Source organism: [Collinsella] massiliensis, assembly GCF_002161605.1.
Lineage (GTDB): Bacteria > Actinomycetota > Coriobacteriia > Coriobacteriales > Coriobacteriaceae > Enorma.
Map to the genome: position 1 here is coordinate 1 of NZ_NFIE01000007.1, position 109,965 is coordinate 109,965.

The 109,965-nt window shown below is 67.3% G+C and carries 100 protein-coding genes, 1 tRNA gene and 3 pseudogenes; 15 read left to right on the forward strand and 89 right to left on the reverse strand.

What is annotated here, in order from left to right; translation table 11 throughout:
* The first annotated feature begins 133 nt into the window (after window positions 1–133).
* A complete protein-coding gene (locus B5G02_RS10055; RefSeq protein WP_143758283.1) occupies window positions 134–1,261 on the forward strand; it encodes a hypothetical protein in 1,128 nt (375 codons plus the stop codon).
* 245 nt (window positions 1,262–1,506) lie between these two features.
* Here B5G02_RS10055 and tsf read toward each other — a convergent pair whose 3' ends face one another.
* From tsf to B5G02_RS04020, 39 genes are all read right to left on the reverse strand, one after another.
* Complete coding sequence (tsf, locus tag B5G02_RS03830; protein ID WP_019238550.1) at window positions 1,507–2,379, reverse strand: translation elongation factor Ts; 873 nt, start codon at window positions 2,377–2,379, stop codon at window positions 1,507–1,509.
* A gap of 78 nt (window positions 2,380–2,457) precedes the next feature.
* Window positions 2,458–3,252 (reverse strand): 30S ribosomal protein S2, encoded by a 795-nt coding sequence (gene rpsB, locus B5G02_RS03835; RefSeq protein WP_094335259.1) that lies wholly within the window; start codon window positions 3,250–3,252, stop codon window positions 2,458–2,460.
* A gap of 222 nt (window positions 3,253–3,474) precedes the next feature.
* Complete coding sequence (locus tag B5G02_RS03840) at window positions 3,475–4,425, reverse strand: tyrosine recombinase XerC (protein ID WP_094335260.1); 951 nt, start codon at window positions 4,423–4,425, stop codon at window positions 3,475–3,477.
* A complete protein-coding gene (gene trmFO / locus B5G02_RS03845) occupies window positions 4,422–5,765 on the reverse strand; it encodes a methylenetetrahydrofolate--tRNA-(uracil(54)-C(5))-methyltransferase (FADH(2)-oxidizing) TrmFO (RefSeq protein WP_094335261.1) in 1,344 nt (447 codons plus the stop codon). The genes B5G02_RS03840 and trmFO overlap by 4 nt, the downstream gene beginning before the upstream one ends.
* 20 nt (window positions 5,766–5,785) lie before the next feature.
* Window positions 5,786–6,721: a DNA-processing protein DprA gene (locus B5G02_RS03850; RefSeq protein WP_094335262.1), complete on the reverse strand. Its 936-nt coding sequence runs from the start codon at window positions 6,719–6,721 to the stop codon at window positions 5,786–5,788.
* The gene (locus B5G02_RS03855) at window positions 6,721–8,232 is read right to left on the reverse strand and encodes a YifB family Mg chelatase-like AAA ATPase (RefSeq protein WP_094335263.1); all 1,512 of its coding nucleotides are present in this window, start codon (window positions 8,230–8,232) and stop codon (window positions 6,721–6,723) included. Before B5G02_RS03855 ends, B5G02_RS03850 begins: the two co-directional genes overlap by 1 nt.
* Complete coding sequence (locus B5G02_RS03860) at window positions 8,232–8,729, reverse strand: YraN family protein (protein WP_094335264.1); 498 nt, start codon at window positions 8,727–8,729, stop codon at window positions 8,232–8,234. The genes B5G02_RS03855 and B5G02_RS03860 overlap by 1 nt, the downstream gene beginning before the upstream one ends.
* Window positions 8,730–8,893: 164 nt before the next feature.
* Complete coding sequence (locus tag B5G02_RS03865; RefSeq protein ID WP_094335265.1) at window positions 8,894–9,682, reverse strand: ribonuclease HII; 789 nt, start codon at window positions 9,680–9,682, stop codon at window positions 8,894–8,896.
* Between the two features lie 114 nt (window positions 9,683–9,796).
* Window positions 9,797–10,138, reverse strand: a complete 342-nt coding sequence (gene rplS / locus B5G02_RS03870) for a 50S ribosomal protein L19 (RefSeq protein WP_019238540.1) — start codon at window positions 10,136–10,138, stop codon at window positions 9,797–9,799.
* Between the two features lie 171 nt (window positions 10,139–10,309).
* Complete coding sequence (gene ppdK, locus B5G02_RS03875; protein WP_094335266.1) at window positions 10,310–13,057, reverse strand: pyruvate, phosphate dikinase; 2,748 nt, start codon at window positions 13,055–13,057, stop codon at window positions 10,310–10,312.
* Window positions 13,058–13,292: 235 nt separating this feature from the next.
* The gene (locus tag B5G02_RS03880) at window positions 13,293–14,153 is read right to left on the reverse strand and encodes a pyruvate, water dikinase regulatory protein (RefSeq protein ID WP_094335267.1); all 861 of its coding nucleotides are present in this window, start codon (window positions 14,151–14,153) and stop codon (window positions 13,293–13,295) included.
* A 159-nt stretch (window positions 14,154–14,312) separates the two neighbouring features.
* On the reverse strand, window positions 14,313–16,406 hold the full coding sequence (gene glyS / locus B5G02_RS03885; protein ID WP_094335268.1) for a glycine--tRNA ligase subunit beta: 2,094 nt from the start codon (window positions 16,404–16,406) through the stop codon (window positions 14,313–14,315).
* A 2-nt stretch (window positions 16,407–16,408) separates the two neighbouring features.
* Complete coding sequence (locus B5G02_RS03890) at window positions 16,409–17,317, reverse strand: glycine--tRNA ligase subunit alpha (protein WP_094335269.1); 909 nt, start codon at window positions 17,315–17,317, stop codon at window positions 16,409–16,411.
* Window positions 17,318–17,368: 51 nt separating this feature from the next.
* The gene (gene lepB, locus B5G02_RS03895; RefSeq protein WP_019238535.1) at window positions 17,369–17,929 is read right to left on the reverse strand and encodes a signal peptidase I; all 561 of its coding nucleotides are present in this window, start codon (window positions 17,927–17,929) and stop codon (window positions 17,369–17,371) included.
* A 9-nt stretch (window positions 17,930–17,938) separates the two neighbouring features.
* Entirely contained in the window at window positions 17,939–18,760 is an 822-nt protein-coding gene (trmD, locus tag B5G02_RS03900) for a tRNA (guanosine(37)-N1)-methyltransferase TrmD (RefSeq protein ID WP_019238534.1), read from the reverse strand.
* The gene (locus B5G02_RS03905; RefSeq protein WP_071784307.1) at window positions 18,751–19,332 is read right to left on the reverse strand and encodes a ribosome maturation factor RimM; all 582 of its coding nucleotides are present in this window, start codon (window positions 19,330–19,332) and stop codon (window positions 18,751–18,753) included. Before B5G02_RS03905 ends, trmD begins: the two co-directional genes overlap by 10 nt.
* Window positions 19,333–19,355: 23 nt before the next feature.
* Window positions 19,356–19,640 carry a KH domain-containing protein gene (locus B5G02_RS03910; RefSeq protein WP_019238532.1) on the reverse strand — a complete coding sequence of 95 codons (285 nt, stop codon included), beginning with the start codon at window positions 19,638–19,640 and terminating at the stop codon, window positions 19,356–19,358.
* Between the two features lie 5 nt (window positions 19,641–19,645).
* Window positions 19,646–19,999, reverse strand: a complete 354-nt coding sequence (gene rpsP / locus B5G02_RS03915) for a 30S ribosomal protein S16 (protein WP_094335270.1) — start codon at window positions 19,997–19,999, stop codon at window positions 19,646–19,648.
* A 202-nt stretch (window positions 20,000–20,201) separates the two neighbouring features.
* Window positions 20,202–21,485 carry a DNA polymerase IV gene (gene dinB, locus B5G02_RS03920; RefSeq protein WP_094335271.1) on the reverse strand — a complete coding sequence of 428 codons (1,284 nt, stop codon included), beginning with the start codon at window positions 21,483–21,485 and terminating at the stop codon, window positions 20,202–20,204.
* Between the two features lie 96 nt (window positions 21,486–21,581).
* Complete coding sequence (locus tag B5G02_RS03925; RefSeq protein ID WP_094335272.1) at window positions 21,582–22,355, reverse strand: transposase; 774 nt, start codon at window positions 22,353–22,355, stop codon at window positions 21,582–21,584.
* A gap of 190 nt (window positions 22,356–22,545) precedes the next feature.
* On the reverse strand, window positions 22,546–23,046 hold the full coding sequence (gene rsfS / locus B5G02_RS03930; RefSeq protein WP_094335273.1) for a ribosome silencing factor: 501 nt from the start codon (window positions 23,044–23,046) through the stop codon (window positions 22,546–22,548).
* Between the two features lie 11 nt (window positions 23,047–23,057).
* Window positions 23,058–23,711, reverse strand: coding sequence for a bis(5'-nucleosyl)-tetraphosphatase (symmetrical) YqeK (gene yqeK, locus B5G02_RS03935; RefSeq protein ID WP_094335274.1), 654 nt, complete (start codon window positions 23,709–23,711; stop codon window positions 23,058–23,060).
* Between the two features lie 2 nt (window positions 23,712–23,713).
* Window positions 23,714–24,394 (reverse strand): nicotinate-nucleotide adenylyltransferase, encoded by a 681-nt coding sequence (gene nadD / locus B5G02_RS03940; protein WP_094335275.1) that lies wholly within the window; start codon window positions 24,392–24,394, stop codon window positions 23,714–23,716.
* Between the two features lie 69 nt (window positions 24,395–24,463).
* Window positions 24,464–25,801, reverse strand: a complete 1,338-nt coding sequence (obgE, locus tag B5G02_RS03945; RefSeq protein WP_094335276.1) for a GTPase ObgE — start codon at window positions 25,799–25,801, stop codon at window positions 24,464–24,466.
* 77 nt (window positions 25,802–25,878) lie between these two features.
* Window positions 25,879–26,136: a 50S ribosomal protein L27 gene (rpmA, locus tag B5G02_RS03950; protein ID WP_094335277.1), complete on the reverse strand. Its 258-nt coding sequence runs from the start codon at window positions 26,134–26,136 to the stop codon at window positions 25,879–25,881.
* A gap of 31 nt (window positions 26,137–26,167) precedes the next feature.
* Entirely contained in the window at window positions 26,168–26,542 is a 375-nt protein-coding gene (rplU, locus tag B5G02_RS03955; RefSeq protein ID WP_019238523.1) for a 50S ribosomal protein L21, read from the reverse strand.
* A 229-nt stretch (window positions 26,543–26,771) separates the two neighbouring features.
* Window positions 26,772–27,542, reverse strand: a complete 771-nt coding sequence (locus B5G02_RS03960; RefSeq protein ID WP_094335278.1) for a TIGR03936 family radical SAM-associated protein — start codon at window positions 27,540–27,542, stop codon at window positions 26,772–26,774.
* Window positions 27,539–29,416 (reverse strand): TIGR03960 family B12-binding radical SAM protein, encoded by a 1,878-nt coding sequence (locus B5G02_RS03965; protein WP_094335279.1) that lies wholly within the window; start codon window positions 29,414–29,416, stop codon window positions 27,539–27,541. Before B5G02_RS03965 ends, B5G02_RS03960 begins: the two co-directional genes overlap by 4 nt.
* A gap of 5 nt (window positions 29,417–29,421) precedes the next feature.
* Complete coding sequence (locus tag B5G02_RS03970) at window positions 29,422–30,354, reverse strand: hypothetical protein (RefSeq protein WP_094335280.1); 933 nt, start codon at window positions 30,352–30,354, stop codon at window positions 29,422–29,424.
* 12 nt (window positions 30,355–30,366) lie between these two features.
* Window positions 30,367–31,560, reverse strand: a complete 1,194-nt coding sequence (locus B5G02_RS03975) for an FtsW/RodA/SpoVE family cell cycle protein (RefSeq protein WP_019238519.1) — start codon at window positions 31,558–31,560, stop codon at window positions 30,367–30,369.
* An 18-nt stretch (window positions 31,561–31,578) separates the two neighbouring features.
* Window positions 31,579–33,633, reverse strand: a complete 2,055-nt coding sequence (mrdA, locus tag B5G02_RS03980) for a penicillin-binding protein 2 (protein WP_094335281.1) — start codon at window positions 33,631–33,633, stop codon at window positions 31,579–31,581.
* An 8-nt stretch (window positions 33,634–33,641) separates the two neighbouring features.
* Complete coding sequence (locus B5G02_RS03985) at window positions 33,642–34,223, reverse strand: hypothetical protein (RefSeq protein ID WP_019238517.1); 582 nt, start codon at window positions 34,221–34,223, stop codon at window positions 33,642–33,644.
* 9 nt (window positions 34,224–34,232) lie between these two features.
* Window positions 34,233–35,249: a rod shape-determining protein MreC gene (gene mreC, locus B5G02_RS03990; RefSeq protein WP_143758284.1), complete on the reverse strand. Its 1,017-nt coding sequence runs from the start codon at window positions 35,247–35,249 to the stop codon at window positions 34,233–34,235.
* A gap of 12 nt (window positions 35,250–35,261) precedes the next feature.
* Window positions 35,262–36,293: a rod shape-determining protein gene (locus B5G02_RS03995; RefSeq protein ID WP_094335282.1), complete on the reverse strand. Its 1,032-nt coding sequence runs from the start codon at window positions 36,291–36,293 to the stop codon at window positions 35,262–35,264.
* 134 nt (window positions 36,294–36,427) lie between these two features.
* Window positions 36,428–37,876 (reverse strand): tetratricopeptide repeat protein, encoded by a 1,449-nt coding sequence (locus tag B5G02_RS04000; protein WP_094335283.1) that lies wholly within the window; start codon window positions 37,874–37,876, stop codon window positions 36,428–36,430.
* A gap of 14 nt (window positions 37,877–37,890) precedes the next feature.
* Window positions 37,891–38,442, reverse strand: coding sequence for a peptidylprolyl isomerase (locus B5G02_RS04005; protein WP_094335284.1), 552 nt, complete (start codon window positions 38,440–38,442; stop codon window positions 37,891–37,893).
* Between the two features lie 227 nt (window positions 38,443–38,669).
* Entirely contained in the window at window positions 38,670–39,755 is a 1,086-nt protein-coding gene (locus B5G02_RS04010; RefSeq protein WP_094335285.1) for a zinc ribbon domain-containing protein, read from the reverse strand.
* A gap of 72 nt (window positions 39,756–39,827) precedes the next feature.
* Entirely contained in the window at window positions 39,828–42,488 is a 2,661-nt protein-coding gene (acnA, locus tag B5G02_RS04015) for an aconitate hydratase AcnA (RefSeq protein ID WP_094335286.1), read from the reverse strand.
* 10 nt (window positions 42,489–42,498) lie between these two features.
* A complete protein-coding gene (locus B5G02_RS04020; RefSeq protein ID WP_094335287.1) occupies window positions 42,499–45,309 on the reverse strand; it encodes an HAD-IC family P-type ATPase in 2,811 nt (936 codons plus the stop codon).
* Between the two features lie 149 nt (window positions 45,310–45,458).
* Here B5G02_RS04020 and B5G02_RS04025 point away from each other — a divergent pair.
* Window positions 45,459–45,535 (forward strand) — tRNA-Arg (locus B5G02_RS04025).
* 141 nt (window positions 45,536–45,676) lie between these two features.
* On the opposite strand, the gene B5G02_RS04030 is transcribed toward B5G02_RS04025, so the two are convergent.
* Window positions 45,677–48,805 carry a M14 family metallopeptidase gene (locus B5G02_RS04030; protein ID WP_094335288.1) on the reverse strand — a complete coding sequence of 1,043 codons (3,129 nt, stop codon included), beginning with the start codon at window positions 48,803–48,805 and terminating at the stop codon, window positions 45,677–45,679.
* A 467-nt stretch (window positions 48,806–49,272) separates the two neighbouring features.
* Between B5G02_RS04030 and aroF the strand changes: the two genes are divergently transcribed.
* The 8 genes from aroF (at window position 49,273) to aroQ (ending at window position 57,760) form a co-directional block, all read left to right on the forward strand.
* On the forward strand, window positions 49,273–50,301 hold the full coding sequence (gene aroF / locus B5G02_RS04035; protein ID WP_094335289.1) for a 3-deoxy-7-phosphoheptulonate synthase: 1,029 nt from the start codon (window positions 49,273–49,275) through the stop codon (window positions 50,299–50,301).
* A complete protein-coding gene (locus B5G02_RS04040; RefSeq protein ID WP_094335290.1) occupies window positions 50,298–51,218 on the forward strand; it encodes a prephenate dehydrogenase in 921 nt (306 codons plus the stop codon). Before aroF ends, B5G02_RS04040 begins: the two co-directional genes overlap by 4 nt.
* Window positions 51,219–51,223: 5 nt before the next feature.
* Window positions 51,224–52,348 (forward strand): 3-dehydroquinate synthase, encoded by a 1,125-nt coding sequence (gene aroB / locus B5G02_RS04045; protein ID WP_094335291.1) that lies wholly within the window; start codon window positions 51,224–51,226, stop codon window positions 52,346–52,348.
* Entirely contained in the window at window positions 52,345–53,658 is a 1,314-nt protein-coding gene (gene aroA, locus B5G02_RS04050) for a 3-phosphoshikimate 1-carboxyvinyltransferase (RefSeq protein WP_094335292.1), read from the forward strand. Before aroB ends, aroA begins: the two co-directional genes overlap by 4 nt.
* A 9-nt stretch (window positions 53,659–53,667) precedes the next feature.
* On the forward strand, window positions 53,668–54,783 hold the full coding sequence (gene aroC / locus B5G02_RS04055) for a chorismate synthase (protein ID WP_094335293.1): 1,116 nt from the start codon (window positions 53,668–53,670) through the stop codon (window positions 54,781–54,783).
* A 114-nt stretch (window positions 54,784–54,897) separates the two neighbouring features.
* The gene (locus B5G02_RS04060; protein WP_094335294.1) at window positions 54,898–56,043 is read left to right on the forward strand and encodes a bifunctional chorismate mutase/prephenate dehydratase; all 1,146 of its coding nucleotides are present in this window, start codon (window positions 54,898–54,900) and stop codon (window positions 56,041–56,043) included.
* Window positions 56,043–57,287 carry a shikimate kinase gene (locus B5G02_RS04065; RefSeq protein ID WP_094335295.1) on the forward strand — a complete coding sequence of 415 codons (1,245 nt, stop codon included), beginning with the start codon at window positions 56,043–56,045 and terminating at the stop codon, window positions 57,285–57,287. Before B5G02_RS04060 ends, B5G02_RS04065 begins: the two co-directional genes overlap by 1 nt.
* 38 nt (window positions 57,288–57,325) lie before the next feature.
* The gene (gene aroQ, locus B5G02_RS04070; protein ID WP_094335296.1) at window positions 57,326–57,760 is read left to right on the forward strand and encodes a type II 3-dehydroquinate dehydratase; all 435 of its coding nucleotides are present in this window, start codon (window positions 57,326–57,328) and stop codon (window positions 57,758–57,760) included.
* A 19-nt stretch (window positions 57,761–57,779) separates the two neighbouring features.
* On the opposite strand, the gene recN is transcribed toward aroQ, so the two are convergent.
* From recN to ileS, 29 genes and pseudogenes are all read right to left on the reverse strand, one after another.
* On the reverse strand, window positions 57,780–59,402 hold the full coding sequence (gene recN / locus B5G02_RS04075; RefSeq protein ID WP_094335297.1) for a DNA repair protein RecN: 1,623 nt from the start codon (window positions 59,400–59,402) through the stop codon (window positions 57,780–57,782).
* The gene (locus tag B5G02_RS04080) at window positions 59,392–60,252 is read right to left on the reverse strand and encodes an NAD(+)/NADH kinase (RefSeq protein ID WP_094335298.1); all 861 of its coding nucleotides are present in this window, start codon (window positions 60,250–60,252) and stop codon (window positions 59,392–59,394) included. Before B5G02_RS04080 ends, recN begins: the two co-directional genes overlap by 11 nt.
* Window positions 60,249–61,058 (reverse strand): TlyA family RNA methyltransferase, encoded by an 810-nt coding sequence (locus tag B5G02_RS04085; protein WP_094335299.1) that lies wholly within the window; start codon window positions 61,056–61,058, stop codon window positions 60,249–60,251. The genes B5G02_RS04080 and B5G02_RS04085 overlap by 4 nt, the downstream gene beginning before the upstream one ends.
* Window positions 61,055–61,360 (reverse strand): exodeoxyribonuclease VII, encoded by a 306-nt coding sequence (locus B5G02_RS04090; protein WP_094335300.1) that lies wholly within the window; start codon window positions 61,358–61,360, stop codon window positions 61,055–61,057. The genes B5G02_RS04085 and B5G02_RS04090 overlap by 4 nt, the downstream gene beginning before the upstream one ends.
* 3 nt (window positions 61,361–61,363) lie before the next feature.
* Window positions 61,364–61,849, reverse strand: a complete 486-nt coding sequence (gene nusB / locus B5G02_RS04095; protein WP_094335301.1) for a transcription antitermination factor NusB — start codon at window positions 61,847–61,849, stop codon at window positions 61,364–61,366.
* A 2-nt stretch (window positions 61,850–61,851) separates the two neighbouring features.
* The gene (locus tag B5G02_RS04100) at window positions 61,852–62,211 is read right to left on the reverse strand and encodes an Asp23/Gls24 family envelope stress response protein (protein WP_019238493.1); all 360 of its coding nucleotides are present in this window, start codon (window positions 62,209–62,211) and stop codon (window positions 61,852–61,854) included.
* A 34-nt stretch (window positions 62,212–62,245) separates the two neighbouring features.
* Entirely contained in the window at window positions 62,246–62,809 is a 564-nt protein-coding gene (efp, locus tag B5G02_RS04105; RefSeq protein ID WP_019238492.1) for an elongation factor P, read from the reverse strand.
* A gap of 119 nt (window positions 62,810–62,928) precedes the next feature.
* Window positions 62,929–64,059, reverse strand: a complete 1,131-nt coding sequence (locus tag B5G02_RS04110) for a M24 family metallopeptidase (protein ID WP_094335302.1) — start codon at window positions 64,057–64,059, stop codon at window positions 62,929–62,931.
* 42 nt (window positions 64,060–64,101) lie between these two features.
* Window positions 64,102–65,214 (reverse strand): hypothetical protein, encoded by a 1,113-nt coding sequence (locus B5G02_RS04115; protein ID WP_019238490.1) that lies wholly within the window; start codon window positions 65,212–65,214, stop codon window positions 64,102–64,104.
* Complete coding sequence (locus B5G02_RS04120) at window positions 65,211–65,762, reverse strand: shikimate kinase (protein WP_019238489.1); 552 nt, start codon at window positions 65,760–65,762, stop codon at window positions 65,211–65,213. The genes B5G02_RS04115 and B5G02_RS04120 overlap by 4 nt, the downstream gene beginning before the upstream one ends.
* A gap of 6 nt (window positions 65,763–65,768) precedes the next feature.
* Window positions 65,769–66,266, reverse strand: a complete 498-nt coding sequence (locus B5G02_RS04125; protein ID WP_019238488.1) for a YqeG family HAD IIIA-type phosphatase — start codon at window positions 66,264–66,266, stop codon at window positions 65,769–65,771.
* The gene (mltG, locus tag B5G02_RS04130) at window positions 66,263–67,531 is read right to left on the reverse strand and encodes an endolytic transglycosylase MltG (RefSeq protein ID WP_241146160.1); all 1,269 of its coding nucleotides are present in this window, start codon (window positions 67,529–67,531) and stop codon (window positions 66,263–66,265) included. Before mltG ends, B5G02_RS04125 begins: the two co-directional genes overlap by 4 nt.
* Before the next feature lie 165 nt (window positions 67,532–67,696).
* The gene (gene ruvX, locus B5G02_RS04135) at window positions 67,697–68,113 is read right to left on the reverse strand and encodes a Holliday junction resolvase RuvX (RefSeq protein WP_019238486.1); all 417 of its coding nucleotides are present in this window, start codon (window positions 68,111–68,113) and stop codon (window positions 67,697–67,699) included.
* An 11-nt stretch (window positions 68,114–68,124) separates the two neighbouring features.
* Window positions 68,125–70,782 (reverse strand): alanine--tRNA ligase, encoded by a 2,658-nt coding sequence (alaS, locus tag B5G02_RS04140; RefSeq protein ID WP_094335303.1) that lies wholly within the window; start codon window positions 70,780–70,782, stop codon window positions 68,125–68,127.
* A 123-nt stretch (window positions 70,783–70,905) separates the two neighbouring features.
* Window positions 70,906–72,288: an AI-2E family transporter gene (locus B5G02_RS04145; protein ID WP_094335304.1), complete on the reverse strand. Its 1,383-nt coding sequence runs from the start codon at window positions 72,286–72,288 to the stop codon at window positions 70,906–70,908.
* 1 nt (window position 72,289) lies between these two features.
* Window positions 72,290–73,081 carry a SigB/SigF/SigG family RNA polymerase sigma factor gene (locus B5G02_RS04150; RefSeq protein WP_094335305.1) on the reverse strand — a complete coding sequence of 264 codons (792 nt, stop codon included), beginning with the start codon at window positions 73,079–73,081 and terminating at the stop codon, window positions 72,290–72,292.
* Window positions 73,081–73,464, reverse strand: a complete 384-nt coding sequence (locus tag B5G02_RS04155) for an ATP-binding protein (protein WP_094335306.1) — start codon at window positions 73,462–73,464, stop codon at window positions 73,081–73,083. The genes B5G02_RS04150 and B5G02_RS04155 overlap by 1 nt, the downstream gene beginning before the upstream one ends.
* 14 nt (window positions 73,465–73,478) lie before the next feature.
* The gene (locus tag B5G02_RS04160) at window positions 73,479–74,048 is read right to left on the reverse strand and encodes a hypothetical protein (RefSeq protein WP_094335307.1); all 570 of its coding nucleotides are present in this window, start codon (window positions 74,046–74,048) and stop codon (window positions 73,479–73,481) included.
* A 125-nt stretch (window positions 74,049–74,173) separates the two neighbouring features.
* Complete coding sequence (locus B5G02_RS04165; protein WP_094335308.1) at window positions 74,174–75,502, reverse strand: replication-associated recombination protein A; 1,329 nt, start codon at window positions 75,500–75,502, stop codon at window positions 74,174–74,176.
* 105 nt (window positions 75,503–75,607) lie between these two features.
* The gene (locus B5G02_RS04170; RefSeq protein ID WP_094335309.1) at window positions 75,608–76,864 is read right to left on the reverse strand and encodes a deoxyguanosinetriphosphate triphosphohydrolase family protein; all 1,257 of its coding nucleotides are present in this window, start codon (window positions 76,862–76,864) and stop codon (window positions 75,608–75,610) included.
* Between the two features lie 100 nt (window positions 76,865–76,964).
* Window positions 76,965–77,417, reverse strand: a complete 453-nt coding sequence (locus B5G02_RS04175) for a prepilin peptidase (RefSeq protein WP_094335310.1) — start codon at window positions 77,415–77,417, stop codon at window positions 76,965–76,967.
* Between the two features lie 19 nt (window positions 77,418–77,436).
* Window positions 77,437–78,843, reverse strand: a complete 1,407-nt coding sequence (locus B5G02_RS04180; RefSeq protein WP_094335311.1) for a hypothetical protein — start codon at window positions 78,841–78,843, stop codon at window positions 77,437–77,439.
* 78 nt (window positions 78,844–78,921) lie between these two features.
* The gene (locus tag B5G02_RS04185) at window positions 78,922–80,226 is read right to left on the reverse strand and encodes a glycosyltransferase family 2 protein (RefSeq protein WP_094335312.1); all 1,305 of its coding nucleotides are present in this window, start codon (window positions 80,224–80,226) and stop codon (window positions 78,922–78,924) included.
* 134 nt (window positions 80,227–80,360) lie between these two features.
* Entirely contained in the window at window positions 80,361–80,645 is a 285-nt protein-coding gene (locus B5G02_RS10185; RefSeq protein ID WP_232385468.1) for a DNA translocase FtsK, read from the reverse strand.
* 78 nt (window positions 80,646–80,723) lie between these two features.
* Window positions 80,724–80,936: pseudogene (locus B5G02_RS10190) on the reverse strand (DNA translocase FtsK); the annotation flags it as partial.
* Between the two features lie 132 nt (window positions 80,937–81,068).
* A pseudogene (locus B5G02_RS10195) lies at window positions 81,069–81,422 on the reverse strand (restriction endonuclease); the annotation flags it as partial.
* A gap of 36 nt (window positions 81,423–81,458) precedes the next feature.
* The gene (locus B5G02_RS04195) at window positions 81,459–82,475 is read right to left on the reverse strand and encodes an RluA family pseudouridine synthase (RefSeq protein WP_019238474.1); all 1,017 of its coding nucleotides are present in this window, start codon (window positions 82,473–82,475) and stop codon (window positions 81,459–81,461) included.
* On the reverse strand, window positions 82,465–83,001 hold the full coding sequence (gene lspA, locus B5G02_RS04200; RefSeq protein ID WP_241146161.1) for a signal peptidase II: 537 nt from the start codon (window positions 82,999–83,001) through the stop codon (window positions 82,465–82,467). Before lspA ends, B5G02_RS04195 begins: the two co-directional genes overlap by 11 nt.
* Before the next feature lie 2 nt (window positions 83,002–83,003).
* Complete coding sequence (ileS, locus tag B5G02_RS04205; RefSeq protein ID WP_241146166.1) at window positions 83,004–85,796, reverse strand: isoleucine--tRNA ligase; 2,793 nt, start codon at window positions 85,794–85,796, stop codon at window positions 83,004–83,006.
* Window positions 85,797–86,464: 668 nt separating this feature from the next.
* Between ileS and B5G02_RS04210 the strand changes: the two genes are divergently transcribed.
* Window positions 86,465–87,013, forward strand: coding sequence for an NADPH-dependent FMN reductase (locus B5G02_RS04210; protein ID WP_019238471.1), 549 nt, complete (start codon window positions 86,465–86,467; stop codon window positions 87,011–87,013).
* Between the two features lie 47 nt (window positions 87,014–87,060).
* On the opposite strand, the gene B5G02_RS04215 is transcribed toward B5G02_RS04210, so the two are convergent.
* The 8 genes and pseudogenes from B5G02_RS04215 to B5G02_RS04250 all read right to left on the reverse strand — a co-directional run bounded on the left by B5G02_RS04215 (window position 87,061) and on the right by B5G02_RS04250 (window position 91,985).
* Window positions 87,061–87,435, reverse strand: a complete 375-nt coding sequence (locus B5G02_RS04215) for a VOC family protein (protein ID WP_094335314.1) — start codon at window positions 87,433–87,435, stop codon at window positions 87,061–87,063.
* Between the two features lie 32 nt (window positions 87,436–87,467).
* Complete coding sequence (locus B5G02_RS04220) at window positions 87,468–87,920, reverse strand: DUF523 domain-containing protein (RefSeq protein ID WP_094335315.1); 453 nt, start codon at window positions 87,918–87,920, stop codon at window positions 87,468–87,470.
* 30 nt (window positions 87,921–87,950) lie between these two features.
* Window positions 87,951–88,475: a zinc ribbon domain-containing protein gene (locus B5G02_RS04225; RefSeq protein WP_094335316.1), complete on the reverse strand. Its 525-nt coding sequence runs from the start codon at window positions 88,473–88,475 to the stop codon at window positions 87,951–87,953.
* 179 nt (window positions 88,476–88,654) lie between these two features.
* The gene (locus B5G02_RS04230) at window positions 88,655–89,680 is read right to left on the reverse strand and encodes an NYN domain-containing protein (RefSeq protein ID WP_094335317.1); all 1,026 of its coding nucleotides are present in this window, start codon (window positions 89,678–89,680) and stop codon (window positions 88,655–88,657) included.
* Between the two features lie 42 nt (window positions 89,681–89,722).
* The gene (locus B5G02_RS10290; RefSeq protein ID WP_094335318.1) at window positions 89,723–89,818 is read right to left on the reverse strand and encodes a zinc-ribbon domain-containing protein; all 96 of its coding nucleotides are present in this window, start codon (window positions 89,816–89,818) and stop codon (window positions 89,723–89,725) included.
* A 96-nt stretch (window positions 89,819–89,914) separates the two neighbouring features.
* Complete coding sequence (locus B5G02_RS10200) at window positions 89,915–90,613, reverse strand: hypothetical protein (protein WP_241146162.1); 699 nt, start codon at window positions 90,611–90,613, stop codon at window positions 89,915–89,917.
* A 129-nt stretch (window positions 90,614–90,742) separates the two neighbouring features.
* Window positions 90,743–90,808, reverse strand: a pseudogene (locus tag B5G02_RS10295) (zinc-ribbon domain-containing protein); the annotation flags it as partial.
* 292 nt (window positions 90,809–91,100) lie between these two features.
* Entirely contained in the window at window positions 91,101–91,985 is an 885-nt protein-coding gene (locus B5G02_RS04250) for a zinc ribbon domain-containing protein (RefSeq protein ID WP_162609750.1), read from the reverse strand.
* A 33-nt stretch (window positions 91,986–92,018) separates the two neighbouring features.
* Between B5G02_RS04250 and B5G02_RS10095 the strand changes: the two genes are divergently transcribed.
* A complete protein-coding gene (locus tag B5G02_RS10095; RefSeq protein ID WP_162609749.1) occupies window positions 92,019–92,216 on the forward strand; it encodes a hypothetical protein in 198 nt (65 codons plus the stop codon).
* Window positions 92,217–92,423: 207 nt separating this feature from the next.
* Here the strand turns inward: B5G02_RS10095 and ftsH are convergent, their stop codons facing one another.
* Window positions 92,424–94,328: an ATP-dependent zinc metalloprotease FtsH gene (gene ftsH, locus B5G02_RS04255; RefSeq protein WP_026088977.1), complete on the reverse strand. Its 1,905-nt coding sequence runs from the start codon at window positions 94,326–94,328 to the stop codon at window positions 92,424–92,426.
* A 99-nt stretch (window positions 94,329–94,427) separates the two neighbouring features.
* On the opposite strand from ftsH, the gene B5G02_RS04260 reads away from it, so the two are divergent.
* The gene (locus tag B5G02_RS04260) at window positions 94,428–95,822 is read left to right on the forward strand and encodes an MATE family efflux transporter (RefSeq protein WP_019238461.1); all 1,395 of its coding nucleotides are present in this window, start codon (window positions 94,428–94,430) and stop codon (window positions 95,820–95,822) included.
* Between the two features lie 69 nt (window positions 95,823–95,891).
* Here B5G02_RS04260 and B5G02_RS04265 read toward each other — a convergent pair whose 3' ends face one another.
* The 4 genes from B5G02_RS04265 to B5G02_RS04280 form a co-directional block, all read right to left on the reverse strand.
* On the reverse strand, window positions 95,892–96,797 hold the full coding sequence (locus tag B5G02_RS04265; RefSeq protein ID WP_019238460.1) for a TrmH family RNA methyltransferase: 906 nt from the start codon (window positions 96,795–96,797) through the stop codon (window positions 95,892–95,894).
* 35 nt (window positions 96,798–96,832) lie between these two features.
* Window positions 96,833–97,348: a dihydrofolate reductase gene (locus tag B5G02_RS04270; RefSeq protein WP_262359003.1), complete on the reverse strand. Its 516-nt coding sequence runs from the start codon at window positions 97,346–97,348 to the stop codon at window positions 96,833–96,835.
* Window positions 97,338–98,186, reverse strand: coding sequence for a thymidylate synthase (gene thyA / locus B5G02_RS04275; RefSeq protein ID WP_019238458.1), 849 nt, complete (start codon window positions 98,184–98,186; stop codon window positions 97,338–97,340). Before thyA ends, B5G02_RS04270 begins: the two co-directional genes overlap by 11 nt.
* Window positions 98,187–98,549: 363 nt before the next feature.
* The gene (locus B5G02_RS04280) at window positions 98,550–99,245 is read right to left on the reverse strand and encodes a YitT family protein (RefSeq protein ID WP_241146163.1); all 696 of its coding nucleotides are present in this window, start codon (window positions 99,243–99,245) and stop codon (window positions 98,550–98,552) included.
* Window positions 99,246–99,342: 97 nt separating this feature from the next.
* Here B5G02_RS04280 and B5G02_RS04285 point away from each other — a divergent pair, with 97 nt between their 5' ends.
* On the forward strand, window positions 99,343–100,167 hold the full coding sequence (locus tag B5G02_RS04285) for a MerR family transcriptional regulator (RefSeq protein ID WP_019238456.1): 825 nt from the start codon (window positions 99,343–99,345) through the stop codon (window positions 100,165–100,167).
* 27 nt (window positions 100,168–100,194) lie between these two features.
* Here the strand turns inward: B5G02_RS04285 and B5G02_RS04290 are convergent, their stop codons facing one another.
* Both B5G02_RS04290 and ffh read right to left on the reverse strand, forming a co-directional pair.
* On the reverse strand, window positions 100,195–100,761 hold the full coding sequence (locus B5G02_RS04290) for a hypothetical protein (protein WP_019238455.1): 567 nt from the start codon (window positions 100,759–100,761) through the stop codon (window positions 100,195–100,197).
* 97 nt (window positions 100,762–100,858) lie between these two features.
* The gene (gene ffh / locus B5G02_RS04295) at window positions 100,859–102,337 is read right to left on the reverse strand and encodes a signal recognition particle protein (protein WP_094335320.1); all 1,479 of its coding nucleotides are present in this window, start codon (window positions 102,335–102,337) and stop codon (window positions 100,859–100,861) included.
* Between the two features lie 415 nt (window positions 102,338–102,752).
* Here ffh and B5G02_RS04300 point away from each other — a divergent pair, with 415 nt between their 5' ends.
* Window positions 102,753–104,117 carry a prolyl oligopeptidase family serine peptidase gene (locus tag B5G02_RS04300; protein ID WP_241146164.1) on the forward strand — a complete coding sequence of 455 codons (1,365 nt, stop codon included), beginning with the start codon at window positions 102,753–102,755 and terminating at the stop codon, window positions 104,115–104,117.
* Window positions 104,118–104,289: 172 nt separating this feature from the next.
* On the opposite strand, the gene ftsY is transcribed toward B5G02_RS04300, so the two are convergent.
* From ftsY to B5G02_RS10300, 5 genes are all read right to left on the reverse strand, one after another.
* Window positions 104,290–105,201 (reverse strand): signal recognition particle-docking protein FtsY, encoded by a 912-nt coding sequence (gene ftsY, locus B5G02_RS04305; protein WP_019238452.1) that lies wholly within the window; start codon window positions 105,199–105,201, stop codon window positions 104,290–104,292.
* Entirely contained in the window at window positions 105,201–108,737 is a 3,537-nt protein-coding gene (gene smc / locus B5G02_RS04310; protein WP_019238451.1) for a chromosome segregation protein SMC, read from the reverse strand. Before smc ends, ftsY begins: the two co-directional genes overlap by 1 nt.
* Before the next feature lie 9 nt (window positions 108,738–108,746).
* Window positions 108,747–109,472 carry a ribonuclease III gene (rnc, locus tag B5G02_RS04315; RefSeq protein ID WP_019238450.1) on the reverse strand — a complete coding sequence of 242 codons (726 nt, stop codon included), beginning with the start codon at window positions 109,470–109,472 and terminating at the stop codon, window positions 108,747–108,749.
* 3 nt (window positions 109,473–109,475) lie between these two features.
* Window positions 109,476–109,721 (reverse strand): acyl carrier protein, encoded by a 246-nt coding sequence (locus B5G02_RS04320; RefSeq protein WP_019238449.1) that lies wholly within the window; start codon window positions 109,719–109,721, stop codon window positions 109,476–109,478.
* Window positions 109,722–109,879: 158 nt separating this feature from the next.
* The coding region (locus B5G02_RS10300; protein WP_428843242.1) for an IS3 family transposase at window positions 109,880–109,965 on the reverse strand (86 nt) is incomplete at its 5' end.

Here is a 109,965-nt window from a genome sequence, read left to right on the forward strand (position 1 = left end):
CCACTCTCCCTTGCGAGGTCGCCTCGGGCGCCCCAACTGCCATGCCGGCATCCCTGCCCGCCAGATTCTGCATTGCACCAAAGCATCCGGTATCCGGCTCTCAGATGCAACGACTTAAAGATAGGAGTGCGCCATGAAGAACAAAACGAACTTTGATCGTCGGCATGCCCTTGGATTGCTTGCATCGATTCCGGTACTTTTGACACGTCCTGTTTTTGCGTACGCAGAGGACGATTCAACGAAATGCGCGTCAGAAAATCAAGTCCCCTTCTCGAAGGAAAATGCGTCGGCCGCTGCCTTAAACTTAGCAGCTACTTTTGGAATCGCAGACCTGGTATGTTCTGAGATTATCCCGTTGTTTAACGAGGATGATTGCTTTATTGGATATATTGTTACCCTTAGAAAAAATGACAATCCTAATGGCTACGTCGTTTTGGATAGAACATCCGAAAACCTATTTACAGACTTCTCTTTCGCTGCTAATTCTCGGCCGCCTATAATTGTCGATGAACAATTTAATCTACCTAACAGCCATAGCCTTGATGAAACCGAAAATGCGCAAACGTTTGGAGCTGCGACTAAAATTTCGCCGTTTGAGTATCGAGTAAAACCGTATTACCCTGTCGATACGTTAGATTCTGAAACAATTTTGGATGACTACACTATTTCAGCAGACTATATATTTAGCAGTGGCAAGGTTACATATATGAAGACCTGGCCTCAATACTACGGTATTGAGTCGGATCAATTTATTCTTGATTGCGGTAGATATGCATGCGCAGTCGTTGCTTGCTATGTTTTATTAGGCTTTTTAGTAAATTATACAAGCCCTGATGGCGGTGTTAATAAGGCCGTATTTGATCAGCTTTGGACATATACAAACACGAAAGAGTATATCGATGAAGTGCTTGGCATTCCTTGCGGAGCAACTGGGCTTGAAGACGCAACAAAAGGACTTGCAAAGTATTGCAACGATAAATATGGAAAATACGGTAATTACCAGGTGTACGATCAGGTAACGCCAGCTGTAATTACTGACGCAATTGACAAGGAATATGGATGTCTGCTCTCTGTCAGACGGCAAGGGTTTGTCCCGCATGCATGTGTGGTTGAGGGGTATGTAAAAGCGACAATGCCTAACGGACTAAATGCAACTTACTTCATTATATACGACGGCTGGTATTCCCCTGGACGTTATGTTGACTTAACTCCATACCAACATGAAACAAGCTATCCGTTTGGGGCAGGATTAATTAAATGAACATGAAGCCAAGTCCAAATCAGATTGCCGCCATCTTGATTAGCTGCTTACTGATATGCGTCATCGCATTGGCGTGCTATTCATGCAGCAATCAGGACGAGATCATCTTCGATTCGAGACCGATGCTTAACAACGCGCGGTAAAAGTACCGACGTTTCAAAATAGTTCGCGCCCGCCCCCATAATGCGTTATGGGGGCGGGCGCGAAACAGTTGACTGTAAACTCTATAAACTAGACTAAAGCGCTTACGCGTCGCCGCGGGCGATGCGGTCGAAGGCGACGATCTGGATGGTGTCGCCGAGCTCCTTGCCGACCTTATCGGCGTACTTGGCGATGGTGAGGTCGCCGTCCTTGATGAAGGCCTGCTCGGTGAGGACGACCTCCTTGTAGAACTTCTCGAGGCGGCCGGTGGCGATCTTCTCCTGGATGGCCTCGGGCTTGCCGGACTCAGCGGCCTGGGCCTTGTAGATGCTCATCTCGTGCTCGACGGTCTCGGCGGGCACGTCCTCGCGACGGGCGCAGATGGGCGCCACGGCCGCGACCTGCATCGCGACGTCGTGCGCGAAGGCCTTGAAGGCCTCGGCCTGGGCGGTCTCGGGCTTGTCGAAGGAGAACTCGACGAGGACGCCGATCTTGCCGCCCATGTGGACGTAGCTCGAGCAGGCGCCGTTCTCGGCCTTGCGATAGGCGAAGCGGTTGATCTTCATGTTCTCGCCGATGACGTGAATGAGCTCGGTAAGCGCGGCCTCGACGGTCTCGCCGTCCATGTCGGTGGCGAGGAGCGCCTCGACGCTCTCGGGCTCGGTCGTGGCAACGACCTCGGCGAGCTTAGCGGCGAAGCCAGTGAACTTGGGGTTGGAACCCACGAAGTCGGTCTCGCAGGCGACCTCGACGAGCGCGGCGAGCTTGCCGTCCTCGGAGACGTAAGCGCCGATGGCGCCCTCGTTGGTGGCGCGGCCGGCCTTCTTCGCGGCGGCGGCGAGGCCGTTCTTGCGAAGGATGTCGACGGCCTTCTCCATATCGCCCTCGGCCTCGACGAGCGCCTTCTTGCACTCCATCATGGGCGAGTCGGTCATGTCGCGGAGCTCCTTGACCTGGGCGGCGGTGATGTTTGCCATGAGCGGATCCCTTCTATGAGATGCGGGTGATGAGACGCCCGCCCCGGTTGCCCCGGGACGGGGATGCGTTCGGGCGGGTTACTCGGCGGGAGCGGCCTCGGTCTCGGTGACGGCGACCTCGACGACAGCCTCCTCGGCGGGAAGCTGCTCGGCGGCCATCTCGGCCACGGTGACCTCGGGCTTGTCGCTGCCGGCGAGGCAGGCGTCGGCCATGAGCTCGCACATGAGCGTCACCGAGGAGATGGCGTCGTCGTTGCAGGGGATGCCGATGCCGTTGGTCGCCTCAATCTCATCGGGGTCGGAGTTGGTGTCGATGAGGGCGATCACGGGGATGTTGAGGCGACGGGCCTCCTTGATGGCGTTCTCCTCGCGCTTCGTGTCGATGACGAAGAGCGCGGCGGGCAGACCCTTGAGGTCGCGGGCGCCACCGAGGTTGGCCTGGAGCTTCGCGAGCTCCTTGGTGAGCACGGACTGCTCCTTCTTGCCGCGGAGCGCCATGGAGCCGTCCTCGACCATGGTCTCGAGCTCCTCCATGCGGTTGATGCGCGAGCGGATGGTCACGAAGTTCGTGAGCATGCCACCGAGCCAGCGCTGGTTGATGTAGGGCATGCCGCAGCGCTCGGCGGCGGCGCGCACGGGCTCCTGGGCCTGCTTCTTGGTGCCGACGAAGAGCACCTTGCCGGAGCGGGCGGCGTTGCGGATGAAGCTGTAGGCCTTGTCCGCGTTGACGATGGTCTGCTTGAGGTCGAGGATGTAGATGCCGTTGCGCTCGCCGAAGATGTAGGGCTTCATCTTCGGGTTCCAGCGGCGGGTCTGATGGCCGAAGTGGCAACCGGCCTCGAGCAGGGTGCGGATGTTGATCTTGGTAGCCATGTAAACCTCCTGTGGTTCTGCCTCCGCGCGGGGTCATCCCTTCCCCACCACCCGGGTCTTCGCTACCAGGGCCCGGGCACCACGGCAGGAAGGTAGCCGCGCGTGCGTGATACGGTACGTCGCCGAATCGGCAACGCACGGTATGATAGCAGCATCCGCCCCATATTCCAAGCCCGGAATCGCGTGCGTGCGAGATATCCGCGGATCGGCCACGAGCCTCGCTCAGCCGCGGGGATGCGCCTGGTGGACGGCGCCCTTCAGGCGCTCGGGCGTGAGGTGCGTGTAGAGGGTCGTGGTCGAGAGGCTCGCGTGCCCGAGGAGCTCCTGGACGCTCCGGAGGTCCGCTCCGCCTGCGAGCAGGTCGGTCGCGAACGTGTGCCGCATGACGTGGGGCGTCACGTCCGCGGGCAGGCCCGCCGCGCGGCAGAGGATCCGGAAGCGGTACCTGAGGGCGTTCGCATCCATGCGTCGCCCCCGGCTCGAGATGAAGAGCGCGCGCTGAGCGGCGTCCGCGTGCCCCGAGGCGCGCAGGAGCTCGGGCCTCCCCTGCTCCTCATAGCGGGAGACGGCGTCGAGCGCGCGGTGGTACACCGGGACGATCCGCTCCTTCGAACCCTTGCCGAAGAGGCGCACGGTGCGCGTCGAGCGGTCGATGTCTTCGATATCGAGCCGTGCGAGCTCGGAGATGCGCGCGCCCGTCGCATAGAAGAGCTCGAGCATCGCGGCATCGCGCAGGCCCGCCGGGGTGGTGGTATCCGGCGTCGCGAGCAGGCGGGTCATGTCGGCGGCGGTGATCGTCTGGGGCAGGTTCCGGGGGATCTTCGGCATCTGGATGGACGAGGCCGCCTCATGCTCGACGACGCCCTCGAACTGCGCCCAGCGGAAGAACGACCGGAGCGCGGAGAGGCGCGCCGCGATGGTGCGCGGAGCGTAGCGCGCCCGCTTCAGGTCGGCGAGGTAGCGCCGGAAATCGTGCGCCCCGGCGGCGAGCCCGTCGATGCCGTGGCGCGCGCACCACAGGCCGAAGGCCTCGATATGGCCCTCATAGGCGCGCACCGTCTCCGGCGAGCAGCCAGCGACGCGCGCGATGTAGGCGATGAACGCATCGAGCGCCTCGGCAAAGCGCGCGTCGAGCTCCGCGTCCGCCTCCCCTTCGCACTGTTTCGCGCTCATGGGCGCGCCACCGCCGCATCGAAGAGGTCGGGGCGGGTCGCGATGTAGCCGTCGAGGTCGCGCAGGGCGCGCTCGGCATAGGCGTGGTAGCGTTCGCGCTTGCCCCGCTTCACGCCGTCGGTGAGCGGCGGCACGAGGCCGAAGTTGACGTGCATAGGCTGGTAGTCCTGCGTCTCGGGGTCGGTCGCATACGCGACGAGCGCCCCGAGCGCGCCCGTCGCGGGCAGCGCGACCGGGTCGGCGCCGATGAGGTCCGCGTAGGTGTTGAGCGCGGCCAGGAGCCCCGAAGCGATGGCCTCGGTGTACCCCTCCGTCCCCGTGATCTGGCCAGCGAAGCGCACTGTGGTGCCGGGTACCGCGAAGGTGCGGTCGAGCACGTGGGGCGCATCGATGAAGGTGTTGCGGTGCATGACGCCGTAGCGGAAGAACTCGGCCTGCTCCAAGCCGGGGATCATGTGGAACACGCGGCGCTGCTCGGGGAAGGTCAGGTTCGTCTGGAAGCCGACGAGGTTATAGGCGCTGCCCTCCCGGTTCTCCGCACGCAGCTGGATGGCCGCCCACGGGCGTCGCCCGGTGCGCGGGTCGGTGAGCCCCACCGGCTTCATGGCGCCGAACCGCAGGGCATCGTGCCCGGTGCGCGCCACCTCCTCGGCGGGCTGGCACGCCTGGAAGAGCCCGCCCTTCTCGAAGTCGTGCAGCACGACGCGGTCGGCGGTGACGAGCGCGTCGATGAAAGCGTCGTATTCGTCCTTCGTGAAGGGCGCGTTGAGGTAATCGCCCGCGCCCTCCTCGCCGTAGCGCGACTGGCTGAAGAGCACGGAGCGATCGATCGTCGAGGCGTCGACGATGGGCGCCGCCGCATCGAAGAACGACAGGGCGTCTCCGCCCACGAGCGCATGGATCTTCTCCGAGAGCGCGGGCGAGCAGAGCGGTCCCGCGGCGATGACGCAGCGCCCCTCGGGGATATCGAGAGCCTCGGCGCGCACGAGCTCGATGGCGGGGCATGCCTTGACGCGCGCCTCCACGAGCTCCGAGAACCGCGTGCGGTCGACCGCGAGCGCGCCACCGGCCGGAACGGCGGCCTCCTCCGCGCACGCGAGCAGGGAGGAGCCCATGCGCGCGAGCTCGAGCTTGAGGAGACCCGCCGCGCTCTCGAAGCGCGTGGACTTGAAAGAGTTCGAGCACACGAGCTCAGCGAGGCCGGCCGTCGCATGCGCGGGCGAGGGCGTCCGGGGGCGCATCTCCACCAAGCGCACGGGCACCCCGCGCGCCGCGAGCGCGAGCGCGCACTCGCTTCCCGCGAGCCCGCCGCCGATAACCGTCACCGTCTCAAAAGCCATGTATGTCCTCCTTCGTTGAATCACCCCCTATTGTGGCCGAAGGTCGTCCGCTCGTGAAGCTCCTCCTTGGTAGGAGCATATCGGCCGTCGCGGAGCTGTTCGATGCGCCCCTCGATCACGAGCGCGCCGAGGAATTCCATGCAGCCGCGCGCGTCGAGGCCGATGAGCCGGGCAACCTCGTCCGAGCGCAGGGGTGAGGCCACGAGCGCGGATATGACGCGTCCCACCCGCTCGTCCTCCTCCACAGGACCCGTCGCCGGCCCGTGCGAGAACCGGAGCGTCCCGAAGATGCGCGAGATGGCAACCTCGAGCGCCTCCTCATCGGAGATGCAGCACGCGCCGGAAGCGATGAGGTAGTTCGATCCCCTCGAGTTCGGTGAGAAGATCGAGCCCGGCACCGCGAGCACCTCGCGCCCGATTGCGTCGGCCGCCTCCGCCGTGGAGAAGGTACCCGAGGGCATACCCGCCTCGCCGACGAACACCGCCCGTGCGAGCGCCGCGATGACGCGGTTGCGGCGCGGGAACAGGTACGGCCGGGGATCGCAGCCCCAGGGCACAAGCGACACGACCGCCCCGCCGGTGGCGAGCGCTCGCTCGATGAGGGGCGCGCTCGTCCGCGGGTAGACGACGTCCGCGCCGCACCCAAGCACGATGATGTGCTTCCCGTCCTGGCGGAGTGCCTCCCAGCCCGCGCATTGGTCGCACCCGAGCGCGCCGCCCGAGATGACGGTGAGCCCCGAGGCGACCGCGATGCGCGCGGCGAGCTCCGTCACCGCGGCCCCGTAGGGCGTTATGCGGCGCGTCCCCACGATGGCGAGGCCGGGGGCGGCGAGCACCTCGGGGTCCCCGCGGACGTAGAGGCGCTCCGGCGGATCCGAAAGGTCGAGGAGCGCGGGCGGGTAGAGCGCATCGCCCGGTGCGAGCTCCCGGCGAACATCAAGGTTTCGAGCATCCATTACGCCGCACCTCCCCGGTACATCGCTGCCTCGAGCACATGCGCGCGCCCGACTTCCGCGGACTCGTCGATATCCGCGATCGTCCGCGCGATGCGGCAGAGACGCTTGATGCCCCTCCCCGTGACGTGGAGCCGCTTCGATATGCCAAGGAGGGTGTCCGTCGCCTGGCCATCGAAGGAGAAGCCCTCGATGGCGCGGTCAAGCGCGGAGCCGCACGCGGGCTTGTCGATGCGGGCTGCCGCGCGCTCCCGCTCGGCGCGATACGCCCGGCCGCGGGCTACCATATCGCCCAGGTCCGCGGTTGAGAGCCCCTCGGCTCCCTTGATGATGAGCTCGGGCTCCGGGCGATGCACGTCGATGACGATGTCGATGCGGTCGATGAGGGGCCCCGCGAGCTTGGCGCGGTAGCGCTCGATGGCGCTCGCCGAGCAGCTGCACGGCACCTCGCGGTCGCCCAGATAGCCGCACGGGCAAGGGTTGCTCGCTGCGAGGAGCTGGAACCGCGAGGGGAACGCGTACGTCCCATCCACCCGCACGATGCGCACGCAGCCCTCCTCCATGGGTTGGCGCAGCATCTGGAGGACGTGCGCCGGGAATTCCGCGAGCTCGTCGAGGAAGAGCACGCCGCCATGCGCGAGGCTGATCTCGCCCGGCCGCACCGGCCTCCCGCCGCCGACGAGCCCGGCCGACGAGATGCTGTGGTGCGGGCTGCGGAACGGACGCCTGCCGGCGAGCAGACCTGAGAGGTCCTCGCCTGCGACCGAGTGGATGCAGAGGGCATCCTGCTGCTCGGCGCCCGCGAGGGCGGGCAGGATCGTCGTCATGCGGCGCGCGAGCATCGTCTTGCCCGAGCCTGGCGTCCCGACCATGAGCATGCCGAGCTCTCCCGCCGCGGCGACTGCCATCGCACGCTTGGCCTGCTCCTGTCCCACGACGTCGGCGAAATCGAGGGTGTCCGGCAGGGCGTTCGGAGCGAGCATGGCCTCCGGGGGAAGCTCGGCCGCGGCACCGATGCCCGCGCGGAGGCGCCCGATATGCGCGAGCGCCGCGTGCGAGCAGCCCGGCAGCGCGAGCTCGGCGAGCGGGCCGGCGCCGATGAGGCGAAGCCCCTGCTCACGGGCGAGGATCTGGTACGCGATCGCGCCGCGGACCGCGCACACCGTCCCGTCGAGCGCGAGCTCGCCCACGAAGAGGCAGTCGTCGAGCCCCTGTCGGGGAATCTGCCCGGATATGGCGAGGATGGCCACCACGATGGGCAGGTCGAGCCCCGAGCCCGTCTTGCGCATATCGCCGGGCGCGAGGTTGACCGTGATGCTGCAGCGCGGAACCTCGAACCCGGCGCTCCGCATCGCGCCGCGCATGCGCCCGCGGGCATCGAGGATCGTCAAGTCCGGCATGCCGATGATCGAAAGCGAGGGCAGGCCGCCGCCGAGCGCGACCTCGACCGTCACGGGAACCGCCTCGACGCCGCGCAGACAGGCCGCATGCACGGCGAACACCCGCCCGGACATCAGTCCGCCTCCCAATCGAAGACGCTGTAGAAGTGCTTGATGCTCGCTTCCATGCCGGAGCGGAACACGATGCTCACCACATCGAAGCGGATGGCCATGACAGGGAACCGGTCCATGAGGTAGCAGGAGGCGATCCTGCGGTAGCGCTCGCGCTTGCGCGCGTCCACCGCCTCCTCCGGGCGCAGGTCGTCCCGGGCTCGGGCGCGCCGCGACTTGACCTCGACGAGCACGATCTCGTTCGATTCGAAATCGTAGGCGATGAGGTCGGCCTCGCCTTCCGCGCAGCGGTAGCCATGCTCCAAGATGTCGTAGCCGCGTTCCTCGAGATAGCTCGCGGCGATGAGCTCGCCCGTCGCCCCGACCTGCTGCGGCGTCATATCGGCGAGCGTATCCGTCGCGGGCGCCGCATCTGAGCGCTGAGCCTCGACAGGCGCCTGTTCCTCAGTGTCCGTGGGAAACCCGTCGCTTGCCCCGCGCCGCTTCGTCTTCCGTCCCATGGTGCGCTCCCTCCACTCGGTGTGGAGCCATCATCCATGGGTCATCCGACAGAAATCCCGGTGCTTCTGGCACGAACCTGGCAGGAACCTTGCACGGGGCTGGCACCTCGACCAAACGCCGAGCTCACGCAAGCGCGCACATCGTCACAACAGCCATACCAGTGCTAAAAGAGGCGCCGCGTCTCCAGAAAGTTTCCACAGAAGCTCACGCGGTGCTCCTCGGTGAGCCCGTGGGCGCGGATCGCGGCGATGTGCTCCGGGGAGGCGTAGCCCTTGGATTCCGCGAAATGGTAGCCCGGATAGAGCGCGTCGAGCTCGACCATGTGCGCGTCGCGCGCGACCTTCGCGACGATCGAGGCGGCGGCGATGCAGGCCACGCGCGCGTCCCCGTGCACGATGTCGCGCTCGTGCGGCACCGCGCCGAGCGGGTTTCCGTCCATGAGCACGCATGTAGGCGTGAGCCCGGTATCGCGCACCGCGCCCGCGACCGCCTCGCGGAGCGCCGCGGCCATGCCGATGTCGTCGATGCGATGCGCGGGAACATGGTAGAGCCCGATCCCCTGGGCGACCTCGGCGATGCGCGCGGCGAGCACCTCCCGCCGCGAGGGCGTGAGCTTCTTGGAATCGTTCAGCCCCCAGATGATGGGCTCGCTCGGCAGGCAGACGGCGCACACCGTGAGCGGCCCCGCGACAGAGCCGCGGCCGACCTCGTCGACGCCGATGACGACGCCCTCACCGCCGAGCTCGCGCATCTCCCGGTACATGAGCTCCACGCGCTCATGCTCCGCCTGCTCGCGTCCCAGGCGCCGCCGGGCGCGCTCCACGGCCTGCTGCACCTGCTTGCGCGGGTCGGAGGCATAGCGCTCGCACAGGGCGGGAAGCTCCTCTATGGTCGCGCTTCCCAGCACCGCGGCGACGTGCGCGGCCGAAAGCGAGCTCGTCTGATTCGCCATGAGGCACCTTCCTCCACAGAGCCTGCGCTGCGCCCCGCCGCTCGGGCGAGGCAGCACGCATACAGAAGAAAAAAGGCCGCCCCAAAGGACGGCCTTCGCGTGCGAGGATATCGCTTAGCGCTTCTCGGGGATGCGCGCAGCCTTGCCCACGCGGTCGCGCAGGTAGTAGAGCTTGGCGCGGCGCACGCGACCATGGCGCACGACCTCGAGCTTGGCGATCTTGGGGCTGTGGAGCGGGAAGGTGCGCTCGACGCCCACGCCGAAGGAGATCTTGCGAACGGTGAAGGTCTCACGCGAGGAGCCGCCGCTCATGCGGATGACGTCGCCCTGGAAGACCTGGATGCGCTCGCGGTCGCCTTCCTTGATGCGGTAGTGCACCTTGACGTTGTCGCCGACGCGGACCTGCGGGATGTCCTCGCGGATCTGCTGGCGCTCGATTGCGCGGATGTAGTCCATTTCAAATCCTCACTCTAATCCAGAGGTGCCGCACCCGTGAGCCGGCACATGGGTTTGCCAAACGTTGCAATTATACACAGACCGCCCAGCCCCGCAAGGGAGAAAACGCCCGCCGCGGGGAAATCACCACGTTCACGCACCGCCGCGTCCCTCGAGCCTGGTCGCCCCTTCTCAGCGCACCGGTTCGGCGAGCTTCGCCTGCGCCGCCGCGAGCCGCGCGATGGGCACGCGGTACGGCGAGCACGAGACGTAGTCCACGCCCGCGGTGTTGAAGAGCCCGCGGATGGAGGCCGGGTCGCCGCCGTGCTCGCCGCAGACGCCGCAGTGCATCGCGGGCTTCACGGAGCGCGCCTTCTCCACGGCCATGCGGACGAGCTCGAGCACCGCCTTGTCGATGGTCTCGAACGGGTTCTTCTCCACGAGTTTCCTGTGCAGGTAGACGGGCATGAACTTGGATTCCGCGTCGTCGCGCGAGAAGCCGAAGGTCGTCTGCGTGAGGTCGTTCGTGCCGAAGCAGAGGAAGTCCGCGCTGCGGGCGATCTCGTCGGCGGTGAGGCAGGCGCGGGGCAGTTCGAGCATCGTGCCCACGGGGATGTCGAGCGCCACGCCGAACTCCGCGGCGACCTCGGCGATGACCTGCTCGCACACGGCGCGCATCTGCACCTGCTCGGTGGCGAGCGCCACGAGCGGCACCATGACCTCGGGCCGGGGGTCGAGCCCCTCGTCGCGGATGAGCGTCGCCGCCGCGCTCGCCACAGCGCGTACCTGCATGAGCGGGAGCTCGGGGAACACGAACGACAGGCGCACGCCGCGCAGGCCCAGCATCGGGTTCATCTCGGCCATGCCGTCGATGCGGCGAAGGCGTGCGCGCAGGGGCGCGAGCTCGGCTTCCGGCGCGCCCGCGGCCTCGCGCCGCGCGATGTCCACCTCGAGCTCGCGCGGGGCGTCGAGGAACTCGTGGAGCGGCGGGTCGATGAGGCGCACGACCACGTCGCGACCGTCCATGGTGCGAAACATCTTGAGGAAATCGCCCGTCTGCACCGCGAGGAGGTCGGAGAGCGCTTGCTCGCGCACCGCGGGGTCGTCGCTCAGGATGAACGTCTGGATGATGTTCTTCCGCTCGCCGAGGAACATGTGCTCCGTGCGGCAAAGCCCGATAGCCTCCGCCCCGAACCCGAGCGCGCGCTCAGCATCCTCGGGGTTGTCGGCGTTCACGCGCACGTGATACGGGTGCGTGTTGCCGGGGCGCAGGCGGATCTCGTCTGCCCAGGAAAGGATCGTCTCAAGGTCGCCCGTGAGCTCGACCGAGACGAGCGGCACGGCGCCCGCGACCACGATGCCCTCGGTGCCGTCGATGGAGATGACGTCGCCCTCGCGGAGCACGATATCGGTGCCCGCGACGCGCGCCTCCTTCGCCGCCGCGTCGATCTGGATGGCCTCCGCGCCGCAGACGCAGGGCGCCCCCATGCCGCGCGCGATGACTGCGGCGTGGCTCGTCTTGCCGCCATGGCTCGTGAGGATGCCCTCCGCGGCGACCATGCCCTTGAGGTCGTCGGGGTTCGTCTCCCAGCGCACGAGGATGACCTTGCGGCCTTCGGCCACCGCGGCGACCGCGTCATCGGAGCTGAACACGACCTCGCCCACCGCGGCGCCCGGGCTCGCGTTCAGGCCGCGCGCGAGCACCTCGAAGTCCGCGCTCGCATCGAACTGCGGGTGGAGCAGTTGGTCGAGCTGGGCGGGGTCGATCCGCCGCACGGCCTCCGCGCGGTCGATGAGCCCCTCCTCGACCATGTCGATGGCGATGCGCAGCGCCGCCTGCGCGGTGCGCTTTCCCACGCGGGTCTGGAGCATCCAGAGCTTGCCCTGCTCGATGGTGAATTCGATGTCGCACATGTCGTGGAAATGCCCCTCGAGGATCTGGAAGATCCGCTCGAGGTCCGCGGCCGCCTGGGCGAGCGCGGGGTACTCCCCCATCTTCTGGATGGGCTCGGTGTTGCGGATGCCCGCCACCACGTCCTCGCCCTGCGCGTTCACGAGGAAGTCGCCGTAGCGCTCGCGCGCGCCGTTGGCGGGGTTGCGCGTGAAGGCCACGCCGGTCGCCGAGCTCTCGCCCTTGTTGCCGTAGGCCATGGCCTGCACGTTCACCGCCGTGCCCAGGTCGTCGGGGATGTCGTTCGCCTTGCGGTAGATGCAGGCGCGCTCGTTCATCCAGCTGCCGAAGACCGCCTCGATGGCGAGCTTGAGCTGGACCGCCGGATCCTGGGGGAAGGCGATGGCGCCGTCGACGATGAGCTCCGGGTGCTCCGCGGCCGAGACGTTCGCGCGAAAGATGCCCTTGAACTCCTCCACGAGCTCATGCAAGTCGTCGGCGGACAGCTCGGCGTCGGTGCGCACGCCCGCGATGAGGCGCTTATCGGTGAGCGCGTTCTCGAAGAGCTCGGCGTCGACACCCATGACGACGTCGGAGAACATCTGGATGAAGCGGCGGTACGAATCCCATACGAAATGGGGGTCGCCCGTCTGCGCGATGAGCCCCTGGGCAGACGCGTCGTTGAGGCCGAGGTTGAGCACCGTGTCCATCATGCCCGGCATGGAGAACGGCGCGCCCGAGCGCACGGACACGAGGAGCGGGTCGCGCGCATCGCCCAAGCGCTTGCCCATGCGCTCCTCGAGGTCGCGCGTGGCGGCCTCGATCTCGTCGAGTGCGCCGGCGGGCCAGACGTTGCCCGCGTCCGCGTACTCCATGCAGGTCTGGCAGGTGATGGTGTACCCGCCCGGCACCGGCAGGCCGATGCGGCACATCTCGGCGAGGTTCGCCCCCTTGCCGCCGAGCATGTACTTCATGCTCGATGCGCCCTCCGTCACATCGACCCCGTTCGCATCGCTCCCGAACCGGTAGACGCGCTTCGTATCGCTCACGATACTCCCCCTTTCGACGGCCGCAGCCGTGAATCGTGGTACGACAAAGCCCATCGGGCGATGGGCTCAGCGCGAGTATACGAAAGGGTTCGAAAGCGCGTTTGCAAACGATATGAAGCACGGTTGACGGTATGAAAGCGACGGTGAGCGGGTGGCAAAGTGGATGCTTTATGAAGATACCAGTTATGGTTTTCCCAGCATATGATAGGTATGTGAAGGACACTTTTCAGCTCTGTTACGCCAGTTTCGAACCCTTGCGCTCCCGGTGCTCCCGTGCCCGCTCGATGCGCTCGAGGTGACCTGTGATCTCGGCCGCGGACTCCTCGACCGCCTTGCCGTCGGTGCGCACCACGAAGCAGCCCAGGCGGCGATACAGCGCGCGGGCCATCTCGAGCTCCACCTCGATGTGCTCGGGGTCGGCATAGCTTGCGGCCACGGCGCGCGCGAGGCCGTCACCCAGGCGCCGCTCGCGGATGTCGTGGACGACCGGCGCGGTCGAGAGCAGGCCGAAGACGCGTGCGGGGTCAAGCGAGAAGATCGCTGCGGGCGGCTCGATGCCGAGCGCGAGCGGGATGTTCGCCACGCGGTACCCCTGCAGGGCGAGGTACATGGAGAGCGGCGTCTTCGAGGTGCGCGAGATGCCCAACAGCACGAGGTCGGCCTTGGAGAGGTCATCGGCGCCCCGCCCGTCATCGTGCTCCACGAAATACTCCATGCAGGCGATGCGCTGGAAATAGCTGTCGTCGGTACGGTGGATGATGCCGGGGACGCCCAAGGGGGCAAGCCCCGTAAGCGCGGAGATGGCGCCCATCGCCGGGCCCATGAGGTCCACCGCCGGCACGTTGAGGCGCTGGAGCAACGCGTCGACCGCGCGCCGCAGCTCCGCGTCCACGATGGTATGGAAGACGGCGAAGCGCGCTCCCGCAGCGATATGCGGCGCGAGGTAGGACTCGACCTGCTCGATGCGCTCGACCTTCGGCAGGCGCGCGATGGCGATGGCGCCCTCGGGGAACTGTCCGGCGGCCGCGAGGACGACGTCGCACGCGGTATCGCCCAAGGCGTCCGAGATCACATGCACGGTAGCCGCGCTCTCCATGCTGTCCCCTCTCCTCACCGGTCGACCGGGATGGGTTGGTTGGGGACGTGTTCCTTCCAACCCATCGCCCGAAACACCGTAGGTTGCGCCGAATCCGGCGCACGCGATGGGTTGGAAGGAACACGTCCCCAACCAACCCATCCCAAAGCTGATGCGCGGCTACTTCTTGCGGGCGAGCTCGCCGATGTTCGCGACGCCGGCGAAGACAGCCTCGAAGCGGTTGAGCAGGCGCAGGCGGTTCTCGCGGAGCGCCATGTCCTCGTCCATGACCATGACGTCGTCGAAGAAGTGGTCGATGGGCTCGCGCAGGGCGGCGAGGGATGCGATGACGGCCGCGAAATCCTTTTCAGCGAGCGCCTGCTCCACGGTATCGCGCGCGGCATCCGTGGCCAGGAGCAGCGAGCGCTCCGCCTCGCCCATCAGTGCCTCGTCGACATCGGTGCCGAGCGACGCATCGGCCAGGTGGCTCGCGCGGGCGTAGGCCGTGGCGAGGTTCTCGAACGTCTCGGCATCGTCGCGGCGCGCGTCCTCGAGCGCATGCGCGAGCGCGAAGTAATCGACGGGCGCGGAGACGTCGCCGGCGGATACGGCCGCCACGGTATCGGGCGCGAGCCCCTCGTCGCGCGCCATCTGCTCCATGCGCCCCTTGATGAAGGCGCACACGGCGGACGCGACCTCATCGGCATCGAAGTCGATGCCCTGCTCGGCATAGGCCTCGAGCGCGGGCGGGACGAGTTCCTCGTACCCGCACTTCAAGCGCGTACGGAGGATGTTGAGCACGCCGATGGCGCTGCGGCGGAGCGCGAAGGGGTCCTTCGAGCCCGTGGGCGGCTCGCCGATGGCGAACATGCCGGCGATGGTATCGAGCTTGTCGGCCACCGCGACGATGCACCCCGCGATGCCCTCGGGCAGGTCGTCACCGGCGAAGCGCGGGCGGTAGTGGTCGCGGATGGCGGCGGCAACCTCGTCGGACTCGCCGGCAGCCTTCGCGTAGTAGCCGCCCATGACGCCCTGCTGGCTCGTGAACTCGATCACCGCGGACGAGACGAGGTCCGCCTTGGCGAAGTGCGCCGCGCGCTGGGCATCGCTCGCGGCATGCGCGCCCACGCGCGCCGCATGGGCGATCGCGAGGGAGAGGTCCTCGATGCGGTCGGATTTCTCGAGCACGGAGCCGAGCTTCTCCTGGAAGGCGACCTCGGCCAGGCGCGCGCGGAACTCCTCGAGCGGCACCTTCAGGTCCTCGTCGTAGAAGAACTTCGCGTCGTAGAGGCGGGCGCGCACCACGCGCTCGTTGCCATCGATGATGCGCTCGGCGCACTCCGACCGCCCGTTAGACACCACGACGAACTCGCGGGTGAGGTCGCCCGCAGCGTCATAGATGGGGAAATAGCGCTGGTTCGAGAGCATCGAGTCGCAGATGATCTCGTTGGGCACCTTGAGGAACTCCTCATCGAACGCGCCCACGAGCACGGTTGGCCACTCGCAGAGGTTCACGACCTCGTCGAGCACCTTCTTGGGGGTGTCCACACGCGAGCCGGGGCGCTCGGCCTCGATACGCTCGATGCCCTCGGCGATCACCGCGCGGCGGCGCTCCTCGGAGAGCACGCCGGCCTCCTCGAGCACCTGCTCGTACACCTCGGGACGGGCGACCACATGCTCGCCGGGGCCGAGCACGCGGTGGCCGCGCGTCGTGTTGCCCGAGGTCACGTCGGCGTAGGTCACGGGGATGACCTCATCGCCCAAAAGCGCGCAGATCCAGCGGATGGGGCGGACGAACGTCTCGTGCGTGGAACCCCAGCGCTGGCTGCGGTAGTTCGGCCACTCGAGGTTCACGATGATGCTGTAGCAGAGCTCGGAGAGGATCGGGAGCGCCGGCGCGGCGGGGATGTCCTTCTCGGCGAACACGTACTCGCGGCCGTCCGTGTCCTCGCGGCGCACGAGGTCGAACGCAGCCACGCCGCACTTGCGGGCGAAGCCCTCGGCGGCCTTGGTGGGCGCGCCCTCCGCATCGAAGGCGATCTGCGCCGCGGGGCCGCGCTTCACCTCGTGCACGGCCTCGGTCTCGGTCGCCACCTGCGCGAGGAGCGCGAGGCGGCGCGGCGAGGACACCGCGCGCACGTCGGAATAGGCAAGGCCGGCGGCGTCGAGGCCGCGGGTGAGCAGGCCGGGGAGCTGGCGCACCGCGTTCATGAGCGGGGCGGCGGGCATCTCCTCGCAGCCGATCTCGAACAAGAAGCTCCTGGTTTCGGCCATGCTTAGGCCACCTCCCCTTCCTCAGCGCGCGCGGGCTCGGCCGCGACCTCGGCGAGGTACGCCTCGCAGCAGGCCTTGGCGACCGTGCGCACGCGCAGGATGTAGTTCGCGCGCTCCACGGCGGAGAGCGCGCCGCGCGAATCGAGCAGGTTGAACGCGTGGCTGCACTTCATGACGCAGTCGTAGGCGGGAAGCGGCAGCCCGGCATCGAGGCAGGAATGGCACTCCGCCTCGTAGTCGTTGAACTTCTGGCGCATCATCTCGACGTTCGCGACCTCGAAGTTGTACGCGGAGAACTCGCGCTCGTTCTCGAGGAACACGTCACCGTAGGTCATGGGCGTGCCATCCGGCAGGTAGCTCCACACGAGGTCGTACACGGAGTCGACGCCCTGCACGTACATGGCGAGGCGCTCCAGGCCGTAGGTGATCTCCACGGGCACCGGGTCGACCTCGATGCCGCCCACCTGCTGGAAGTAGGTGAACTGCGTGATCTCCATACCGTTCAGCCAGACCTCCCAGCCCAGGCCCCAGGCGCCGAGCGTCGGGCTCTCCCAGTCGTCCTCGACGAAGCGCACGTCGTGCTCGGCAGGGTCGATGCCGATGGCCTTGAGCGAGTCGAGGTAGAGTTCCTGGCTGTTCTCGGGCGAGGGCTTGAGCAGCACCTGGAACTGGTAGTAATGCTGCAGGCGGTTGGGGTTCTCGCCGTAGCGGCCGTCGGCGGGACGGCGGCAGGGCTGCGCGTAGCACGTGCGCCACGACGCCGGGCCGAGCGAGCGCAGCGTGGTGGCGGTGTGGAACGTGCCGGCGCCCACCTCGGAGTCGTAGGGCTGCATGATCACGCAGCCCTGCGCGCCCCAGTAGCGCTGGAGCGTGAGAATGATGTCTTGGAACGTTTGCACGGATCTCTCCATACCTCGACTACCCCCTTGGTTCACATGAGCTGGATGGTCGTTCCGGGCGCATCAGACGAGGCCGAAACGGTTGAGCGGCCAATACCGGAACACCACGACCCCGATGAGGTCGTCCTCCGGGACGGCGCCGAAATAGCGTGAATCGGCCGAGTTCTCGCGGTTGTCGCCCATCACCCACACGCACCCCTCGGGCACCGTGTAGGGGAAGCCCACGCTCACGCCCTCGGCCTGGGCGGCGAGCGGGTACGACTCCCCTTCCGCATAGGGCTCGTCGAGCGCCACGCCATCGACGTACACCACGCCGTCCACGAGGTCGACCGTCTGGCCGGCCGTCGCGATGACGCGCTTCACGAGCACGTCGTGCTCGGAGGTGCCGTCGGGGTTGCGGAAGACGACGATATCGCCCGGCTGCACGTCCATCCTCAGGTTCACGGTGAGCTTCTGGGCGAAGATCTGGTCGCCGACTTCGATCGTGGGCTCCATGGAACCCGTGGGCACGCGGTACGGCTCGATGACGAACATGCGGATGAAGATGAAGAACGCGAAGACGAGCGCGAAGGTGACGACCCACTCGAGGATGCCCCGTAAGAACGAATGCTGCTGCGGTAGCACGAGTACCTCCTAGTCCGAATCGCAGGCGACAAGGTCGCGGTGCGGCGGCGCCGGCTCGCACGCGGGATGCGGCGCGGGCGCGCATGCACCATGATAGCGTGCGATGAGCTCGCGGGCGCGGGCGCGCTCGTCGTCCGCAAGGTCCGCCGTGGCGATGAGGTCGGGCCGCCAGCGGCAGGTGCGCTCGATGGCGTCCGCCCGGCGCCAGGCGTCGACATTCGCGTGGTCGCCCGAGAGGAGCACGTCGGGCACGCCCCTGCCCTCGAACTCCGCGGGGCGGGTGTACTGCGCGTACTCCAGCAGGCCGCCGCCCGCGCCCGTGGCGAACGACTCGTCGACGCTGCTTAGGGCATCGCCGAGCGCACCGGGCAGCAAGCGCACGATGGCGTCCGTCACGACCATCGCGGGGAGCTCCCCGCCCGTGAGCACGTAGTCCCCGATGGAGAGGCGCTCGTCGGCGAGCTCGTAGGCGCGCTCGTCGATGCCCTCGTAGCGGCCGCACACGAAGAGGATGCGCTCCTCGCGGGCGAGGCGCTCGGCCGTCGCCTGGGTGAAGGGCGCGCCGCACGGCGTGAAGAAGACGACGTGCGGGACGGGGCCTGTGCCCGCGATGGCGCGGACCGCCTCGAAGATGGGCGGCGCCTTCATGAGCATGCCCTGGCCGCCACCGTAGGGCTCGTCATCCACGGTGCGGTGCCTATCGTGCGTCCAGTCGCGCAGGTCGTAGGCGCGAAAGTCGAAGATCCCGGCCGCGCGGGCGCGGCCGAGGATCGACGTCGACATGGCGGGCTCGAACATATCGGGGAAGACAGAGAGGGTCTCTATGAGCACGCGCCCTCACCCTCCCCGGTATGCGCAGCGGTTTCCTGCCCATCCGCGAGCTGCTCGGATGCGCGCGGGAGGAGCGCGGGGTCGATGAGGCCGTCCATGATGCGGACGGGGATGTCGCCCGTCTCGGGGATCTCGCGCACCACCTGGTCGATCACGGGCACGAGCACCTCGCCGAAGGCGCCCTCGACCTGCCACACGTCGTTCGCGGGCGTCTCGATGACCTGGACGATGGCGCCGAGGTCGCCGAAGCGCGCATCGGCGAGATGCCGGCCCAGGAGCTCCTCCCACGGCGCGTCGAGCGCCCCCAGTTCCACGTCGTCGCGGCGTGCGAGCACGTAGCAGTCGCGCACGGCCTCCGCGGCATCGATCGTGTCGATCCCGCTGAAGCGCACGCGGCCGCCCTGGGGGTCATCCGCCACCGCCTCGACGCGGCAGAAGCGATCGCGCCCGAGCGCGGGCGGCGTGAGCGCCACCTGGAGCCCCGGCTCGATACAAAAAGGAAGGCCACGTACCGGACGGACGATGACCTCCCCTGCACGCCCGTGCGGACGCACCACACGGGCTATGTTCATATATCGGTTCGACAACGCGTACCCTACCCGAGAACCTCGACCTCGACGGACGTGCCCAGGCGCGCGGCGAGCGCGCGGGCGAGGGTGCGGATGGCCTTGATGGTGCGCCCATGGCGACCGATGACCTTGGCGACGTCCGCATCGGCGACGGTGATCTCGATGACCGAGGCATCCGCGCCGTCGATGACCTCGAGGCTCACGGCATCCTCATCGTCGACGATGGAGAGCACGAGGTACTCAACCAGATCGGCTACGCGATCGGAGAGCTCGGCCTCGGTCGCGATGGGGCTCGCCTGCTCCTCGGCCACGGTTCCTACTCCTCGGTGGACTCAGCGGCCTCGGCGGCGGCAGCCTCGGCAGCCTTCGCGGCCTCGGCCTCCTTGGCGAGCTGCTTCTTGGACTTCTTGGCCTCGGCGGGAGCCTTCGGGCCCTCCTCGGCGGCCTTCATGAGCGCAGCGACGGCGTCGGTGAGCTGAGCGCCCTTGGCCTGCCACTCAGCGATCTTCTCGGTGTCGAGGCTGATCGTCTTGGGGCTGGTCAGCGGGCTGTAGCGGCCGACCTCCTCGATGAAGCGACCATCGCGGGGCGAACGGGAATCCGCGACGACGACGCGGTAGTACGGGCGTTTCTTAGAGCCGTGACGGGCAAGGCGAATCTTGACTGCCAATGAAAACTCCTCCAACCATGCAGCCCGCGGGCTGCGACTACAGACAAACAGGTTGTAATGATACGCCAACGGATGGAGCAGGTGAAGAGGCGCGTGCCAACTTCTTCGGTATATCCGCAGGCAGGTTCACATTCTACGCAAGATTCGCAAGAATGCAAGGAGGACGGAGCCGCTTCCCGAAAGGAACGGATGGCGCGGAGGATCAGTCGCGCGGCTTGTTCTGACCGAGGTACTTGTCCGGGCGCACGAGGTCGTCGCCGAAGCGCGCCGCACGGCCGAAGCCCACGGCGTCCGCCCCGAAGCGCTCGCGCACGCGGTCGACGGCGACCGAGAGGCCGCGACGGTCGCTCGCGACGGCGCCGCGCTCGTCCACCTCGCAGAACAGGTCGGTCTGCACGGGCTCCGCCGTCGCGAAGCCGCTCACCCCGATGCCGAGCAGGCGCACCGGTTGGCCCTCCGACCACACGCGGTCGAGCAGGTCGCGCGCCGCCGCGACGAAGATGTTCTCGTCGTCGGTGGGATGCGGCAGGCGACGCTGGGCGCTCCGGCCCTTGCCGTAGGCGTAGTGCACCTTGATGGTCACGGTGTGGCCGGCGAGCCCCTTGCGGCGGAGCCTGCGGCCGACGGATTCCCCCAGAAGCGCAAGGGCAGCCTCGATGTCGGCGCGGTCAGTGAGGTCGTGCGCGAAGGTGCGCTCGTTGCTCACGGATTTCACGTCGTCGGGGGCGTCGATGGCGGAGACGGCGCTCACCTCGCGTCCCGCGGCGCGCTGGCGCATGGCCTCGGCGTTGATGCCGAAGATGGGGCTGAGGCGCGCAAGCGGGGCCGCAGCGAGCTGGCCGAGCGTGCGGATGCCCACCCGGTGCAGCGCCTCCTCCGCCGAGGAGCCGATGCCGCTCATCGCGCGGACGGGCAGCGGCTCCAAGAAGCTCGCCTCGGTGCCCGGCGGCACGATGGTGAGGCCGCGCGGCTTGTCGCGGTCGCTCGCGATCTTTGCGACCGTCTTGTTCGGCCCCAGGCCGATGGAGCAGGTGATGCCGAGCTCGCTCACGCGGCTCGAGATACGCCGGACGATGTCGATGGGGTTCTCGCGCGAGTAGCGGCCGGGCGTGATGTCGAAGAACGCCTCGTCGATGGAGACCTGGTCCACGTAGGGCGTCTCGTCGGCCAGGATGGCCATGACCTGCGCGCTCATCTCGCGGTAGCGGTCGAAGTGGCCGTGCGTCCAGATGGCGTGCGGGCAGAGGCGCATCGCCTGGGCGGAGGGCATGGCGGAGTGGACGCCGAAGGGGCGCGCCTCGTAGGAGGCCGTCGAGACTACGCCGCGCTCGCCGGGCAGGCCGCCCACGATGACGGGCTTGCCGCGCCATTCGGGATGGTCGAGCTGCTCCACGCTCGCGAAGAAGGCGTCAAGGTCCATGAGGCCGATCGCCGGCCCCCGCCAATCCCCGAACAGCTCGAACACATCAAAAAGGGACGGGTTCAAAACGTTACCTTTTGCTACATTTGGGGACAGGCTTTGCTCGGAAGATTCGCGCCCGCACCCTTTCGATGGTACATCCATACCAGCAACCCCCTCCCCCTATGGCAACTTATCTCCGCGCCGCGCGACGCCCCGCGTCTCACGCGCGATCACCGCGCGCCCGATACCGGTCAAGCGCTCGATCTGCTTTACAGTGAGGCCGAAGGACCGAAGCTGTTGCAGCCCCTCGTTTCGGCGCGCGACGGCGAGCTCTTTGAGCTTCGCAGGGTCACCGCCTGCGAGCGCCGCCCGCGCGGCGACGAGCGCATCCTCATCGGCGACGCGCCCGTTCGAGCGCTCCACATAGCCCTCGAATCGCTTGTCCGCGCAGAGCGCGGCGAAGCCCCCGTAGTCGTCCATGAGCTCGCGAATCGACGGGGCATCGCAGAGCCCGAACGATCCCGCATACTCATGGTAGCTGCTCCACCTATACGAATCCGCACGCACCACCCCCGCGCGCTCGGGGTTCTCATGGATGTACCGCACCACGGCGAGCAGCTGGCGGTCGGATTCGATGGGAATGCTCTTGAACCTGCCCTGGAACACCGCGCCGACATGCCCCGTGCGCGCATTGAAGCGGAGCGCGTAGGCGGTCTCGAGCCCGTGCATGGCCTGCGACAGGCGCTGCAGCGGGTCTTCGACCAAGAGGTGCACGTGGTTGCTCATAAGGCACCACGCACCGAGGGAGACCTCCGCGTCCTCGAGGTGCTCCGCCATGAGCTGGCAGAAGCGCTCGCGGTCCGCGTCGTCCTCGAACAGCAGCTGCCGGCCGTTACCGCGCGCGATAACGTGATACCAGCCGGACCTCGATACCTGGCGTGCTGTTCGCGGCATAGGCCATCGCCGTCCCTTCCCTCGCCTCTCCCCTGCATAGCAGCGAGTCCCGGCGCTCTGGCTCCGGGACTCAATTCTAGCGGTTGGGGCGGACAAAACCGACGGCGCGGACGCGAGAAATCATTCCAATCCCGCCGCGCGAGAGCCTGTCCCCAAATGTAGCAAAAAGTAACGTTTTGAACCCGTCCCTTTATGAGAGGGTGAGGGTGAGGGTGGGGGCGTCGCCCCAGAGCTTCTCGAGGCGGTAGTAGTCGCGCGCCTCAGGCGTGAACACGTGCACGACGACCGAGCCGTAGTCCATGAGGATCCACGTGCGCTGGTCGCGTCCCTCGATGGAGAACGGGTGCTCGCCGTACGCCTCCGCGACCTTCTCCTCGACCTCGTCGACGATGGTGTCGACCTGGCGCGCGTTCGCACCGGTGGCAATCACGAAGTAATCGCACACATCGGAGAACTCGGTGAGGTCGATCGCGATGACATCCTCCGCCTTCTTGTCGAACGCGGCCTGCGCCGCCGCGCGCGCCACGTCCTCGGCTGCCACGCCGGAGGCGGAGCGGGATGCCGCGGTACGGTCGATCGAGGCGGGCGTCGCCTCGTCGGCGAAGGCGGCCTCGTCCGCACCGAGGGCGGCGTCGACCAGCACCTCGGACGCCTCGTCGGATACCTCGTTGAGCAGGGTGTCGTCTGCCATGGAATGCCTTTCTAACGGGTGCCCGCGCCGGCATCGGGCCGCGCGAGCGCATAACGGTTGTAGATGTCGATGGCCGTGGGATACAGGTACCGGCCTGTCTGGAGCACGTAGACGAGGCCCTGGGTGAAGCAGGCGAAGAAGAGCTCGGTGAGCGAGACCTCCCCTACCTGCGCGCGGAGCGCGTCGGCGTAGTCGCCGCGACGGTTCGGCTCGATCGCGTCGGCCACGAAGACCACCATGTCGAGTGGCGCCATGTCGGGCGCGCCCACCGTATGGCGGGCGATCGCCTGGAACACGGATCCGGGCAGCTCGCCGAAGAGCTCGGGAAGCTCGCGCGCGGCGACCGGGCCGTGCAGAAGCGGCGCCGCGAGCGCAGGCGACCCCGCGATCTCGATATGGTAGCGGATGGCCCGGCTCACGAGCTCCTCGTCGGGGAGCACCTTGTCCCAGTCGTGCAGCAGCCCCGCCGCGGTCGCGAGGAACGGGTCGACCTCGTAGGCGCGCGCGAGGCGGCAGGCGGTCTCGGCCACGCCGAGCGAATGCCGGTATCGCTTGCGCGCATCCTTCATGCGCACTCGGAGCAGCTCCTCGATGCGCTCGAGCGCGGCGAGCTCCTCCCCTGAGAACCCGAGCGCGCGCGCAACCGACATGCCCTCTTCGCCCATCGTCACGCACTCCTTTCGATAACGTCCACGTCCTGGTAGAGACGGTTCTTGCGGATATACCCCACGACCGATTCCGAGGTGAGGTAGCGGATGCTCCGGCCGAGCGCGACCCGCTGGCGGATGTTCGTCGAGCTGATCGCGAGCGCCGGAATCTCGATGTAGCGCACATCGAACGGGAAGCCCGAGGCCTCGATGCGCTCATGCGCCTGGGTGATGTCGTACCCTGGGCGCGTCGCGGCGATGAGCGTCGCGAGCTCCGCAATGTCTCCGGCGTCGCGCCACGATACGATGTCGAGGATGGCGTCCGCCCCCGTGATGAAGTAGAGCTTCACCGTATTGGGGTAGTGGGCGCGCAGGTAGCGTAGGGTGTCGGCCGTGTACGTCACGCCGGGGCGGTCGATCTCCAGACGGCTCGTGAAGAAGGCCTCGTTGGCCGCCGTGGCGAGCACGGTCATGGCGTAGCGGTCCTCTGGGGCGGAGACCCGCTGGTGGAGCTTGAACGCGGGCGCGCCCGCCGGCATGAACAGGACGAGGTCGAGGTCGAGCGCCTCGCGCGCTTGCTCGGCCGTGACGAGGTGGCCGTAATGGATGGGGTCGAACGTCCCGCCCATGATCCCCAGGCGATAGGTGCGCGCGGGGTCCTTGCCCACCTCGGGCAGCGCGACCGCTCGTGTTCCATCCATCCGTCCCAGCTCCTTGCACATCATCCGACGCAGCCGGATCGTGGTGAAACCCGACCTATCTGGATTCTATCAAATCTCATCTGGGTCTTCGGCGCCCTCGTAGGTGAACGCACGCCCGACGATGCGCACCTCGTCGCCGGGACGGCAGCCCGCCTCCTCGAGCGCGGCGTCCACGCCCATGCGGGCGAGGCGATGCTGCAGGTAGATGATGGCTTCCTCGTTCTCCCAGTCCGTCTGCACCACGAGGCGCTCAACCTGCGTGCCCGTGACGCGGTACGCGCCGGGCTCCTCGCAGATCACCTGGAACCGAGCCTCGCGCTCGCGGCGGCGGCGCTCCCAGCGCTCGTCGAAGGTGACGGGCGCGGCCTCGCTCGCGAGCTCGCTGCGGAGCTTGTCAACCATCTCGCCGCAGGCGAGCATAAGGGTGTTGAGCCCCGCGCCCGTGGCAGCCGAGACGGCGAAGAAGGGATGGCCGTCCTCGGTGGCCGCGCGTCGCAGCTCGGCCACGCGATCGGTCATACCGGAGACGTCGCACTTGTTCGCCACGACGATCTGCGGGCGGTCGGCGAGCTCGGAGGCATAGCGGCGCAGCTCCTCGTTGATGACGCGGTAGTCCTCGACGGGGTCGCGGCCCTCGAAGCCGCCCGTGATGTCGACGACGTGCATGATGAGGGCCGTGCGCTCGATATGGCGCAGGAACTCATGGCCGAGGCCCTTGCCCTCGCTCGCGCCCTCGATGAGGCCGGGGATGTCCGCGACGACATAAGAGTACTCGCCCGCGCGCACCACGCCGAGGTTCGGGACGAGCGTCGTGAACGGGTAGTCCGCGATCTTGGGGCGGGCGGCGCTCATGCGGGCGATGAGCGAGCTCTTGCCCACGGAGGGCAGGCCCACGAGCGCGGCGTCGGCCATGAGCTTCATCTCGAGCTCGATCCAATGCTCCTGGGCGGGCTCGCCGAGCTGCGCGAACGCGGGGGCGCGGCGCACCGAGGTGACGAAATGGGTGTTACCGAGGCCGCCCTGGCCGCCCGGTGCCACGACGACGCGCTCGCCGTCGTGCGTAAGGTCGGCGATCTCGTAGAGGGGCTCCATGGTCTCGGGGTCGAGCTCGCGCACGACGGTGCCCATGGGCACCGGGAGCACGAGGTCCTCGCCGTCGCGGCCGTCCTTGCGCGCGCCCTTCCCGTGCGTGCCGCGCTCGGCGTGGAAATGGTGCTTATAGCGGTAATCGATGAGCGACGACAGGCGCGCCGATGCCTGGATCACCACGTCGCCGCCGCGGCCGCCGTCGCCGCCGTCGGGGCCGCCCTTGGGGACGTGCGCCTCGCGACGGAACGACATGCAGCCGGCGCCGCCGTCGCCGCCGCGGACGTTGATTCGGCAGATGTCAGTGAACTGGGGCATCATGGGCCTTTCTTTACGAAAACGGGAGACCCCCGACTCATCAGGAGGCCTCCCGCACGATGCAAGCTATGAAGGGTCTGCTACGCGGTGGTAGCAGGAAGCACGCTCACGCGACGCTTGTCGCCGCGCTTGTACTCGACGGTTCCGTCGATGAGGGCGAACAGCGTATCGTCCTTGCCACGGCCCACGTTCGCACCGGGGTGGATGTGGGTGCCGCGCTGACGGACGAGAATCGTGCCCGCAGTGACGGTCTGGCCGGCGAAACGCTTGCAACCAAGACGCTGACCGCGCGAGTCGCGGCCATTACGGGAGGAACCGAGTCCTTTTTTGTGTGCCATCTCTCGTACCTACTCTCTCGATCGCGCAGAGCTACTCAGCGCTCACGGCCTCGGCGGGAGCCTCGGCCTCCTTGGTGGTCTTGCGGGGGGCACGCGTGGTAGCCTGCACCTTGGTGATCTTCACCTTGGTGAGCTGCTGGCGATGACCCTTGAGGCGATGATAGCGCTTGCGCTTCTTGAACTTGAAGACGAGCTGCTTCTCACCCTTGAACTGGTCGACGATCTCGGCCGTGACCTTGGCCTTGGCAAGCTTGGCGGCGTCGGTGACGATCTTCTTACCGTCGTTCAGGAAGAGAACGGGCAGCTCGACGGAGGAGCCGATCTCACCCTCGATCTTCTCGACGGTGATCACATCGTCCTGAGCGACCTTGTACTGCTTGCCGCCGGTTGAAACGATTGCGTACATGTGTTAGCCCTTCATGCATCTGGTAGTGCAACAGCCGAATATAGTAGCAGCTGCGTAAACCCACGTCAACGGATATTCGCAGAGTCTCCGCAACCTCTGACGCTCTGTTCGCGTCCCCCTCGCTTCACGTGCTTGTCCTCGCGCTGCGCGCTGCGGAATCGCGCGTGAAGCGAGGGGGACGCGAACAGAGCGTGCCACAAGGTTGTCAGTGTCTCGCTCACCACAGGAGTTAGGGATGGAGCGGATACACAGGTGCACCGTCGTCGGACATGGCGTATTGGGCGGTGCGGGTTACGTCGTAGTGGTCGAACAGGGTGAGGTTCTGGATGCCGGTGGAGACGATTGGGTCGCCGGGGGTACCACGGAGCTCGGCGTCGAGGGCGGCGAGGAGGATCTCCGGACGGAGGGCGCCCTCGTTGTCCATGCGTGTCGAAAGGTCGAGGGCGAAGACGCCATCGCCGAGCGCGCGCACCGCGTACGCGTCGAGCGTCCGCGTGAGGTCGAGCACCTTCTGCTTCTTGCCACGCTGGTAGGGAATCTGCCCGCGGGCGGCGACCACCGCGAGCGCAGCCTCCATGCGGGCCGCATCGGGCGCGGGCGCCTCCCCCGCCGCGTCACACCGCGGGAAGAGCTCCACACGGTACTCCGCGCACGTGATGAAAGCGGTGAGCGCGTCCGCGCGCACATCGACGTATCCCGCCTCCTGGGGCGCGAGGTCCGCGGGAGCGGCGGCGCGCAGGCGCTCGAGGGCGTCCGCGACGGGCACGAGCTCGGTGAGGAACACGTCGAACCACTCGCACGAAGAGGCGGTGCCCACCGGCAGCGCGGCCGAGAAGCCGGCACGCATGTGCGGCGAGAAGCCCTGCGTCACCGCGTAGGGCAGCCCGGCGCGGCGCACGACGCGCTCGATGGTGTGCAGCACCTCGAGGTGCCCCAGGTAGCGCAGGCGCCCTTGCTTCACATAGCGGACGCGCAAGCGGAAGAGCAGCTGCTCGGTCATGAGCGATCACCTACCAGGACGTTCTCAGCGCCGAGCGTGGGGCAGATGCCGCAGCCGGTGCACGAGGAGCGCGTGCAGTCGTCGGTCGTCTTCCCCGCGAGCGCCCGCCGCCATTCGCGCAGGAGGAACCCGCGCGACACGCCGGGACTCACGTGCTCCCAGGGAAGGCGCGCGTCGAGGGGGAACTCCTCTTCGGCGATGGCGCGCAGATCGAGCCCGAGCTCCTCGGCCGCCTCCTCCCAGCGCGCGAGCGAGAACTGGTCGCTCCATGCATCGAAGCGCGCGCCGCGCCGCCAGGCACCCATGACGAGCGGGGCGAGGTCGCGGCCGCCCCGCGAGAGCACCGCCTCGATGAGCGAGGTCTCGGCATCATGGCAGTGCACGCGGATGGCGCGGTCGCGGACGCTGTCGATGAGCAGCCGCTGGCGGCGCTTCACCTCGGCGTCATCGAGCTGCGCGCACCATTGAAACGGCGTGTGCGCCTTGGGGATGAACACGGAGACCGAGACGGAGACCTGGATGCCGCCGCGCTGCCCCTTCGGCACGACCTCGCGCGCGATGGCGAGGACGCGCTCGGCGAGCTCGGCGATGGCGACGATGTCCTCATCGCGCTCGCCGGGAAGGCCCATCATGAAGTAGAGCTTCACGCGGCGCCACCCCGCCCCGAAGGCGGCGCGGCAGGCGCGCTCGAGGTCATCCTCGGTCACGTTCTTGTTGATGATGTCGCGCAGGCGCTGGCTGCCGGCCTCGGGGGCGAACGTGAGGCCGCCCTTCTTCTCCCCCGCCACCTCGAGCGCCATGTCCACACCGAAGGCATCGAGGCGCTGCGAGGGGATCGAGACGGACACGCCCGTCCCCTCGAGCCCGCGGTTCAGGCGCGAGAGGATCTGCGAGCAGCAGGAGTGGTCCGTCGTGGAGAGCGAGGTGAGCGAGACCTCGTCGTAGCCGGTGCGCGCGAGCCCGCGCGACACCGCCGCGACGATCTGGTCCGGCGTGCGCTCGCGCACGGGCCGGTAGGTGATGCCCGCCTGGCAGAAGCGGCACCCGCGCGCGCAGCCGCGCAGCACCTCGATGGAGAGGCGGTCGTGCACGAGCTCGGTGAAGGGCACGATGGACTGCGAGACGGGGTCGGTCGCGCCGAAGTCGCGGACGACGCGCTTGTACACCACCTCGGGCACGTCCGCACCCGGCCGGGGCACCGTGTAGCCATGGCGCGTGCAGGCGCCCTCGTGCGAGACCTCGTAGAGCGCGGGCACGTACGTGCCGGGGACGCGCGCGAGCCCGGCGAGGATCTCGGCGCGCGCGGCGCCCGCGTCGCGCAGGCGCTCATGCTCCCGGCACACCTCGACGAGGGACTCCTCGCCCTCGCCGATGAGGAAGGCGTCGAAGAACGGCGCGAGCGGCTCGGGGTTGTAGACGCTCGGGCCGCCGCCGATCACGAGCGGGTCGTCCTCACCGCGGTCCGCGGCGAGCAGCGGGATCCCCGCGAGGTCGAGCGCCTCGAGGTAGTTCGTCGCGGCCATCTCGTGCGGGATATGGAAGCCCACGACGTCGAACGAGGCCACGGGGGCCGCGCCCTCGAGCGAGAGCAGGGGCACGCCCGCCGCGCGCATCTCGTCGGCCATGTCGACCCATGGCACGTACGAGCGCTCGCACGAGATGCCCTCGGCGCGGTTCAGCGCGGCGTAGAGGATGGCGATGCCCTGGTTGGGCAGGCCCACCTCGTAGACATCCGGGTAGATGAGGCAGGCGCGGTAGGCGGCCTCGGGCTTCGAGGCGGTGCCCCATTCGTGGTCGATGTAGCGGCTCGGCTTCTCGACGCGCGCGAGCAGCGGCTCGAGCTCGCTGAAGCGGTCGCGGTATGCGCAGCGCATGCGCCTCACCGGTCCTGCGCGACGACGGGGGCAGCCGTGGCGGAACGCGTCGCATCCCTGCCGCCCGCGGCTCCGAAGAGCGCGCCCAAACGCCGCCCGAGCTCGCTCGTGAAGGCGTTGAGCGGCGCGTAATCGATGCCGCGCTCGTAGGCAGCCGAGAGGGCGCGGCCCATGCCGTAGGTGCCGGCCGCGGCGATGCCCGCCTTCACGATGAAGGCCGCGTGCCCCGCGCGACGACCCACCGCGCGCGCGACGAAACGCAGCGCGAGCGCCCCGGCGAGCACGCCCGCCACCTCGTAGCCACGCTCGGGCTCGAGCCTGTAGCCGAAGATCGCGCTCAGCTTGAGCGCCATCCCCACCTCGGTGATGGTCATGACCGGGAAGTCGGCGCCGGGCATGAAGCTGAGGGCGCCTGTGGCGAGGTTCGCGACGGCCGCCGAGGAGATGATGCGCATCGAGGCCGCGATGCGCATGAACGCGAAGTTCGCCGCGAAGGCGACGTCCTTCTCCGTGCGGTCGAGGATCCAGCGCGCGAGCGTATCGAGCAGGTACGCGTCGTCCGTCGCGGCGATGAGGCCGAGCAGCGGCGTATCGTCCTTGATGAAGGGCACCTCGACGCTCGACTCGGCGATGACGGCGACGGGGGCGCCCGCCACCACGAGCTCATGCACCGCGCGCTCGAGGATGTCCGACCCGCACGAGAGCACGAGCACGATATCCGTATCGGGCCGCGGCGCGACGGGCGCGGCCGTGAGGCGCTCCACGCGCACGAGCGCCGAGGTCGTCCTCGGCACGAGCGCGTCGCGCACGCAGGCCACGATCGCAGGCGAAGCGCTCCGATCCACATACACCGCGACGCGCACCGGCTCATCGGTGGCGCGCTTCGCGCCGACACCGGCCTTGAGCGCCCCGGCGAGCGATTCAACAGGTACCCTCATATCCGCTCCCGTCTATAGCGTTGCCTGGCGACGGCGCCAGATCGATTCAACGATACCGATGATTATGCACTGGACGATCATCGAGGAAGATCCGAAGCTGATGAACGGCAACGGGATGCCCGTGATGGGCATGAGCCCGATGCACATGCCGATGTTCTCGAAGATCTGGAACATCCACAGCCCCACGAAGCCCACGCACACGAGCCTGAAGAAGAGCGACTCGCACTTGATGGCGATGCGGATGACCGAGAAGAGCAGGAAGGCGAAGAGCGCGAGCAGAACGAGCGCGCCCGCGAAGCCGAAGGTCTCGCACAGAAGGGCGAACACGAAGTCCGTGTGCGACTCGGGGAGAAACCCGTAGGACGACTGCGTGGCGTGGCCGATCCCCTTGCCGAAGAAACCGCCCGAGCCCACCGCGATGAGCGACTGCTGCAGGTTGTAGCCCGCACCCGAGGTGTCCGCCTCGGGGTCGAGGAACACGAGCAGGCGGTTCATCTGGTAGCTCTTGATGAGCGAGTTCGCATCGCCCACGATGCCGTCGATGATGGAGTCCGTCGCCAGGATGAGCGACACGAGCCCGATGATGACCGCGATGGTGGAGAGCACCCACTCCTTGCGCGCGCCGCTCATCATGATGGTCACGGCGCCGGAGAAGAACACCACGAGGCTCGAGCCGAGGTCGCCCTGGATGATGATGCAGACGAACGGCACGGCGAGCATGCCGCAGAACTTCAGGTAGTCGCGGAACGAGTCGATCTTGCCGTGGTACTGCGCGCCGATGGAGGCCATGAAGAAGACGGTGATGACCTTCGCGAGCTCGACGGGCTGGAACGTGAGGTGGATGAAGGGTATCTGGATCCACCCCGTCATGCCCATGGCGTTGTACGAGAGCCCCGGCACATAGGGCAGGAAGATGACGATGATGTCTACGACGAGCAGGACGGTCGACATGTTCGCGAGGTTCGAGAAATCGATGTTCCACATCACGACGGCCACGGCGACGCCGATGGCGATGCCGAGCAGGTGGCGCGGGAACGACACCTCAGGGTTCGTGAACGAGGCGGACCACATGACGAGCGTGCCGAACGTCACGAGCCCGACCCACGCGATGAGCACGCCGAGGTGCACCTGCGAGCGCAGGCCGCCCTTCGCGGTGCTCATCTGCTTGTTGACCTTCTTCAGGCTACCTGCCGAAGACGACGCCATACATCCTCCCCTCGTCCGTCACATGCTTCGATCGGAATCCGTCGGGCTCATGGAGTCCGGCGCGTTGTAGATCTGGCCGAGCACGTCGCGCACACCGTACACGGTCGACGAGCCGCCGAAGCCGCCCTGCTCGAGCACGCCGCACACCACGTACTTCGGGTTCTCGTACGGGGCGTAGGTGATGAACCAGCCGTACGGGTCCTGGCCGGCCTTCTCGCCCGTACCGCTCTTGCCGGCAACGGTCACCGGCAGGCTCGAGAAGTGCGCGGCGAGCGTGGCGGACTCCTCGTAGATCATGCGCTTGAGGCCGCTGTGCACGAGGTCGAGGTAAGCCGAATCGACCTCGGCCGTGAGCCGCTCCTTCGAACCGGTCTCGTTGTAGCGGTACGAGTCGCCGCCCTCGCCGTCGCGCGCGAGCGCGGAGAGGAACACGTGCGGCGTGTACTCCTTGCCGCCGTTGGCGATGCCCATGTAGGCGCAGGCCATCTGGAGCGGCGTCACGAGCAGGTCGCCCTGGCCGATGACGATGTTCGACATGTCGCCCGGGTTCCAGGTGCGGTCCTCGTCGGAGTAATCGGAGAAGTACTCCTTCTTCCACGCGGCGTCGGGGACGCGACCGGCCTGCTCGCTCGGCAAATCGACGCCGGTCGTCGAGCCCAGCCCCCAGCGGCGGAACATCTCCTGCAGGCCCTCCGGGTTGTCCTTGTCGTAGAAGAAGTCGTGGCCGATGTCGTAGAACACCGGGTCGCAGGAGTAGATGATGCCGTCCTCGAGCGTCATGACGCCATGTCCGCTATGGTCCCAGCACCATTTGCCGTACGCCTCGCCGTCGCCCGTCCAGTAGCCCGTGCACGTGGTCGTGCGCGTGGAGGAGTAGACGCCGTACTCGAGGCCGGCGAGGGCGGAGAGCGGCTTGATGGTCGAAGCGGACATGTACTGGCCGCCGATCGCGCGGTTGAGCAGGGGGTTTCCGCTCTCGTCGCCGTTCAGCTGCGACCAGGCGTCGTTCGAGATACCGCCGATGAAGACGGAGGGGTCGTAGGTGGGCGTGCTCGCCATGCCGAGGATCTCGCCGTTCGTGCAGTCGAGGCAGAGCATCGCGCCGTTTCCGGCCTCGTTGTAGCCGAACTGCTTCGAGATGCTGATGGCGTAGGCGAGGCCCTCCTCGCAGGCGCGCTGGATGTTGACGTCGAGCGTGAGGCGGATGTCCGTGCCCGAGCGCGGCGGGACCTCCCCCACCTGGCCGGTCACGTTGCCGGCCGCGTCCACCGTGACGGTCTGCTCGCCGCGCACGCCCTGCAGCAGGCTCTCGTACTGCGCCTCCACGCCGGCCTGGCCCACGATGTCGCCCGTCTCGTAGACGATCGAGCCCTCGTCGCGCTCCTCGGAATCCTGCGCCTCGAGCTGCTCGGCGGTGATGGTGCCGGTGTAGCCAAGCACGTGGCAGGCGAGCGTGCCGTAGGGGTACTCGCGCTCGGTGCGGTCGACGACCGTGACGCCCTCGAACTCGCCGGCGTGTTCCTGGATGTAGGCGATGGTCGAGCGGCGCACGTCGGTGGCGATGGTGTGCTGCGCCTGAGCGCCCTCGGTGTTGTCGCGGATGTTGCGCCGGACGGCCGCGTAGGGCATGCCGAGCACGTTCGAGAGATGGCGCACGAGCACCGGGTCGTCCACGAGGTCGCTGTAGGCCGTCACCGCGAGGAGCGCGCGGTTGCGCACGAGCTCGACGCCGTTGCGGTCGAGGATGCGCCCGCGCGGGGCGGCCGTGGTGACGGTGCGCGTGCGGTTCTGGACGGACAGGTCCTCGTAGTAGTCGCCGCGCACCATCTGCATGCTCCAGAGCTTCGCGAGGATGGCGCCGAACATGACGCCCACGCCCGCGGTGAGCATGGTGAAGCGGCCCTTGTACGCGAGGCCCGAGGTGTTGCCCTCGCCCTCCGAGGCCTTCGGGCGCGTGCCGTTCTTGGTATCGAACGTGAACTTCCCGGAATAGCCGCGCAGGAAGATGAGCGACCCGATGACTGCCGCGAGCAGCACGAGGCCGGCTATGATGACGAGCGTCTGAGCGTTCATGCGCTTCCCTAGTGAAGTGAGCGTCGGCGCGTGCGCGGCACGGTCTTGAACCGCGAACCGCTGCGCCCCCCGCGCGCGGAGAAACCGCCCCCGCCGAGCGCGGAGGGCGATCCGGACGCCATGAGGAACGGGATGGATGCGATCGACGTCAGGATCGCGGTCACGACCCCATGACCGAGCGAGAACAGGATGCTGCCCTCGGCGCCGAGCAGGACGAGCGCCACCGCGTTCACGATGCACGCGGCGAAGATGCCGACGCCCGCGAGGCGGATCGATGTGGGCGAGAACCCGCTCGTGCCCGCTCCGCCCACGCTCGCGAGCGCGAAGGAGCAGACGGTGGTGATGAGCGCCATGAGCCCGATGGGCACGGTGGCGGTGAGGTCGTAGAAGAGGCCGGAGAAGAAGCCCGCGTACACGGCCTGCGTCGCATCGCCCCTGAGCGCGACGGCGACGGCGAAGGCGAGCATGAAGTTGAAGCGGCCGCCCAGGATGGAGATCTGCGGCGCGAGGGCGACCTGGAGCACGGCGGCTACGATCGCGAGGACGGGCATGACGTAGGAGCGCTGCGTCCCAGCGTTGGTATACGGCATGTGTCCCTCCTACTCCCCTGCGTCCGTGGCTCCGTCGTCCGACGAGGACCCGTCGCCCGATGCGGCGGCGTCATCGTCTTGCGCGTCGTCCTGCGTCGAGGACTCGTCGCGGGCGGTCCCTTGCGGGCTTGCGTTCGAGGAGGCGACGTCGTCGTCGGTGGCACGCTGCTCGTCGGTGAGCGACGTGATGACGAGGACCTCCTCGTTGTTCTCGGTTTCCGACGACGCGGGCGTCACGACGATCGTGTAGTACGAGGCGTTGTCCGGACGGTCGACCGAAGACACCACGCCGAGCGGCAGGCCCTTCGGGTACACGCCGCCCAAGCCGGAGGAGACGATGATGTCGCCCTCCTTGACGTCGGAATCGACCGTCACGTACTCGAGGCGGAGCGTCCCGTCCGGCTGACCCTGCAGGATGCCCTGCGCGCGCGTGCTCTGCACCATGGCCGAGATCCCGGAGTTCTCATCGGTCACGAGGCGCACGGTCGCCGTGGTGGGCGACACCTCGATGATCTGGCCGATGATGCCGGCGGCGTTGCAGACCGGCATGTTGATGGCCAGGCCGTCGGCCGAGCCCTTGTCGATGGTCACGGTGCGCGACCACGCATCGCCCGACTCGCCGATGATCCGCGCGGCCGTGGACTGCAGGCTGTACGTGGACTGCAGCCCCAGGAGCGACTCGAGCCGCTCGGCGGTAGCCTGCGCCTCGGAGAGCTCGGCGACCTTTGCGCGCAGCTCCTCGTTCTCAGCCTCGAGGTCCGAGAGCGTCGCCGGGGATGCCGTGAGGTTCGACGCGATGTTGCCCACCGCGTTGAACGGCGCCGCGATGACGGAACCGAGGTAGCGCACCGGCGTGGTGACCGTCATCACCACGGAGCGCGCTGCATGGATGATTCCCGCATCGCCCTCGCGGATGGAGAACGTGAGCAGGAGCACAGATATTACACACAGGACGATGAACGGGCGAAGCCCCGTCGACTGCCTGCGATTGTTCAGGTTCGAGGAAAACCCCTGGGACCGCGGCACGAGCTAAGCCCCCTACGCGTTCCCCTGCACGAAGCCGCCATCGAAGGCGTTGGCCTCGAGCACGCGGGCGCAGCCGTTCACGACGTTGTCCAGGGCGGTCGGGCTCACGTTCACCGAGACGCCCGTCTCGTCGCGCAGCAGCACGTCGAGGCCGCGCAGGAGCGCGCCGCCGCCCGTGAGCAGGATGCCGTAGTACATGAGGTCCGAGGCGAGGTCCGGCGGGGTGGCGTCGAGCGCGTCCTTCACGGCCTTGACCATGTCCTCGAGCGGCTTTTGGAGCGCGCGGCGGATCTCCTCGCTCTCGATGCGCACCGTCTTGGGCAGGCCGGTGATGACGTCGCGGCCGTTCACCTCGACGTCGAGCTCGTCCTTCAGGGGCACGGCGGAGCCCACCTTGATCTTGATGTCCTCCGCGGTGCGCTCGCCGATGGCGAGGTTGTAGGCGTCGCGCACATGGGTGAGGATGGCACGGTCGAACTCGTCGCCCGCGATGCGCACGGACTGCGAGACGACGATGCCGCCCATGGCGATGACGGCGACCTCGGTGGTGCCGCCGCCGATGTCGATGACCATGGAGCCCGTGGGCTCCTCGACCGGCAGGTCGGCGCCGATGGCGGCGGCCATGGGCTCCTCGATGAGGTATGCCTGGCGCGCGCCGGCCGACATGGTGGCCTCGAAGACGGCGCGCTTCTCGACGGAGGTCACGCCCGAGGGCACGCACACCACGACGCGCGGCCGCGGGGTCCAGGGATAGCGCTTCTCGCTCGCCTTGTCGATGAAGTAGCGGAGCATCGCCTCGGTGACGTCGAAGTCGGCGATGACGCCGTCCTTGAGCGGGCGCACCGCGACGATGTTGCCCGGGGTGCGGCCGAGCATGCGCTTGGCCTCGATGCCCACGGCGAGGATGCGGTCATCGTTCTTGTCGATGGCGACGACGGAGGGCTCGCGGATCACGATGCCCTTCCCGCGCACGGAGACGAGGGTGTTCGCGGTGCCGAGGTCGATCGCCAGGTCGCCGGAATACTGACCGAACAGCATATCCATCAAAGAAAACAACATGTGCTCCAAGAACTCACTCAGATGCGCGCGCACGCGCATTCGCGTCGATTGGCGTCAAGTGTAGTGCAAACCGATGCCGCCCGCGTGACGCGAACGGCATCGGCTAAAAATAACATATGCTAGGCAGCGGCCGCGCTCGAGGCGTCCGCATCGGCCTCGGACGTGGTGGCAGAGCCATCCGTCGCGGCCTCATCGGTCGTGGCGGCGGTGTCGGCGCTCTCGGCATCCGTAGCCGCATCGTCCGCAGACCCGTCGGTGCCGGAGGCGTTGGAGCTCACCGCGCTGTCGCGATGCAGGTCGATGGAGGCCACCGTCCAGCCGATGTGGTTCGCCCCGCGCGCGAAGGTGACGTCGTACTCGGCCGTCGCGCCCATGGAGAGCTTGACCGCCACGAGCGCCGTGGACTCCGTCATGGACTGATCCATGTTCGTGATCGTGGGCTCGGCGCCCTCGGGGATGGAGGAGACGATCTGCGTGCGCGCGGCATCGGAGAGGCCCGGCGCGAGGTAGGCCTCGGCATCGGAGCCGTCGGTCACCGCGTTGAAGAGGCCCGTGATCGCGTCCTGCTGCGAGGGGATGCCGAAGCCGCGCGTGTAGGCGAAGGCGCCGCCGCCGAGCGCGAGCAGAAGCAGGATGAGGATGGCGATGAAGATCTTGAGCCCCACGTGGCGGTGCTTGCGGCGGATCTTCATCTCCTGGCGGTCCTGCTGGATCATCTCGGATTCCGTGAGCGTGAAGAAGCCGGTGTCCGAGGGGTCGGGCATGAAGGCGCCCGACTTGCCGAGCGGGTCGAGCGGGTCGACCGGCGCGTTGAAATCGGTCGAGGCGGGTGCGGCCGCGTCCGTCCGCGTCATCGCGCCCGCGGAGGGCGCGGCGTCGAGCGTCGCCTGCGCCCGGTCGCGCGCGGCGGCCTCGGAGGGCGTGAGCTCGTAGAGGCCGTCGGCCGTGGCGGCGCGGAAGGCCTCGAGCGCCTCGGTGGGCCGGTTCGCGGCCGCGAGCGCCTCGCCGAGGCCGGCGTTGATGCTGTGGACGTCGTCGCGCGGCGTGGCGAAATCGAGCGCCGTGCGGTACGACTCGATGGCGTCCTGGGCGCGGCCGAGCTTGACGAAGCAGCCGCCGAGGAGCGCGAGCGCCGAGGCCGGCGCGGGGTTCGCCCCGTCGATGGCAGCCTGGCGGAAGGCCGTGCCCGCCTCGGCGATATGGCCGAGCTCGAGCTGCGCCCTACCGAGGCCGAGGTAGGCCTTGTACGGCGTGGCATAGCTGCCGTCGTCGAGCGCCTGGGTGAAGCAGCGCACCGCGCCCTCGGCGTCGCCCACGGCGGCGAGCGCCTTGCCCTCGTTCGTGAGGAGCGCCCCGCGCTTGCCGTACGCCGCGTCCTCGAGGGCGCGCGCATATGCCTGCGCGGCCTCGCGGGGGTACCCGAGCTTCATGAGCGCGTTGCCGCGCAGGTGGTCGGCTTCGCCCGAAACCTCGGACGCATCCTTGCAGGCTTCAAACAACTGGGCGGCGGAGGCGTAATCGCCCGCGCGATAGGCGTTGCGCGCGCGCTCGAACAGATCTACGTTCACGGATGCTCCTTCATCTACGCGGCTTCATGGACGATCTCGACGTGGCGGATCTCATCGCCCGCACGCAGCCGGCCGATGACATCGAGGCCCTCGACCGTCGTCCCGAAGACAGTGTACCCAGCGTCGAGGTTGTGCTGGGGTCCCAAGCAGAAATAGAACTGGGAGCCCGCCGAATCCGGGTGCTGCGAGCGCGCCATGGCGAGCGCCCCGTCCACATGGCTGTTCCGCGGGTTCGTGGCGAACTCCGCCTTGATGCGCCAGCCCGGGCCGCCGGTGCCGGGCATGCCATCGGGGCCGGGCCTGCCGGCGGCGACGTCCTCGGGTGACATGTCGCGCGTGTTGGGGTCGCCGCCCTGGATGACGAAGCCGGGGACGTAGCGATGGAACTTCAACCCGTCGTAGAACCCCATCGTGGCGAGCTCGCAGAAATTGCCCACGTGGATGGGAGCGCCATCGCCGTCGAGACGGACGCGGATCGTGCCCTGCGAGGTCTCGATCACCGCGACCTCGTCGCCACGCACGTCGTATTCGGGGATGTGGAGCTCAGGTTGCGAGAAGCCGAACATACGCTGCCTCCTTGAGCGTCATTGCATGGATATCCCTTAGATTCTAGCAAGAACGACTAGATTCCACGAATTCGGCACGAGGGGCTTGAGGGGGCTTTGGCGCAGGGGTGGCGGCTGTCCCCGCTCACCCGACTCGCTTCGCTCGCGAAGGGCGCGCGGGGACAGCCGCCACCCCCGTGCAACGGCGCCCACTCGAAGCAGGAAGAGTATTTCTTCCAGCAACTCGTCTAGGGCTGCTGGGGTTCCCATTCGCCGACGTGGGCGTAGTAGTTGTCGAGGGCGGAGCTGCCGGCTTCGCGCATGGGGGCGAGGATCTCGTCCTGGTAGTTCGACGGGTACTCGCCCTCGGGCACGGCGAGCGAGACGTCCCACGAAGCGCAGATGGCGTCGACGCGCTCGTACATCCACTCGGCGAGTTGGCGCACGTTATCGCGGTCGTCGGCATACGCCGAGCCATCGATGAGCTGCAGGGCGTCGAGCTCGTCCATGATGTCCTGGAGCTCGTCGCGCAGGGCGTAGGCGCCCGCGGAGGCCTCTTTGCGGTTGTCAAGGCTAGGGTCGAGGTAGGAGGCGTTGAACGCGGTGATGGCGTCGGCGAAGCGGTCCCCGTCGTTGATGGACACCACCGCCTCGTAGGCCTGATGCAGCTTCTCGTAGGCGGCCTCGTCGGAGAGCGTCGCGTCCTCGATGGGCTCGGTCGCGGGCTGCTCCTCGGGTTCATCGGCGGCGTCGGCGTCCTCCTGCTTCACCTGCGTCCCCACGCGCGAGGGAAACATCTCGCGCGCGGACTCCTGGATGGAGGCCATGATGCCGGGCATGACGCCGAAGGGGTCGAAGGCGACGAACCCCACGGCGCCGGCGATGAGCACGGCCGCGACAATCGCGATGACGACCCCGGCGCGCGGCCGGCGGCGACGGCGCTCATCCGAGCGCCCCGCGGAGGAAGCGGAGATGTCGCGCGCGTCGAGCACATGGGTCGCGCTCGGGTCGAGCGCGTCATCGAGCACGCTCCGCGCGTTCGAGAGCGCGGGGACGTGCGGCACCTCGGGCTCCTTGGACGCGTGCGTGAGCCGCGGGAAGCTCGCCGTCTTGCCGGCAGCGAGGTCGGAGGCCGAGAACGTGGTGGAGAGGATGCTCGGGGCGGGACGGCCGCACTTGGGGCAGGTGCGATCCTGCGGCGAGAGGCGCGCGCCGCAGCCATCGCAGAACAGGAACGCCGACGGGCGCGGTGCCTCGTCCTCGATGCGGGCATGGCAGAGGGGGCAGACGGAGCTGCCATCCTCGATGGTCGCATGGCACTGGGGGCAGATCATGCGCGCTTCATCCCTCCTCTTCCCTCGTACAGGCGGTAACGGAACGCTCGCGCGAGCCCAAGGACCGCGCTCCTAGCGGGATCCCGCAAGGCTCTCGAGCACATAGGGAAGGATACCACCGCTTCTGAGGTAGGCGCCCTCCGTGGGCGTGTCCACGCGCACCCGAACCTCAAAATCGGTGCGCGTGCCGTCCGGTGCCGTGGCCGTGACCTGCGCGAGCATGGGGCGTTCCCCGACCTGTGCGATATCGATGGACGCGATGTCGAACGTCTCGAGGCCGGTGAGGCCGAGCGCCTCGGCGCCCTCGCCCGGCAGGAACTCGAGCGGGACGATGCCCATGCCGATGAGGTTGGATCGATGGATACGCTCGAAGCTCTCGGCGATGACCGCGCGCACGCCCAGGAGCGCCGGAGCCTTTGCTGCCCAGTCGCGGGAGGACCCCGACCCGTACAGCTTGCCGGCGATGACGATGAGCGGGATGCCCGCCGCGCGGGCGGATTCCGCGGCATCGAAGATCGTGGCCTGCTCCCCTGTCACCGGGTCGCGCGTCCAGCCTCCCGGGCGGTCGGCGAGCGCGTTGCGCAGGCGGACGTTCGCGAACGCCCCGCGCATCATGACCTCGTGGTTACCGCGCCGGGCGCCGTAGGTGTTGAAGTCGCCGTCCGCGACCCCGTGTGCACGCAGGTAGCGCGCGGCGGGCGAATCGGGCGCGATCGTGCCCGCGGGAGAGATGTGGTCGGTCGTGATGAAGTCGCCCAGAAGCGCGAGGCAGCGCGCGCCCGTGCAACTCCATACGGCGCCCTCACCCAGAGCGGCCGCGCCATCGAAATACCCTGGACGACGCACGTAGGTGGACGCGGGATCCCAGCTGAACGTCTCGCCGCGCGCGGGATCGAGCGCGCACCAGTCCTCCTTGCCCTCGAAGAGGCCCGCCGCGGGAGCGTAGCCCACGGACGCCATGAGGTGCGCGCGCATGCGCTCAACCTCCCCCGCCTCAGGCATGAGGTCGGACAGGTACACGGGACCCGCCGCTCCCTCGCAGAGCGGGTCGTGCGCGAGGTCGATATCGACGGTGCCCGCGAGCGAGAGCGCCACGACGAGCGACGGCGAGCAGAGGTAGTTCTGGGAAACGTCCGGCGAGATGCGCCCCTCGAAGTTTCGGTTTCCCGAGAGCACGCTCACGAGCTCGCAGGAATCCGCAATCGCATGCAGGGGCTCGAAGACTGGGCCGGAGTTGCCGATGCAGCTCATGCAGCCGTAGCCGCACACCGCGAACCCGAGCTGCTCGAGCGGCTCGATATAGGCGGGGGCGAGGAAGCTGTAGGTGTTCGAGGAGCCGGGGGCGAAGACCTTCTTGACCCACGGGCGCGGCCGGCACCCCAGGCGCACGGCGCGCTCGGCGACGATGCCGGCGGCGACCATCATGTCCAAGTCGGTCGCCGTGGTGCAGCTCGTGATGGCCGCGATGGCGATGGCGCCGTCGCCCACGGTGGCGTCCTCGCCGTCGATCGAGATGTCGAAGCGCGCCTCTCCGGAGCGCCCATGGGCGGCGAGACCGGCGCGGAAGCGACCGCGCAGCTCGCTCAGGCCGAGGCGGTCGTGCGGGCGCGCGGGGCCGGCGAGCGAGGGCTCGACAGAGGCCAGGTCGAACTCGAGCACCTCGGCGTAGACGGTGTCCTCACCCTGTCCGAGCATGCCCTGGGCCTCGAGGTAGGCGCGTGCGAGCGAGCGCTCATGCGGAGTGCGCGCGAACGCGTCGAGCTGCGCGAGCGTCGCCTCGTCCGCGGGGAAGAACGTCGCCGTGCAGCCGTATTCGGGCGACATGTTCGCGATGGTCGCCCGTTGCGTGGGGGTGAGCGCGGCCACGCCCGGCCCCGTGCACTCAACGATGGAACCCACGACGCCCCGCGCGCGCAGGAACTCCGCGAAGGAGAGGGCCACGTCCATGGCGCAGACCCCGGGGCGCGGCGCGCCGGTGAGCTTGAGGCCGATGACCGCGGGCACCATCATGGTGATGGGCTGCCCGAGCGCGGCCGCCTCGGCCTCGATGCCGCCCACGCCCCAACCGAGCACGCCCATGCCGTTGGCGGTCGTGGTGTGCGAGTCGGTGCCCACGAGGGTATCGAAGTAGGCCTCGCGCACCCCGTCCGCGCTCGTGCCCTCCATCGCGACGTCGCAGAGGTACTCGATGTTGAGCTGGTGGCAGATGCCGTGCCCCGGCGGCACGATGGAGACGTTCTGGAAGCTCGAGGCGCTCCATTTGAGGAACGTGAAGCGCTCGCGGTTGTGCTCGGCCTCGATGCGCTCGTTATCGCGGTCGGCCCCGCGGTACGAGACCCGGTAGGCCGTCACGGAGTGGTCGACCACGAGCGTGCAGGGAATCTTCGGGTTCACGAGCGCGGGATCGAGCCCGCGGCGCGCCGCCGCGTCGCGCATGGCGGCGAAATCGACGAAGACGGGAACGCCGGTGAAATCCTGGAAGAGGATGCGCCCGGGCATGAACTCGATCTCCTCGCCCGCGCGCCCCGCCAGGCCCGCTGAAACGATGCGGTCGGCGAAGCGGCGCGCCTCCTCGGGCGTGCGCGCGCACCGAAGGACGTTCTCGAGCAGGATCTTCAGGCTCGCCGGCAGCGCCGCGCTCCCGGGCACGGCGGAAACATCGAAATACCGGTACGAAACCCCGTCGATGACGAGGCTCTGCTGCGCGAAGCGCGGCTCGGACGAGACGCTCATGCTGCTCCCATCAGGAGGTGTGGCTACGATCGCTTCCCATCCTAGCGCGTTTGCGCGCGGGCATCGCGACGCGGATGCCCGATGCCGATTTCGTTACAGAGCCCGCGGGCGCACGGCGGCGCCCTCCCCCGCTCGCCGCGCCCTTCGCTTCGGGCTGGCGCGCGGGCTGCGCCGCTTCCGACGCAGGCGCCTCCGCATCCCGGATCTCGGCCGCTTCGATCTGTGCATCCGCGCGCGCAGCGCCCGTGCGCTCATGCCGCTTCGTGAAGGAGGCATAGGCGCGCGTGACCATGCGGCGCGCCGAGGAGCCCGTGGAGGTGACGCGCGTGCCGCCGCGCTTGCGGCGCGTCACGCGCACGCCGCGGCCGAAGCCGGTCGCGAGCCTCCTGCCCGCGCCCGGGCGCTCGTCCATCGCGTGCGCGAGCGTGAAGAAGAGCGCGGAGGCCGCAAGCGACGCGAGCGCCACGTAGAGCATCATGCCCCAGCTCAGGTGCGCGATGGAGAAGAGCTCGGTGAAGCCGAGGATGCCGATGGCGAGCCCCGCCACGATGGAGGCGAACAGCAGCCGGCGCAGCAGCGTGAAGGGCTGGGAGATGCGGAAGATGAGGCAGCAGCCCACGACGCTCGTCGTGATGAGGCACATCGTCGAGAGCGTCGCGGAATCGAGCGCGAACAGGCCCGCGCCCGCCATGCAGAGGCATGCCGCGAGGATGACGGAGATCGACGCGGGCAGCGCGCGCTTCACGACGTTCACGAGGAAGCTGCCCTCGACGCGTGCCCGGTTCGCCTCGAGGCCGAGGACGAAGCCGGGGTAGCCGATGCAGAAGAAGTTGATGAGCGTCATCTGGATGGGCTGGAAGGGGTACGGCGGGAAGGCGATGCACAGCGCCGCGAGCCCCATGGAGAAGAGCGTCTTGGTGAGGAAGAGCGCCGCGGAGCGCTGGAGGTTGTTGATGGCGCGGCGTCCCTCGGCCACCACGGCGGGCATGCTCGCGAAATCGTTGTCCACGAGCACGAGCTCGGCGACGTTGCGCGCCGCGTCGGAGCCCGCCGCCATGGCCACGGAGCAGTCGGCCTCCTTGAGCGCGAGCACGTCGTTCACGCCGTCGCCCGTCATGGCCACCGTGTGCCCGCGCCGCTGGAGGGCCTGCACGAGCTCGCGCTTCTGCTGCGGGGTCACGCGGCCGAACACGTGGTAGCGGTCGACCGCGGCGTCGACCTTCGACGGGGTGTCGAGGGTCGTTGCGTCCACGTACGCGTCCGCGCCGGGCACGCCCACGACCTGCGCGATCGACGAGACCGTGCGCGGGTCGTCGCCGGAGATGACGTTGAGCGCGACGCCCTGCTCGCAGAAGTAGCCGATCGTCTCGGCGGCGGAGGCGCGGATCTCGTCGCGGATGGTCACGAAGCCGATCGGCTCCGCCTCACCCACCATGTCTCCCTCGTCGGTGAAGCCCTCCACCTGCGCGACCACGAGCACGCGGCAGGTGCTCGCGAGCGCGGCGACCCGCTCCTCGACGCGGGCGAAGGCCGCGCGGCCGAGCACGAACTGGGCGGCGCCCATCACGAAGGCGCCCTCCGAAAACACCGCGCCGCTCCACTTCTTCGCGGACGAGAACGGCACGACGCGCGTGGGCTCGCTCGCGGGGACCTGCAGCTGCGCGTAATGATCGAGGAGCGCCTTGCACGTCTCGTTCGCATCCGCCGAGGTGGCGCGCGCGATGTTCGCCAGGGCGAAGTCCAGAAGCGCGACGTCGCGGGGAACGTGCACGGCCGCGGCCCGCCCCTCGACGGGCAGCGGGTAGGTTCCCTCGACCTCCATGCGGCCCGAGGTGATGGTGCCCGTCTTGTCGAGGCAGAGCACGTCGACGCGGGCGAGCGTCTCGATGCAGTAAAGCTGCTGGGCGAGGACGTTCTTACGCGCGAGGCGGATGGTGGAGATGGCGAGCACGGACGATGTGAGCAGCACGAGCCCCTGCGGCACCATGCCGAGCAGCGCGCCCACGGTGGAGAGGATGGCCGCCGAGACCGCGTGCCACGCCTCCGGACCGGAGAACATCCACGCGAGGAGCCCGAGCGTGGCATCGGGCGACGCGGCCGTCCACGCAGCGTACGACTCGTGCACGCTCGAGATGAACAGGGCGATGCCGAGCGGCAGCATGATGATGCTCGCGAACTTCACGATGAGGTTGAGCGTGTTCAAGATCTCGGAGTTGACCTGCTTGACGTACTTCGCCTCGTTGTTGATCTTGGCGACGTAGTTATCGGCGCCCACGTGCACCACACGGGCGTACACGAGGCCGGAATCGAGGAAGCTGCCGCTCATGAGCGAGGAGCCCGGCTCTTTCTTGATGAGGTTGCTCTCGCCGGTGAGCAGGCTCTCGTTCACCTGCGCCTCGCCGGTGAGCACCGTGGCGTCGGCCGGGACCTGGTCGCCGCGGCCGAGCTTCACGACGTCGTCGATGACGATCTCGTCGAGGTCGAGCTCGACCTCGCGTCCGTCGCGGATAACCTTCGCCTTCTTCGTGGCGAGCAGCGTGAGCTTGTCGACCATGCGCTTCGAGCGCAGTGCCTGCACGATGCCGATGCCGGTGTTGAGCGCGACGATCGCGAGGAAGGTGAGGTTCTTGAACGAGCCCGCGATGATGACGAGCACGGCGAGCACGAGGTTGATGAGGTTGAAGAGCGTGAAGAGGTTCTCGAAGACGAGTTCGCGCACGGACTTCGTCTTGAGCTCCATGTTGACGTTGACGCGTCCCGCCTCGACGCGTTCGCGCACCTCTTCAGCGGTGAGCCCGCGCACCTCCGCGTCGTTGACCACGAGTGACCCCTCCCGAACGGCCTGCACATACGCGGCCAGTGTACCCGTTTTGCGCGCGGGCATACCAGCCGCGGCGGCGCATGCCCGCGCGGCCACTCGAAATTGTCATCTCGCATCCGTGCGGATTGAGTATAATGGTCTCGCACAACGTCCCATTAGCTCAGTGGATTAGAGCGTCTGCCTCCGGAGCAGAAGGCCACAGGTTCGAATCCTGCATGGGACACCAACGCATCCAGTGCGAACCCGTTCGGGCACGTCCCTGCGGGTTCGCTCTTTTTTGTCGCGCGCACGAGGCCCGAAACGGAGGCGACCGGCCCCGAGCGAAGCCCGGAGCCGGTCGCGGCATGCGGTGGCGCTGGATGGGCGCTTACGCCTCGAAGTCACCCTCGAGCAGCTTGGAGTAGACCGCCGCGGAGAGGTAGCGGTACTCGTCCTGCTGATGGGCCTTGTTGGTGAGCGTGTTCGCGAAGAGCGTCATGTTGTAGCCGTCGGCCTGGTAGTCGAAGGCCTGGATGGTGCCCTTGTAGGCCTCGATGGCCTCGGCGCTCATGAAGCCCTCGATGGGGTCGTCGTCCGTCGTCTTGATGAGGACGGTCGCGCCCTCGGGCACGCCGGTGATGAACGTGCCGCCGTAGCCGTACATGAGGTCGTCGCCCTCGCCCACGTAGGTCGCGGTGACGATGCTCTCCTCGGGGAACTCGACCGTCGTGAGGGCGTCGTAGGACATGTTGGCATCGTCGTTGTAGGTCACGTCGACACCGAGCGCCGCGGCGGACTCGAGCGCGTTGGCGGTGTAGCCCACGTACGGCTTGCCCTCGGCGACGAGCTTGCCCTCGTCCTCGCTGAGCGCCTGGTTGCCCACGATGATGTCGGCTTCCTCCGGGGAGTCGACGAGCGTGAAGCCCATCTGCTCGGTGAGCGCGAAGATGTCCATGTTGTAGGTCGTGTTGAGGCGGTTCTGGTAGTCCCTGACGCCGTACTCCTCGCCGGCCTCGTTCGTCATGAACTCGTCGACGGCACCGGGCACGTAGACCTTGATGCCGGTCTTGATGACCTGCGCGGTTGGCGCCTCGGCGACCTTGTGGGCGTCGAGCACGAAGTCGTCCTTCACCGCGTCGAAGTCGGAGGACGCGACGACGTAGTCGCCCGCGGACTCGCCCTCGGTCACGAGGCCGACCTGCACGCCGTCATCGAGCAGGGCGTTCACGGCACGGATGCTCTCGACGCCGCTGTTCTCGATCACGACGAGGTCGCCCTCGCCGTCGACCTCGGTCGCGAGCTCGATGGGCTCGGCGAGGTCGGTGAGCGCGGCGTCATCGAAGGCGCCCGGCGTGGTGATGGTGTCGCAGTCGAAGCCGCGCTGGTCGGGGAAGTTCGTGACGGGCTCGGAATAGAGCGACGTCCAGTCGTCGATGACCATGTTCTCGTACAGGGCCGCGTTGGCCATGTTGCGCTTGGCCTGGTGCATGTCGACGACGACCGTGCCCTCGGCATACGTCGTGCCGTTGACCTCGAAGTCCTCGGTGAGCTGCTCGAGGCGCACATCGTTGCGGAGCAGGTACTCGACCATCTCGGCGGCCGCCGCGCGATCCAGCTGGGCGTCGGAGTCGACGGGGATCACGTAGTACTCGGGGAAGAAGTTGTTGTTCTCCTCGTAGCGCGGGCGGAAGACGTCGGCCTCGGCGCCGACCTCGTCAGACTGGCTCACGTAGTAGGGACGGATCTCGTCGGCGTCGATGTTCTCGATGCCGCGCTCATAGCGCTCGAGCTGGTTCAGGAACATCTCGTCCTTGTTCTCGGACACGAATTCGGCGTTGCCCACGAAGCCGTACTTCACCGCGGTCACGGCGTCCTGGGAGCCGTAGGGCAGCTCGACGGTGTAGGCGTTCACGCCGTGTAGCATCGCGTACTGCGGGGTATAGCTCGAGGACATGTCGTCGAACGGCACCCACTCGAGGCTGCCGTCGTCGGTGACCTTGAGGTAGTCGCGCATGGGGATCTGGACGCTGTTGATGGTGTCGTTGTTCGAGATGGCGGCAGCGGCGAACGCCTCGCCCTGCTGCATGGCGGTGTCGATGAACAGGTCGTACTCGTTGTTCGGGTCATGCGTGGGCGAGCAGGGCTCAACCTGGAACTGCGTGTAGTACCCGTGGATCTCGTGCAGCGAGATGGGTTCCCACTTCGCGATGAGCTCCGTCATGGCCTGGGTCTCGGGCTGGGTCTGGTAGGTGTTGTCGCGGTTGAGGTCGAGGCCGTTGCCGCCCGTGCGGACGTTATAGGTGCGGCCGTCGACGTTCTCGCTCGGCACGAGGATGAAGAACACGTCGTCGAGCAGGGCGTCGGGGTCGAGCGTGCGATCCTCGACGTTGTAGTAGCGCGCGAACTCCTCATCGGTGAGGTCGACCGACGCGTCCGGGTTGGCCTCGGGGTCGTCGGTGGGGTTCATCTGGCCCTCGCCCTGGATGTAGCCCACGCCCGTCACGTCGTCGGCGATGAGCTCGGACCACGCGGTGCCGTCGGAGGCCATCTCCTGCTCGAGCGTGGCCTGGCCCTCCTCGGTGAGGCCCGCGACGGTGCGGTACTCGATGGGCTCGTTCTTCACGAGGGCGCGCAGGAACTCCATGACGCCGTCGGAGCCGATGATCTCATCCGCATGGATGTTGCTGTAGACGATGGGGACCTTGTACTCGAGCGTACCGGCCTCGACCTCTTCCTGCACGGTAGCGGGCTCGGTCTCCATGCGCTCGGTGAGCTCGAGGTACTCGTCGAGGTCGGACTCCTCCTTGGTCACGAACACGGCGTTGATGGGACGCCCCTCGGCGGACTGGCCGATCTCGACGACCTCGGCGTACAGGCCGTTCTCCTTGGCCTCGTCGACGAGCTCAGGAAGCTCGGCGTCGATCTCGGCCTGGGTGCGGTACTGGTCGTAGGGGCGCACGTCGACCTCGGCGGTGCCGGCGGTCTTGCCGTCGACGTCGCAGGTGAGCTCATAGGTGCCCGTGTAGTCGAGGATGGTGTCGCGCAGCTGCGAGCGGTCGCGGTTGTCGATGCCGTCGTAGCCGAACATCGTGTTGGAGTCGAACGTCAGCTTGAGCGCGGCGCCGCCGTCGACCTCTTCGGCCGTGGTCTCGATGTTGGTGAAGAGCTCCGTCTGCGGCTGCTGGGAGGTCTCGACGGTCTCCCACTCCTCGATGGGACCGCCCAGGTACTGGTACGGCCAGGCCTCGGTATCCTCCTGCATGCCCTCCTCGCGGCTGAGCGACCAGGTCACCTTGCCGTCATCGATGAGCTGCTGGAGCTCCTCGACGCTCTGCCCGCTCACGGGCAGCGTCGCCTCGAAGCTGCGCGCCTCGGTCATGGAGATGACATCGGCGCCCTCGCCGGTCACGTTCTTGAACGCGATGGCCTCGGTACCTCCGCCCGAGCATCCGCCCAGGACGAGGGCGAGCGCCACGCCGAGCGCGGATACGGCGACACCCTTCAGCTTTCCCCTCATAGGGTCTCCTTTCGAAACGTTGAGCAACTAACACGTATCGCATGCATCAGTCGATAGGCCGCCCTCCTAACCCGTGCACTCGTTCCCCTATGAGATGAGGCGTGAGAGACGAAGCGCAAGGGGTCGAATACGAAAGGAGCACCCCTCTACGAGGCAGGACGCCGCAATATCCCCCAGGCGATCCCGCTTGTGCGCAGCATGCACCCCGGCATCTCACAGCCCCGACTATATGCAAGCGCCCCCGAGCGCGCATCAGCGATTCGACGAGTGGCGCGGCGCGCAGGGTGAGCGGAGGCGGGCGCCGGGGCGAGGCGGGGCGCAAGATCACGTTCGAGCGGCGTCGCGCAGAGCCATATGGCGGCTTCGTTCCGGCATGGTAAACGGCAGCGTGCACCCGGTCATGTGTCCGCCCCATGGTATACAATGAGCCGACGCAACAAGCCATGAGAAGAAAGCACCGGTGCCGCATGATCGCGATTTTGAAGAAGGACGCCAACCGCGCCGCCGTCGACCACCTCCTGTCCTGGATCGAGAAGAAGGGGCTGCAGGCGCACGTGAGCCAGGGCGAGAACGAGCTCATCGTGGGCCTCGTGGGAGACACCACCCGCATCGACCCGTTCCTGCTCGAGTCCATGGACATCGTCGAGCGCGTTCAGCGCGTCTCGGAGCCCTTCAAGAAGGCGAACCGCAAGTTCCATCCCATGGACACCGTCGTGGACTGCGGGCACGGGGTGAAGATCGGCGGCGATCACTTCCAGGTCATCGCCGGCCCCTGCTCCGTCGAGGGCGAGAACCTCATCCGCATCGCGCGGCGCGTGAAGGCTGCCGGCGCCACCATGCTGCGCGGCGGGGCCTACAAGCCGCGCACGAGCCCCTACGCCTACCAGGGCATGGGCGCCGCCGGCCTCGATCTGCTCATGGAGGCCGGCACGGAGCTCGACATGCCCGTGGTGACCGAGATCATGGACCCGCGCGACGTGCAACTCTTCTTAGATAAGGGCGTCGACGTCATGCAGATCGGCGCGCGCAACGCCCAGAACTTCCCGCTCCTGAAGGAGGTCGGCAAGACCTCCACGCCCGTGCTGCTCAAGCGCGGCATGGCCGAGAGCATCGACGAGCTCCTCATGGCGGCCGAGTACATCATGAGCGAGGGCAACCCCAACGTGATCCTGTGCGAGCGCGGCATCCGCACCTTCGAGACGCGCACCCGCAACACCTTCGACCTCAACGCCGTGCCCGTGCTGCGCTACCTCTCGCACCTGCCCGTCGTCGCCGACCCGAGCCACGCCACGGGCTACACGCGCTATGTGGAGCCCATGGCGCTCGCCGCCACCGCGGCCGGCGCCCACGGCCTCGAGATCGAGGTGCACGACGCGCCCGACCAGGCGTGGTCCGACGGCGCGCAGGCGCTCACGCCCGACATGTTCGACGACTGCATGCGCCGCATCGCGCTCATCCGCGCAGCGATCGAGCCCGAAGGCGGCGAGTGCGCATGATGTCCGCACAGGATGCGCCTGCGGGCGGCGCGCGCGCCGCGCAGCCGACGATCGGCATCGTGGGCCTCGGCCTCATCGGCGGGAGCTTCGCCCGCGCCTACGCGGCAGCGGGCGCGCGCGTCGTCGCCTGCGATACCGATGAGGACACGATGGACGCGGCGATGATCGAGACGGTCGAGGCCGTCCTCGATGACGAGGAGATCCCCGGCTGCGACCTCATCATCCTCGCCGCCTACCCGGATGCCTGCATCGAGTGGCTCGAGGAGCATGCGGAGGTGCTCGGCGCGGCAAGCGCGCCCGAGGATGGCCGAGGACCCGTCGTCATCGACACGGCGGGCGTGAAGGCGGCCGTCTGTGCGCGCGCCTTCGAGCTCGCCCGCGCGCACGGCTTCGCCTTCGTGGGCGCGCACCCCATGGCGGGCACGGAGCACTCCGGCTTCGCCCATGCCCGCGCGAACCTCTTCCAGGGCGCGCCCATGGTGCTCGTGCCGCCCGCGCTCGACGACACCGCGCGGCTGCATCTGCTCGACCGCGTGCACACCCTGCTCGCGCCCGTGGGCTTCGGCACGTTCAGCGTGACGACGCCCGAGGAGCACGACGCGGTCATCGCCTACACGAGCCAGCTCGCGCACGTCGTCTCGAACGCCTATGTGAAGAGCCCCACCGCCCGCGAGCACCACGGCTTCTCGGCGGGCAGCTACCGCGACCTCACGCGCGTCGCGCACCTGAACCCCACCATGTGGGCCGAGCTCATGTGCGACGATGCCGAGAACCTGAGCCGCGAGATCGGCCGGATCATCGATGCGCTCGCCGCCTATCGCGACGCCCTCGATGCCGGCGACCGCGAGCGGCTGCGCGCGCTCCTCGCCGAAGGCGACCGCATCAAGCGCGCGCTCGACGATGAAAGGGACAGCTGATACCCATGGCAGAGATCACCATCGACATCACCGTGCAGAACCCCTACCGGGTGCATATCGGCACGCGCCTGCTCGAGGGCGCGGGCGCGGTCGTGCGCGACGCGGTGCCGCGCGCCCGGAAGGCCGTCATCGTGACCGATTCGAACGTGGGGCCGCTCTATGCGCACATCGTGCGCGATAGCCTCGCCGAGGCCGGCCTCGAGGTGGCCGTCCACACCTTCCCCGCGGGCGAGGAGCACAAGACGCTCGCCACCTACGGCGCGATCCTCGAGTTCCTCGCGGCCGAGGAGCTCGACCGCTCGGACGTCGTCATCGCGCTCGGCGGCGGCGTGACGGGCGACATGGCGGGCTTCGCCGCGGCGACCTACATGCGCGGCATCGCGTACGTGCAGATGCCGACGACGCTTCTGGCCATGGTGGATTCCTCCGTGGGCGGGAAGTGCGCCGTCGACCTCTCGTGCGGCAAGAACCTCGCCGGCGCGTTCTGGCAGCCCGGCGCCGTCGTCGCCGACGTGGGGTGCCTGGGCACGCTCACGCCCGAGCAGCTCGCCGACGGCTGCGGCGAGGTGGTGAAGCACGCCGTCATCGCCGATGCATCCCTCTTCGAGCTGCTCGAGAAGACGCCGCTCACCTTCGACCTGCTCACGCGCGACCTCTCGCTCGCCGCCGCCATCATCGCCCGCAACGTCGAGATCAAGCGCGACGTCGTCGTCATCGACGAGCGCGAGAACGGCGCGCGCAAGCTCCTGAACTTCGGGCACAGCATCGGGCACGCCATCGAGGCGTGCTCGGGCTACACGCTCGGCCACGGCACCTGCGTCGCGGTCGGCATGGTCGCCATGGCGCGCGGCGCCCGCGCGGCGGGGTGGGACGCGCCCGACTTCGAGGAGGACACCGCCGAGCGCATCGACGCGCTCTGCCGTGCGCACGGCCTCTCCACCGCATGCCCCTACCCCGCCGACGAGCTCGTCGAGGCCGCGATGCACGACAAGAAGCGCCGCGGCACCACGATCGACCTCGTGATCCCGCACCGCATCGGCGCCGCCTCCATCGAGCGCTGCGACCTCGAGCAGCTGCGCGCGATCATCGAGCTCGGCGTCGAGGCGCCCGCGGAAGGGGGCGCGCGATGATCGCCCGCATCACCCCGGGCACGCTCTCGGGTACCGTCCCCGCCATCGCATCGAAATCCGTCGCGCACCGCGTCATCATCGCCGCGGCGCTCGCGAACGGCACGACGCACGTCATCTGCAACACCACCTGCGCCGACATCGACGCCACGATCCGCTGCCTCGAGACACTCGGGGCGCGCGTCGAGCGCGTGGAGGACGGCTTCCGCGTCCACCCCATCCCCAAGAGCCAGGAGCACGGGATCCTCCGCGCCCTCGCGGGCGGCACGCTCGATTGCGGCGAGTCCGGCTCGACCCTGCGCTTCATGCTGCCCGTGGCCTGCGCCCTCGGCGCGGACGCCACCTTCACGGGGGCGCGCCGCCTGGGCGAGCGCCCGCTCGACCCGCTCGACCGCGAGCTCATCGCCGCGGGCTGCGAACTCGAGGGGCTCGGCGCGCTGCCGCTCACCGCGCGTGGCCGCCTGCGCCCGGGCCGCTTCGAGCTCCCCGGCGATGTGAGCTCGCAGTTCATCTCGGGCCTCCTGCTCGCGTGCCCGCTTCTGGGCCAGCCGAGCGAGATCCGGGTCACGGGCCGCATCGAGAGCAAGCCCTACGTCACCCTCACGCTCCAGGCGCTCGCCTCCTTCGGCGTGCCCGTAGAGGTGGAGCATGCGTTCGTCTCGGAAACCGAGGTCACCTGCTACCGCCTCGATGGGTCGGCGTATCGCACCCCCGGCGAGGTCAGCGTCGAGGGCGACTGGTCGAACGCGGCGTTTTGGCTCTGCGCGGGCGCGATGGGCACCGAGCCCATCACCGTGACGGGGCTCTCGCTCTCCTCCGCCCAGGGAGACCGCACCGTCATGGCCGCCCTCTCGCGTTTCGGCGCGCGCATGCGGCGCGGCACGGGCTCGGCCACCGCGCAGCCCGACCACCTGAGCGCCTTCACCCTGAGCGCGCAGGACGTCCCAGACCTCGTGCCCATCCTCGCCGCGGTGGCGTCCGTCGCGCACGGGCGCACGATCATCCAGGACTGCCGCAGGCTCCGCCTGAAGGAATCCGATCGCCTCACCACCACGGCGGGCGAGCTCACCGCGCTCGGCGCGCAGGTGCGCGTGGCCGGCGACGACCTCCTCATCCGAGGCGTCGAGGCGCTTTCGGGCGGCGCGGTCGAGGCGCACAACGACCATCGCATCGCCATGATGGCGGCCATCGCCGCCACCCGCTGCACCGGACCGGTCGAGATCTACGGCGCCGAGGCCGTGGACAAATCCTACCCGCTCTTCTTCGAACACTACCGCGCGCTCGGCGGCAACGTCGAGCTCATCGACGCGTAAGGGGACGCCATGGCATCGGTATTCGGCACCGTCATCCACCTCTCGATCTTCGGCCAATCCCATTCGCCGGCCATCGGCTGCTCGCTCGACGGGATCCCCGCGGGCATCCCCGTCGATGCCGCGGCGCTCCAGCGCTTCCTCGACCGCCGCGCGCCCGGCCGCGACGACACCGCCACGCGGCGGCGCGAGGCGGATGCGCCCGAGTGGCTCTCGGGCATCGTGGACGGCCATACCACGGGAGCGCCCATCGCCGCCATCATCCGCAACACCGATACGCGCAGCCAGGACTACGACGGCCTGCGCCGCGTCCCGCGCCCGGGGCACGCGGACTTCACCGCGCGCGTGAAATACGGCAACTGGCACGACGTCGCGGGCGGCGGGCACTTCTCCGGCCGGCTCACCGCGCCCTTGTGCATCGCGGGCGGCATCGCGCTCCAAGCGCTCGCCACGATGGGCATCGACATCGCCGCGCACATCCAGAGCCTGGGACCGGAGGGCATCGCGGACGAGCCGCTCGACGAGCTCGAGCGCGACGAGGCCCAGCTCGCTGCCCTGCGTGCCCATAACTTCCCCTGCATCTCGACGGATGCGGCCGGCCGCATGCGCGCGGCCATCCTCGCCGCCCGCGACGACCTCGACAGCATCGGCGGCGTCATCGAGTGCGCCGCCTACGGCGTGCCCGCCGGCGTGGGCGACCCCATGTTCGACGGCCTCGAGAACCGCATCGCGCGCATCGCCTTCGGCATCCCCGCCGTGAAGGGCGTGGACTTCGGCTCGGGCTTCGCCGCAGCCTACCTCACCGGCAGCGAGAACAACGATCCCTTCCGCATGGTCGACGGCCAGCCGCGCCCCGAGACGAACAACGCCGGCGGCATCCTCGGTGGCATCTCCACGGGCATGCCCATCGTGTGGCAGATGGCCGTGAAGCCCACCGCCTCCATCGGGAGAGCGCAGCGAAGCGTCGACCTCGATGCCGGCGCGGATGCCGAGCTCACCGTGCGCGGGCGCCACGACCCCTGCATCGTGCCGCGCGCGGTGCCCGTCGCGGAAGCCGCCTGCGCGCTCGCCCTCCTCGACGCGCTGCTCGAGGACGGCCGCTTCCCCACCCCGGCTCCCCGAAACTGAACCCACGGTGATAAAAACCAGCCTGTCTGGTTTTTATCATCCACCACCGACGAACATGATAAAAACCAGACAGGCTGGTTTTTATCATTTTCACCGACCGACGAAGGAAGGCTCATGGAACTCTCGGACATCCGGATGCGCATAGACGAGATCGACGCCCAGCTGCTCGACCTGTTCTGCGCGCGCATGGGGCTCGCAGCGGACGTCGCGCGCGCCAAGGCGGGCACGGGCAAGGCGGTCTTCGACCCCGCGCGCGAGCGCGAGAAGCTCGCGCGCATCGCTGAGCAGGCGCCGGAGCACCTGCGCCCCCAGGCAATCGCGCTCTTCTCGCTCCTCATGTCCATGAACAAGGCCGAACAGCAGCGCATCCTCGCGCCCGCCCGCCCCGAGCGCATAAGCGAGCTCATGCGCCGCGCGCTCAAGCCCCACGACGAGCCCTTCCCCGCCCTGGCGACCGTAGCCTGCCAGGGCGTCGAGGGCGCCTACAGCCAGATCGCCGCCACGCGCCTCTTCCGCGTGCCGAGCATCACGTTCTTCGACACGTTCGAGGACGTGTTCCGCGCCGTGTGCGAGGGGCGCTGCGCCTTCGGCGTGGTGCCCATCGAGAACTCGACCGCGGGCTCGGTCAACGCGGTCTACGACCTGCTCGCCGCGCATTCGTGCTACATCGTACGCAGCCTGCGGCAGAAGATCGACCACAGCCTGCTCGCCAAGCCGGGAACGAGGCTCGAGGATATCCGCGAGGTGTGCTCGCACGAGCAGGCGCTCGCCCAATGCGCCGGCTACCTCGCGCGCCTGGGCGTGCAGGCGACCCCGTGCAAGAACACCGCGCGCGCCGCGGAGCTCGTCGCAGGGTCGGACCGGCGCGACCTCGCCGCGCTCTCGTCGCGCGCCTGCGCCGAGCTCTACGGCCTCGACATCATCGAGCCCGACGTCCAGGATTCCGACAACAACTACACGCGCTTCGTCGTCATCTCCGCCGAGCCCGCGATCTGGCCGGGCGCGCAGCGCACCTCGCTCATGCTCGCGCTCTCCCACGAGCCCGGCTCGCTCTTTCGCGTGCTCGAGCGCTTCTACGCCCTCGACATCAACCTCGTGAAGCTCGAGAGCCGCCCCATCCCCGGCCGCGACTTCGAGTTCATGTTCTACTTCGACATCGATTGCCCCGTCGGCGCGGAGGCACTCGGGACGCTCCTCGACGGCCTCGGCGACGTCTGCGAGCGCTTCACGTATTTCGGCAGCTACACGGAGGTGCTCTGATGGATTCTGCGCAGAAACCGGTGCCCTACGGGGTCCTCGGGCGAACGCTCGGCCACAGCTACACCCCGCGCATCTACCGCCTGCTCGCGGATATGGACTACATCCGCTTCGAGCGCGAACCCGAGGACGTCGAGGCGTTCCTGCGCGGTGACGCGTGGGCGGGCGTGAACGTGACGATCCCCTACAAACGAGCGGTCGTGCCCTTCCTCGACGAGCTCACGGAGCGCGCGCAGCGCCTGGGCAACGTAAACACCATCGTGCGGCTCCCGGACGGGCGGCTGCGCGGCGGCAACACGGACTACTTCGGCTTCAAGATGCTCGTGGAATCGACCGGCGTCGAGCTGGCCGGCGCACGCGCGCTCGTGCTCGGCGGCAGCGGTGGGGCGGGCTCGACCTGCATGACCGTCCTGCGTGACCTGGGCGCGGAGCCCGTGGCGGTGAGCCGCAGCGGGAAGGTCACCTATGACGACCTCGATAGGTACGCGGATGCTGCGCTCATCGTGAACGCCACGCCCGTGGGCATGTACCCCGCCTGCCCGGCAGCACCCGTCGACCTCGAGCGCTTCGAACATCTCTCCGCCGTCGTCGACATCGTGTACAACCCCGCGCGCACCGCCATCATGATGCAGGCGGAGCAGCTCGGGATTCCCTGCGCGGGCGGCCTCCTCATGCTCGTCGCGCAGGCGGCGGAGGCAGTGCGCGCCTACACCGGCGAGGTGATCGGCCCCGATCGGATCCGTGCGGTCACGGATGCCCTCGACCGCGAGGAGGAGAACATCGCGCTCATCGGCATGCCGGGATCGGGCAAGACGCGCGTGGGGCAGGCCATCGCGCGCCGCCTGGGACGCGCGCACGTCGACCTCGACGACGCCTTCCGTGAGCGCACCGGCAGCACATGCGCCGATTTCATCCTCAAGCGGGGCGAGGACGCCTTCCGCGCTGAGGAGACCCGCGTGCTCGAGGACGTCGCGAAGCGAAGCGGCCTCGTCATCTCCTGCGGCGGCGGCGTCGTGACCCGCGACGAGAACTACCCGCTCCTGCACCAGAACAGCCGCATCGTCATGCTCGACCGCCCGCTCGACGAGCTCTCGAAGAAGGGGCGGCCCATCACGGCGCGCGACGGGGTGGAGCGGCTCGCGGCCGAGCGCATGGACCGCTACCGCGCCTGGGCGGATAAGATCGTCGCCTCGCGCGAGAGCGCCGACGCCACCGCATCCGTCATCGTCGCCGGCTGGAACGCATAAGCCCGCACCCGGCACCCATCACGCGAAAGGAAGCCTCCATGAACGCCTTGGTCATCAACGGCCCCAACCTGAACCTGCTCGGCATCCGCGAGCCGGGCATCTACGGGCACGAGAGCTACGCCGAGCTCGAGCGCATCTGCCGGGCGGCGGGCGCGGAGACGGGCTTCGATGCGGTGGAGGTCTTCCAATCCAACCACGAGGGCGCCATCGTGGACGCGATCCAGGAGGCGCTCGGCCGCTTCGACGGCATCGTGATCAACCCGGCCGCCTACACCCACACGAGCGTGGCGATCCTCGACGCGCTCAAGGCCGTGAACCTGCCCGCGGTGGAAGTTCATATCTCCGACGTCGATGCGCGCGAGGACTTCCGCCGGATCTCCTATGCGGGCAAGGCGTGCTTCGCGCGCGTCACGGGCGAGGGCCTCGCGGGCTATCGCCACGCGCTCGAGCTCCTCGCCGCCCGCCTCAGGTAAAATAACCCCAGGGGTATTTTTACATCAGCTGCAGCATCTCGCGCGCATGGGCGAGCGAGGTCTCCGTGGCATCGCCCGAGAGCATGCGCGCCACCTCATGCACGCGCTCCTCGCCCTCGACGGGTGCGAGCACGGTCTCCGGGACATCCCCCTCGACTTTCCGCACCACGTAATGCCGCTCGGCGAGCACCGCGACCTGCGCCACGTGCGTGACGACGATGACCTGGTGCGTGCGGGCGAGGTCTGCCAAGACCGCCGCGAGCGAGCGCGCGACCGCGCCGCCCACCCCGGCATCCACCTCATCGAAGACGAGCGTGTCGACGCCGTCGGCCTCGCCGAGCACGACCTTGCAGGCGAGCATGACGCGCGACAGCTCGCCGCCGGACGCGATGCGCCGAAGCGGCCTGGCCGTGAGCCCCGCGCCGCCGCGGTAGAGCAGCTCGCACGCCGCCGGCCCCTGCTCGCTCCAGCGCTCGCGCGGAAGCTCGCGGGCATCCCACACGAGCTCGGCCTTGCCCATCTCGAGGCGCGCCATCTGCTTGCCGACCTCACGGCAGAACCGCGGCGCGGCATCGTTGCGCCGACGCATGAGGGTGCGCGCCGCATGGGAGAGCTCAGCCTCCGCGGCGTCGACGGCCTCCTGCGCGGAGCGGATGCGCGCCTCGCCATCGCTCGCCACGGCGAGGAGCTCGCTCGCCTCCTCACGGCGCGCGAGCACATCTTCCATGCGCGGGCCGAACTGGCGCATGAGACCGCGCAGCGCGGCATGGCGCTCCTGCAGGCGCGCGAGCTCGGCGGGGTCGAAATCCACGCCGTCGCGATAGCGGCGCAGGTCGGATGACACGTCCTCGAGCGTGATGGCCGCCTCGTTGAGGGCGTCGGCGAAATCCGAAAGCTTCGCATCGACCCTGCCCATGCGGGAGAGCTCGGCGATCGCCGCGTTCAGGGCGTCGAGCGCCCCGCCCTCCCCCGAGAGGTACTCGGAGGCCTCGTGCGCGGTGCTGGCGAGCGCCTCGGCGTGCTCGGCGCGGGGCAGCGTCTCCTCGAGCTCCTCAAGCTCGCCCGGCTGCGGGTCGACCTCGTCGATGCGCTCGAGCGCGAACCGCGCATCCTCGAGGCGCGCGCCCTCCGTCCGCGCCGCAGCGGTCACGCGCGCGAGCTCATCGCGGGCAGCTCGCGCCGCAGCCAGGGCGGCGCGATACGCGGCGAGGGCATCGAGCACGGGAGCGCCCGCCCAGGCATCGACCATCTCAACATGCGAGGCGGCGTCGAGCAGGCGCTGGTGCTCATGCTGGCCGCAGAGGTCCACCATCGGCCCCACGAGCTCTGCGAGCTCGCGGATGCTCGCCACATGCCCGTCGATGCGCGCGCGGCTCCTGCCGTCCGCCGAGACGCGCCGCGAGATGCATATGCCCTCCGCATCGCGCGCACCGCGGAAGAGCCGCCCCTCGACCTCGGCGGCGGAGGCGCCCTCGCGAACCTGCGACGCCTCCGCGCGCTCGCCCACGAGGAGCTTCAGGGCCGAGAGCAGCGCGGTCTTGCCGGCACCCGTCTCGCCGGTGAGCACCGTGAGACCGGGCGCGGGAGCGAAGGTAGCGGAGCGGATGAGCGCGAGGTTCTCGACATGGATCTCATCGATCATGATGCACCCCATAGAACACGCGGGAAACGGAGTTGTAGAAGCTCTCGGGACCGTAATCGAGCAGGAGCACGTCGCCCGGCCCCCGGCGCGCCACGACCCGGTCCACGACCGAATCGGTCGCGACGAACTGGCCGTCCACCGCGATGGCGGGAACCGACGGGCGCTCGCGCGACATCGTGATCTCCACGACGTCGGATGGCGAGGTGAGGAACGCGCGCGCCTGGATGGTATGGGGCGCGATGGGCACGCAGACCATGCCCGTGTAGTCCGGGCTCACGATGGGGCCGCCCGCAGAGAGCGCGTAGCCGGTGGAGCCCGTTGCCGTCGAGACAACGACGCCGTCGCCGCGCAGCCGGTCGATATGGTGCCCCGAGACGGTCACGTCGAACTCCACCATGTCGGAGAGCGGGCCGCGCGCAAGGGCCATATCGTTCAGGGCGAAGGTGTCGATCGACTCCTCCTCGCCCCCGTCGGTATGGGAGAACACCTCGACGGCGAGCGTGGCGCGACGGCTCACGTGCATCTCGCCCGCGAGCGCGTCGGACACGACGCCGAGCACGTCGCGCTCATCGGGGCTCGCTGCGGTGAGGAAGCCCACATGGCCGTAGCTCAGGCCGAGGATCGGGATCTCCTGGTAGCCGACGATGCGCGCCGCGCGCAGCAGCGTGCCGTCGCCGCCGAGCGAGATGACGAGGTCGGAGCCCTCGATGTCGGGCACGGACGCGATGGCGGAGCGCTGGTCCGCCGCCCAGGCGACGTCGTAGCCCTGCCGCCCCAGCCAGAGCTCGAGCGCAAGGCCGCTCTCGACGGCCTCGTTCTTGTAGTAATTCGGCACGAGGAAGACCTTCATGCGCCGCACACCCCCTCGAATCGCGCGCGCACGCGCTCGCACGCCTCCCGCATACCATCCGTCCCCGTCGCGCCCGCATCGAGCGCGCCGAGCATGAAGAACTCGACGTTGCCCTTCGCCCCCGTGATGGGCGAGACGCATACGCCCTGCGGGACGAGCCCGCGCTCGGCGAAGCACGCGAGCACCCGCTCGAGCACGGCGCGGCGCACCGCCGGATCGCGGACGACGCCGCCCTCCCCCACGTCCTCGGGCGCGGCTTCGAACTGCGGCTTCACGAGCGTGAGGAACGTGCCGCCCGGACGGAGCAGCTTCACGACGGCGTCGATGATGCGCTCGATGCTCGTGAACGACACATCGCAGACCGCGAGGTCGCAGCAGGCGCGGTACCCGAGACCGGGCAGGTCGACCACGTTCGTGCGCTCCAGGAGCTCCACCCGCTCGTCGCAGCGGAGCGCCCAGGCGAACTGCGCGCGCCCCACATCGACCGCGACGACGCGCCGCGCGCCGCGCTTGAGCAAGCAATCGGTGAACCCGCCCGTGGAGCAGCCGATGTCTGTGCAGGAGCATCCCTTCGGGTCGACGCCCAGGGCATCGAGCGCCCCCTCGAGCTTGAGGCCGCCGCGCCCCACGTAGGGCAGCCGTCCCTTCACGTGCAGGTCGATCCCCGGCTCCACCTTCATGCCGGGCGAGGTGAGCCGCTCGCCGCGTGCGGAGACGTCGCCTGCCATCAACGTGCGCAGGGCATCCGCGCGATCGACGCAGATGCCCTGGGCAATCAATTCATCATCGAGGCGGACGCGCTTCATCGCTCGCCGCATCCCTGCTCGGGGGCTTGGGGCTCCTTCCCCTCAGCGGCGTCGGACTCGGGAGCGGCCGCATCGGGCTCGCCTCCCGCCTCCGCCATCTCGCTCGCCTCGAGCTGCGCCGCCTCGCTCGGGCTCAGATCGAAGCTGTCCACGAGCTCCACCGCATGCGAGCCGAGGGCGATCGCCTCGTCGAAGAGGTCGAGGCTGCGCTCGAGCGACGTGTCCTTCGAGCGCACGGCGGCGATGATCTCGTCCATGCGCCCCGTGATGTCCTCGAAGCTGTTGAGCGTCGTCTCCGCCATGGCCTACTGCTCTGCTTCCTGCGCGTCGGCGTCATCGGCCGAGTCCGTAGCGGCCTCCTGCGCGCGCCCGAGCACGCGCGGGTCGCGGACGACACGCCCAAGCACGCCGTTCACGAAGCTCGACGAATCGTCGGTGCCATAGGCCTTCGCGATCTCGACCGCCTCGTTGATCACGACGGCGTCGTCGATGTCGCTCGGCGAGAACCTGAGCTCGTACACCGCGAGGCGCAGCAGGTTGCGGTCGGCGCCCGGCATGCGCGAGAGCGCCCAGTTCTCCGAGACGCGCTGCAGCACGCGATCGATCTCCTCGATATGGGCGAACGTGCCGCGCGCGAGCTCCTCGGCATACGGGTCGAGCGGACCTTTCGTGATGAGGTACTCGCCCGCGAGGACCTCGTTAACGGTGAGACGGCGCGCCTCCGCCTGGAACAGCAGCTGCATCGCCTGGCTGCGCGCGAGCGTGCGCCCGCGTTCGACTTTTAGGCTCACGCTTACTCCTTGGGGAACACGATGCCGTCGATGCACACGTCGACGCGCGCGACATCGACGCCCACCTGCGCATCGATGACATGGGCGGTCGCCGCGCGGACCGTCTCGGCCAGCTTCTTGAACGGGTAGCCGAAGAACACGACGACGTGCACCGTGAGCGCGAGCTTATCGTCCACGACCTCGGCCTCGACCGCGGGCGCGGACGCCGTGGAGCGCGACTGGAACATCGAGACGAGGTTCGTGGCGAGGTCGCGCACGCCCACGGACGCGATGCCCTCGACCTCCTCGACGGCACGGGACACCACCGAGGCGATGACCTCGGGCGCGATGCCGATGCCGGAAATGTAGATCTCCTGAGCCATGGGATCCCCCAAAATCGTAGCGATGGAGCGGAAACTAGACGCGGGACACGAACTTGCCGTCACGCGTGTCGACCTTGATCATCTCGCCCTCGTTAAGGTACATGGGCACCTGGATGACCGCGCCGGTCTCGATGGTCGCCGGCTTCGTGGAGCCCTGGACGGTGTCGCCCTTGAAGCCCGGGTCGGTCTGGGTGATCTGCACCTCGATGAACATGGGCGGGTTCACGCCCATGAGCTCGTCGTCGGCGTAGAGCAGCTGGCAGACGTCGTTCTCCTTGAGCCACTTCGCGTTGTCGCCGATGAAGTCCTCGGGCACGGGCACCTGCTCGTAGGTCTCGTTGTCCATGAAGATGTAGTCCGAGCCGTCGTTGTAGAGGTAGGCCATCTCGCGCGTGGAGAGCATGACGCTCTCGAACTTCGTGCCGGCGTTGCAGGTCTGCTCGACCACGCGGCCGGTCTTGATGTCCTTCGTCTTGTAGCGCACGAAGGCGCCGCCCTTGCCCGGCTTCACGTGCTGGAACTCGACGATGGTGCACACCTTGTCCTTGATGCGCAGGCCGATGCCGTTCTTGAAATCTGCGGTGGTGATGGTTGCCATGAACTACCTTTCTTGCTTGCGACGGCGAAGCCGCCGGCCGTTTCAGCTTATCTTTTCCAGTATACCCTCACCGCGTGCGCGGCGTGGGGCAGCAATGCCGTCCGGTATGAGATTACCATCTAGCACTCGATGATCTGGAGGTCGTGCAGGCTCGCCGTGAACGGCTCGAAGCCGTGCTCGGTCACCACGCCGTAGTCCTCCAGGCGCACGCCGAACTTCCCGGGCAGGTACACGCCCGGCTCGACGGTGATGACCGACCCGGCGCCCACGGTGTTGCTCCTGCGGCCGAAGACGGGCAGCTCGTGGATGTCGATGCCCACACCGTGCCCGAGGCCGTGGCCGTAGCAGTCGCCATAGCCCGCGTCACCGATGATCTTGCACGAGAGCTCATGGATCTCGCGGCCGTCGACGCCCGCGTAGATGGCCTTGGCGCACGCCTCGTGCGTGCGCTGGACGAGGTCGTAGACCGCGCGCATCTCCTCGGTGGGCTCGCCCAGGCACACGGTGCGCGTCATGTCGGAGTTGTAGTCGCGGTAGCGCGCGCCGTAATCCATGAGCACGAACTCGCCCTTCTGGACGACGCGGTCGCTCGGGATAGCGTGCGGGTTGGCGGCGTTGGGGCCGGATGCCACGATCGAGGCGAACGCGAGGCCGTCGGCGCCGTGCTCGTACATGAAGTTCTCGAGCTCGAGCTTGATCGCCTTCTCGGTCATGCCGGGCTGGATGAAGGTGAGCATGTGCTGGAACGCGGCGTCGGTGATGGCCTGCGCCCGGCGCATGAGCGCGAGCTCCTCCTCGTCCTTCACCGCGCGCATGCGGCGCAGGTCGCCGTGCATCTGCGGCAAGGCGGCGGCGATGGACGCATCCTCGAGCGCGCGCGTGAGCGCGGTGTAAAACGCGAGCTCCATGGTGTCCTCGACGGCCACCACGCGGCAGCGGGTGGCGCGGGCGCGCTCGGCCACCCACGTCGGGATGGCGACGGCCTCCATGTCGAGCTTCCACGGGCTCCCTTCGGGCATGTGCTCGACGAAGGAGTTGTAGTAGCGCGAATCCGTGTGCAGGAAGCACGCGTCGCCCGTGATGAACGCGGCGTGCGGCAGCTCGCCGGTGAAGTCGAAGACGCCCTCGGCGCCCGTGAGCCAGCGGAGGTTCGCCTCGTCGCGCACCACGACCGCGTCATAGCCCCGCTCCTCCATGAGCGCGCGCACGCGCGCGACGCGCCCCGCGGGCCCGGAAACGATATCAGCCATTCCCATTCCTCTCTCCCAAACGAATCGGTCCCCTCGACGGTGCTAGGGTACCACGTCGGGCGCGAGCGAGGCAGCATAGGCGGCGGCGTGACGCTCGAGCAGCTCGTCGGCGACGGAGGTGAGGCGGATCTGGCCGACGGCCTTCGGGAGCGGCAGCAGGAAGCGGTTCGAGCGCTCGGCCACCACGGCGCGGATCGCGGCGACGAAGGCATCGGCATCGAGCGTAAACCCGGCGTCCTCGATCCCTAGGTCGAAGAGGAGGTCATCGAGGTCGAACGCCACCTCGGGCTTGAGCCCGGCCGCGTCCACGGCGAGGCGTGCCTCGAAGCGCATGCCCTCGGCGCGGAGCACCGAGCGGGGCACGTCGCCCGCGACGCACGCCGCGAGGGCGCGCGCAGCGGTATCGCCGAACTCGAGGGCGCGGCGCGCCGAGGGGTTGGGCGACTTCAGGACGTTGCGCCTGGCCACCTGCGTGGCCGCGAGGGCGTCGCGCAGCGCGGCCTCCTCCCCCACGGCGACCGAAGCCGCGTGCTCGCGCAGGTCGGTCCACGTCTTCTTGCCCTCCGCCAGGGCGGCGCACGCCATGAGGGCGCACCCCAGGTGGAGCTGCTCGGGCGTCATGGACGGAACCAGCGCGAAATCGCAGAGCACCATCGCGGGATTCGGCGGGAGCGCGACGGAGCCGGGCGCGCCCGCGACCCCGAGGGGCTCCATCTCGGTCGCGATCCGCACCATCCCCTCAAGCTCGAACGGCATGACCGTGCAAGCCACCCCGCCGCGCCACACGTGGGCGCAGAACGCGGCGAGCGAGCAGAGGCCGAACGAGCCGAGCGCGAACACGAGGTCGTCCGCGGTGAGGCCGCAGCGCGCGAATGCCTCGAGAAGGGCGGTCGTCGCCCCGAGCGGGATGCCGCCGTCCTCCCCGCCCTCGATGGCGGGCTCGAGCACCTCGACCGTGAAGCCCGCGGACACGAGCGAGCGGCGCACGTCCTCGCCGCGCGCCTCGAGCGCCGCCCCGTCGGCCACCATGAGCGCCCGTTTGGGCTTGCCCACCGGTGCCGCCGCGAGCCGCGACAGCTCGTCCATGATCTCCGACCCGATGCGCACATCGATGCTGCGCTGGTTGAAATTGATAATCTGACGCTTGATCGTCACAGTAGACCACGCTCCAAAAGCAATCCGGCACATCGGTAGGATACCTCTTCGAACGTGCGCCCGCGAATATCCACGGTGAGGTCCGCGGCCTGCCGATAGAGGGGGGCGCGGTGCCGGAAGAGCCGCTCCGCGTGCTCCGGCGAACGGAAGTCGGGACGGTTCTTCAGCGAGCGTATCTGCCGAAGCGAGTCGTCCAGGTCGCCATCGAGGTAGACGCAGTAACCCATCTCGTGCATGAGCTCGATGTTCTCGGGCGTCTCGACAATCCCTCCCCCGCACGAGACGAGCAGGCTCCGCTGGCTCTCGAGCGACCGGAGCACCTCGGTCTCGAGCGCGCGGAACCCGGCCTCGCCCTCCTCCGCGAAGATGCGCGAGATGCTCTTGCCCGCACGGCGCTCCACGAGACGGTCGGTGTCGACGAAGCGGCGATGGAAGAGCCCGCCGAGGTTCCGCGCGAGCGTGGACTTGCCCGCACCGAGGAAGCCGATGAAGAAGATATGGTCGCAGCCGCGCTTATCCACGCGCACCGCGCCGTCCGCGCCCGTCATCGAAGCCTACTCCTCGCAGGTCAGACCACGGAGCGCGCGCCGCTCGAAGATGCGGAAAATCTGCGTGTACCACAGATCGACGGTGGTCTGCGGCTTCACGAGGATGGTGTCGATCCCGGCGAGGTTGCCCGCCCAGACGTCCGTATAGAGCTGGTCACCCACCATGACGGCCTCGGCCTTGCGCACGCCCGTGCGCTTGAGCCCGGCCGCGAGCGCGAACGGGGCGGGCTTCATCGCATGGCTGATGGCCTCGAGGCCGAGCTCGCGCGCGGAGCGCATCACCTCATCGCGATGCCAGTTGTTCGACACCATGCAGAGGCGAAAGCCCATCGCGCGCGCACGGTCGAGCCACGCGGCGACCTCCTCCGGGGCGGTCGCGCGGTCGCGCGGGACGAGCGTGTTGTCGCGGTCGAGGAGGATCGCGCGCTTGTCGCGCCTCCAGAGGTCATCGAGGTCGATACGGTCAACGGAGGCGACGTAGCGATCGGGGGAGAAAAGACTCATGACAGGGAGCTTTCGTAGGCTTCGCGGTTTTTCAGGAATTCATCATAGCTCTCGCTGAAGTTGTGATGGCCGTCACTGTCGGGCGAGAGCACGTAGTAGAGGTACGAGGTATCGGCCGGATGCAGCGCCGCCTCGATGGAGGAGACGCTCGGCGAGCAGATGGGCCCGGGGGTGAGCCCGGTGTTCTTGTAGACATTGTAGGGCGAATCGATCTCGAGGTCATCGTAGGTGACCGTATCGGAGCCCCCGCCGCGCGCATAGACGATCGCCGCGTCGATCTGGAGCGGCATGCCCTCTTTCAGGCGGTTGTAGATGACGCTCGCCACGAGCGGGCGCTCGTCCGCCTGGGCGGTCTCGCGCTCGATGAGCGAGGCGAGCGTCACGAGCTCCTGCGAGGTGAGGCCGTTCGCCCCCTCGCTGAGGCCCAGGTCCGCCGTCTCGATCTGGAACTGGTCGAGCATGGCGCGGATGATCTCGTCGGCGGTGGGGTTCTCGCCCAGGCTGTAGGTCTTGGGATATAGGTACCCCTCGAGCGAATCGTTGTAAGCGCCCTCGAGGAAAGGATACTCGTCCACGTAGTTCGACGCCTTCGCCTGCGCGAGGAAGTCCGCGGCCGGGATGCCGTAGGTCTCCTCCACGCGCGCCGCCGTCTGGTCCACCGTCAGGCCCTCCTGGATGGTGAGGGTGACGCCGGCGATGTTCGGGCCGTCGATGAGCTGCTGCACGACCGACTCGGGATCCTGGTAGGTGGTGAAGCGGTAGTCGCCCGGCTTGATGAGCATATCCGCCTGCATGGAACGGACGGTGGAATAGTAGACCTTGGGATCGTCGATGACATGGCTCTCGGAAAGGATCTGCGCGATCTGGTCACCCGAGGCGCCGTCAGGGATGTTCACCTCGACCTCGAGGCCCGCCTCGACCGCCTGCTCGGAGCCGGGCGCGATAAGCGAGGTCACGGCTGGGATGACGAACGCGAAGAGGAGCACGGCAACCGCGACGATGGCGACGATGCCGAGGACGAGCGACATCGGGGACGTCTTGACGGGGCAGCGGCCGCCCCGGGGATGCGCGGGCAGGGTGGCGTGATGGCCGCCCGAGACAGCGGCGCGCGGCGGGGGCACCTGGCGAGAGCCGGAAGCTGGTGAGGAGAGCCTGCTCTGGGAGGGGCCGGATTTGAAACGCGTCCCCGCGGGACGTACCGTGCGGTGGTACGAGCCGTCGCGGCCGCGTGTGCCGCTTCCACCACCCATGAACCGATCTGCCACAACATCCCCTTCGTCTCGCGCTTCGCGCGGCCGTATCCAACACGGCATCAGTCTACCGCACCTGAGACGAAAGCTTAAAGTTTCCATCCAAACTTGAATGTTTTGCACACATGCATCCCGCATGGCACTGCGCATGCGCGCGGGCCGCCGTGAGACCACGCTGTCCTACACCGACCTCCGCGCATCGAGCCATGCCTGCAGGAAGAGGCTCGCGGCGACCATGTCGACCTTGCCGCGCATCGCGCGCTCCGTAAGGCCCTGCGCGCGCAGGATGCGCTTCGCCTCGCGCGAGCTCAGGCGCTCGTCGCAGAACTCGAGCGGGATACCGCTCGCGGCCGCGATGCGCTCCGCCGCCACACGCACGCGCTCGGCCTGCGGCCCCTCCTCCCCCGCCAGGGTTTCGGGAAGGCCGCAGACGAGCACGTCGGGTTCATGGTCTTCGAGGATCATGCGGAACGACCGGGCATGCGCGAGCACCTCCTGCGCGGGCAGGACCTTGAGCGGCATGGCGACCGAGCCGCTCGCGTCCGAGACCGCGATGCCGATCCGCACCTCGCCGATATCGAGGCCGAGCGCGACCACCGTGCGCGCCGCTACAGACCGAGCTCGGCGCGCGCGGCGTCGAGCGCCGCGGCGATGCCGGAGGCGTCCTTGCCGCCCGCCTGCGCCATGGTGGGCTTGCCGCCGCCGCGCCCGTCCACGGCGGGCACGATGGCCTTGATGACGGAACCGGCGTGGAAGCCGGTCTTCACGGCGTCGTCCGTCGCGGCGGCGAGGAGCGCCGGCGCGCCCTTCTCGGTCACCGTGGCGAGCACGCACGCGCAGGCGCCCGAGAGCTTCCCGCGGATGGTGTCCCATGCCTCGCGGAGGCCGGCGGCATCGAGGCCGGGAAGCTCGGCGATGACGACGCGGTAGCCGCCCGCGTCGAGCGCGCCGTCGATGGCGCGACCGATGGTGTCGGAGGCGCCGCCGGTAAGGGCGGCCTTGAGCTTCTGCTCGGTCTCGCGGAGCTGCTTCTGGAGCACCTCGACGCGGCCGGGGACCTCGTCCGCGCGGCACTTGAGGCCGGCGGCGGCCTGGGCGAGCAGGCGCTCGCGCTCCTCGAGGTACTCCACGGCGCCGAGGCTCGTCACGGCCTCGATGCGGCGCACGTTCGAGCCGGTGGACGACTCGGAGGTGATGCGGAAGAGACCGATCTCGGCGGTGTTCGCCGCGTGCGTGCCGCCGCAGAGCTCGCGCGAGAACGGGTGCTCCTCCGTGCCGCAGGAGACCACGCGCACCACATCGCCGTACTTCTCGCCGAAGAGCGCCACGGCACCCGACGCCTTGGCCTCCTCGATGCCCATGACGCGCGTCACGACCGGCTTCGCCGCGAAGATCTCGCGGTTCACGAGCTCCTCCACCTGGCGCAGCTGCTCGGAGGTGAGCGCCTCGAAGTGCGTGAAGTCGAAGCGCAGGTGCTCGGGCGCCACGAGCGAGCCGGCCTGGTTCACATGGCTGCCCAGGACCTCCTTGAGCGCGGCATCGAGCAGGTGCGTGGCGGTGTGGTTGCGCTGGATGAGCGCGCGGCGGCGCTCATCGACCTCGGCGCGCAGCTCGGCGCCCTCGTGGAGCGTCCCCTCCTCGACCACCGCGGTGTGGGCATACAGGCCGTTATGGCTCTTGGTATCGGTCACGCGCAGGCGGACGCCCTCGGCGGTGAGGACACCGGTGTCGCCCACCTGACCGCCCATCTCGGCGTAGAACGGCGTGCGGTCGAGCACGACCTCGACGGTGTCGCCCGCGTGCGCCGCCGCTGCCCGCTCGCCATCGGCGACGAGCGCCGCGACGCGGGCGCCGTCGAGCACACAGCCGTCGTATCCGGTGAACTCGGTCGCGGGCAGGGCATCGGAGAGCTCGACCCAGATGTCGTTGAACGAGCCCCAGGCATCGCCCTTCACGTTCGCGCGGGCGCGCTCGCGCTGGAGCTCCATCTCGCGGTTGAATCCGTCGATGTCGACGGCATGGCCCGCGCCCTCGGCGATCTCGACCGTGAGGTCGATGGGGAACCCGAAGGTGTCGTGCAGCTTGAACGCGGCGGCGCCATCGAGCACGGCGCCCTCCTCGAGCGCGTCGAGCGCCTCGTCCAGGTAGATGCGGCCGGTGTCGAGGGTCTTCGAGAAGCGCTCCTCCTCGGCCGCAACGATACCGCGCACGAGCTGAGCGTTCTTGAGCAGCTCGGGGTACGCGTCGCCCATGAGCACGTTCACCTCGTCGATGAAGCGGGTGAGGAACGGCCCCTCCACGCCCAGCAGCCGGCCATGGAACACGGCGCGGCGGAGCAGGCGGCGGAGCACGTAGCCCCTGCCCTCGTTACCCGGGAGGATGCCATCCGAGATCATGAAATCGACGGAGCGGGCGTGGTCGGCGATGATGCGCAGGCTGCGGCTGGGGCCGGTGTAGTCATCGCTCACATACGCGACACCCGTGACGTCCTCGCCGAGCTTGATGAGCCCCTGCATGACGTCGCTATCGAAGAACGAGGTCTTGCCCTGCATGATGGCGCTCATGCGCTCGAGGCCCATGCCCGTATCGAGGTTGCGGTGCGGGAGCTCCGGCATGGAGCCGTCCTCCTGGCGGTCGAACTGCGTGAAGACGAGGTTCCAGTACTCCAGGAAGCGGTCGCAATCGCAACCGGGCGCGCAGTCCGGGCGGCCGCAGCCCACGTCCTCGCCCATGTCGTAGTAGATCTCGGAGCACGGGCCGCAGGGGCCGGTGGGGCCGGCCGCCCAGAAGTTGTCGTCCTCGCCCAAGCGCGAGATGTGGCTCTCCTCGATACCGAGTGAGCGCCAGATCTCGTACGTCTCGTCATCCTCGGTGAAGACGGTGAAGTAGAGCCGCTCGATGGGCAGGTGGAAGACCTCGGTGGAGAGCTCGAGCGCCCAGGCGCAGGCCTGGCGCTTCGAGACGCCGCCGAAGCTGAAGTTGCCGAGCATCTCGAAGAAGCTCGCATGGCGGCCGTCGGAGCCGATGATGTCGATGTCGTTCGTGCGCACGCACTTCTGGCACGACGTCGCGCCGATCTCCTTCATCGTCTTCTTGCCCTGGTAGTACTGCTTGAACTGGTTCATGCCGGCGTTCGCGAGCAGAAGCGACGGGTCATCGGGGATGAGCGACGAGCTCGGGAAGAGCTTGCAGCCGCGCTCCTCGAAGAACGTGAGGAAGGCGGACCGGATCTCCGCCGTCGTCATCGTAGGGAAATCTGCAACCATGCGGTATCTCCTTGAGTGTGGGTAACAACGCGTAAACTACATGAGTATAGCGAATCGGGGCGCGACGCGCGGACGTGCGCGCGGAATCTACCGGGTTCGCGCATGGGGCGCGAGCGCAGCCCTCTAGTCGCGTGACGTCTTGTCGTCCGGTGCCGTATCGGCCGGCTTCTGTTCGCCTTTCGCATCCGCCTCGGAGTTGCGGTGCAGGAACTGGAGCTTGCTCCAGGGGTTCTCGAGGTCGGGACGGGGCACGGCGGAGCCGGTGGGCGCGACGTCCTTGGGGATGAGCTCGGATTCCTGGACGAAGGTGTCGTCGCCGAGCGCATCGAAGGCGGGCACGGGGTTGCCGTGCTCGTCACGGAACGGCGTTCCCTGGAAGATCGCGCCGTCGTAGGAGACGAGGGCACGGCCGGTCGACTTTTCAAAGTAGAACACGAAGAGGCCCTTGAGCGCGGCGCACAGCGGGATGGCGACCACCATGCCGATCGCGCCCATGAGGGTCGATCCCACGACGAGGGCGGCGAGGTTCATGGCGGGGTGGATCTGCACCGAGGACTGCATGACCTTCGGCGAGACCACGTTATCGGTCACGTTCTGCGCCACCATGCAGACGATGATCGTCCAGAACGCGAGCACGGGGCTGTAGAAGAGCGCGAGCAGCGTGGCCGCGAAGGCCGAGATCCACGAGCCGAGCACGGGGATGAGGTGCATGAGGCCCGTGAGCACGCCCATGAGCGCGGCGTAGGGGTGCCCGATGATGAGGAGGCCTATGAACGCGAGCAGGCCGTCGATGAACGAGGTGATCACCATGCTGCGCATGTACCCGCCCACCGAGCGCGACAGGATCGCGACCATGAAGCGGTAGCTCATCTCGTGCCCCTCGCCCACGATGGTGGCGATCTCGCGATGGATCTTCGGGTAATCGAGGGCGAGCCAGTAGGCCAGCACGAGCCCGAGGAAGATGATGAAGAGCTGCGAGGCGAAGCCCGAGAGCACCGGGAAGAGGCCGCGGCCAAGGTCGCCAGCGAGCTGCGTCACGTACGACGAGGCGACGTTGGTGACCGACTGCAGCATCGAGTCGAAGCCGCTCGCCCACGAGGAGTGCGAGAACGCCTCGATATCGTGGGCCACCTGCGTCGCCCAGGTGCTGAGCGCCTGGAGCTGGTCGGGCAGGCGCGAGAGCACCTCGATCACCTGGTCGACGAAGATGGGCACGATGACCATGATGACGCAGAGCGAGATGAGGATCACCGCGGCGAGCCCGATGAACGCCCCTACAGGTCGCGGGATGCGCTTGCGCTCAAGCGCGTTCACGATCGGCGAGGCGATGAACGCGATGAGCGAGCCCACCGCGAGGAACTCGACGACGGGCGCAAGCACGCCGAGCACGTACAGAAGGGCGATGCCGATGATGATGGCGCCGACCACCGTCCACACGCGCAGGGCGATGACGCCCGCCCCGGGTAGCTTCGCTTCGGCCGCATCGGTCCGCGCACGATCAACCATGTTATCTCCCCTGCATGAGGCCTTCGGGATCGAGTCGATCCTGGATCTTCTTGAGCGTGCGGCGCAGCAGGCGCGAGACCTGCACCTGGGAGATGCCGAGCTGTTCGGCGATCTCGATCTGCGTCATGCCCTTCAGGAAGCGCAGCTCCACGACCTCGCGCTCGCGCGGCGAGAAGCCGGCGAGCGCCTCCTCGATGATGAGGCGGTCGTCGGTGAGGGCGAGCTCGCTGTCCTCCTCGGCATAGCGGTCGATGACCGAGGGCGCGTCGTCGCCCTCCGCCGTGCTCGGTCCTTCGAGCGGCACCGAGCTGTAGGCGCTCGAGGACTCCATCGCCTCGAGCACCTCGTCCACCGAGGCGTCGAGGTACTCGGCGATCTCGTCGATCGAGGGCGAGCGCTGCAGCTGCGTGGTGAGCGCGTCGGTTGCCTGGTTCACCTTCGCCGAGAGCTCCTGCAGGCGGCGCGGCACGCGGACGCTCCAGCCCTTGTCGCGGAAGTGGCGCTTGATCTCGCCCAAGATGGTGGGCGTGGCGTAGGTGGTGAACTCGAGCCCGCGCTCGGGATCGAAGCGGTCGATCGCCTTGAGCAGGCCGAGGTACCCCACCTGCATGAGGTCGTCGAGCGGCTCGCCGCGGTTCTTGAATTTGTTCGCGAGGAATCGGACGAGGTTCATGTGCGACATGACGAGCTGCTCGCGCGCATCCATGTCGCCCTGTTCCTTATACCGGCGGAAGAGCTCGCGCGTCTTCTGCTTGTCCCAGGCCGATTTGCTCGACGTGGTCTTTTCTGCCATCAGAGGTCCGCCTTGAGTTCGAGGTGCAGGTGCGCGGGCGCGTCCGTCTTCTCATAGGAATCGCACACGGCGGCGAGGATGAGGCCCGCGTAGGCCGCCGGGTTCCCGGCATCCGGCTCCGCGGGAAGGGTGTCGCCCAGGGCGAAGTCCATGGATACCTGCTCGGCATCGACCGCGAAGGCGATCTCGATGGAGGCTCCCTCCTCGACCGAGCACGCGTAGATGAAGGCCTCCTCGGCCGCCATGCGCACGTCCTCGACGCGGTCGACGGACATCGACGAGAGCGCCGCGACGTTCGCCGCCGTCATGCGCACGAGGCGCGCGAGGCCGGGGTCCGCGGTGAGCGTGAGGGTTATCGGCTCGAAATGCTGGGTGCTGCTCATGCGCGTGGCCTTCCTTATGCCTGGGGTCCGTCGGATGCGGCGGCCTCGTCCTGCGGGGCATCGCCGTACGTGAAATACGCGGCCGGAGCGTGCTCCTCGTCCACGGGGGCGTCGCCGTCGGCCGGCTCGGAGCCCTCCTGCTCCGCCTTCGCGCCCTCGATTGCGCGCTCGGCGGCGGGAGCGGCGGACTTGATCTTGCCGAACAGCTTGCGCGCCGCCTCGGTGGCGGAATCGGCGACGCCCGTGACGGCGTTGCCCGCGCTCGCAGCCGCGCCGGTGACCGCGGAGACGTCGCGCACGACGCCCTCGATCTCGACGAGGTTCGCCGAGAGCGCGTCCACGGCGACGTTCGCCGAACTGAGCAGCGGGTCGATCTTGGCGATCGCGGGCTGGAGCTCGTCCACGGCGCCGTCGAGCTTCGCCACGACGGGCCGCGCCTCGGCCAGGGTCTCGTTCAGCTCGGCGACGGTCTTATCGACCCCGTCCATCGTGCGGCGCGTGCGGCGCGCGGTGATCGCGAGCTCGACGATGAACCAGATGCCCGCCACGACGAGCACCATGAGTAAGATCTGAAGGGGCTCCATGAACCCTCCTTTGGGACGGCGGTACATACAAATACGACGTAGATTCTACCCCAAGGGGCACCGGCGCATCCCTCGAAGCGCGTATGGCACCCACTTGGTACAAAACGGGGACGGCCGCGTGGCCGTCAGTGCTGCTGGCCCTGCTCGAAGCGCCACTCCTCCCAGCCCCTGCCGGCCGGCTTCCAGAAGGCGCCGCGCTCGAGCCCCTCGGGCAGGTAGCGCTGGTCGACCCAACCCTCGGGGTAGTCGTGCGGGTAGAGGTAGTCGCCGTAGGTCTCGGAACCGGGGCGGTGCCGGTCGCGCAGGTGCTTCGGCACCGCGCGCATGCCGCTTGAGCGCACGTCAGCGAGGGCGGCGTCGATCGCGGCCTCGCAGGCGTTCGACTTCGGGGCGAGCGCGTTGTAGATCGCCGCCTGCGCGAGGTTGATGCGGCATTCCGGGTACCCGATCACCTCGGCGGCCTTGAACGCGGCGGCCGCCACCTGGATGGCCTGCGGGTCGGCGTTGCCGATGTCCTCGGAGGCCGCGATGAGGATGCGCCGCGCGATGAACCGGGGGTCCTCGCCCGCGTCGATCATGCGCGCGAGCCAGTACACGGCGGCATCCGGGTCGCTTCCCCGCATGGACTTGATGAAGGCGGAGATGATGTCGTAGTGCATGTCGCCGTCTTTATCGTAGGGCAGGCCGCGGCGCGGGTTGGCGGTCTTCACGTCCTCGAGCGTGATGGCTATGGGCTCGCCCTCCCGGGGCGCAGGCGCTCCCTCGGTGTCCGGACGCGTGAGGGCGATCTCGCTCGCGAGCTCGAGCGAGGTGAGCGCCGAGCGGGCGTCCCCGGCGGCGAGCGTGCAGATCGCCCCCACGACCTCGTCCGTCGCGGAGAACCTCCCGTCGAAGCCCTTCGGCGAGGTGAGCGCGCGGCGCACGAGGACGGCGATGTCCGCATCGGTGAGCGGCTGGAGCTCGACCACGCGGGCACGCGACAGCAGCGCCGCGTTCACCTCGAAGTACGGGTTCTCCGTGGTGGCGCCCACCATGATGACGGTGCGGTTCTCGACCGCATGGAGCAGGGCGTCCTGCTGGGAGCGGTTGAAGCGGTGGATCTCGTCGATGAAGAGGATCGTGCGCCGGTCGTAGGCCATGAGGCGGCGGCGCGCGTCCTCGATGACGGCGCGCAGGTCCTTCACCGTGCCGGTCACGGCGGAGACCTCGACGAACTCGCTGCGCGTGTGCGCCGCGATGATGTGCGCGAGGGTCGTCTTGCCGGTTCCGGCAGGGCCGTAGAGGATCACGCTCGAGAGCACGTCGTGCTCGATGGCCGAGCGCAGCCACGACCCCTCGCCCACCGCCTGCTCCTGGCCGACGTACTCATCGAGCGAGGTCGGGCGCATGCGCACGGCGAGCGGCGCGTTCCGCAGCGCTCGTTCGGACTCTTCCTGTGAAAACAGCGTATCCATGGGGTGTGACCAATCCAGGGCGGCGGCCGGGTGCCGGGGCGGCCGCCGCGCGTCTCATCGAATATGAAGCAATCTATCGCCCGGAGCCAGATTGCCCTGCCAGATTCAGCACGCCTCGTTGATGTAGGCGCGCCGCGGGAAGTGGATGTCGGGGAACCAGTGCTGGGCGAGCTCGGCGAAGTAGCCGTCCGTCATGCTGGCGATGTAGTCGACGACCGTCTGGTCCAGGTCGCTCGACCAATCGTACACGCGGTCGTAGTGCGCGAGCTGCTCGGAGAGCCGGCGGATGTGGTGCCGGAAGATGTAGCTCGACTCGTCGCCCGCCGCGAGGTCCGCATAGCAGCGCTCGTACATGAGCTCGAACGCGCGCGCCAGAAGCTCGGCGCGCTCGCCCTCGATGCCGCTCGAGCGGTAGATCTTCCTGTAGTTCTCCGCCTTCGCGCGGCGGAGCTCGGCGAACAGCTCCTCGCTCATCTCGATGCGGTCCTTGCCGTAGCTGTGCTCGATGATGTCGGCCGAGGCATGCGTGAGGATCCACGAGTTGTACGCGCCGCCGAGACCGTCCTCGAAGGCGTCCCCATCGAGCAGGCCTGCCTCGATGGCGTCCTGGCGGTCGCGGCCCACGTAGGCGATGATGTCGGAGATGCGCACCACGCAGCCCTCGAGCGTCATGGGGCGCAGGTGCCCGATGGCGCGCCCGCCCTTCGTGTAGCACTGCTCGACCGTCGCGTCGAACTCCTCGAAGCCGGAGAGCCCCGAGAGCTCGAACACGCGCTGCTCGTACTCGCCGTTGTGGCAGAGCACCCCATCGAGCGTCTGGAGCGTGATGTTGCGGCCGTAGAGCACGTCGAGCACGCGGACGGAGTGGACGTTGTGGTGGAACGAGCGACCCGTGCGCGCCTGGAACACGTCGTTCAGGCAGCGCTCGCCGGCGTGTCCGAACGGCGTGTGCCCAAGGTCGTGCCCGAGCCCGATGGCCTCGATGAGGTCGCAGTTGAGCCCGAGCGCGTAGCCGATGTCGCGCGCGATGCGGGCGACGAGCTGGACATGGAGACCGCGGCGCGAGAGGTCGTCGTTCGCGCGGAAGCTGAAGACCTGCGTCTTGCCGGCGTAGCGGTTGTATGCGGGCAGGTGGAGGATCTTCTCCACATCGCGCACGAAGGCCGGCCGCCAGAAGCTCGCCTGGTCGCGCGGGCGCTGCTCGCGCCGGAGCGCGGCGGAATCGTCCGTCCGGTGCGGGTTGACCCATCCGCGGGCGCGGTCGCTCCGCATGCGCTCGACGAGCTCGGGCGAGAGCGCATCGGGGATGGCCGCCATGCGCTCGCGCACCATCGAACGGTCTTGCTCGGGACGTGCGTCCATACCCTCCCCTTTCCGCAGGAACTGTTGGTACCATCATCGCATACCGCGCGGACATATGCACACGAGGCGCGCCCACACGCCGTCGGGGGCGCGGCCGTCCTCACAGGATAACCGTGAGCACAAGGAAGGCGGCGCCGAAGAAGGGCATGAGCGGAAGGCTCGAGCGCCGGAGCGCCGCGGCGACGAGCGCGAGCACGAGCAGCCCCGCGGCAAAGGCGGCGAGCGCGGCGGCGGGATCCACGAGCATCATGCAGAAGAGCACCTTGATGTCGCCCATGCCGATGCCCGCGCTCCCGCGCAGCCTCCGCCAGAGCACCTCGAAGCCGACGAGCGCGCCGCACACCGCGACCGCGGCGCCCGCGACCCACGCGAGCTCGCGCCAGGCGCGCCCCGTGACCGCGACGACGAGCGCGCACGCGATGAGCGCGAGAACGAGCGCGTTGGGGACGCGCCGCTCCCGGGCGTCGACGACCATCGAGGCCGCGATGAGCGCGAGGAAGGCGATGCGCGCCCCGTGCCCGAGCGCGACGCTGCCTGCGAGCCCCGCCGCCATCACGCGCAGCGCCTCCGCCTTACGCGTCGTCGACCACGAGGCAACCCATGTTGAGGCGCCCCGCGAACTCGCCGATGACCGCCGCCTGCCCGCAGCGCGTGAACACGCCGGAGAAGCGGCCGTCGAAGAGGAACAGCCCCTCCATGTTCATGTACGGCTCGAAGGGGCGCCCGATACCGGCGACGCCGCCCTCGACGTTCGGCGAGGCGTAGGGCGTGACGTATTCCTGCACCGTGCCGTGCGTGGCGGCCATCTCGGCGAGTACCTGCCGCCACTCCTCGTCCGTGCAGTCGCGTCCCGCGCGCACGCCGATGCTGTTATAGCCGTCGCGCGGCTTCGCGATCCACGCCTCGCGGTCACTGAACCGCGTAAGGTCGGTCTCCTCGTCCACGAGGTAGGTGGCGGGCACGTGCGCCTGGATGAAGTCGAGCTCCTCGGGGGTGAGGATGTCGCGAACGGCCGGGCTGTGCAGCACGGCGAAGACCGTCTTGATCGCGCACGGCCACGTCCTGAAGCCGCCCACGATGGGCACCGTCCCCGCCTCGGCGCAGGCCATGAACGCATCCGCGCCCGCGCACGGCTTCTCGAGCATCTCCGAGATCACCACGCGCCGCCACACGCAATCAATGGGGCCTTGCGCGTCATAGAGCACGCCGTCCTCATACCGCAGGTCGCGGATGTCCGCGAAGCGCAGGCTCGCGCCGTGCTCGGCGAAGACGCGGCCGTACTCCTCGATCTCCTCGCGCACGATGCTCTCGGCGTAATCGACGGCGACCACCTGCGGGCTGACGCTCGTGCCCCCGGCGTCGCGGTAGCACGCGAGTACCGCCTCGGCGCAGGCGCGGTAGATGTCGAACACCTCGAGGGCGTGGCGCTCCGCGAACCGCGCGCCCGTCTCGGTGAGCAGGTTCGCGCGCGTCACCTCGGTCGACGAGAGCATGCCCGACGAGCCGTCGGTGTTGAGCTCGCAGAACTTGAACGCGCCCGTCCGCTCATCGAGGAAGATGTCGACGCGGGCGATGGGAATCTGCACGGGGAAGGCGTTCGGCATGCACGCGATCGCCTCGATGCGCGGGTCGAGGCCGAAGTGCGCGCGAAAGGCGGCGTCCTCCACGAAGCGCGCCGTGACCTTCTCCATGATGCCGCCCATGGTCTCCGCGATCCACGCGAGGTACCCCAGGTCGCGCCGGGAGAAGATCTTGGGCACGAAGCTCCATTGGATGGGTCCGCCGTGATAGAGCGCGTTCGTCCCGGCAAGGTAGGCGTCGCCCGCCTCGTGCGAGGGCGCGTCGCCGTCGAGGTCGCGGGCGATCTGGACGTACTCCTCCTCGAGCGCCACGCTATCGAGCGGCGCGGCGGGGTGCGCGCACGCGGTGATGCTGGAAGGGTCGCAAACGGGCAGGGCAGTGGGTTCGATGGCTTCCATGAGGCTCCAATCGATAGGTTGCTACCATACTACCCCGCCGTGCGCGCGCGATACCGCAGGCGCCGCCGCGCGCGCGATTCAGCGCGCCTCGCCCACGACGTCGTCGAGCGTCATCGAGAGGTTGTGCTGTGTGGGCACCCAGTCGACCTTCAGGAAGAGCGCCGCGACGATGAGCGGGATGTAGGTGCACATGAAGAGCGGGAACGTGAAGACGTTGAGCAGCAGCCTCCAGGGCTTCGCCTTGTGGATGTGCTTGCGCTCGAAGAAGGTGGTCACGATCCCGATGACGAAATAGGCCTGGTAGAGCGCGATGAAGGTGTTCACGATCGACTGCAGGCAGGCTTGGATCTCCGCATCCGTGGCAAGGAACCCGTGGCTCAAGAGCCCCACGATGAGGAACGTCCCGTTCGCCAAGATCGAGATGAGCGTGAGCAGGTTGCCCGGTATGAGCACACAGAACATGTCGTACGCCGCGAAGCGACGGCGCGCGAAGATCGCCTTCGGGAACTGCTTGCCGTAGGTGAAGATCACCTGGTAGAAGCCCTTCGTCCAGCGCATGCGCTGCTTCCAGGAGGCGGCGAACTTCACGGGCTGCTCGTCGAAGAACTCCGCGGGCGCGTAGGCGATGCGCACGCCCTCGAGCGCGCAGAACGTCGAGAACTGGATGTCCTCGGTGAGCGTATGGAACTTCCAGCCGCCCATGGCCTCGATGATCTTCGCGGACACAAGATAGCCCGAGCCCGAGACGGCGCAGGATGTGCCGCAGATCATGCGCGCGTTGTTGAGGAAGCGCGCCTCGCGCAGGTACGCCGTCGCGTTGGCGGCCGATACCCACGAGCTGCCGAAGTTCTTCGAGTTGCGGTAGCCGGTCACCGCGAGGTAGCCGGCGTCGAAGGCGTCGTTCATGATGGTCGTGTACTCAGGGCTCACGAGGTTATCCGCATCGAAGATGAAGAAGCCCTCGTAGCGACCGGGATACTCGGCCAGGATGCGCTGGAAGCCGAAGTCCATGACCCAGCTCTTGCCCTTACGGGCGAGGTCGTTGCGCTCGTAGACGATGGCGCCCGCCTCGCGCGCCACGCGCGCCGTGTCGTCCGTGCAGGCGTCGGCCACCACGAACACGTCCATGAGCTCGTCCGGATAGTCCTGCTCGCGGATCGAGCGCACGAGGTTCGCGATGACCGCCTCCTCGTTGTGCGCCGCGATGAAGAACGCATAGCGATGCAGCCGCTTGGCCTTGGGGTAGCGGTACTCGCCGCATACGACACCGATGACGAGGAACACCGCCTGGTAGAGGAAGCAGACCGAGAAGATCCCGATGATGAGCATGTTGAACTTCACGATGGGCGTCGCAGCGAGAAAGTTCGCGATGATGTCGGGCACGGGCGCGCTCCTTAAACTATGAGCTTAGGCGTTCACTTTGCCAAGAAATTGTAGTTCACGGGCAAAAAGCGATGCAATTATTCCAGAAAGCAACATGACAGGCAGCTCATTGAGCCATGCCCATTATTGCCGCCCTAATCCCTTCGCCTCTCAAGTTCGGCGAGCCCTTTTCCATCAAGCAAGACTTTACGGGACTTAAACCCGGCGGAAGGCCCCACAACACCGAGGACTTCAAGAACATCCAAAATCCGGGAAGCCTCAAACAATCCGACATGCAAGTTATGACGAAGAAAGGAGCTTGAAGCCTGCTTAGATGTAACAACGAGATGTGCAGCTTCCCAGGTTATGGAATCAACCCAAGCGAGACTAGGGGCTGGTTTAGCTGAACTCAAGCCACTCGAGCCATCTTCCCTTTCCACGTCAGTTTGAGAAGAGGCATCCTTGCCGGAATCAGAGTGAGAAGATGAATCGTCGACAGAATCTTCCTCTTCACCCAGTTCAATGCGCTCGAGCCTCGCTAGACCATCCTTGTCAAGAAACACCTCTCGAGGCTTCGATCCATCCGGCGGCCCCACGACGCCCAGCTCCTCGAGCATGTCCATGATGCGGGCGGCGCGAGCGTAGCCCATCTTGAGGCGGCGCTGCAGGCTCGAGGTGGAACCGAGCCCAGACTCCACAACGAAGTGCGCGGCCTCCCAGATAAGAGGGTCAAAGTAATAGGAATTCCGATGAGTGGCGCTCTTATGGGTAGGTTCCTTTGACTCAACTTGCTTTGTGCCCTTATAAAAATCTGGAAGGCGGTCTGTATTTCCAGATACCACAGCGTCTATCAAGCGGTTCAAAATCCTATTTTCAATCAACCTGACGTGATTGTCCTTGGCCAATTGGATCGCGTTGTCAGTGAAACTCGAATTGGTGACAACCCAGGCTTCATTCGCATGGTAATGGGCAAGAGAAGCAACCACCTCTTGAATAGGGCTGTTGTCGAGTGTCGAGCCATAAAACTTGGCCTGAATGCAAACCCTTCGCTCTCCAGCTGCATCTGAGGCGACAATATCCGCGCCGAAATCATTAGATTCACTCGTAACGTAGACAAGAAAGCCCAAATCTTGGACGAGCGTAGCAACATAGCGCTCAAACTCGATGCCGTTAGAAGGCAAATGATGATAGCCCGGCCATCTAACAAATTGCTCCACCTCAGATACCCCCAAACGAACCAACGCCGATTCTCGTTATTGTACTAGGAGCTGCGGGACGATCTCGTCGCCCGCGGGGGTGCGCCCGAGCGAGGTGTCCTCGATCTCCTCGAGGGCGGCGGCCAGGTCCCAGGGCAGCGTGTCGCGGCACTCGATCTCCTCGCCCGTCACGGGATGCGCAAAGCGCACGCGCCAGGAGTGGAGGAACTGACGCGTGAGGGCCAGATCGGCGCGATCGGAGCCCTTCCCCTTGCCGTAGAGCGGGTCGCCCACGAGGGGATGGTTGATATGGCGCATGTGCACGCGGATCTGATGCGTCCTGCCGGTGTAGAGATGGCATTCCACAAGCGTGTAACCATCGTCGAAGCGCCCGGCCTCGAAGCGCTCGAGCACGCGGAAGGTGGTGATGGCCTGGCGCGCGAAGGGGTCGTCCGAGACGGCCATCTTCACACGGTCGCGCGTTGAGCGCGCGATACCCGTGTTGATCGTCCCCTCGTCGTGCGCGATGTAGCCGTGGACGAGCGCGATGTAGCGCCGGTCGAGCGTGCGCAGGCGGATGAGGTCCTGGAGTGCGCGCTGGGTCTCGTCGTCCTTCGCCGCGAGCATGAGCCCCGTCGTATCGCGGTCGAGGCGGTGCACGATGCCGGGTCGGTCCTCGCCCTGGAGCGTGCCCAGGTGCTCGAGGCCGCAGTGGTAGACGAGGGCGTTGGCGAGCGTGCCGTCCGCGTGCCCGTGGGCGGGGTGGCACACGAGCCCGCGCTGCTTGGAGAGGACGATGAGGTAGTCGTCCTCGTAGCGGATGTCGAGCGGGATGGCCTGGGGGATGACGGCGCCCGGCTCGCGCTCCTCCGGCAGCTCGACGGAGATGCGGTCGCCCGCGGCGACGGTGTATTTCTTGGAGGTGCAGGTCTCGCCGTTGACGTCGACCGCGCCGGCATCGATGAGCCGTGCGCAAGCCGAGCGCGAGGGCGCATGCTCCTGCGCGCCCAAAAACGCATCGAGGCGCTGGCCAGCGGCGTGCTCATCGACGAGGATATGCAGGTCACCGGCCATCTGAGCGCTCCTTCTCGTTTGCCGGCGAGAGGAAGATGAAGCCGATGAGCGCGATCACGACGCCCACGGTGACGCCGATGTCGGCGATGTTGAGGCTCGGGAACGACATGAAACGCGTCGTGATGAAATCGGTCACGTAACCGAGCGCCACGCGGTCGATAGCGTTGCCGATAGCGCCGCCGCACACCATGCCGAGTCCCACGACCTCGAGTCGCGAGACGCGTGGCGCGCGCACGAGGTACACGACGGACGCCGCGACCATGACCACCGCGAGCAGGACGAACACGAAGCCGAAGCCCTCGCCCAGGCCGAACGCCGCCCCGCGGTTCTCCACGTACTCGAAGCCGACCACCCCGGGCAGCACCTCGACGGGAAAGCCCCCCTGCGCCTGCGTGGCGCGCACGAGCGCCTTCGAGACCTGGTCGGCGATGACGAAGGCCGCCGCAAGCGCGCCGAGCACCCCCAGCCGCCACGCAAGCGACGGCTGGAAGTGCCTCGTTCCGGTGGTATCGGTGCGCGCAGCCACGGCTAGGCTTCGAGCGCCTCGGCGCAGCGGGCGCAGATGTGCGCGTGCCCGCCGTGCTCGCCCGTGCTCTCGCGGTAGTTCCAGCAGCGGTCGCAGCGCTCGCCGCGCGCGGGCTCGACCTCGGCCGCGAACTCCTCGCCGCTCTCGAGCTCGACCTCGGAGACGATGAAGAACTCGGCGAGGTCGCAGGCCATATCGCCGGTGAGCAGCGCGTATGCCTCGGCCGGAGCCCAGGCGCGCACGCGCACCTCCTGGCTCTTGGTGAACGTGCCCTCAGCGCGGGCGTCCTCGATCGCCTTCGTCACCACGCCACGGAGCTCCATGGCGGCATCGAGCACCTCGCCGTAGCGGTTCGCCTCGTCGAGCGCGATGGGTGCCTCGTACCATTCGAGGAGTGCGGCGTAGGTCTGGCCGTCGCGGCACCCCGCGGGGGCGTAGGCCATGACCTCGTCACAGGTGAAGGAGAGGATGGGCTGCAGATCGCGCAGGAGCATGGACAGGAGCTCGGCGAGCACGGTCTGGGCGCTCCGGCGCGCGAGCGAGCCCGGGCGCTCGCAGTACAGGCGGTCCTTCAGGGCGTCGAGGTAGACGTTCGAGAGCTCCGTGACCACGAAGTCGTAGAGCGTGCGGTAGGCGCGGTTGAACTCATAGCCGCGGTACGCGTCGTCGACCTCGGCCTGGACCTGCGTGAGGCGCGCGACCATGAGCTTGTCGAGCGGCAGCAGCTCCTCGAACGGGACCCCGTCGCGCTCCGGGTCGAACTGCCCCTCGAGCTCGCCGAGCAGGAAGCGGAAGGTGTTGCGGAAGCGGCGGTACGCGTCCGAGGTGCGCGCGAGGATCTCGTGGTCGATGGCCACGTCCGAGGAGGTGTCCACGCTCGCAACCCACAGGCGGATGATGTCGGCGCCCATCTCGTCGCAGACCTTGTTGGGGTCGATCACGTTGCCGAGCGACTTCGACATCTTGCGACCCTGGCCGTCGAGGGTGAAGCCCTGCGAGACGACCGCCTTGTACGGGGCCACGCCGTTGGCGCCCACGCTCGTGAGCAGCGAGCTCTGGAACCAGCCGCGATGCTGGTCGGAGCCCTCGAGGTACATATCCGCCGGGTAGGCGAGCTCGGGGCGGTTCTCGCAGACCGCCTTCCACGAGACGCCGGAGTCCCACCACACGTCCAGGATGTCACGGTCGGCCTTGAGGTGGTGTCCGCCGCACTTCGGGCAGACGCAGGCCTCGCCCAGGTAGCTCTCGGGCGCGTCGGTGAACCAGGCGTCGGAGCCCTTCTCCTTGAAGAGCGCGATGACGGCGTCGAGCATCGCGTCGTTCATGACCTTCTCGCCGCAATCCGCGCAGGTGAAGCTCGGGATGGGCACGCCCCAGTTGCGCTGGCGCGAGATGCACCAGTCGGGGCGCTGCTCCACCATGGCGCCGATGCGGTTCTTCGCATGGTCGGGGTACCACGCCACGTGGTTCAGCACCTGGTCGAGCGCCTGCTCGCGCAGACCCGTCTCGTCCATGGAGACGAACCACTGGTCCGTCGCGCGGAAGATGGTCGGGTTCTTGCAGCGCCAGCAGTGCGGGTAGCTGTGGTTGATCTTCTTCTCGGCGAGCAGCGTGCCGCGCTCGGCGAGGAACTCGATGATCTTGGGATTCGCCTCGTCGGTGTCCATGCCGCTGAAGGGACCGCCCGTGCCGTAGCCCTCGCCCACGTAGAAGCGGCCGTCGTCATCGACGGGCATGATGATGGGCAGGTTGCAGCGCATGCCGGTGTAGTAGTCATCGACGCCGTGGCCGGGCGCGGTGTGGACGCAGCCCGTGCCGTCCTCGAGCGTGACGTAGTCCGCCGTGACAACCGTGCCCGTGACGTCCTCGAAGATGGGGTGCTTGTACGTCGTGCCCACAAGGTCAGCGCCCTGTGCGACCCAGGGCTCCGCGGCGCCGGCGGGCGTGAAGAGGCGAGCATCCTCGAGATGCGCGACCTCGTGGAAAACCTTCTCCCAGAGCGCCTTGGCCATGATGCCCAGGCGGCCGCCGGCCTCCACGGCGACGTAGTCCGCCTCGGGCGAGAGCGCCACGCCAGAGTTCGCAGGGAGCGTCCAGGGGGTCGTCGTCCAGATGACCACGTCGACGGGCAGCCCGCTCGCCGCGAGCGCCTCGGGCGCGTCGATGAGCTCGAAGCGCACGAAGACCGACGGGCTCACCTCGTCGGCGTACTCGATCTCGGCCTCGGCGAGCGCGGTGTGGCAGTGCTTGCACCAGTGCACCGGCTTGCGGCCGCGGTAGATCATGCCCTTGTCGAACATGGCCTTGAAGACCTCGATGTCCGCCGCGTCATGCTCGTGGTAGAGCGTGAGGTACGGGTGGTCCCAGTCGCCGAGCACGCCCAGGCGGCGGAAGCCGGCCTTCTGCAGCTCGATGTTCTCGACGGCGAACTCGTGGCACATCTCGCGGATCTTGGCCGTGGGCGTGGCATTGAACTTCGCCGTGCCGAGCTTCTCCTCGACCTTGTGCTCGATGGGCTGGCCATGGCAATCCCAGCCGGGCACGTACGGCGTCTGCTCGCCCTGCATGGCATGGTAGCGCATGATCATGTCTTTGGAGATCTTGTTCATGGCGTGGCCGATGTGGATGGGGCCATTCGCATACGGGGGGCCGTCGTGCAGGACGAACTTCTTATGCCCCTCGTTCTTCTTCATGAGCTGCTCGTAGACATGGTTCTCGTTCCACGCGGCCAGGCGAGCCGGCTCGGACTTCGCGAGCCCGGCGCGCATGGGGAACCCGGTCTTGGGCAGGTTCATGGTCTCCTGGTAGATGCTCTTCTCTTTCGCCACGGGATACCCTCCCCCTTCTCGTCCGCCAGGACGACCTTGGCGAGGCGCCCTGGCTCTGGGCGCCTAAGAAAAAAAGCGCCCGTCCCTGCAAGCTGGGACGAAGCGCCGTGATGCGCGGGCAGACGCGCCGCGCGAGCTCCTCGCTATACCACCCAGCTTAGGTGCCCCGCGGCCTTCCGGCAGCCTGCACCTGTACTCGGCCGACCACATGACGGCGGTCGTCCCGGCGACGCCTACTGAAAGGGGTTGGTTGGGGACGTGTTCTCATCAACCCATCCGCCGAACCCCTCCGTTCGGGCCGCAGCTCCGGGGTGATATTCACGCGGGCGCGCCGGCGAACCTTCCAGCACGGAGGCGGCAGCACGCCGAACCCGTGGCTCGCTCTCTCATCGGCGCGGAGACCGGCTACTCGTCCCCATCACAGCCATTGCGCGGTATTGTAGCACGTTGCTCGCGGAGCGCGTGCGACAAAGGGTTTAGACACACGGGCACACGAACGGCACCGAGCCGCCCGCGCGGGCGCACCCGCGGCACGCGCGAGCCCTTGTCCGCACCCGCCGCATGGCGCGCCGCGACTCTGGGCATACGGTTAGTAGCGCGGCGTTCCGTGCCGCGCACCAGATGAAAGGACACCCATGCATATCGTTGCCATCGCGGGATCGCTTCGCACGGGAAGCCTCAACCGCCAGCTCGCCGAGGAAGCCCAGCGTATCGTCGCCGAACTCGAGCCCGACGCCCGCTTCACCATCCTCGACTGGTCGGACGTGCCGATCTTCAACCAGGACATCGAGCACCCCGCGCCCGAGGCCGTGGCGCGCGTGCGCGCGGAGGTGCTCGCCGCCGACGGCGTCTGGTTCTTCACACCCGAGTACAACCACTTCTTCCCCGGTCCGCTCAAGAACCTGCTCGACTGGCTCTCGCGCCCAGTCGGTCCCAAGCAGGGGCAGGTGCTCGATAGCAAGCCCGCCGCGGTGAGCGGCATCTCGGCGGGCGGCACCGGTACCGCCGTGGCGCAGGATCACCTCGTGACACTCATTTCCTTCCTCAACATGCGCGTCATGAACAAGCCGCGCCTCACCGTGCCGAACGGCTTCACCAAGGTGCACGACGGCGTCCTCGAGCTCGGCGACTCCCTACCCTACCTCGAGCGGCAGGCGCAGGCGTTCATCGAGTTCATCCGCTAGATGGGAAGGCCGCGGGGACGATGGCGCCACCGCGGCCTTCGACTGGTTCACGAACAGGAAAGATGCACGGCGAAGCCCGCGATGTCCTCGTTGAAGTAGACGAGCTTCGTGGAGCCGTCCGGATTGAGGGCGCGGGAGTCCTCGTTGATCGTGAGCCCGCGGGAGCGGAAGTAGGCCTCGGCGGCAGGCACATCGTTCACCGCCAGCCCGATGTGGCCCTTTTCACCGCGCCCGCAGCCCTTCATGACCTCGACGAGCGTGTCGTTGAAGACGGAGATGGGCGTCTCGTGCCGCTCCAGGCCGAAGAGCGCCTCGATGATGGCCGCGGTGCGCTCGGCCTCCGCTGCATCCGCGGCGTTGATGCCGATATGCGCGATATGCATATCGAACGCCTCGACGGGATTGATCTGATCATGCGTCATGCGAAACCTCCCCTGTTCATGCGATGCCCTGTTTAGCGCCTCTCGCCCAGCAAACGGGCATCGACCTCGTCCGGCGCGTACACGGACACCCCGCGCTCCTTGATGAGCGCGGCGAACACGCCATCGCCGGGAACGAGCTTTCCGGTAAACGTGCCGTCGTAGACGAGCCCCACCCCGCAGGAGGGGCTGCGCGGCTGGAGCACCGCGGCGTCGATACCGCCGGCCGTCTCGATGCGCGCGAGCTCGGCCGCGGCACCCGAGCGGAACGCAGCGTCCACGCTCGCACCGAATTCGTCCACGACCCTGTCATCTAAGATCTCGCACCGCGGGCGCGGCACGGGCAGGCCGCCCGCGACCTCGGGGCACACCGGGATGACCGTGCACCCCTGCGCGCGGAGCCCCTCGACGAGCGCGACGTCGAGGTTGCTCCCGCCGTTGTACTTGCAGCGCTCGCCCAGAAGGCAGGCGCTCACCGCGACGCGCATGGTTCGACCGCTAACGCGCTGAAGCGGCGGCTACGCGTTGAGCTTCTCGCCGCACGACATGCAGAAGGCGTCGCCGGGGTTCACCGGGGCGCCGCACTTCGGGCACACGGAACCGGCGGGAGCCGCGGGAGTGGCAGGTGCAGGCGCAGGCGCCTGTGCGCCCGATGCCGCCATGATCTCGGCCATGGACTTGCCGCAACCGGCGCAGAACATGTCGGACGCGCTGATACGCGTGTGGCAGAACGGGCACACGACGACGGTCGCGGCCTGCTGCGAGGCGGCGTTCTGGCGCTCGATCTCGTCGAGCTGCGCCTGGAGGGATGCGCGCTCGGCGTCGATCTGGGCGATGCCGTCGAAGAGCTGCTCGCGCCCGGTGCGGAACGCGGGGTCGTCCTTCGTGACCTCGTAGAGGCTCGCGCCGAGCTGCGCGGCGAGCTGTTGGCGGCGCTTCATGGCGTCATTCATCTGGTTCTTGATCTTGAGGGTCTCGACGCCGCGGTTTGCCCCCGCGACGCCGCGATTCAGCGAAGCCTGAACATCATCGAGAAAGCCCATCGTTCCACCTTTTCGAATGCATGCGAACATAACCGGCCGACGGCGCGTGCCGTTAGCCAACCCGAATATACCACCTGATACGGGGAAACTCGATGGCGGCCGCACCGAGTTTCCCATTCCGTAGCGTACGGCGGATGCCTCACGCGCTGGCGCGCGCCCCGCGGCAAACGCCGCCGGCGTCACGATTCCTTGATGCGTAGGTAGATCGCGCGGGCTCCCGCGGTGTTCGCGCGCTCGTCGAACTCGTAGACGCCCATCGACTTCAGGAAGGGGCTGAGCTTGCGGTATCCGTAGTTGCGCACGTCGAAGTCGGACAGGCGCTTGGGCAGCTCGCTGCCCACGGTGCCCAGGAATACCCAGCCCTCCTCGTCGGAGAACTGATCGATGATGGCATCGACGGCGGAGCGGATGCGCTTCATGTGGCGACGGCGCGTGGTGCGGGAGAGCTCGCTGAACTCCACGTCGCCGCGCTCTGCCGCCGGCGAGGCCTCCCCCTGCTCGCCGCCGCGGTCTCCCGGGGTGCGGCGGGCGCGCGCAGAGGCCTCGGGGGCGTGCTCGGCGCTCGTGGCGGCGGCCTCCTTCGCCTTCGCGGGGCTAGCCGAGCGCTTGGATACCGGAGCGGGCTTCTCGGCCTTCTCCTGCTTGTCGGCCTTGTCCGCCCTCTTCGCGGGCGTCCGCTCCTTCTGGGAGCGCTTGCGCGCGGGCGACTCGGCGGCGTCGTCCTCGGCATCCGCGTCGTCATCTTCCGCGCGGCGCGCCGCGAAGAGCAGGTCGAGGTATTTGAACTGGTTGCAGGCCGAGATGAACGGCTCGGGGGTCTTCTGCTCGCCCATGCCGGTGACCTGCATGCCGCTCTCGCGCAGGCGGGCGGCGAGCCGCGTGAAGTCGGAGTCGGAGCTCACAATGGCGAAGCCGTCGACGTTGCCCGAGTAGAGGATGTCCATCGCGTCGATGATCATCGCCGAATCCGTCGAGCTCTTGCCGTACGTGTAGCTGTACTGCTGCATGGGGATGATCGAGTTATCGAGCAGGCAGCCCTTCCACGAGGCGAGCCGCTGGCTCGTCCAGTCCCCGTAGATGCGCTTGTACGTGGCGATCCCGGAGTTCGCCACCTCGTCGAGGATGATCTTGATGTACTTCGGCGCGATGTTATCCGCGTCGATGAGAATCGCGAAGCGCAGGTCGCGCTGGGTATCGGTTGCCATGGATGCCTTTCTGGTCAGGGTTTCGGGCATGCGCCCGCTAATTTATGATACCCAGAACAGGAAGGCATGCTGTCCGACGCACCCCGGGCAGAACCTCGAGCCCTTCGGCAGCTCCCTGCCGCACTTAGGGCAGAACATGGCGAACCCCTTCTCATGAGATGCTGTTCAACCCATGAAAGAAAGGCGGCGGATTGCAAGCGTCGGCGTTTCCGGGCTGTTACCAAGCCTTCCCGATTACCTCACATCGTCCAGGTCGATATGTACTTTCATCACGACGATACCATCCGAGTTGATGACCTCGAACCGGCCATCTCCCGCCGAGCGCCACGTGCAGGGGCCGTAGCCGCCGCGTTCGTCATCGCAATCCCCGTCCTCTAGCGTCATCCCGATATCCAGGGAATCGCTTGCCAAGATCTCGTCATAGGTGAGGCCTCGGTCGATGACGCCTCCGCCTGATCCGCTCACCCATCTCGCCCTGCCGTCTTCATCGAATTCCCGAATCGCGAACTCAATTGTGCTCTGGCCCCCTGCGCCACCCGCAACCTCAGACTCGAAATACCAGCGACCTTCGACCTCACCCGTGGCAGCACCAGCAGGAAACTGGACGCGTATATTGGAATGATGTTGCGGCCAAGCGACGAATCTGTCATCGAGCGCTTCGAGATTCTCGACCTTCCAGATCGTTCCTTGATCGTTCGAGCCATCCTCGCGCAGCACGCCCTCATACATGGGTATGAACGTTCTTCCCGCATCCCCCAAGTCGCCAAGCTGAATAATCGTCTCACCGTCGTCACCGTCGAGGATCCTATAGCTGAAACCATACGCCATGACATCGTTGAACGTGAACGTACCGTTCGGAAGCGTAGCTGTGGCGGCGGTATTGCCCGACCAGAGCGAGACGAATGCTGAAGCCGCAGCGACCAGCACAAGCACAATGCCTCCGATAACAAGGGGGAGACGGAGTCGGCGCGGAAGAGACGCCTCCGAACCGACAGTCGATGCAGCCCGCGGGTGCTCTGAAATACCCTGCCTCGTTTGCGAAGTTGCTTCCGAAGCAAGCTGAGCACCGCACTCTGGGCAGAACCTTGAATCCTCTGGCAGTTTTGCACCACATTTACGGCAAAACATAGTGGCTCCTCCTCATACAAACCAACCAACGCTTTTCACCTATCATGCAGCGTGCCAGCGCGATGTATCAACCTTGTCCGCCTAGACCCCCTGCTGATTGTATCCGTCTGACGCGGTTTTACAGAATGCCCCGCCGAGGCAGGGCATTCGAGGATTATCCGAACACAGACGGATATATCGACGGGGGCGGGGCGCCGAAGAGCCTTACGCCGCGGGTTTCGACGACATGAGCAGACTCTCCAGCTTCGGGAGCGTCATGAACTCGTCGCCCGTGATGGTCCCCTTCTTACTATCAGTGACCCGTGCTCACAGATGCGTTCATGATCCACTCCCCATCCTCATCGCGAATCTCGTAGTAACCGGCGTTACCTTCACCCCAGGTGCATGAGCCGTACCCGCCGTTTCCGTAGCCGTCGTCCAACGTCGCCTGGACATCCATCGTGCGCATGATCTCGTCATAGTCCATGGCGTCATCGATCACGCCGGTACCCGTGCCTAAAACCCAATGGACGGAGCCATCGGCGTCGAATTCGCGCAGGGCGAACACGGTTTCGCCATCCCGCTCTACCTCAACGTACCAGCGGCCCTCGAGCTCTCCCGAAGACGCTCCCTCCGGGAATTGCAGGCGGACGACGGTCGAATCCGGCTGCCCGTCCGCATCCACAAGGTTCGCGACCTTCCAGATTTTGCCGAGCTCGTTCGAACCGTCCTCCTCAAGTGTTCCCGTGAACATCGTGGGATAGGAGCCTGATGTCTCGTCATACGTAAGCAACTCGATAACCTGGTCGCCGCCCTCTTGCTCGATGCGGTAGTTGAAGCCGAACGCGTTATCTTGGAAGGTGAAGAAGCCGTTCGGGAGCCTCCCGTCGCGGCCGAGCACGCCCGTCGCGAAGAGGACGGCCACCACGATGGCAGCCACCGCTACCACGGCGACGCCGCCGATGACGAGCGGCTTGCGTGAGCGCTTCGGCGCGGGCTGCGCAGTCGCGGATGCCGGGTTGGGCGCGGCCCCGGTGCCAGCCAGTTCGGGCACCGGCCCCGCGCTTGGGGTGGACGCCGCCGCGACCGGCTCAGCTTCGGGCTGCTCAGGCTTCGACGCGCCCGCCACCTCGGCGCCGCACCCCGGGCAGAACCTCGACCCTTCAGGTAGCTCCCTGCCGCACTTGGAACAGAACATGGCGACCTCCCATCTCGAGCCTTCGCTCACTCCATGATGGAAGCGCACGGCGCCCATCGCAAGCGCACGCGACAGGAATTAACGAACGCCCCTCTCGTCGACGTCTACCCGGTCCGTGACGTGATCGTCTCGCTCGTCTCGGAGCTCCTCGACAGAATCGGGAACACCGTGATCGATACGACCACGGCCAAGCGCGACACCAACGACACGACCCCCGACAAGGACGCCTAACGCGCCCCTCAACCCCAATAAATCCCGTCACCCCGCCTCTGCATGCCGTCGAAGCCGGCGAGCAGGTGCCGTGCTACTTCGCATGCCGCCCCCTGACATATCCGTCTGGCGCAGTTCCGCAGAAAAGCCCGCCAAAGGCGGGCTTTTCGAGGACTGTCTGAGCACAGACGGATATGTCAGGGGGCGGCCAGGTAGAGCTGCAGCGAATTACTCCGCCGGCTTCGGCGGCATGAGCGGGTTCTCCCGCTTCAGGAGCGTCATGAACTCCTGGCCGGTGATCGTCTCCTTCTTATACAGGTAGCGCGCGAGCTCATGCAGCTTGAACTTGTTCTCCTTCAAGATCTGCAGCGCGCGGGCATGCGCCTCCTCGATGAGCTTGCGCACATCCTCGTCGACCCGCTCGGCGGTACCCGGGGCGCAGGTGAGCGACGTATCCTGCGAGAGGTAGGCGTTCTGCACCGTGCCCAGCGCCATCATGCCGAACTCCGAGGACATGCCGAAGCGCGTGATCATGTTGCGCGCGAGCTTCGTGGCCTGCTCGATGTCGTTGGCGGCACCGGTGGTCATCTCGTTGAAGATGAGCTCCTCGGCCGCACGGCCGCCGCAGTACACGGCGAGCTTGTCGAGCGCCTCCTGGCGCGTGGTGAGGAACTTCTCGTCCTCCTCCACCTGCATGGTGTAGCCGAGCGCACCGGAGGTGCGGGGCACGATAGTGATCTTCGTGACCGGCGCGCCCTCCTTCATGCTCGCCGCGACGATGGCGTGGCCGATCTCGTGGTAGGACACGACCTGCTTCTCGTGGTCGGAAAGCACGGTGGACTTGCGCTGCTGGCCGGCGATGACGACCTCAACCGATTCCTCGAAGTCCTCCTGCGTGGCGCGGGTACGGCCCTGGCGCACGGCGCGGAGCGCGCCTTCATTGATGATGTTCGCCAGGTCGGCGCCCGAGGCGCCCGGCGTGGCGCGCGCGATGGCGGTGAGGTCGATGGGCGGCTGGATCTTCACGTCCTTGGCATGGAGCTCCAGGATGGCCTTGCGGCCGGCGAGGTCCGGCAGCTCGACGGGGATGCGCCGATCGAAGCGGCCGGGGCGCAGGAGCGCCGGGTCGAGCGAATCGGGGCGGTTCGTGGCGGCGAGCACCACGATGCCCTTGTGGTTGTCGAAGCCGTCCATCTCCGTGAGAAGCTGGTTCAGCGTCTGCTCGCGCTCGTCGTTCGTGGAAAGCCCCTGGTCGCGGCGCTTACCCACGGCGTCGATCTCGTCGATGAACACGATGCAGGGCGCCTTCTCGTTCGCCTGCTTGAAGAGGTCGCGCACCTTCGCGGCGCCGCGGCCCACGAACATCTCGACGAACTCGGAACCCGAGATGCTGAAGAACGGCACGCCCGCCTCGCCGGCGACCGCCTTGGCGAGCAGCGTCTTACCGGTGCCCGGAGGGCCCACGAGCAAGGCGCCGCGCGGCAGGCGCGCGCCGATGTCCTCGTAGCGCTTGGGGTTCTCGAGGAAGTCCACGACCTCCTTGAGCGATTCCTTGGCCTCCTCCTGGCCGGCGACGTCCTTGAAGGTCACGCCGACGTCCTTGGAGGCGACGATGCGAGCGCCGCTCTTACCGAGCCCGCCGCCCATGCCTCCGCCGAAGCCGCCGCTGCCGAAGTTCATGCTCGGGCCGTCATCGCCCATGGCCTTCTTCATGCGGCGGTTGAGCCACCAGCCGATGCCGAAGAAGATGAGGAGCGGCACGCCGAGCGTGAGCAGGTAATACGTCCAGATGCTCGAGTCGGTGTTGGGGATGATGACATCGAGCGAGGCGCCCGCGTCCATGATGCGGTCGGTGAGGCCCGAGTCGTTCGGCATCACCGTGCACTGGTACGCGACGCTCCCGTCGCCGCCCTTCATGGTGTAGAGCGCCGTGTAGTCGCCCTCCGTGTACTGGACCGCATCGACCTTCTTGGCCTCGAGGTCGTTCAGGAACTGGCTGTAATCCACGTCCTCGATCTGCACCTGGCGCGCCATGTTCGGGAACAGCAGCGTGTTCAGCACGAGGTACACCACGAGCGCGATCAGGACGTAGAGGATCATGTTCCGTCTACGTTTATGGTCATCCATCTCCATGGGTGAAACTCCATCCATCCGACTTGCAGTGATAGTAAGATACCCAACGGTACCACCGCTAATCAAAAAAGTTTACCGCACCGGGAGGGGGCACGGTCCATGCTGAGACGCAAGCAGGCGCACACCGCCGCAGCATCGCTCGACGTGACGGAGGGCGTCATCTGGCAGCAGCTCCTGCTGCTGTGCGTCCCCATCTTCCTGAGCTCCTTCTTCCAGCAGGCGCATGCCCTCATCAACACGTTCATCTTGGGGCAGTTCGGCGGGAAGCTCGCGCTTGGCGGCGTACAGGCGTGCGCCTCGCTCTTCGAGCTCGCCATCGGCTTCTCGGTGGGCGTGGGCGCCGGGTGCGCCGTCATCTCCGGGCAGTTCTTCGGCAGCCGCGACGACGAGCGGCTCTCGCGCTCCATCCACACCGCCATGACCCTCGCGCTCGCGGGCGGGCTCGCCATCTCGGTCGCCGGCGTGGCCTTCACGCCCCACATCCTCGCCGCCATGGGCACGCCCGCCGACCTCATGCCCGAGGCCGTGCCCTATGCCCGCTGCTACGCCGCCGCCATGGTGTGCTCGCTCGTGCTCAACATGGGCTCGGCGCTGCTGCGCTCCGTGGGCGACACGCGCACCCCGGCGATGATCATCGCGAGCGGCTGCGTCATCAACGCCGCGCTCGACATTCTCTTCGTGGCGGTGCTCCATCTGGAGGCGCTCGGATGCGGCCTCGCAACCGCCCTCACGCTCACGGTGAACGCGGCCTTCATGACGCGCCGGCTCATGCGCGCCCAGGGCGCGTGGCGGCTCGACCTGCGGCGCTTGAGGATCGACGGCCGCATCTGCCGCAGCATGCTCGCCACGGGGCTCCCGCTCGGCATCCAGTCCTCGGTCTACTCGTTCTCGAACATCATCCTGCAGTCGACCGTGAACACGTTCGGCACCGATGCCGTCACCGGCTGGGGGCTCTCGAGCCGCCTCGACGCCATCGTGTGGATGGTCACCGAAGCGCTCGGGGTCTCGGTGACGACGTTCGCCGCGCAGAACTTCGGCGCGCGCAACTACGAGCGCATGCGGCGCGGCTACCATACCTCGCTCGCCATCACGGTCGCACTCGTGGGAAGCCTCTCGGCGCTCCTCGTCGCCTTCGTGGGGCCGCTATCGCGCATCTTCATCGACGACCCGGCCGTGACCGCCTACACCACGACGATGATCCACTTCATCGCGCCGTTCTACCTGTTCTATTCCATCGTAGACAACACCTCGGGCGCGATCCGCGGGTCGGGCGAGAGCCTGCGACCGATGCTGCTCACGATCCTCGGCACCGTGGTCTTCCGCCTCATCTGGCTGCTCGCCGTGGTTCCGCTCCACCACAGCATCGAGACCATGCTCATGGTGTACCCGGTGACGTGGATCCTCACCGCGATCCTGTTCGTCGCCTACCATCACTGGGGCGGATGGCTGCACCTCGCCGAGAAGCGCGCGGAGCGGCGCGAGCTCGCGATCTAGCGCAGGCGGCGCCGGGAAGATAATACGAGAGGCACGACGCAGGGTGGGTCGCTCACGCGAGCCCCGCCGTTACGCATAGCGTCCGTGCTGGTAGTGGTAGCTGTTCGTCGCGTGGGGGCAGAGCTGCCAGAACGCCACGGCCGACGCCGCGGCCACGTTGAGCGAATCCACGCCGCGCGCCATGGGAATGCGGATCGTGAGGTCGCAGCCCTCGATCGTGCGCGCGGAGAGGCCGTCGCCCTCCGTGCCCATGAAGAGCGCGAGGCGGTCGATCTCGACGAGCGACGGGTCATCAAGCGAGCGCGAGTCGTCGGCGAGCGCCATCGCCGCGCAGGAGAACCCCGCCTCATGCAGCACCGAAAGGCCGTCGGCCGGCCACGCGCGCGCCGTGGTGCCCAGGCGCGTCCACGGGACCTGGAAGACCGTCCCCATGGAGACGCGCACCGCACGGCGGTACAGGGGGTCGCAGCACGTGGGGCTCACGAGGATGCCGTCGACGTTGAGCGCCGCCGCGCTGCGGAAGATCGCGCCCACGTTCGTGTGGTCGACGATGCCCTCGAGCACGCAGACGCGCACCGGGCGGCCATCCGCGCGCGCGACGAGCCCGTCCAGGAAGGCGCGCGCATCCGGCATAGCCGGGCGGCGGAACGCCGCGAGCGCGCCCCGTGTCACGTTGAACCCGGTGAGCTCCTCCATGAGCTCCATGGGTGCGATGAAGGCCGGCACGTCGAGGCCGGGGCACTCCACCTCGAGGTCGTGGAAGACCGGCGTGAACTGCTCGAGCCAGCGCTCCCCCATGAGGAAGCTCACCGGCTCGAGCCCGGCGGCGAGCGCGCGCTCGATCACCTTGGCGCTCTCGGCGATGAAGATGCCCTTCTCGGGCTCGAGGACGCTTCTGAGCTGCCGTTCGGTGAGGCGCGCGTACGCGTCGAGACGCGAATCTCCGAGGTCTGCGATGTATTGAACCTGAACCATGCCACTCCCCATGTAAAATTACCCCAGGGGTTATTTTACATGCCCTGCTCGTAGGTCACGAAGTCGTACGCCATACCCGCGTCGCCCTCGCCCGGCTCCACCACATGGCCGCCGTCCGTTGCGGCGATGTGCCAGGCCGGGTCCTCGTCGAGGTTCGGGAAGAACGCGTCCGCGGGGCGCGTGCAGCGGTTCTTGGTCACCACGACCGCGCAGCACAGGGGCAGCAGCTGCCGGTACACCTCGGCGCCGCCGATGACCCAGGCCTCGTCCTCCCCCGCCACGGCAGCGAGCGCCTCGTCAACGGAATGCACGACCTCGACGCCTTCGCGCGCGAACGCCGCATCCCGCGTGAGCACGATATTGCGGCGGTCCTTGAGCGGCTTGCCCCCGGGGAAGCTCTCCAGGGTCTTGCGACCCATGATGACCGCGTGCCCCGAGGTGCAGCGCACGAAATGCCGCATGTCCGCGCGGTTCGTGACGAGCATGTCCCCGTCGCGGCCGATGCCCCAGTCGTCGCACACCGCGACGATGGCCTTCAATCTACACTGCAATGGGGATTCCCTTCACCTGCGGTCCGGTCTGATAATCCTCGACGATGAGGTCGTCGGTCGTGAAATCGTAGAAGTTCTTGACCGCGGGGTTGAGCGACACCTTCGGCGCGGGGTACTGCGGGCGCTGGATGAGCTCGCGCACGATGTCCACGTGACGGTCGTAGATGTGCGCGTCCACGATGACGTGCAGAAGCTCGCCCGCCACCATGTCCACGCACTGCGCGACCATCATGAGCAGGATCGCGTACTGGCACACGTTCCAGTTGTTAGCCGCGAGGATGTCCTGGCTGCGCTGCATGAGGCACATGTTGAGCGTGGGGCGCTCGTCGCCCGCGCCCTGCGTGACGTTGTAGGTGACGCTATACGCGCAGGGGTAGAGGTGCATCTCGGAAAGGTCGGCGAAGGTGTACATGTTCGTCATGATGCGCCGCGAGAACGGGGTATGCGTGAGGTCGTAGAGCACGCGGTCCATCTGGTCGAAGTCGCCCTCGGGGTAGTGCGACTTCTGGGCGATCTGGTAGCCGTAGGCCTTGCCGATGGAGCCCGTCTCGTCCGCCCACTCGTCCCAGATATGGGAGTGCAGGTCGTGGATGTTGTTCGATTTGCGCTGGTAGATCCAGAGGATCTCGTCCATGGCCGATTTCAGTGCCGTACGGCGCAGCGTGAGCGCCGGGAACTCCTCGCGCAGGTCGTAGCGAGCGGTCACGCCGAAGTTCTTGATGGTGTAGGCGGGCGTGCCGTCCTCCCAGCGCGGGCGCACCTTCTCGCCCTCGGTCGTGGTGCCGTGCTCGAGAATGTCCGTGCACATCTTCACGAACAGCTGGTCCGCCTTGCTCATGGCGCCTCCCCATCCCACCGAATGCTTGCGGAACCCATTCTAAAGCAAGGCGACGCGTTGCGCGCGAACGCTCACCAGGCGCACACAATGGCGTGCCGCGGCCGCGCAACCATGTTCGAGCCCCGAATCTGTGTGGGATTCCAAGCAGCCGAAGTAGAGCCGCATGTTAGGTGAACGCGAACTGGGGTTTTGTCCTCAGATTCTGGCGGCTACTCGAGGTGTTCTCATTTCCACACAGTATCGAGGCTCGAACCTATCTGAAGCCCAGTCGCAAGCACGAAACAGGGCGCCACCGGACGGCCTCCCGCCCGATGACGCCCCGAAAACGCTCCCCTTGGCACACGAAAACCTCGCGCGCACTCGTTACGCCGGCGCGAGGCCGTCCTCTCCCTCGTCGACGGGAGCCTCGTCCCGTCCGAACCCCACGATGACATCGATGAGCGGCGACGAGATGAACACCGTCACGAGCGAGAACGCGATCTTCGTCACGGGGATGTAGGACAGCGAGAGCAGAAGCACCGAAAGGTCGCTGAAGAGGTAGCAGCGCGCGAGCTTGAGCCCGGTGAGCTTATGGATGGAGAGCGCGAGCGCATCGTCGCCGCCGGCAGACGCATTGCTGCGCACCACAAGCCCGGCGCCCACGCCAATGAAGATGCCGCCCGCGATGGCCGCGAGCAGCGGATACGCTGAGAGGTCGGGGAACAGGTGCGGCAGGTGCTCCCACAGGGCATAGAAAAGCGCGAGCAGCACGCTCGCCACGGCCGACCAGCCCAGGAAGCCGGCGCCGAGCACGAAGAACCCGAGGATGTAGCAGACCGCGTCGAGCAGCGGCGAGGCGATGGAGGCATCGATGCCGAACCAATGGTTGAGCAGGAGGATGCCGCCGAGCACGCCACCCTCGGTGATCCCCACCACCTGGTGGATGTTATGCATGCCAAAGGTGAGGATCGCGCAGCCGAGCGCGATGGTCGCGAAGCGCCGCAGCAGCTCGCGCGGGCTCGCCGTCGCCCGAAATTCCTTCAATTTCCGTTGTGCCGTCCTCAATACCCGGGAGAACATGGTTCTCACTCCATCAATCAATCGCTTCGTCCCTAACCGAGTGGATAGGGTAAACTCTGGTACGATACCAGGGTCAAGCGACCAACGTGGAGGCCTCATGGATTCACCGCGCATCAAGGACAGCTATACCATCAGCGAGGTCTCGCGGCTCTTCGGCATCGGCATCGATTCGCTGCGCTACTACGAGCGCCTCGGCATCCTCGCGCCGGCGCGGGCGGCGAACGGCTACCGCATCTACAGCCTCTCGGACATGTACAAGCTCGCCTGCATCAAGGAGCTCAGGAACCTCGGGCTCGGCATGGATGCGATCGGCGCATACCTCGACCGGCAGGACCTCGAGAGCACCGAGCGCCTGATCGCCGACGAGACGCGCCTCATCGAGCAGCAGATCGCGAGCCTTACGGAGCGCAAGGCGGCGCTTGCCGAGCGGCAGGCGCGCCTCGATGCCGCCCGCGACGCCGTGACCGGCGAGGTCACCGTCGAACACATGCCGCTCCGCCGTTGCGTGCAGCTCTCCGGCCGGCTCGAGCGCGACGAGGAGATGGACCTCTTCATCTCGCGCCTCCATCGCCGCTACGACGAGCAGCTGCCCCTGCTGGGCACAATGACGGTCGGCGCGTTCTTCGACCGCGACGCGCTTGCCGCCGGCCGCGCAGACGTGTTCGGATCCGTGTTCTTCGTCATCGACGACGCTCAAGTGCCCTGCGACTTCGAGCTGCCCGCCGGGCGCTACCTCACCTACCGCTATCGCGGCCCCTATGCGCAGGATGCCGTGGCGTTGCAGCGGCTCGCGGAAGCGCGCGGCACGGACGGCCTCTGCGCGGACGCCTCCCCCTTCGAGATCTACGAGATCGACAACCGCGACACCGTGCGCGAGGACGAGTTCCTCACGCGCGTCGAAATTCTTCAAGCAGCCGAATAGCCCGCAGAACGGCGCACACGATACGCACTAGGATGCGTCCAGTCCTTCGAGGGCGACGGTGAGCGCCGACTGCGCCCGGACGAGTCGCTCGGTATCCCAGGAGACGTTCTCCCAGGGGTCGTCGCTGTCGAGATCGATGGGTATCCAGACCCACTGGTCGACGTGCTCCACTCCCGGCGCGTTGGTGAGAAACGCGCGCAGCCCCCACTGGTAGGAATCATCCGGCGGCGAGTCCATCACCACGACCCACCACGTCTCCCCGTCTTGCATCCCCTCGCCGACCTCGACCTGCACGGCACGGGTCGGAGTGCCGAAGTAGATGTCCATCTCCTCGAGCAAGCCGTCATCCAAGGGCTCGCAGGACATGGACTGCATGATTGACGCATCGGGAGCAATGGGCGCAGATTGGCTGGATTGCTCGGAACTCACGCGCTCGGCCACATCGTCTGCCGCTTGCATCGCGGTCGAACCGAACGCGTCGGCGATGATGAACGAAGACATCTTGGGGAAGGAATGCACCACGCCATGCGACGCGGGCGCCGACGAGCAGCCTGCAAGGGCGAGCATCAAGAACAGAACGACGAGACCCTTCACCGCAATCCCTCCCTCAAGAACACATGGGAGATGCACCCAGCATAGTGCATCTCCCATGCGCGTCATATAGCAAATAGCTACCGAGAGGAAGGAACCCCTAGAACTTCTTGCCCTTCATCTGCTGCTCCATGGCGCGGAGCATGTCCATGTCCGCGTTCCCGGAGCCGCCGCCCATGCCAGCGAAGGGGTTGCCGCCGCCGAAGCCGGGCATGGCGCCCATCCCGGGCATGCGCATCTTCTTACCCTTCTTCCCCTTCTTGCCCTTCTTGCCGCCCTGGGCCTGCTGCGTCATCGCGCGCATCTTGCCCATCATCTTGTTCATCTCGCCCCACTGCTTCATGAGGTTGTTCACATCGGTGGGGGTGGTGCCGGAACCGCGCGCGATGCGGGCGCGGCGCTGGCCGTTGATGATCGAGGGCTTCAGGCGCTCCTTGGCGGTCATGGACTGGATCATGGCCTCGATCTTGTCGAGCATCGACTCGTCGAAGTTGCCGCCCATCTGGTTGAGCATGCGCTGGCCGCCGGGCAGCATGCCGATGAGCGACTTCATGCCACCCATCTTCTTGAGCATGCGCATCTGATCGAGGAGGTCGTTCATGGTGAGGCCGTCGCGCAGCATGCGCTCGGCGTCCTCGAGCTTCTGCGCGTCCGCGACCTCCTGCGCCTTCTCGATGATGCCCACCACGTCGCCCATGCCGAGGATGCGCTTGGCCATGCGGTCGGGGCTGAAGACCTCGAGTGAGTCGGGCTTCTCGCCCATCGACACGAACTTGATGGGCTTGCCGGTGACAGCACGCACGGAGAGCGCGCCGCCGCCGCGGGCGTCGCCGTCGAGCTTCGAGATGATCACGCCGTCGAAGTCGGTGCGGTCGGCGAAGGTCTGGACGACGTTCACGATGTCCTGACCGGTCATGGCGTCGACGACCATGAGCACCTGGTCGGGCTTGACGGCGTTCTTGATGTCGACCGCTTCCTGCATCATCTGCTCGTCGATCTGCAGGCGGCCGGCGGTGTCGACGATCACCACGTCGCGCATCTTGTCGACGGCCTCGCGGATGGCGCCCTGGGCGATCTCGACCGGGTGCGCGCCGTCGCCGCGGAAGACCGGCACGCCGATCTCGCCGCCGAGCGTGGCGAGCTGGTCGGCGGCGGCGGGGCGGTAGACGTCGCACGCGGCGAGCAGCGGGCTCTTGCCCTGCTTCTTCAAGAGGTAGGCGAGCTTCACGGCCGCGGTGGTCTTACCGGAGCCCTGCAGGCCAACAAGCATGATGACGTTGGGGATGCGGCTCGAGAGGACGAGCTTGCTCTCGGTGGAACCGAGGAGCTCCACGAGCTGGTCGAGCACGATGCGCACGACGTTCTGAGCCGGGGTGAGCGAATCGAGCACCTCGGCGGTGAGGCAGCGCTCCTTCGTGGCGGCGACGAAGTCCTTGACCACCTTGAAGTTCACGTCCGCCTCGAGGAGCGCCATGCGGATGTCGCGCATGGCGGAGGTGATGTCGGCCTCGGTGAGCTTGCCCTTGCCGCGCAGGCGGTCGAAGGTGTCGTTCAGGCGGTCGGAGAGGTTGTTGAACATGGGGGCTCCTATCGGCTCTCGCAGCTTCGAGTGGGTTGCATGCCTGGACAGCGCGCTACCCAGACAGTCCTCGCCGCTCCGCGGCTGCGGAACTCACGATGATCTGTGCAGGCATGCAGCCCTGCGCAGAAATCCGTACTCGTGGCGGGTACTCAGACGGTTTAATTGTACCGCAGGGGGTGACGATGGAACCGTTCCTGATCCATATTTTGGCGGGGCGAGCAAGCCCTCACTATCTCTCGGAACACACATTTCGTTATATCTCATGCCAGCTTTACCGCTTGCCACGTTAAATCATCCATTCACCGGTATTAAAAATAGGACAAGACATATAGATAAGACTGGTATTAAGATTCAAGACAACGTATGCATACGATTAACAATCAAGGAGGTCTTCAGACTCAAGGAGGCACATATGCCCTCAATCTCACGCAGGTCGTTTATCGCAACAGGAACGGCTGGAATGGCCTTGGCAATCGCCGGTTGTTCGTCTGGCGCTGCGACTGGTTCGCAGGAGACTCCCTCGAGAAACGTGGCCGCAACCCAATCGATCGTCGTCGAAGGTTTTGATTGGGGTCCAAACGTCACGAAAACCGTGATCGATTTTGGTAACGAAATCGACCCTGAGACGATAAGCGCTGCTGCATTTACCGTCTCTGATCGTCGACAAGATTATGTCGACGACCCCGATGCTGCAGATGGCGTCGGCATCGTGGAGCACGATCGAACGGTTTCCGATGCCTACCCCAGCGACGAAAAGGGCAATAAGGTCGAGGAGGGTTCCCGCTATGTCACTCTGGAAATGGCAGTCGGACCTTCGGATGGCAACTGTCAGATTTGGCTCGACTCGAAAAGCATGAATTTCTGGAGCGATCCCTATGAGCTTAACATTGCGCTCAGCGATGACGCCGCCCTCGCGTTTGCTGATGGCACACCGGTAGAGACGCTTGAAGTCTCGACCGAAGGGCTCATAGATTCGATGTACTGCCCGGTCATGGATCTTTTCACGTCTGAGTCCTTCGAAGCAAGCGACGGAACAGCACTCACCTACGCTTCCTTCGAGCCAGAAGCGGATGATCAGAAGCACCCGCTCGTCATCTGGCTCCACGGCGCAGGCGGCGGTGGCACCGATGTGAGGATGGCGGTCTATGACACCAAGTGCACATCGCTCGTTCAAAATGACTTCCAGGAAAGCATGGGCGGCGCATACATCCTCATTCCGCAATGCAATGGCTTCTGGCTCCAATATGAAGGCATGGGCGACGCTGACGTGCTCGATAATCCCGGCACCGACTCGATCTGGAAGCCTGCGGTCCTGGAGCTCATTGACTCCTACGTCGAGGAGCATCCCGATATCGACCCCGGTCGCATCCTGGTAGGCGGTTGCTCGAACGGTGGCTACCTCACGCTCGACCTCGTTTTCGAGCGCCCGGACTATTTCGCCGCCGCCTTCCCCATCAGCGAGGCGTACAAGGATTCCGGTATTACCGACGAAATGATCGAGTCGGTCAAGGACATCCCGATGTGGTTCGTCTACACGCATGCAGACATCGTGGTCGACCCCACCATCTACGAAGATCCTACGATCGAGCGCCTCGAGGCAGCAGGAGCTACCGATCTGCACGTCTCGGCATACGACGACGCAACGATTCTCAATGGTGAATTCGCGGGATATACCTTTGAGCAGGGCCACGAGGCATGGATTTACTTCTTCAACGGCGAATGCACCGATGAAAACGGTCTCGACATGTGGGACTGGCTTGCGAGCGCTGCAAAGTAACGCCTCATAATCCACCGGACGCAATGAAGTGCGGGGTGCACGCATCACACGTGCACCCCGCACTCACGCCAGCCATCGGGGACGGGGGTTATTGGCTGGCGGCTTTGTCGGCTCGCCGGTTGGTTCGCCAGCCAATAACCCCCGTCCCCGATGGCTGGCGAAGACGCACCGCTTACGCTCCTACGAGGGCGCGGCAGAAGTCGTGGGCATCGAACTCTTGCAGGTCCTCGATACGCTCCCCTACGCCCACACGGTAGATGGGAAGGCCGAGCTTAGAGGACACGGCGAGCGCGATGCCGCCCTTGGCGGTGCCGTCGAGCTTCGTCAAGATGATGCCGTCGAGGCCGAGTGCCTCGTTGAACTCAAGTGCCTGGTTGAGGCCGTTTTGTCCGGTACCGGCATCGATTACCAGCACGACACGTACGGGCATGGGGCCGGCAGCGCACTTCTCCGCGCGCTTGCGCGTGACATTCACGACCTTTGCAAGCTCGCGCATAAGGTCGCTCGAGGTGTGCAGGCGCCCCGCCGTATCGATGAGCACGAGGTCGGCGTTCTGCTTGTCGGCCTCATCGAGCACGTCATAGCACACGCTCGCGGGGTCGGAGCCGCGGTCGCGCTTCACCACGGGCACCCCCGCACGCTGGCCCCACACATCGAGCTGTTCGATAGCGGCAGCGCGGAACGTGTCGGCCGAACCGATCACCACACGCTTGCCCGCCTCGTGCGCGGCGCTCGCGATCTTTCCCACGGTCGTCGTCTTGCCGGCGCCGTTGATCCCAACGAAGAGCACGCATGAGGGAGTCTCGCGAAACGGATCGACCTCGATGGACGTGAAGCGCTGCTCGAGTTTATCGGCGAGCGCCTCACGGAGCTGGTCGGCGGTCTTCAGGTTCTTGCGCGCGGCAAGGTCGCGCAGATCGTCCGAGACGTCCATGGCGATCTCGGCACCCATGTCGCCCATGACGAGCGTATCCTCGAGCTCTTCCCAGAAATCTTCGGTGACCTCGCCGCCGAAGTAGAAGAGCTCGTTGATGGCCTCGCGGCTGCGCTCGAGCCCGCGCGCGAGCGCGTCAAACAATCCCATTATGCATCCACGACCTTTCCTGTTGCGCGGTCGAGCTTCTGGCTCACCACACGGCTCACGCCGTCTGCCTGCATCGATACACCGTAGAGCACGTCAGCGTCCTCCATGGTGCGCCGCTGGTGCGACACCACCAAAAGCTGCGTAGAGCGGCGCAGCACATCGATGGCGTCGAGCAGCTTGGAGAGATTCGAATCGTCGAGAGCGGCCTCGACCTCGTCGAGCACATAGAACGGCACCGTACGCGTGCGGTACACGGCGAAGAGCAGCGCGAGCGCCGTGAGGCTCTTCTCGCCACCGCTCATAAGCGTCATCTTCGTGATGCGCTTGCCGCGGGGCTGAGCCACCACCTCGATGCCGGTCTCGCTCGGATGTTCGGGGTCGGTCATCTCGAGATGCGCCTGACCTCCCGGGAAGAGCATGGCGAAGACCTCGCGGAAGTTCTCGTCGACCTTCTCGAAGGTGGTAAGGAAGGCGGTGCGCATCTTGCGATCGATCGCAGCGCTGATCTTCGTGAGCGACTTGCGCGCCGCCTCGAGATCGGCGAGCTGGGCGGCGATGTAGTCCGCGCGCTCGCGCAGGCGCTCATATTCCTCCATAGCGACCTGGTTCACCGGACCTAAGTTGTTGATCTGGCGCACGAGGTCTTGCAGCTCGCGCATGCACGCATCGCGATCTTCGGGCTCCGGCAGCATGAGCGCTTCTTCGAGCACCGTCGTGCCGTCGGCCGTGATGGCCTGAATCGCGCTTTCCACCTGCACCTCGAGCTTGCCGCGTTCAACCTGCACGGAACTCTGGGCAGACATCGCTTCGTCGACCTCCGCCTTCGCAGCGGCAACCTCGGTCTTGGCGTCCTCGATGGTCTTCTTGAGCGAAGCGGAATCGGCCTCCTCAAGCGATGCCTGGTCGCGCAAGCGCGCCGCCCACTCCGTCGCGCGCTCGGATAGCGCGGTGTAACGATCGTGTAGCGGGTCAACGCGTAGACGCAGCACCTCGAGCGAACGAGCCGCCTGCGTCGTGGCACGGATACGGCGATCGAGTCCCTCGAGGCGCCGCTCGAGTTCGGGCACGCGACCCTCGAGCGAGCGGACGCGCTCCGAAGCCTGGGCACGGCGGACGCGGGCGTCGCCAAGCTTGGTGGCAGCTTCCGCATCCTCGCGACGCAGACGATCGAGCTCATCGGTTGCTTCAGCGATTTCCTGGGCGAGCTCACCGGCCTTCGCCCGTGCCTCATCGCGGGCGCGCTCGAGCTCCTCGGCGCGCGGGGCGGCGGCGCGTGCCTGCTCGGCAACCTCCGCACGTCGCCGCTCGAGCTTCGAATACTCGGCCTGCGTGCTCACGAGCGACTGCTCGAGTCTGCCCGTCTCCTCACGAGCGGAACGAAGCTCACCCTCGAGCTGGGCGATCTCGCCTGCAGCATCGCGCTCCGCAGCTCGTGCCACATCGAGCGCACGCTGGCCTTCCACCACGCGCGCCGAAGCCTCATCGAAAACCGTGGAAAGATCGGGCTCGATATCATCGAGCTCGCGGATGCGGCGCTTGCGCTCAAGGATGCCCGCAGACGAATCCGCCTGCTTGCCCAGGCGAACGACGCCGCTCGCACCCACGCGCGCCCCATCCCGGCTCACGTAGACGACGCCGGGGACAACGGGGGCAGCGAGCGCTTCCACGAGCGAATCGACGAGATAGACATGGCCGAGAAGCGACGAAACAGCCTCAAAATAACCCTCGCGTACGCGAATGAGGTCCAAAAGGCGGCTTCCGGCGGCGTCGGGAACGGCATATGCACCGGCGCTATCCCGCGCGATGAGCGTGGCGGTACCCGAAACGTCCTCCTGGCACAGGCCTGCCTCCCCTGCCGCACGCATGCGCTCGCGGTTGTCGAACACGAGCGCCTCGACATCGCTTGCAAGCAGCTGCTCGACAAGTTCTTCAAGCTCTGCAGGCACCTCGATCACATCGCCGAGACGCGCTTGCACGTCGAGCCGGTCATCGCGTGCGAGCGCGGCGGCGAGCGCCGAGGACTCCCCCATGCGCTCGTCGAGGCGCTTCAAGCTCGCGAGCTCGGAGCGCACCTCGGAAAGGCGGCCGCGCGCCTCGGTTTCCTTCGCACGGAGCTCCTCGAGCGCGCGCTCGGCGCTGCCGCTCGTCTCACGAGCCTCGTCGAGATCAGCCCGCGCGGAAGCGAGCAGCTCCTCGAGCTCCTCGATACGGCGTCGGCGCGCCTCAAGCGAAGCCCTCACGTTATCCGCGCCCTCCTGGATCTGCTCCAGGCGCGAGGCGAACATGGAATCTTCCAGTTCAGCATTGGAAAGCGCCTCGCGCGCGCGGGCGAGTCCGAGCGTGGCATCGTCTGCGGCGCGCTGCGCCTGGCGCTGTTCGCGCGTCGAGGTGGCGATGCGTTCGTCGAGCTCCAAGCGGCGCTCATGGGACGCCCGCGCGGCGGGCTCGAGCTGCGCCACGTCGTCTTCAGCCACAGCAAGCGCAGCCCGAACCTCGTCGAGCGCGGCACGCGCCTGCTCGAGATCCTCGCTCACACGGCGGCGCTGGTGCTCAGAGCCAGAAAGGGTGCCGCGCATCTCGGAGAGACGGCTCACCATGTTGTGACCCTTCTCCTCCAAAAGGCGCATGTCGGAGCCCAGGCGACCGATGATGTCCTGCATTCGCCGGCGCTGCTCACCGAGGTCGCCCACAAAGAGGCCTTTCTCCTCAAGCAGCACCTGGAGCTTCTCGAGCTCCCGCTCCTTCTCCGCTAAACGAAAGCGCGCGAGCTCGAGGGCAGCATCGCACTCCTTGGCGCGGTGCTCGCAGCCCTCCCATTCGCCACGCAGGCGCCTAAGCTCGTCCACCGCAAGGATGCGGGTGAGCTCGTTGGCGCGCTCGGTGAGGTCGCGGTGACGCCGGGCACGATCCACTTGGCGCTCGAGCGGACGAAGCTGGCGCGTGATCTCGCGACTGATGTCACGGGCACGCGTGAGGTGCTCGTCCATTGATTTGATCTTGCGAGCGGCGCGTTCCTTGCGGCGCTTGTGTTTCGAAATGCCCGCCGCCTCCTCGATGAGCGCGCGACGCTCCTCCGGCCGGCTCTGCAGGATGGAATCGAGCTTGCCCTGGGAGATGATGGAGTGGGTGTCCTTGCCCAAGCCAGAATCGTGCAAGATATCTTGGATATCCATGAGACGACAGGGGCTCTGGTTGATGAGGTACTCGCTCTCTCCGGAACGATACATGCGGCGTGTGATGGCGACCTCGTTGAAATCGACGGGCAGCACGTGATCCGAGTTGTCGAGGACGAGCGTGACCTCTGCCACGCCCACGGGCTTGCGCGCCGACGAACCGGAGAAGATGACGTCCTCCATGGCCTGACCGCGAAGCTGTTTGGCGCTTTGCTCTCCCAGTACCCAAAGGATTGCGTCTGAGATGTTCGATTTACCCGAACCGTTGGGGCCGACGATGACCGTGAGGCCGGGTTCGAACGACATGTGGGCGCGGTCAGCGAACGACTTGAAGCCCTTCAGGGTGAGTGACTTGAGGTACACGGCCGCCCCTTACTTGAACTTCTTATTGAGAATGACGCCGCCGGTGGTATAGCCCATGCGCTCAAGGGCATCAAGCGCCGCAGCGGCTTCCGCCTCTTTCTTGGAGGAACCCGTCCCCTTGCCCTGGCGCGCGCCGTCGACGAGCACCACGGCGGTGAATACGGGCTCGTGCGCAGGGCCGGAGGTATCGACGAGCTTGTAGGCAGGCGACACCTTATGGTCTCGCTGCACGCATTCCTGCAGGTAAGACTTGGGGTTGGTGGGATGCTCGGCGCGATCGGCGGCAAGGTGCGGCTTTAAGGTGCGTATGATGAACGCCTCTGCTGCCTCCCAGCCGCCGTCGAGGAAGAGAGCTCCCACAAGCGACTCGTAAACGTTCTCGAGCGCGGAGTAAAGGCCGCGGGCACCGGTGCCGGTCTCGGAGGCGCCGAAGATGATGCAGGTGTCGATGCCGAGCTCGCGGCCGACCTCGGAAAGCGTCACGCCGGAAACGAGCGAGACCTTGAGGCGCGTGAGACGACCTTCATCGAACTGGGGATAACTCTTGTAGAGCGCGAGCGCCACGACAGAACCCAGGATCGAGTCGCCGAGGAACTCGAGCCGCTCGTACGAGGCGTCGACCGGCTGGCCCTCCACGGCGGACGGGTGGGTGATGGCGCTCTGCAGAAGGTCGCGGTCACGGAACTCGTGGCCGCAGATCTCCTGCGCGAGCGCGAGCTTCTCGGAAATGCGCAAGGCCTATGCCCCCTGCTGCGTGGCCACGATGGCGTCGATCGCGTCGGACATGGACGCGATCGAGAGCAGGCGCTCCTCGTCCATCTCGATGTCGAACTCATCCTCGATGGCGGTCACGAGCTGCAGGCGCTCGAGCGAGTTGGCGTCCAGGTCGTCGAAGGTGGTCTCCTCGGTGATCGAATCGACATCGATGCCGAGCACGTCGCTCGCGATGTCGGCGACCTTCTGGAACATCTCGGTGCGGTCCATGTTGCTTCTCCTCTCGTCGCCGGAGACCCGGCGTGGATAGTCTCCCTCGATTCTACCCCATGGCAGGAACTCCTGCTGAGACAATGGGGACGGGTTCGTTTGACTCACTGAGTCAATTGAACTGCACCCCAAAACTTGGACGCGTTAAATCATAACCGCTAAGCGGCCTCGCGGAGGGCCAGCTCCCGGAACTCCGCCGGGGTCAGGCCCTTCAGCTTGACCTGCCGCCTCACGTGGTTCCAGT

Coding starts and splice junctions, on each gene's coding strand:
- B5G02_RS10055 (WP_143758283.1), top strand. CDS start 134: ATGAAGAACAAAACGAACTTTGATCGTCGGCATGCCCTTGGATTGCTT.
- tsf (WP_019238550.1), bottom strand. CDS start 2,379: ATGGCAAACATCACCGCCGCCCAGGTCAAGGAGCTCCGCGACATGACC.
- rpsB (WP_094335259.1), bottom strand. CDS start 3,252: ATGGCTACCAAGATCAACATCCGCACCCTGCTCGAGGCCGGTTGCCAC.
- B5G02_RS03840 (WP_094335260.1), bottom strand. CDS start 4,425: ATGAGCGCGAAACAGTGCGAAGGGGAGGCGGACGCGGAGCTCGACGCG.
- trmFO (WP_094335261.1), bottom strand. CDS start 5,765: ATGGCTTTTGAGACGGTGACGGTTATCGGCGGCGGGCTCGCGGGAAGC.
- B5G02_RS03850 (WP_094335262.1), bottom strand. CDS start 6,721: ATGGATGCTCGAAACCTTGATGTTCGCCGGGAGCTCGCACCGGGCGAT.
- B5G02_RS03855 (WP_094335263.1), bottom strand. CDS start 8,232: ATGTCCGGGCGGGTGTTCGCCGTGCATGCGGCCTGTCTGCGCGGCGTC.
- B5G02_RS03860 (WP_094335264.1), bottom strand. CDS start 8,729: ATGGGACGGAAGACGAAGCGGCGCGGGGCAAGCGACGGGTTTCCCACG.
- B5G02_RS03865 (WP_094335265.1), bottom strand. CDS start 9,682: ATGGCGAATCAGACGAGCTCGCTTTCGGCCGCGCACGTCGCCGCGGTG.
- rplS (WP_019238540.1), bottom strand. CDS start 10,138: ATGGACTACATCCGCGCAATCGAGCGCCAGCAGATCCGCGAGGACATC.
- B5G02_RS03880 (WP_094335267.1), bottom strand. CDS start 14,153: ATGGAGAGCGCGGCTACCGTGCATGTGATCTCGGACGCCTTGGGCGAT.
- glyS (WP_094335268.1), bottom strand. CDS start 16,406: ATGGCCGAAACCAGGAGCTTCTTGTTCGAGATCGGCTGCGAGGAGATG.
- B5G02_RS03890 (WP_094335269.1), bottom strand. CDS start 17,317: ATGGAGAGATCCGTGCAAACGTTCCAAGACATCATTCTCACGCTCCAG.
- B5G02_RS03905 (WP_071784307.1), bottom strand. CDS start 19,332: ATGAACATAGCCCGTGTGGTGCGTCCGCACGGGCGTGCAGGGGAGGTC.
- B5G02_RS03925 (WP_094335272.1), bottom strand. CDS start 22,355: ATGCCGCGAACAGCACGCCAGGTATCGAGGTCCGGCTGGTATCACGTT.
- rsfS (WP_094335273.1), bottom strand. CDS start 23,046: ATGGCAGACGACACCCTGCTCAACGAGGTATCCGACGAGGCGTCCGAG.
- yqeK (WP_094335274.1), bottom strand. CDS start 23,711: ATGGGCGAAGAGGGCATGTCGGTTGCGCGCGCGCTCGGGTTCTCAGGG.
- nadD (WP_094335275.1), bottom strand. CDS start 24,394: ATGGATGGAACACGAGCGGTCGCGCTGCCCGAGGTGGGCAAGGACCCC.
- obgE (WP_094335276.1), bottom strand. CDS start 25,801: ATGATGCCCCAGTTCACTGACATCTGCCGAATCAACGTCCGCGGCGGC.
- rpmA (WP_094335277.1), bottom strand. CDS start 26,136: ATGGCACACAAAAAAGGACTCGGTTCCTCCCGTAATGGCCGCGACTCG.
- rplU (WP_019238523.1), bottom strand. CDS start 26,542: ATGTACGCAATCGTTTCAACCGGCGGCAAGCAGTACAAGGTCGCTCAG.
- B5G02_RS03960 (WP_094335278.1), bottom strand. CDS start 27,542: ATGACCGAGCAGCTGCTCTTCCGCTTGCGCGTCCGCTATGTGAAGCAA.
- B5G02_RS03965 (WP_094335279.1), bottom strand. CDS start 29,416: ATGCGCTGCGCATACCGCGACCGCTTCAGCGAGCTCGAGCCGCTGCTC.
- B5G02_RS03970 (WP_094335280.1), bottom strand. CDS start 30,354: ATGAGGGTACCTGTTGAATCGCTCGCCGGGGCGCTCAAGGCCGGTGTC.
- B5G02_RS03975 (WP_019238519.1), bottom strand. CDS start 31,560: ATGGCGTCGTCTTCGGCAGGTAGCCTGAAGAAGGTCAACAAGCAGATG.
- mrdA (WP_094335281.1), bottom strand. CDS start 33,633: ATGAACGCTCAGACGCTCGTCATCATAGCCGGCCTCGTGCTGCTCGCG.
- B5G02_RS03985 (WP_019238517.1), bottom strand. CDS start 34,223: ATGCCGTATACCAACGCTGGGACGCAGCGCTCCTACGTCATGCCCGTC.
- B5G02_RS03995 (WP_094335282.1), bottom strand. CDS start 36,293: ATGGATATGCTGTTCGGTCAGTATTCCGGCGACCTGGCGATCGACCTC.
- B5G02_RS04005 (WP_094335284.1), bottom strand. CDS start 38,442: ATGTTCGGCTTCTCGCAACCTGAGCTCCACATCCCCGAATACGACGTG.
- B5G02_RS04010 (WP_094335285.1), bottom strand. CDS start 39,755: ATGATCTGCCCCCAGTGCCATGCGACCATCGAGGATGGCAGCTCCGTC.
- acnA (WP_094335286.1), bottom strand. CDS start 42,488: ATGAGCGTCTCGTCCGAGCCGCGCTTCGCGCAGCAGAGCCTCGTCATC.
- B5G02_RS04030 (WP_094335288.1), bottom strand. CDS start 48,805: ATGAGGGGAAAGCTGAAGGGTGTCGCCGTATCCGCGCTCGGCGTGGCG.
- aroF (WP_094335289.1), top strand. CDS start 49,273: ATGATCGCGATTTTGAAGAAGGACGCCAACCGCGCCGCCGTCGACCAC.
- B5G02_RS04040 (WP_094335290.1), top strand. CDS start 50,298: ATGATGTCCGCACAGGATGCGCCTGCGGGCGGCGCGCGCGCCGCGCAG.
- aroB (WP_094335291.1), top strand. CDS start 51,224: ATGGCAGAGATCACCATCGACATCACCGTGCAGAACCCCTACCGGGTG.
- aroA (WP_094335292.1), top strand. CDS start 52,345: ATGATCGCCCGCATCACCCCGGGCACGCTCTCGGGTACCGTCCCCGCC.
- aroC (WP_094335293.1), top strand. CDS start 53,668: ATGGCATCGGTATTCGGCACCGTCATCCACCTCTCGATCTTCGGCCAA.
- B5G02_RS04060 (WP_094335294.1), top strand. CDS start 54,898: ATGGAACTCTCGGACATCCGGATGCGCATAGACGAGATCGACGCCCAG.
- B5G02_RS04065 (WP_094335295.1), top strand. CDS start 56,043: ATGGATTCTGCGCAGAAACCGGTGCCCTACGGGGTCCTCGGGCGAACG.
- aroQ (WP_094335296.1), top strand. CDS start 57,326: ATGAACGCCTTGGTCATCAACGGCCCCAACCTGAACCTGCTCGGCATC.
- recN (WP_094335297.1), bottom strand. CDS start 59,402: ATGATCGATGAGATCCATGTCGAGAACCTCGCGCTCATCCGCTCCGCT.
- B5G02_RS04080 (WP_094335298.1), bottom strand. CDS start 60,252: ATGAAGGTCTTCCTCGTGCCGAATTACTACAAGAACGAGGCCGTCGAG.
- B5G02_RS04085 (WP_094335299.1), bottom strand. CDS start 61,058: ATGAAGCGCGTCCGCCTCGATGATGAATTGATTGCCCAGGGCATCTGC.
- B5G02_RS04090 (WP_094335300.1), bottom strand. CDS start 61,360: ATGGCGGAGACGACGCTCAACAGCTTCGAGGACATCACGGGGCGCATG.
- B5G02_RS04100 (WP_019238493.1), bottom strand. CDS start 62,211: ATGGCTCAGGAGATCTACATTTCCGGCATCGGCATCGCGCCCGAGGTC.
- efp (WP_019238492.1), bottom strand. CDS start 62,809: ATGGCAACCATCACCACCGCAGATTTCAAGAACGGCATCGGCCTGCGC.
- B5G02_RS04110 (WP_094335302.1), bottom strand. CDS start 64,059: ATGGCTGATATCGTTTCCGGGCCCGCGGGGCGCGTCGCGCGCGTGCGC.
- B5G02_RS04120 (WP_019238489.1), bottom strand. CDS start 65,762: ATGACGGGCGCGGACGGCGCGGTGCGCGTGGATAAGCGCGGCTGCGAC.
- B5G02_RS04125 (WP_019238488.1), bottom strand. CDS start 66,266: ATGAGTCTTTTCTCCCCCGATCGCTACGTCGCCTCCGTTGACCGTATC.
- alaS (WP_094335303.1), bottom strand. CDS start 70,782: ATGGTTGCAGATTTCCCTACGATGACGACGGCGGAGATCCGGTCCGCC.
- B5G02_RS04145 (WP_094335304.1), bottom strand. CDS start 72,288: ATGGTTGATCGTGCGCGGACCGATGCGGCCGAAGCGAAGCTACCCGGG.
- B5G02_RS04150 (WP_094335305.1), bottom strand. CDS start 73,081: ATGGCAGAAAAGACCACGTCGAGCAAATCGGCCTGGGACAAGCAGAAG.
- B5G02_RS04155 (WP_094335306.1), bottom strand. CDS start 73,464: ATGAGCAGCACCCAGCATTTCGAGCCGATAACCCTCACGCTCACCGCG.
- B5G02_RS04160 (WP_094335307.1), bottom strand. CDS start 74,048: ATGGAGCCCCTTCAGATCTTACTCATGGTGCTCGTCGTGGCGGGCATC.
- B5G02_RS04165 (WP_094335308.1), bottom strand. CDS start 75,502: ATGGATACGCTGTTTTCACAGGAAGAGTCCGAACGAGCGCTGCGGAAC.
- B5G02_RS04170 (WP_094335309.1), bottom strand. CDS start 76,864: ATGGACGCACGTCCCGAGCAAGACCGTTCGATGGTGCGCGAGCGCATG.
- B5G02_RS04175 (WP_094335310.1), bottom strand. CDS start 77,417: ATGGCGGCGGGGCTCGCAGGCAGCGTCGCGCTCGGGCACGGGGCGCGC.
- B5G02_RS04180 (WP_094335311.1), bottom strand. CDS start 78,843: ATGGAAGCCATCGAACCCACTGCCCTGCCCGTTTGCGACCCTTCCAGC.
- B5G02_RS04195 (WP_019238474.1), bottom strand. CDS start 82,475: ATGGCCGGTGACCTGCATATCCTCGTCGATGAGCACGCCGCTGGCCAG.
- ileS (WP_241146166.1), bottom strand. CDS start 85,796: ATGAACCTGCCCAAGACCGGGTTCCCCATGCGCGCCGGGCTCGCGAAG.
- B5G02_RS04210 (WP_019238471.1), top strand. CDS start 86,465: ATGCATATCGTTGCCATCGCGGGATCGCTTCGCACGGGAAGCCTCAAC.
- B5G02_RS04215 (WP_094335314.1), bottom strand. CDS start 87,435: ATGACGCATGATCAGATCAATCCCGTCGAGGCGTTCGATATGCATATC.
- B5G02_RS04220 (WP_094335315.1), bottom strand. CDS start 87,920: ATGCGCGTCGCGGTGAGCGCCTGCCTTCTGGGCGAGCGCTGCAAGTAC.
- B5G02_RS04225 (WP_094335316.1), bottom strand. CDS start 88,475: ATGGGCTTTCTCGATGATGTTCAGGCTTCGCTGAATCGCGGCGTCGCG.
- B5G02_RS04230 (WP_094335317.1), bottom strand. CDS start 89,680: ATGGCAACCGATACCCAGCGCGACCTGCGCTTCGCGATTCTCATCGAC.
- B5G02_RS10290 (WP_094335318.1), bottom strand. CDS start 89,818: ATGTTCTGCCCTAAGTGCGGCAGGGAGCTGCCGAAGGGCTCGAGGTTC.
- B5G02_RS04250 (WP_162609750.1), bottom strand. CDS start 91,985: ATGTTCTGTTCCAAGTGCGGCAGGGAGCTACCTGAAGGGTCGAGGTTC.
- B5G02_RS10095 (WP_162609749.1), top strand. CDS start 92,019: ATGATGGAAGCGCACGGCGCCCATCGCAAGCGCACGCGACAGGAATTA.
- ftsH (WP_026088977.1), bottom strand. CDS start 94,328: ATGGAGATGGATGACCATAAACGTAGACGGAACATGATCCTCTACGTC.
- B5G02_RS04260 (WP_019238461.1), top strand. CDS start 94,428: ATGCTGAGACGCAAGCAGGCGCACACCGCCGCAGCATCGCTCGACGTG.
- B5G02_RS04265 (WP_019238460.1), bottom strand. CDS start 96,797: ATGGTTCAGGTTCAATACATCGCAGACCTCGGAGATTCGCGTCTCGAC.
- thyA (WP_019238458.1), bottom strand. CDS start 98,186: ATGAGCAAGGCGGACCAGCTGTTCGTGAAGATGTGCACGGACATTCTC.
- B5G02_RS04280 (WP_241146163.1), bottom strand. CDS start 99,245: ATGTTCTCCCGGGTATTGAGGACGGCACAACGGAAATTGAAGGAATTT.
- B5G02_RS04285 (WP_019238456.1), top strand. CDS start 99,343: ATGGATTCACCGCGCATCAAGGACAGCTATACCATCAGCGAGGTCTCG.
- ffh (WP_094335320.1), bottom strand. CDS start 102,337: ATGTTCAACAACCTCTCCGACCGCCTGAACGACACCTTCGACCGCCTG.
- B5G02_RS04300 (WP_241146164.1), top strand. CDS start 102,753: ATGCCCTCAATCTCACGCAGGTCGTTTATCGCAACAGGAACGGCTGGA.
- ftsY (WP_019238452.1), bottom strand. CDS start 105,201: ATGGGATTGTTTGACGCGCTCGCGCGCGGGCTCGAGCGCAGCCGCGAG.
- B5G02_RS04320 (WP_019238449.1), bottom strand. CDS start 109,721: ATGGACCGCACCGAGATGTTCCAGAAGGTCGCCGACATCGCGAGCGAC.